General features: G+C 60.7%; 77 protein-coding genes and 6 pseudogenes. 42 read left to right on the top strand and 41 right to left on the bottom strand.

The genetic code is table 11. From position 1 onward, the window contains the following. Positions 1–269, top strand: a 269-nt coding sequence (locus FJV80_RS25335; RefSeq protein WP_142877765.1) for an SUMF1/EgtB/PvdO family nonheme iron enzyme, incomplete at its 5' end; no start/stop codon positions are given. 806 nt (positions 270–1075) lie between these two features. Here the strand turns inward: FJV80_RS25335 and FJV80_RS25340 are convergent. Then, a complete protein-coding gene (locus FJV80_RS25340; protein WP_095793751.1) occupies positions 1076–1324 on the bottom strand; it encodes a conjugal transfer protein TraD in 249 nt (82 codons plus the stop codon). 1 nt (position 1325) lies between these two features. Further along, the gene (locus tag FJV80_RS25345; protein WP_095793782.1) at positions 1326–1652 is read right to left on the bottom strand and encodes a conjugal transfer protein TraD; all 327 of its coding nucleotides are present in this window, start codon (positions 1650–1652) and stop codon (positions 1326–1328) included. 172 nt (positions 1653–1824) lie between these two features. On the opposite strand from FJV80_RS25345, the gene traA reads away from it, so the two are divergent. The 3 genes from traA (at position 1825) to FJV80_RS25360 (ending at position 6089) form a co-directional block, all read left to right on the top strand. Continuing rightward, positions 1825–4872, top strand: coding sequence for a Ti-type conjugative transfer relaxase TraA (gene traA, locus FJV80_RS25350; protein ID WP_095793753.1), 3048 nt, complete (start codon positions 1825–1827; stop codon positions 4870–4872). Between the two features lie 131 nt (positions 4873–5003). After that, complete coding sequence (locus tag FJV80_RS25355) at positions 5004–5237, top strand: AlpA family phage regulatory protein (protein ID WP_142877766.1); 234 nt, start codon at positions 5004–5006, stop codon at positions 5235–5237. A 180-nt stretch (positions 5238–5417) separates the two neighbouring features. Further along, complete coding sequence (locus FJV80_RS25360; protein ID WP_142877767.1) at positions 5418–6089, top strand: hypothetical protein; 672 nt, start codon at positions 5418–5420, stop codon at positions 6087–6089. Between the two features lie 52 nt (positions 6090–6141). Here FJV80_RS25360 and FJV80_RS25365 read toward each other — a convergent pair whose 3' ends face one another. After that, positions 6142–7221, bottom strand: a complete 1080-nt coding sequence (locus tag FJV80_RS25365; protein WP_095793756.1) for an ATP-binding protein — start codon at positions 7219–7221, stop codon at positions 6142–6144. A 137-nt stretch (positions 7222–7358) separates the two neighbouring features. On the opposite strand from FJV80_RS25365, the gene FJV80_RS25370 reads away from it, so the two are divergent. After that, positions 7359–8165 carry a UPF0489 family protein gene (locus FJV80_RS25370; protein WP_095793757.1) on the top strand — a complete coding sequence of 269 codons (807 nt, stop codon included), beginning with the start codon at positions 7359–7361 and terminating at the stop codon, positions 8163–8165. Then, positions 8162–9826 carry a hypothetical protein gene (locus FJV80_RS25375; RefSeq protein WP_095793758.1) on the top strand — a complete coding sequence of 555 codons (1665 nt, stop codon included), beginning with the start codon at positions 8162–8164 and terminating at the stop codon, positions 9824–9826. Before FJV80_RS25370 ends, FJV80_RS25375 begins: the two co-directional genes overlap by 4 nt. 31 nt (positions 9827–9857) lie before the next feature. Here the strand turns inward: FJV80_RS25375 and FJV80_RS25380 are convergent, their stop codons facing one another. The 4 genes from FJV80_RS25380 to FJV80_RS25395 all read right to left on the bottom strand — a co-directional run bounded on the left by FJV80_RS25380 (position 9858) and on the right by FJV80_RS25395 (position 14476). Next, positions 9858–11309, bottom strand: coding sequence for a hypothetical protein (locus tag FJV80_RS25380; RefSeq protein WP_142877768.1), 1452 nt, complete (start codon positions 11307–11309; stop codon positions 9858–9860). Positions 11310–11332: 23 nt separating this feature from the next. After that, complete coding sequence (locus FJV80_RS25385) at positions 11333–12406, bottom strand: reverse transcriptase family protein (protein ID WP_210202265.1); 1074 nt, start codon at positions 12404–12406, stop codon at positions 11333–11335. A 282-nt stretch (positions 12407–12688) separates the two neighbouring features. Beyond that, positions 12689–13849, bottom strand: coding sequence for a hypothetical protein (locus FJV80_RS25390; protein WP_095793761.1), 1161 nt, complete (start codon positions 13847–13849; stop codon positions 12689–12691). A 399-nt stretch (positions 13850–14248) separates the two neighbouring features. After that, a complete protein-coding gene (locus FJV80_RS25395) occupies positions 14249–14476 on the bottom strand; it encodes a helix-turn-helix transcriptional regulator (protein ID WP_095793762.1) in 228 nt (75 codons plus the stop codon). 246 nt (positions 14477–14722) lie between these two features. Here FJV80_RS25395 and FJV80_RS25400 point away from each other — a divergent pair, with 246 nt between their 5' ends. The 4 genes from FJV80_RS25400 to FJV80_RS25415 all read left to right on the top strand — a co-directional run bounded on the left by FJV80_RS25400 (position 14723) and on the right by FJV80_RS25415 (position 17937). Further along, the gene (locus FJV80_RS25400; RefSeq protein ID WP_095793783.1) at positions 14723–15151 is read left to right on the top strand and encodes a hypothetical protein; all 429 of its coding nucleotides are present in this window, start codon (positions 14723–14725) and stop codon (positions 15149–15151) included. A gap of 245 nt (positions 15152–15396) precedes the next feature. Next, a complete protein-coding gene (locus FJV80_RS25405; protein ID WP_142877769.1) occupies positions 15397–15621 on the top strand; it encodes a hypothetical protein in 225 nt (74 codons plus the stop codon). After that, positions 15618–17399 carry a recombinase family protein gene (locus FJV80_RS25410; RefSeq protein ID WP_095793763.1) on the top strand — a complete coding sequence of 594 codons (1782 nt, stop codon included), beginning with the start codon at positions 15618–15620 and terminating at the stop codon, positions 17397–17399. The genes FJV80_RS25405 and FJV80_RS25410 overlap by 4 nt, the downstream gene beginning before the upstream one ends. A gap of 40 nt (positions 17400–17439) precedes the next feature. Further along, on the top strand, positions 17440–17937 hold the full coding sequence (locus FJV80_RS25415) for a sulfotransferase family protein (protein WP_210248210.1): 498 nt from the start codon (positions 17440–17442) through the stop codon (positions 17935–17937). A gap of 336 nt (positions 17938–18273) precedes the next feature. Here FJV80_RS25415 and FJV80_RS25420 read toward each other — a convergent pair whose 3' ends face one another. Then, a complete protein-coding gene (locus FJV80_RS25420) occupies positions 18274–18885 on the bottom strand; it encodes a hypothetical protein (protein ID WP_142877770.1) in 612 nt (203 codons plus the stop codon). 408 nt (positions 18886–19293) lie between these two features. On the opposite strand from FJV80_RS25420, the gene FJV80_RS25425 reads away from it, so the two are divergent. The 3 genes and pseudogenes from FJV80_RS25425 to FJV80_RS25435 all read left to right on the top strand — a co-directional run bounded on the left by FJV80_RS25425 (position 19294) and on the right by FJV80_RS25435 (position 21609). Further along, positions 19294–19845, top strand: a complete 552-nt coding sequence (locus tag FJV80_RS25425; RefSeq protein WP_246689054.1) for a site-specific integrase — start codon at positions 19294–19296, stop codon at positions 19843–19845. Between the two features lie 82 nt (positions 19846–19927). Beyond that, a pseudogene (locus FJV80_RS25430) lies at positions 19928–21241 on the top strand (TRAP transporter fused permease subunit); the annotation flags it as partial. Beyond that, on the top strand, positions 21238–21609 hold the full coding sequence (locus FJV80_RS25435; RefSeq protein ID WP_095793764.1) for a DUF1850 domain-containing protein: 372 nt from the start codon (positions 21238–21240) through the stop codon (positions 21607–21609). The pseudogene FJV80_RS25430 and the gene FJV80_RS25435, both read left to right, overlap by 4 nt. Before the next feature lie 80 nt (positions 21610–21689). Here FJV80_RS25435 and FJV80_RS25440 read toward each other — a convergent pair whose 3' ends face one another. Together FJV80_RS25440 and FJV80_RS25445 are read right to left on the bottom strand one after the other, a co-directional pair. Continuing rightward, positions 21690–22028 (bottom strand): cupin domain-containing protein, encoded by a 339-nt coding sequence (locus tag FJV80_RS25440; protein WP_142877771.1) that lies wholly within the window; start codon positions 22026–22028, stop codon positions 21690–21692. Between the two features lie 9 nt (positions 22029–22037). Next, positions 22038–22211: pseudogene (locus FJV80_RS25445) on the bottom strand (SDR family oxidoreductase); the annotation flags it as partial. A 144-nt stretch (positions 22212–22355) separates the two neighbouring features. Here FJV80_RS25445 and FJV80_RS25450 point away from each other — a divergent pair. Continuing rightward, positions 22356–24140 (top strand): thiamine pyrophosphate-requiring protein, encoded by a 1785-nt coding sequence (locus FJV80_RS25450; RefSeq protein ID WP_095789632.1) that lies wholly within the window; start codon positions 22356–22358, stop codon positions 24138–24140. A gap of 37 nt (positions 24141–24177) precedes the next feature. After that, positions 24178–24539, top strand: a pseudogene (locus FJV80_RS35275) (formate dehydrogenase); the annotation flags it as partial. A 286-nt stretch (positions 24540–24825) separates the two neighbouring features. On the opposite strand, the gene FJV80_RS25465 reads toward FJV80_RS35275, so the two are convergent. Both FJV80_RS25465 and FJV80_RS25470 read right to left on the bottom strand, forming a co-directional pair. Further along, on the bottom strand, positions 24826–26415 hold the full coding sequence (locus tag FJV80_RS25465) for a GMC family oxidoreductase N-terminal domain-containing protein (RefSeq protein ID WP_095789630.1): 1590 nt from the start codon (positions 26413–26415) through the stop codon (positions 24826–24828). A 4-nt stretch (positions 26416–26419) separates the two neighbouring features. Beyond that, complete coding sequence (locus tag FJV80_RS25470) at positions 26420–27922, bottom strand: aldehyde dehydrogenase family protein (RefSeq protein ID WP_095793765.1); 1503 nt, start codon at positions 27920–27922, stop codon at positions 26420–26422. Between the two features lie 206 nt (positions 27923–28128). On the opposite strand from FJV80_RS25470, the gene FJV80_RS25475 reads away from it, so the two are divergent. From FJV80_RS25475 to FJV80_RS25520, 10 genes are all read left to right on the top strand, one after another. Continuing rightward, complete coding sequence (locus FJV80_RS25475) at positions 28129–29028, top strand: hypothetical protein (protein WP_095789628.1); 900 nt, start codon at positions 28129–28131, stop codon at positions 29026–29028. Positions 29029–29061: 33 nt separating this feature from the next. Further along, a complete protein-coding gene (locus tag FJV80_RS25480; RefSeq protein WP_095789627.1) occupies positions 29062–29649 on the top strand; it encodes a YceI family protein in 588 nt (195 codons plus the stop codon). Between the two features lie 213 nt (positions 29650–29862). After that, on the top strand, positions 29863–30651 hold the full coding sequence (locus FJV80_RS25485; protein WP_095789626.1) for an SDR family oxidoreductase: 789 nt from the start codon (positions 29863–29865) through the stop codon (positions 30649–30651). 13 nt (positions 30652–30664) lie between these two features. Next, positions 30665–31459 carry a MoaF C-terminal domain-containing protein gene (locus FJV80_RS25490; protein ID WP_095789667.1) on the top strand — a complete coding sequence of 265 codons (795 nt, stop codon included), beginning with the start codon at positions 30665–30667 and terminating at the stop codon, positions 31457–31459. Between the two features lie 17 nt (positions 31460–31476). Then, complete coding sequence (locus FJV80_RS25495) at positions 31477–31866, top strand: nuclear transport factor 2 family protein (protein ID WP_095789625.1); 390 nt, start codon at positions 31477–31479, stop codon at positions 31864–31866. Between the two features lie 65 nt (positions 31867–31931). Then, the gene (locus FJV80_RS25500; protein ID WP_095789624.1) at positions 31932–33140 is read left to right on the top strand and encodes an amino acid ABC transporter substrate-binding protein; all 1209 of its coding nucleotides are present in this window, start codon (positions 31932–31934) and stop codon (positions 33138–33140) included. Between the two features lie 179 nt (positions 33141–33319). Then, a complete protein-coding gene (locus tag FJV80_RS25505; protein WP_095789623.1) occupies positions 33320–34057 on the top strand; it encodes an ABC transporter ATP-binding protein in 738 nt (245 codons plus the stop codon). Continuing rightward, positions 34050–34760, top strand: a complete 711-nt coding sequence (locus tag FJV80_RS25510) for an ABC transporter ATP-binding protein (RefSeq protein ID WP_095789666.1) — start codon at positions 34050–34052, stop codon at positions 34758–34760. The genes FJV80_RS25505 and FJV80_RS25510 overlap by 8 nt, the downstream gene beginning before the upstream one ends. 5 nt (positions 34761–34765) lie before the next feature. After that, positions 34766–35659: a branched-chain amino acid ABC transporter permease gene (locus FJV80_RS25515; RefSeq protein WP_095789622.1), complete on the top strand. Its 894-nt coding sequence runs from the start codon at positions 34766–34768 to the stop codon at positions 35657–35659. 3 nt (positions 35660–35662) lie between these two features. Continuing rightward, positions 35663–36631: a branched-chain amino acid ABC transporter permease gene (locus tag FJV80_RS25520; protein ID WP_095789621.1), complete on the top strand. Its 969-nt coding sequence runs from the start codon at positions 35663–35665 to the stop codon at positions 36629–36631. 56 nt (positions 36632–36687) lie between these two features. Here the strand turns inward: FJV80_RS25520 and FJV80_RS25525 are convergent, their stop codons facing one another. The 3 genes and pseudogenes from FJV80_RS25525 to FJV80_RS25535 form a co-directional block, all read right to left on the bottom strand. Then, positions 36688–37635 (bottom strand): helix-turn-helix domain-containing protein, encoded by a 948-nt coding sequence (locus FJV80_RS25525; protein WP_179301155.1) that lies wholly within the window; start codon positions 37633–37635, stop codon positions 36688–36690. Positions 37636–37858: 223 nt separating this feature from the next. Further along, positions 37859–38723: pseudogene (locus FJV80_RS25530) on the bottom strand (MBL fold metallo-hydrolase). Positions 38724–38779: 56 nt separating this feature from the next. Continuing rightward, positions 38780–39103: a hypothetical protein gene (locus tag FJV80_RS25535; RefSeq protein WP_095789619.1), complete on the bottom strand. Its 324-nt coding sequence runs from the start codon at positions 39101–39103 to the stop codon at positions 38780–38782. Positions 39104–39245: 142 nt separating this feature from the next. Between FJV80_RS25535 and FJV80_RS25540 the strand changes: the two genes are divergently transcribed. Both FJV80_RS25540 and FJV80_RS25545 read left to right on the top strand, forming a co-directional pair. Then, a complete protein-coding gene (locus FJV80_RS25540) occupies positions 39246–40148 on the top strand; it encodes a LysR family transcriptional regulator (protein WP_095789618.1) in 903 nt (300 codons plus the stop codon). A gap of 716 nt (positions 40149–40864) precedes the next feature. After that, on the top strand, positions 40865–41371 hold the full coding sequence (locus FJV80_RS25545) for a sigma-70 family RNA polymerase sigma factor (protein WP_095789664.1): 507 nt from the start codon (positions 40865–40867) through the stop codon (positions 41369–41371). Here FJV80_RS25545 and FJV80_RS34680 read toward each other — a convergent pair whose 3' ends face one another. The 10 genes from FJV80_RS34680 to FJV80_RS25590 all read right to left on the bottom strand — a co-directional run bounded on the left by FJV80_RS34680 (position 41372) and on the right by FJV80_RS25590 (position 50349). Continuing rightward, positions 41372–41527 (bottom strand): hypothetical protein, encoded by a 156-nt coding sequence (locus FJV80_RS34680; RefSeq protein WP_179296030.1) that lies wholly within the window; start codon positions 41525–41527, stop codon positions 41372–41374. Between the two features lie 396 nt (positions 41528–41923). Further along, positions 41924–42823 (bottom strand): class I SAM-dependent methyltransferase, encoded by a 900-nt coding sequence (locus tag FJV80_RS25550; RefSeq protein WP_245437886.1) that lies wholly within the window; start codon positions 42821–42823, stop codon positions 41924–41926. 70 nt (positions 42824–42893) lie between these two features. Continuing rightward, positions 42894–43871, bottom strand: coding sequence for a GNAT family N-acetyltransferase (locus FJV80_RS25555; protein WP_245437887.1), 978 nt, complete (start codon positions 43869–43871; stop codon positions 42894–42896). Between the two features lie 11 nt (positions 43872–43882). Continuing rightward, positions 43883–44947 carry a glycosyltransferase family 4 protein gene (locus FJV80_RS25560; RefSeq protein WP_095793769.1) on the bottom strand — a complete coding sequence of 355 codons (1065 nt, stop codon included), beginning with the start codon at positions 44945–44947 and terminating at the stop codon, positions 43883–43885. After that, positions 44944–45978, bottom strand: coding sequence for a beta-xylosidase (locus FJV80_RS25565; protein WP_245437888.1), 1035 nt, complete (start codon positions 45976–45978; stop codon positions 44944–44946). Before FJV80_RS25565 ends, FJV80_RS25560 begins: the two co-directional genes overlap by 4 nt. Next, positions 45971–46732: a TIGR04290 family methyltransferase gene (locus FJV80_RS25570; protein WP_095789663.1), complete on the bottom strand. Its 762-nt coding sequence runs from the start codon at positions 46730–46732 to the stop codon at positions 45971–45973. Before FJV80_RS25570 ends, FJV80_RS25565 begins: the two co-directional genes overlap by 8 nt. Positions 46733–46734: 2 nt before the next feature. Continuing rightward, the gene (locus FJV80_RS25575; protein ID WP_095789613.1) at positions 46735–47538 is read right to left on the bottom strand and encodes a sugar phosphate nucleotidyltransferase; all 804 of its coding nucleotides are present in this window, start codon (positions 47536–47538) and stop codon (positions 46735–46737) included. Next, positions 47538–48638, bottom strand: coding sequence for a glycosyltransferase (locus FJV80_RS25580; protein ID WP_095789612.1), 1101 nt, complete (start codon positions 48636–48638; stop codon positions 47538–47540). Before FJV80_RS25580 ends, FJV80_RS25575 begins: the two co-directional genes overlap by 1 nt. A 14-nt stretch (positions 48639–48652) precedes the next feature. Further along, entirely contained in the window at positions 48653–49249 is a 597-nt protein-coding gene (locus tag FJV80_RS25585) for a histidine phosphatase family protein (RefSeq protein WP_095789611.1), read from the bottom strand. Continuing rightward, the gene (locus FJV80_RS25590) at positions 49246–50349 is read right to left on the bottom strand and encodes an inositol-3-phosphate synthase (protein WP_095789610.1); all 1104 of its coding nucleotides are present in this window, start codon (positions 50347–50349) and stop codon (positions 49246–49248) included. The genes FJV80_RS25585 and FJV80_RS25590 overlap by 4 nt, the downstream gene beginning before the upstream one ends. A 69-nt stretch (positions 50350–50418) precedes the next feature. Between FJV80_RS25590 and FJV80_RS25595 the strand changes: the two genes are divergently transcribed. Next, positions 50419–52245, top strand: a complete 1827-nt coding sequence (locus FJV80_RS25595; RefSeq protein WP_246689055.1) for a hypothetical protein — start codon at positions 50419–50421, stop codon at positions 52243–52245. 6 nt (positions 52246–52251) lie between these two features. On the opposite strand, the gene FJV80_RS25600 is transcribed toward FJV80_RS25595, so the two are convergent. From FJV80_RS25600 to FJV80_RS25640, 9 genes are all read right to left on the bottom strand, one after another. Continuing rightward, positions 52252–52452 (bottom strand): hypothetical protein, encoded by a 201-nt coding sequence (locus FJV80_RS25600; protein ID WP_246689056.1) that lies wholly within the window; start codon positions 52450–52452, stop codon positions 52252–52254. Positions 52453–52533: 81 nt separating this feature from the next. Next, positions 52534–53580 (bottom strand): UDP-glucuronic acid decarboxylase family protein, encoded by a 1047-nt coding sequence (locus FJV80_RS25605; RefSeq protein ID WP_142877772.1) that lies wholly within the window; start codon positions 53578–53580, stop codon positions 52534–52536. Positions 53581–53603: 23 nt separating this feature from the next. Beyond that, positions 53604–54707 carry a glycosyltransferase gene (locus FJV80_RS25610; protein WP_095793770.1) on the bottom strand — a complete coding sequence of 368 codons (1104 nt, stop codon included), beginning with the start codon at positions 54705–54707 and terminating at the stop codon, positions 53604–53606. After that, on the bottom strand, positions 54704–55798 hold the full coding sequence (locus FJV80_RS25615; RefSeq protein WP_095789607.1) for a glycosyltransferase: 1095 nt from the start codon (positions 55796–55798) through the stop codon (positions 54704–54706). The genes FJV80_RS25610 and FJV80_RS25615 overlap by 4 nt, the downstream gene beginning before the upstream one ends. Then, positions 55795–56925: a glycosyltransferase gene (locus FJV80_RS25620; protein WP_095793771.1), complete on the bottom strand. Its 1131-nt coding sequence runs from the start codon at positions 56923–56925 to the stop codon at positions 55795–55797. Before FJV80_RS25620 ends, FJV80_RS25615 begins: the two co-directional genes overlap by 4 nt. Before the next feature lie 2 nt (positions 56926–56927). Continuing rightward, complete coding sequence (locus FJV80_RS25625; protein ID WP_095793772.1) at positions 56928–58028, bottom strand: glycosyltransferase family 4 protein; 1101 nt, start codon at positions 58026–58028, stop codon at positions 56928–56930. After that, positions 58013–59305 (bottom strand): TIGR04295 family B12-binding domain-containing radical SAM protein, encoded by a 1293-nt coding sequence (locus FJV80_RS25630; RefSeq protein WP_095789604.1) that lies wholly within the window; start codon positions 59303–59305, stop codon positions 58013–58015. Before FJV80_RS25630 ends, FJV80_RS25625 begins: the two co-directional genes overlap by 16 nt. Continuing rightward, entirely contained in the window at positions 59302–60381 is a 1080-nt protein-coding gene (locus FJV80_RS25635) for an NAD-dependent epimerase/dehydratase family protein (protein ID WP_095789603.1), read from the bottom strand. The genes FJV80_RS25630 and FJV80_RS25635 overlap by 4 nt, the downstream gene beginning before the upstream one ends. Next, entirely contained in the window at positions 60378–61484 is a 1107-nt protein-coding gene (locus FJV80_RS25640) for an NAD-dependent epimerase/dehydratase family protein (RefSeq protein ID WP_095793773.1), read from the bottom strand. The genes FJV80_RS25635 and FJV80_RS25640 overlap by 4 nt, the downstream gene beginning before the upstream one ends. Positions 61485–61704: 220 nt before the next feature. Here FJV80_RS25640 and FJV80_RS25645 point away from each other — a divergent pair, with 220 nt between their 5' ends. Then, positions 61705–61977 carry a hypothetical protein gene (locus tag FJV80_RS25645; protein ID WP_095793774.1) on the top strand — a complete coding sequence of 91 codons (273 nt, stop codon included), beginning with the start codon at positions 61705–61707 and terminating at the stop codon, positions 61975–61977. A gap of 42 nt (positions 61978–62019) precedes the next feature. Here the strand turns inward: FJV80_RS25645 and FJV80_RS25650 are convergent, their stop codons facing one another. Beyond that, a complete protein-coding gene (locus tag FJV80_RS25650) occupies positions 62020–62679 on the bottom strand; it encodes a response regulator (protein ID WP_095793775.1) in 660 nt (219 codons plus the stop codon). Positions 62680–62945: 266 nt separating this feature from the next. On the opposite strand from FJV80_RS25650, the gene FJV80_RS25655 reads away from it, so the two are divergent. The 9 genes from FJV80_RS25655 to FJV80_RS25705 all read left to right on the top strand — a co-directional run bounded on the left by FJV80_RS25655 (position 62946) and on the right by FJV80_RS25705 (position 76591). Further along, positions 62946–66056 carry a CheR family methyltransferase gene (locus FJV80_RS25655; RefSeq protein WP_095793776.1) on the top strand — a complete coding sequence of 1037 codons (3111 nt, stop codon included), beginning with the start codon at positions 62946–62948 and terminating at the stop codon, positions 66054–66056. Further along, positions 66053–66430 (top strand): response regulator, encoded by a 378-nt coding sequence (locus FJV80_RS25660; RefSeq protein ID WP_095789599.1) that lies wholly within the window; start codon positions 66053–66055, stop codon positions 66428–66430. Before FJV80_RS25655 ends, FJV80_RS25660 begins: the two co-directional genes overlap by 4 nt. A gap of 2072 nt (positions 66431–68502) precedes the next feature. After that, complete coding sequence (locus tag FJV80_RS25675; protein WP_142877779.1) at positions 68503–70896, top strand: FdhF/YdeP family oxidoreductase; 2394 nt, start codon at positions 68503–68505, stop codon at positions 70894–70896. 56 nt (positions 70897–70952) lie between these two features. After that, positions 70953–71513 (top strand): cytochrome c, encoded by a 561-nt coding sequence (locus FJV80_RS25680; RefSeq protein WP_095774659.1) that lies wholly within the window; start codon positions 70953–70955, stop codon positions 71511–71513. 11 nt (positions 71514–71524) lie between these two features. Beyond that, positions 71525–72502 (top strand): cytochrome c oxidase subunit II, encoded by a 978-nt coding sequence (coxB, locus tag FJV80_RS25685; protein WP_095774660.1) that lies wholly within the window; start codon positions 71525–71527, stop codon positions 72500–72502. Between the two features lie 38 nt (positions 72503–72540). Beyond that, positions 72541–74412 carry a cytochrome c oxidase subunit I gene (gene ctaD / locus FJV80_RS25690; protein ID WP_246689057.1) on the top strand — a complete coding sequence of 624 codons (1872 nt, stop codon included), beginning with the start codon at positions 72541–72543 and terminating at the stop codon, positions 74410–74412. Further along, entirely contained in the window at positions 74409–75011 is a 603-nt protein-coding gene (locus FJV80_RS25695; protein WP_095774662.1) for a cytochrome c oxidase subunit 3, read from the top strand. Before ctaD ends, FJV80_RS25695 begins: the two co-directional genes overlap by 4 nt. Positions 75012–75354: 343 nt before the next feature. Next, positions 75355–76182, top strand: a complete 828-nt coding sequence (locus FJV80_RS25700) for a cytochrome c oxidase assembly protein (protein WP_348643994.1) — start codon at positions 75355–75357, stop codon at positions 76180–76182. A 34-nt stretch (positions 76183–76216) separates the two neighbouring features. Continuing rightward, complete coding sequence (locus FJV80_RS25705) at positions 76217–76591, top strand: c-type cytochrome (protein ID WP_095774665.1); 375 nt, start codon at positions 76217–76219, stop codon at positions 76589–76591. A 2-nt stretch (positions 76592–76593) separates the two neighbouring features. Here FJV80_RS25705 and FJV80_RS25710 read toward each other — a convergent pair whose 3' ends face one another. After that, on the bottom strand, positions 76594–77544 hold the full coding sequence (locus tag FJV80_RS25710; protein WP_095774666.1) for a cytochrome c: 951 nt from the start codon (positions 77542–77544) through the stop codon (positions 76594–76596). Then, a pseudogene (locus tag FJV80_RS25715) lies at positions 77544–77851 on the bottom strand (hypothetical protein). Before FJV80_RS25715 ends, FJV80_RS25710 begins: the two are co-directional and overlap by 1 nt. Before the next feature lie 580 nt (positions 77852–78431). Here FJV80_RS25715 and FJV80_RS25720 point away from each other — a divergent pair. From FJV80_RS25720 to ligD, 3 genes are all read left to right on the top strand, one after another. After that, on the top strand, positions 78432–78920 hold the full coding sequence (locus FJV80_RS25720) for an Hsp20 family protein (protein ID WP_095774667.1): 489 nt from the start codon (positions 78432–78434) through the stop codon (positions 78918–78920). 75 nt (positions 78921–78995) lie between these two features. Then, positions 78996–79448, top strand: coding sequence for a hypothetical protein (locus FJV80_RS25725; RefSeq protein ID WP_142877774.1), 453 nt, complete (start codon positions 78996–78998; stop codon positions 79446–79448). A 94-nt stretch (positions 79449–79542) separates the two neighbouring features. Beyond that, entirely contained in the window at positions 79543–82191 is a 2649-nt protein-coding gene (gene ligD, locus FJV80_RS25730; protein ID WP_142877775.1) for a DNA ligase D, read from the top strand. Positions 82192–82332: 141 nt separating this feature from the next. Here ligD and FJV80_RS25735 read toward each other — a convergent pair whose 3' ends face one another. From FJV80_RS25735 to FJV80_RS35740, 4 genes are all read right to left on the bottom strand, one after another. Next, positions 82333–83142: a Ku protein gene (locus tag FJV80_RS25735; protein WP_142877776.1), complete on the bottom strand. Its 810-nt coding sequence runs from the start codon at positions 83140–83142 to the stop codon at positions 82333–82335. Positions 83143–83154: 12 nt separating this feature from the next. Then, on the bottom strand, positions 83155–84021 hold the full coding sequence (locus FJV80_RS25740; RefSeq protein ID WP_095774670.1) for a Ku protein: 867 nt from the start codon (positions 84019–84021) through the stop codon (positions 83155–83157). Positions 84022–84401: 380 nt separating this feature from the next. After that, positions 84402–84647: a WGR domain-containing protein gene (locus FJV80_RS25750; protein WP_095774671.1), complete on the bottom strand. Its 246-nt coding sequence runs from the start codon at positions 84645–84647 to the stop codon at positions 84402–84404. Then, a complete protein-coding gene (locus tag FJV80_RS35740) occupies positions 84604–85005 on the bottom strand; it encodes a hypothetical protein (RefSeq protein WP_348628975.1) in 402 nt (133 codons plus the stop codon). Before FJV80_RS35740 ends, FJV80_RS25750 begins: the two co-directional genes overlap by 44 nt. Before the next feature lie 487 nt (positions 85006–85492). On the opposite strand from FJV80_RS35740, the pseudogene FJV80_RS25765 reads away from it, so the two are divergent. Further along, positions 85493–86404: pseudogene (locus tag FJV80_RS25765) on the top strand (hypothetical protein). Positions 86405–86674: the final 270 nt, after the last annotated feature.

Below are 86674 nucleotides of genomic sequence, written 5' to 3' on the forward strand. Positions count from 1 at the left end.
TCTGGCAGTGGACCACGGACTGGTACCAGGAGCATCGCCGCATCGAAAGCCCTTGTTGCACGATGACAGATCCGCGCGGCGGCGAGCGCGACGCGAGCTACGATCCGCTGACGCCTGACATCAGGATTCCGCGCAAGGTCACCAAGGGCGGGTCCTTCCTCTGCGCGCCCAACTACTGCCGGCGTTATCGTCCCGCCGCGCGCATGGCGCAGGCGATAGACACGTCCACTTGCCACCTCGGCTTCCGCTGCATCGTGCGTCCGGTGTGAGGGAAGAGTGCGGAAGCTTGACCAGTCCGACGCGGCGCACAAAGCTATCGTCACCAAAAAGGGTTAGGCCGCGACCGCCAATGTGTGAGAGTCCGCTGGTGCCTCTGTACGGTTTCCCAAGCTAAATCCCAAAGGACGCTGGCGGCCTTGATGCGATAGTCGCGAGCATGCCGGCACGACCCTTAGGGCTTCGACGGATAGCTAGAGAGAGGGGCACAGTCCGACATTGGCTAAACCACGCTTCGGCGGACTTTTTCGTGCGCGCACAATTTTTTCGACGCCCGCGTCGTATGGTGTTGCTGCTGCGGCGGCTCGTGATGCCGCCAGAAACAGGAGGCCCGAGATGTACTCTTCAATGTTACCGACCCATGGCGCGTTGGTTGAAATCGCGATGCGACTCGCGACGACGACAGATCGGCAGCGGCGATCGGCTACATACGATCCGGTGAAGTGCGGAGATGCCTGGTGTCCGTGGTGCCACATGACAGGCGCCACAAAGCCATCGGAACTGGAAGCTGTTGCAAATGATGACCCAGCCGAAACACGCAGGTACGATTGCACGGTCTGCCGAGAAAAGTTTCGAGTCGGCACGTAATTATCGGCCGAGCGCTGGGTCTGCGAAGGTTATGCCAAACCGAATATTCGGCAAAAAAATAACGAAAACAATGGAGATGGCGGAGAGAGTGAATTCCAAGCGCGGCCTAGTGTTCTCTGCGTGTAAAATACCCTTTTCACACTGACTCGGTTTTTGGTCAGGCGTGATCGAATGGGCTGCTTCGCATCGCCCGCCGCCCGTCGACCACCTTTCATCTTGTCTGGCTCATTTGGTCTTCATGCCGGTCCGCGTTGAATGCCTGCTTTCCCTTCGCGATCCATAGGTCCCGCGCCTGCTCGCCTTCGTGGCCCTGCAGCTCGGCAGCGATCCAGAGCAGCGCGCCGTAGATGATAGCGCGATCGTCATTGGCGAGCTCGACAATGCCTGCCTTGACGACGAGACCGCCGAGTTCGATCAGATGCCGTGTGCGCTTGCGGCGCTCGACCTGCCAGGTGCGCATGTCATTGCGAGCCTGTGCCGCCTGCCGGCGATTGCGGGCTGCCCGATTGCGCCGGAGCGCGTCGCAGGTTGCCTTCAGATGCCGGAGCAGTTCGCCGGGACCCGCTCTCGAAAAACATCACCCCACGCTTGGCCCATGCCTCACGCTTTGCGGCTTCTTTTGTTTCAGCGATTGCGACCAGCGCGCCGGCCAATTCGTCGGTGCTGAGTTGATCGGCGCCGGTGGCGATCACCAGCTCGCCAAGCTGCTGGACCTTTCGCGTTTTGAGTTCTCGTGCCTTTTCTTCCAGCGCCCTCAGTTCCGCGTCGAAGTCTCTTGGTTTACGCATGGCGGTCTCCATAGATTGTCGATGCAGGTATGACAGGCGAGCGCCTGCCGGAAGGCTTCAGGGTTGCCGAGACAGGCGGGGACGGGCTGGTCCATCCCGAGAATTTTTCGAGGGAGGGCGCGCTTATACGTCGTGCCGACGTGCGCTTTGACGTGCAAATGATCTGGTCGCGATGGCGATCTATCATCTTCACGTCAAGGTCATTGGCCGCAAGGCCGGCTCGAGTGCTGTTGCCTCGGCCGCCTACCGGTCGGCCTCGCGGTTGCGCGACGAGCGGATCGAACGCACGCATGATTTCTCGGCCAAGCGCGGTGTCGTCCATTCCGAGGTGATGATGCCGGAGAATGCACCAGAAGCCTGGAGCGACCGCGAACGGCTGTGGAACGATGTCGAGGCCTTCGAGGTCAGGAAGGATGCGCAGCTTGCCCGCGAGGTGGAGTTTGCCCTGCCGCGTGAACTCAGCCAGGCGCAAGGCATCGAGTTGGCGCGCGACTTCGTTCAGACCGAGTTCGTCAGCCGGGGCATGGTCGCCGATCTCAACGTGCATTGGGACAGGGCAGAGGACGGCAGCCCCAAACCGCATGCCCATGTCATGCTCGCCATGCGATCCGTGGATGAGAACGGTTTTGGTCCAAAGGTCCGTGACTGGAATCAGACCGAGCTGGTCGAGCGCTGGCGTGAACGATGGGCCGAGCTTGCCAATGAGCGCCTTGCCGAACTCGACATCGACGCCTGCATTGATCATCGCAGTCTGGAAGCGCAGGGCATTGCCTTGGAGCCGCAGACTCAGATTGGTGCACCGGCCCAACGCATTGAAGGCGACGGCCTTGACGCTGCCGGCATTGAAGCAGATCGCGCCGAACTGCACCGCGACATCGCGCGCAACAATGGCGCGCGCATCATCGGGGATCCATCGGTGGCGCTGGACGCCATCACGCATCAGCAATCGACCTTTACGCGAAGGGACATTGCGAAGTTCGCGCATCGACACAGCGATGGAATCGAGCAGTTCAACCACGTGATGGCAGCCGTCAGCAACGCGCCCGATCTGGTCGAACTCGGCAAGGACGGACGCGGCGAAGATCGGTTCACGACCCGGCAGATGATCGAGACCGAACAGCGCCTGCATCGCGCGGCAGAACGCATGGCCGGACAGGAGCACTATGCGGTGAGTAACGCACATCGCGAGGCTGCTCTCGCGAATGCCAAGCAGCTCGGTCTTGTCCTTTCTGGCGAGCAGGCCGATGCATTGACTCACATCACCGATGGCCGCGGTCTTGGTGTTGTTGTCGGCTTTGCCGGAACGGGCAAGAGCGCGATGCTGGGTGTTGCACGCCAGGCATGGGCGGCAGCGGGCTTTGAGGTCCGAGGCGCGGCACTCTCCGGCATTGCGGCCGAGAATCTCGAAAGCGGCTCAGGCATCTCGTCACGCACCATCGCCAGCATGGAACACAGTTGGGAACAGGGCCGTGACCAGCTCACCGCACGTGATGTCCTGGTGATCGACGAGGCTGGCATGGTCGGCACGCGCCAGTTGGAGCGCGTGCTCTCCCATGCGGCGGACGTTGGTGCAAAAGTAGTGCTGGTTGGTGATCCGCAGCAGCTGCAGGCCATCGAAGCGGGTGCTGCATTCCGTTCGATCCATGAGCGCCACGGCGGCGTCAAGATCGGCCAGGTGCGCCGGCAGCGCGAGGACTGGCAGCGTCACGCCACGCGCGATCTGGCAACCGGCAGGATCGGTGCTGCGATCGGCGCCTATGACGCGAAAGGCATGGTGCACCAGGCTGCGACGCGCGATGAGGCGCGCAGCAATCTGGTCGAGCGCTGGGATCGCGACAGGCAGGCGCAGCCACAGGCAAGCCGGATCATCCTCACCCACACAAACGACGAGGTGCGCGCGCTCAACCACGCAGCGCGAGAGCGCATGCGCGCCGCCGGCGATCTCGGCGAAGAAGTGCAGGTGGATATCGAACGCGGGGTGAGAAGTTTCGCCAGCGGCGACCGCATCATGTTCTTGCGCAACGAGCGCGGGCTCGGCGTCAAGAACGGCACGCTTGGTGTGATCGAAGAGGTCAGCACACACAACATGGCCGTGCGCACCGATGACGGCAGGTCCGTACGGTTCGATCTGAAAGACTATGCCCACATTGACCACGGCTATGCAGCGACCATTCACAAGGCTCAGGGCATGACCGTTGACCGCACCCATGTCTTGGCAACACCGGGTATGGATGCGCACGGCAGCTACGTTTCGATGTCGCGGCATCGAGATGAGCTGAACCTACACTACGGCAGCGATGACTTTGCAACACAAGACCGGCTCGTCCGCACGCTGTCACGCGACCGCGCCAAGGACATGGCGTCGGATTATGAGCAAGCCGACCCAGCTCAGATCTATGCCGAGCGGCGGGGGATCACTTTCCGCGAGCGTGTGGTCGAGATCGTGCGCCGGATCGTTCCGGAGAAACTGCGCGATAGGATCGGCGGGCTGCTGGACGGGCTGCGCTCGCCCGGAGACGGCGAACCCGGCCAGAACCGTGGGCAAAGGCCGGGAAGGGAGAATGTCGGGGCCCAGATCGGAGATCGTGGCCCCACGCCTGGAAGAGAAGCTCTTGCTGAGGGAGCGCAGCGCGACACGACTGTGCCGGGGAACCGAGAGGCAGAAATGCGTCGAGCCCGCACCCAGGCGCTTGTGGGTCACGCGCGCGTCATCGATGCGATCCTCAGCACCGGAAGTGAGGACGGGCAGGGCAGTCCCGAGCAGATGCGCGAATTGAAGGATGCCCGTGGCGCGTTCGAGAAGGTTCGGCGGCATGGCTGGCGTGACGCCGAAGCGGCCTACGTCAAGAACCCTGAGCTAGTTCGTGAAGCGGCGGCCGGCCGGGTCAACCGCGTCGTGCAGGCGCTCCAGCTAGAAACCGAAATCCGCACCGGACTGGACATCGATCCGGGCCGCCGCGCAGACCGTTTCGTGGAACGCTGGCAAAAGCTTGATCGCACGGGCCAGCGCCAATACCAGGCCGGCGACATGTCCGGCTACAAGTCAACGCTCTCGGCTATGTCCGACATGGCAAAAAGCCTCGAACGCGATCCACAGCTGGAATCCCTGCTTGCCAACCGCAAGCGCGATCTTGGCATCAACATCGATTCCGGCCGGCGCCTTGGTGCGGAACTCGCATTCAGCCATGGCATCGGTAGGGGGCGGGGCCTTGGGCTTTGAGATCCCTCCGATTTGCCGCCGTTTTCACGCCGCAGGCGGCTGAAGCCACAAACCTGATTGCGTCCAGCGTTCGGTCTGTCCTGTCTGTCCCAATAGATACCAGCAACAACCACTGAGAAGCAGCGCGAGCTATGTCCGAGCCGGATCGCATCATACGCCTCAGAACCGTCAGGACCGGTCTGTCCCGCTCGACCATCTATCGCAAAATCGCCGAAGGCACGTTCCCCGCGCAGATCAAGATCAGCATCAACGGGGCGGGCTGGCGGGAATCCGACGTCAATCGATGGATCGCCGATCCTGTTTCGTGGTGTGCCAGAACGGGGCGGAACATAGCTACTAGCGGCAAACGGTCTGAGGGCACATAAGTTCACCTCTTGTCGAATCCGATGAACGATTAGGGCCGTCTCCTGGCAGCCCCCATCGGACGCCTTTTTTGCCGAAGTTGACATCAGACCCGTCGTGAATCGGGTGACCAACTAAGTAGACAACCCGGACCGTCGTGCACACTAGGGTTTAGTTCGGCATTTTCCAGCGGGAGGACGCCAATGCAGAGTTCCGAGGTACTTATACGGCGCGCCGAGGTTGTCTGCGTCCACCTCAATACACTTGAGGAACTCCTAAATGTATCGAAGCCGGGGGTCGCAGAGGCGCTCCGCGCCAGCCTCTCTCTACGATTTCTATTCGACGGTGCGCTCATTCAAACCGCTCATCTGCTCGGGCACGCCATCGAGATACCCGCACCGGTCTTAGAGAGAATTCCAATTGAGGAGGCGGTGCTCTTTGCGTGTGGCGGCTATCATCTGGGAGCTGCAACTGTTAGCCCGCACTACACCTACCGGGAGCCAGGACCCAACAGTGGGCACCGTCCGCAATTTGAAAGTCAGGTTGCCAGTTCCCCTAGCACGCACGTGTTCGCCGACATCAAACTGTCGAAGTTCCTGCTACAGCCTTGCTTGGGCCTTGTTGGCCTCACCATCTCGCGCAACGCCACGATCCGGTATGTGGCCAACAAGTGTGGCGGCGCACACCACCACGACGACCTCGCCGGGTTCAGCGAGTTGGATATGCGGCTGACACTTGTCGGGCATGCATTGCGCGTGAATGGTGACAGTATATCAGCGGTGTTTCTTGAAACACTTGGAACGGCGTCGCTGCTGCTCGCTTCGAACAGCATCATCACCCTACGTGCAGCTTTGGCCGCAGCCAGAACCCACTAAAGCCGCACCTGTCGATTGTCGCGCGGATGCCCGAAACTTCAGGATTCGACCATCAGCGACCATAAACCGAAACGCCTCTGACCTTGTCATAAAAGCGATCGATGAGCCTTTGCTCGTCTACGCGCTCCACGCGCATCGGCCGTCCGAGGCTCGCAAACCTGGCGTTGGGAAAAGCCCATTCAAGCTTTGAGTTACGCCGCAGATTTTTCACGGCAAACAAAACTCCGAACGGCCCTCGAATGCCCGAGTCATCTAGGATGAGTTGAATGTCTCGCAAATGCCGGGCGAACTCCGCGTGAAACTCGTTAATGGTCAGCCGTCCCTCCCCGTCCCGAACAGAAAATGGATGGGCAACATAGGAATGGACGAGCCAATCATCGTCGATAAAGAAGCGCGATATCGAACGGCCCTCCTGAAAGGTTGCGTCCCGAACCTCAACGCCATTATCGCAGCCTTTGAAAACGCCACGGCTTTCGCCATGATAGTGACGCATCACTTTCAGAACAGTTCGGCCGGGATCAAAAGACGTCCGCCCTCGTTCGTAGTGCTCCTGCGGCACGATCGCTATATGCAGGGTCGCGCCATTGTTCTGCATGATGTCGCGCGCTTCGACAGCTGCATTCTCACGTTCCATCAATTGCACCGTGTCGGCCTCTAGCTTCTCTAGTGGCGTAAACAGGGCGTGGAGTTGGTCGCGCGGGATTGGCGTATTTTGGGCGCCGGTGCGCAGGTAAAAGCCGCCTGTGATTTTGTTCTGATAGGGTCGTAACCGGTGGTCGGGCAGATCAAGACAAAGAATGAAACCTCCCGTGTCCAAATCGAGGAACTCTGCACGAACGCCCAACGGCTTGGGATCGATGTTGTCCTGAAGGATCGAGATGATGCGGCGTTGCAAAGCATCCCGATCGCCATCCATCGCTTCGAAGCGTTCGAAGGCGCCCTTCTTTTCATGTACCCCAACGATAAGATATCCAGGCCCTGCATTTAGAAACGCGACCACGTCATCGATGAAGTTTGACTTTCCACGTTGCTCGTCGAGGTTCAGGCGTGCCTTGAATTCATGGTGTTGCCCCTCGATGACAAGGCCAGATCGGATGCTGTCGCGTGTCGGCGCGGCTGGTTGTTTATTCATTCTGTAGCCCTCTCAAATTTTTCCGATCAAATGCTGTGGGCAACATTTCATCGCCGGGTATTTAGATCAACGCACGCTTGAGAAATATGCCTTTAGATAACAGTGTTCCCAACACCGCCCGACAGACGGAATAATTCTTGAACATCGCCGATATCGACCTCGACATATTCCTTGACGACGTCTGTTCACTCGACAGACGCCCCCGGGCACCGTCAACGACGCGCCCTTGGACCGGAGAGCAACTTCGGCGCTTTCTCGAAGACCAGTGCGGACTGAAGCGTGCCCTGTCGTCTAGCCGGCCCAAGGGGCGGTTTGTCGTCCATCATGACGAAGCATTCCCCATTCTAAACGTGCTCTCTCAAAACGGTGCTGTGCCGCTAACCCTCACCCATATCGACGCTCATTCTGATCTGGGAACCGGGGTCGGGGACCTTTCGTGGAAAGACATTGGCGGGAGGCTGCTTGCCCTGACTCCGAAAGAACGCGCCGCAGCTATCCCGCATCATGGCATGGAGCGCATTTCGGCCGCGAACTATCTCTCATACGCATTGGCCTGCAGGTGGCTTCGGATGCTGACATATGTGCATCACGCGCATAGCGGTGACGACCTGATGCCCTTCTTTTTCCGAGACTTCGATCCGGCATGCGGCATTATGGAGTTGCGGTATGTGCCGCGCGTCCATGACGTCCGCTCAAGGGAAGAACTGCTTGCCCTGCCACACATCCTTGAGCCACCTATCCCGTTTCAAAAAGTTCCGGTTGAAGCTTATCGAGCCGCGGAACTGTTCGAGTATGTGATCCTTTGTCAATCGCCCGGGTACACCCCAGCTGAGGCCGACACCTTGATCCCGATCTTTCAGGATTACGTCGACTTCGGCGACGTTCGTGCCCAAGGTTTCCCAGGCTCGGGCTCCCTCCCGAGCGGCAAAGGAGAGGCTCAGTGACACTGGACGGCTTCCTGAGTTTCCTCGCGCTTTTCATTGCATTCTACACGATCGTATCGCCAGTAACGCGACTACGCGCGCAGTTGCATCTGGCGGTGCAAATTCCGTTGGCGCTTCTGGCAGTCTCGCTTGTCTTCTACTTCGAGTTTTTCTCCTTGGTGAGTCAGCCTTGCCTGTTAGCAAGCACTGAAGCCTGTACCTGGCTGACTTTCCCCAAGGATGGCAGCTTTACGCCACCCCAAGCCGCTTTCCTGGTCGTATTCGTGTGGATGATTCTTGCTTGGCGTCTCAACGTCCTGCTGAAGCCGGGGCCGCGCTCCATGGTGGCCGTCGGCAAGATCATGCAGACCCTGCTCTATGAACGTCGCTTCGCGGAACTGCTGGATTTCATACGACCGCATCTCGGTCTGATACAGGCCGTGGCCGAGCGGCAGCTACTACGACAGAGAGCACACGACTGGTTGGCCGATACGAACTGGCTGCGCCGTCAGCAAATCCGAACGTTCAAGCCGGCTGAGTGTGACGGGGACGAGCCGAAGCAGCCAAGGGCGGGCTATGGCAAACGGATATCTGAGGCTTTCCGGCGGCGAATTCGTTGGGCGAGGCACTTTGTCCCGGCCAGTAGTAGAGCTCAAGCCAGCGCCGAGACCCTTGTGCGCATGCTTTTGCGTTCTGAGGAGTTTAGGAAGTTCCTCGTCACGATGCGGCCGGACGCACTCCCGGACTTCATGGCAATTAAGCTGCAACCGCGTTTCGATTTCTCGGACAAGGCGCTGCGCGATTTGATCACCGACAGTGGCAGCAGGCTCTACCAGGAAATTGAGCAGAACCAGAATCTCGCGGACAAAGGTGGCTATGCAATCCCCGGGGAGAATGTCCTGCTCCGGTTTCTGTTCGGCGATGCCCAGGTGGCTCACAACTTGGGAGCCTGGAAGCCCATAGGCGATGCCGTCATCGACACCATCCGTGCGGGAGCACCCAGTGGCTATGTCGCCCATCTCAATGGGCGTGCCAATGATTTCGACGATGAACAATGGCACGATATCACTTTTGTCGGAATTCGGTATTTCGATATCATGGTCAATGAGGCTATGCGTCAGGGTGTTCCCTATCATATGTGGCTATTTTACCTGCCACTCTTCGTTACCGAACTGGAAGGAATCTACGATACGACCGGCCACAACATCGACACGATGGCTGAATTTCCAACCCGCAATGCCCGCCTGCTGTACGAAGCGTTTGACGTCATGGGCAATTGGGTGCGCAATATCCGGCATCTCGATAGCACATCGCGGCATGCTGTGATTCCGGCGATGAATGAGTTCTCGACAGGCGCCATCCCGGTCGATGCTGCCGTCGCTCTCGGCAATGCCATGGCGGTTGTCGCGCTTTCCGACCGCATCGGCGACACCTTTGCAGGCTATCTCCATGACGGAATCCTCCACGACATTGCGTCCCTCTCACATGAGGGGCTTGAAGGACGCATGCGAGCTCTTTTGATCCGGATGATCGTCGCAGGAGGTAATCGGCATCCGGCGGCTCGATATGGGCAGCGCCTCAAGACCTTCCTGGTAATGGCTGACCATGTTTTGCGCGGATCGGTCAAAGACTATGTCGCCGCGGTTGAGGCTGCTTTCCCGGAATCGCGGAGAGGCGGATGATAGACTTGGCCCGCGCCAAAGCCGCGCATCATTAGTCGTTGTCCTCCTCGATAAGCTGACCGACCATTTTCTCGGCATAGTCGAATGCGCTTGGCGTGAGGGAACGGATTTCGATCGGAATCTTCAGCGAGACAGCGTCTGTTAAGTTGCTCGCATGGATGCGAAACTCGATTGCTCCCAAAGCCTCTCTAGGGCCGTGCGGCTCGATAGAGACGTCGAAGTCCTCGTTCCCTTGGCCATGTCTCCACAAATCGCATGACAGACTCAGATCTGAGCCGGAAGAGCCTGCCCTGTAGTAGAAGCCTTCCGCATCATGCTGCTTGGGTATGAAGGGCAGCGCAGAAGGGATAGCTGAGTCAAGATTGTCCCACAGCCCAAAGCTGCGCATGTGCCTTCCCAGCATGTGGACATAGTTAGGGCGAGTTGGTGCCGCCGGAGGCGACGGAAGTCCTTTTCGTTCGGCGGTATCATCGTCAACATCGCGCTTAGGTCGCCAGATGTAAAAGCTTCCATGGGCTTTCATTTCAACAAGCGCGTTTTCAGCAGGCCGCGTACCGACATTCCGTGCACGAAAACTGGCCACCAGCTTCGATGTCTCAGCAACCAGCCGTTTATGAATGCGCCCTAACGCTTCCTCCAATGCTACTTCCCACTTCTTGTAGGCGTCGTGGTAGGCCTCGATCTGTTGATCGGTCGGAGGCATATGCAAGCCTTTTAGGGACTCTAACGAAATCCCCTTACTCGATGACACGGGCGGCACCGCCTTCGGGGGAATGAAATTCTTCCGCTCGGGAAATTTTTCTCGCGCTTGCCGCATCAGCGCTTCAATTTCGCTCGGGACCAATGCCTCAACATGCGGGTTGTCGAAGACAATCCTGTCAATAGGTTGACCACTTCCGTCAACGCAAGCCACCTCGAATTTCGGCTCGGCGGTGCGCAGGCGGACAATTTCAGCCTGCGCCGCTCTAAGTTCCTTATCGGCCTTTGTTTCTTCAGGAGGCGCTAGCCATGTCTCGGGAATAGCATAGTGTGCCACACCCGCCGTGACTGCAGACGCCATCACCCCTCCGTCGTGTGTGAGGACACCCACATCCAATTCTAAATTGTTTGTGGCAAAGCCGCTTGTGATCCCAACCAGCGTGTCATCAGCCTCATCGTAGTCGAGCGTAGTTGCCAGCGCCGCATTTGGTTTCAGACCGACCTGCAATGACAGCAAGATTTTAGGGTTCCTTTCGCGCAACACAATGGGATTGAGTTGGTTTGAGATTACATCACGTAGAAGCCCGTGTGCCTTTCGGGCACGTTTTCCTAGCCGTGTAGTCATCTCGCCTTTGCTCTTATCAATCTCCTTTTGAATTGGGCGGGTGACAATCAACTCGACTTGATCGAAGTCCCCTAGCTCCGACCACGGAAGCTCTCCAATATCTTTGCACTGAAAGAAAAGGTTGGTGTCGGGGAATAGGTGGATTCGAGTCTTGTTCATGAAGAAACCAACCGCCGGCGCAGCTAACGATTCCAGTTCACCGTATTGAATAGCGTATACAACTTGGCGGCGTACGTTTCGTCGACCTGATGGGCGAATGCGATCAATCCCAAGATATGACGCCGCATGCCGATAAGTGAGACGAAATTCCTTTTCAGCCTATGTTGTTCGGGGCCGATCTTTTGGCTTGTTAACGCGTATAGATGAGTTTCGATGTTGTTTCTGAAATTTTTGGTTAGTCTAGGCTTATCCGTGTCGATCAGCACGCCTAGGAGAACCTTCCGCCCGCCAGGAGACACGATCGTCGTCTTTTGGCGATGTGTTTCGAGCCCGAACTTCGCGAGTTCAGCCTCTACCTTTTTGACGAGACTCATCGCCTGTCGCCGGGTGGTTGTGGTGATCCGGGAGAAAGCCAAGTCGTCTGCGTACCGCGAATAAGCCCAATCCGCGGTGATCGCGATAAGGTCGAGTTTCTGGTCAAGGGTTTCCACCACCCGGTTCGCAAGCATAGGGCTCGTAGGGGCACCCTGAGGTAGGTGGCCTTTGGAGTGTTGGCGGTATGGGCGCCGGCCTCCACGTCCAAGAAGTGCACGCGCATCATTGCGATTGTGGTCCGCTAGCCTGGTACATATCCTGGCCATTTGAAATGATATCAATGCCCCGTAACCAAATGACCTAAAAACCTGATAGACAGAGTCCTCAAAAATAGACTCGAAGAAATGCCGGACGTCCATTTTGACGACCCACTTCGCACCCGCGTGCTTCTTAGCGGCATCAACGAGGTCTCGATCTCTTGTGAAAGCAAAACTGGCATGATGGGAGGGCGTGGCCTGCAAGATGTTCTGGGCAATCCAGCGCTGCACCCTCATCAATTTTGGATCTGGGACGCATATCGTACGATAACGGCGCGGCGGCGCCGGCACTGCGTTCGCCACCCCGCGCTTCTTCACTCGAAAAACCCGGTACGGGTCGATCTTTCGATGCGCAACCTCTTGAAGGAAGTCCGCGTTGACATCGGCAAGATGTGCAAGATGATTCAGTGTGAAGATGATCGGCAGGTCCGGGTGCTTCCGCTTGACCGCCGTTGCCGCCGCCAAGCAAGCCTGGATTGTGCTTTCGGACCTACCCTCCGACCGTGCGCCAACTATGAAGGCCTGAGAGTCCCAACGATACGGCATCTACTTTAGCGCGGCCCTGGCGGCGTCGCGTCGTCCGTCGAAATGAGCCTCCGAGGAGGTTGCCTGAAAGGCAACGATGGATGACGCGACGTGGACTTGCATTCACGAGCTCTTTCAGCGGCAATGGAAAACTCCATTCCCCAAGACAATGGATTCGTATCCATCATCACGGCCATCCCGAAGGATGACAATAGCTAGACGCTAGCGTGGGACTCTCAGAGTCTCTGGATAATATGCTTCCTGGTTGGTGGCAATGATCGGCTTAGATCCTTGAAGAGCTTTTCCCGACGCCAGAAAAGCGTACCCTTTATCCGTTAACCTACCGCTGCCCACTATTAACCCGTTTTGGAGAGCCTGGCGCAGAATGTCCATTAAGGTGGGCACAGGAAGCCCTGTTCTCGAAGACAAAGCGGTTTCCGATCCTTTGTGCCACCGTCCGCGTAGCAACGTCAGTACGAGTATTGTTAGGCGGTCCTCTTCCGTAAGTTCTCGTCCCATATGAATGCCGTTGTCGGCCGCCGCGTTTTCAACGACCTCAGCCACCGGCCTCACACCGAATAATCCATGAAGTTCAGGCGGCGCAGGTCCGTCGAAAAGCGCGCGCCAGCCATCGCGACTGCAGTGAACCATTGCCGGAGTGTTGTTCGGAATGCGGTAGCTGAAGGCTATCAGCGCGGCAACATTTTCGAATCCGTAGCGCCCACAACCTCGTCCCTCTGCGGGTCCATTGTTATCGATCAACTTCGTCCAAGCGAAGTACAAGCGTGGCGACGTGTTCCAACTCACAGTAGGGGCTATCCACTCAGCAGTGGTTTCCGGGCGCATCCGGTGTTTCCGAACGCTTGCAAGCCCAGATTCGGTTGCTGCTGCTGCGATCACCCGGAACTTGATGAGCTTCCTAGACATCCAAGAGCGAATTGTGGGCACCGCCCAAAACTTGTCCAGCATGGATCTAACGCGACTTCCGGAGCCAATGAAATCAGTGATAATCACAATCTCGCCGGCTGGGGCAGACTTGGCGCGGAGACTATCGGGGCCGGGATGATTCATGAAAATTTTGGGCCATGCATCCTTCTGTTGGGAGGCGACGAACGCGAGCAGGCCTTCGCTGCCTACCCTGGCCCGACCTCGAACGGGTTTCACAGCCGGAGGCCCGGATCTGCCGATTGCACGCCGGCGCACTCTGCCGTCTTTGTCGGGCAGGTCTTGTGATGTAAAAATAGCCGCTTCCTGGAACTCCCGCTCCGCGTAAAGTGCAACTCTCCTGTTTCGATGGCGAGTCCCTTTGGCGATGCGGTCCAGGGCAGTCCTAATTGATGTGACGACCTGCTCTTCGTTTAAGAGCAGCATGGCATCCAGCATCGCGGCGGCTTGAACGCGATCGCCCTCGGAAAACTGAGCCAGCCAAGATCTGCCTGTACTCGTTTGGCTTGATGTCAGAGGGGCTGCCATTGTTCCTGATCAACCGTTTCCGCGTTAGGCCACCCGCTTGGCTGACAGGCTCGGCGCGACAATCCCGCCCCTTGCAGTTCGCGATGCGAAGTCTGGTCTCCAAGGGCCGAAGCAACTCCGCCGACTTGGTATCCTAGCGATCATCAATGGCCGTAGCTAGCGTTGCCAGGTTCCCAAGAGAATAAGGCTCGGGCCTTGGCATTCTGGTGTACTGCCGAGCGTCATCTAGTACGAGGGAGTGTCCGCTTTCAGTAGATGTTAAATCCGGCTGGTATGATCGGGACAAGGCGCAAAGCCGCCGCTCGTCCCCTAATCTAATTGACCGCCCTTCGACTTACGAATGAGTCCTTCCGGCTCCATTCCGAGCGCGTCGGCGATGCGTCCGAGAACCGTGACACTAGCCGAAACATCAGCGCGTTCAATCGCTCCTATGTAGCGAGAGCTCAGCCCCGACCGCTCTGCTAATTCCTCTTGGGTCAGATGCCGCCTGTTTCGGGCATGCCGCAAATTGATAGCTAAGATTTCCTTTAGATCCATCCCGAGAGATAACTCGCGAATGGAATGATCATTCCAGGAACGATAGTTCCTATTCGCAGTTTTATATGCTATGAAGTGAACCCCCTTCGTCAGCAATGATGGTCACCTGAAATGAATGATGCCTCTGAGGTTCCAGTCGATAGCGACCGCTCTCTCGATCTCGTTCTTGCCCTCTGGGCCGAGTGGAAACAGGCTCGATATGTTTCGCTGATGCTATGTCGAGTGCAGCAGCGGTTGGAGGCACGAATGATGGTCGATACCGGAATTCAGGTATTGACTGCAGGCGCGTCCGCGCCGCGTCGAAGATCAGCAGCGACGTCCGACGCAGCCTCTCGATACGCCATAGCTTGCGAAGCCGAAGCTCTTGCCATGACCGAGGCGCTCAAACTTCAGGACGAAATGCCCGACCTCCGGTCCTCATCGCTCCTCGGCATTGTTGCTAAGTTGGAAATGATTGCCGGCGCCGACAGGGATATCGGTGATCCCACCGATTTCCCGTGGCCGCATATCGCTTCCGTCCTAAAAGACTTGAAGGCAATCACAGGGGATCTACATCGCAGTCGACCGGACCGCACCATTGTCCGTGCTGACGTGGCGAGATATTGGAACGAAGCCACCAAGTTTGTGATGGCGCTTTCGGACGAGGGTCCGCAGCGGAATGCGCCTGTCGCGTAAACTTTGCGTCGCCGTCGTAGGCGCAGGCCCCCAGCCCAGGTGCACCTCTCCCTTGGAGAATGGTGCCGATAAGAGCAGGTTAGAAAGCTTGGCGACGCCCCTCAACGAACTTCATGATATACGCGGTGGCGAAAACACATCGCCGTCGAACCTCGTTCGGTTGATCCCTGTCCGATTTATACGCTGCGGCGTGCCAATTGCACGATTGATGGTACGCGTCTCTTTGCTCGTCGCTGGTCATCGCGATGCTAGCTCTCGTGAAGCCGGCACCAGACACAGGCAATGGTTCTTCCCTCATCGAAACCGCCGCTGCGGTAGCGCCGGAAGAGCTTCGCAAAGCCATGCTTGAGTTCGTCGAAGCGCTTGCCATCGCTGATGCTAGGCGCGATCATCTCGTCGCTATCGGCTCATCGATTGACCGAAGTTCTGCAATTGATTCGGATCACGCCCAGAAGGCTCCCAAGATATGACGCGAGCCGCTATCTACGCTCGTTTTTCGACCGAGCTTCAAAACGAAAAGTCCACCGAAGACCAAATCGCCCTTTGCCGCGCTTATGCAGCTCGCAACGGTTTAGATGTCGTTGCCGTCTATGAGGATAAGGCGCGCTCCGGAGCGTCGTTGTTCGGTCGCGACGGGCTCCTGGCTATGCTGGAGGCGGCCGGCCAAAAAACGTTTGATGCGGTAGTCGTCGAAGCGCTTGACCGCCTTTCACGCGACATGGCGGATCTCGCGGGTCTTCATAAGCGGCTCTCTTTTCTCGGTATCGAAATCCAGGCAGTTCATGATGGTATCGCCGATGCGGTCCTCATCGGTATTCGTGGGCTGGTCGGTCAAATGCAGAGGGAGGATGGCGCCAAGAAGGTGCGGAGGGGCATGGCTGGCGTTGTCCGTGATGGACGTCACGCCGGAGGCCGGGCCTATGGCTATCGACCTATCTTAGGTCGCCCTGGCGAACTTGAAGTCGTCGAACGGGAGGCAGAAGTTGTCAGGCGCATTTTTGACGCCTACTCTGCTGGTCGAACCCCACGAGACCTAGCTGGTGATCTCAACCGCGATGGGATAGCGCCGCCGCGAGGAACACGCTGGAACGGCTCCACCATCAACGGAAATGCCCAACGCGGGGTGGGTCTGCTCTTTAACGAACTCTACGTTGGTCGGATCATTTGGAACAAGGTCCGAATGGTAAAGAACCCCGATACTGGCAAGCGCGTCTCTAGGCCAAATCCGAAGGACCAGTGGCAGACGAAAGAGGTTCCGCATCTTCGCATTGTCGACGACGACGTTTGGCAAAAGGCACAGGCACTCAAAGTCGCGAGGGTGAACGCATCCTCTCGTTTCAAGCGCCGCCCGGCGCACTTGTTATCCGGCCTACTTCGCTGCGGCATCTGCGGATCGGGCATGTCGGTTCACGATCGTGACAAGACCGGCAAAACGCGTGTCAGGTGCTCCGCCGTTCGTGAAAGCGGGAGCTGCTCCAACCGGCGCATTATTTACTTGCCCGAGATCGAGAGGGCAGTCCTCGATGGCATGCGCGAGCAGTTGAAAGCGCCGGACCTGATCGAGGCATACATCCGCAAATATAACCAGGAGCGCCGAGAATTGGCGGCACGGTCGAACTCGATGCGCTCAGCGCTAGAAGCCAAGCGCGATCGGGCAAAAGGCGAACTTCAGCGGGCGATCGACCTTGTGATCAGGGGCGTGATTGCTGAAGAGGATGCCAAGCAGCGGATCGCAGAACTCAAGTCACAGCTTTCTCTGATCGAGGCGGAACTCTTTAGTCTCGATGAGCCACCATCAGCCGTGGCTCTCCATCCAGCCACCTTGCAGCGGTATACCAAAACCGTCGATGGCCTTTCAAAGGCGTTGGCCGACCACGCGACTGCTGCAGATGATCGTGGCCCACTTATCCAAAACTTCCGAGAGCTTGTTCATAGCGTTACGGTGTACCCAAAACCTGCACGGAAAGGCTTCGAAATCGAGGTCAAGGGCAAGCTCGCCGCCCTTATTGGCGGAGCAGCGTTCCCTACCGCGCGGTACACCGGAAAGCCCACCCCATTAGGCGGCCGCTACGGTGCGGCCGTCAGAGACGATAGTGGGTATGAAGTGGTAGCGGGAGGCCGTTTTGTCCCGACCCCCGGTTCAAACGTCGACACTCTACGCGAGAAACTCGCGCGTCCTCCGGAATGTCAGATTCAGCGCGTTATCGTATCGGGGCTGGGTTCGGCCGCACCGGCACGCACACTCTGAACTTGGCGCTTGAAATGCTCGGGTTCGGATCGTGCCATACATGGAGGACGTCAACTCTAACCCAGAGCAGCTGATCCGCGCCGCCGGGCGTGGCGAGCCGGTGGATTGGGACGTCGTCTATGTCGGTTACAAGTCGGCAGTCGACTGGCCGACGGCCTATTTCTGGCGCGAACTCGCTGAAAATTTCCCCGACGCCAAGCTCATCCTCACCGTTCGCAACCCCGAGGACTGGTACAGGAGCGCACGCGCCACGATCTTCAACACCATGGGCGAGACCTCCGACCCGCAAAGTTTTGGCAGGGCCGTCATAGAGACGAAAATTTTCGGCGGTCGTCTCTACGACGAAACCCATGCTATCGAAGTGCTCGAAGCCCACAACGCCGAAGTGATCTCGGCTTTCCCGCCGTCGCGCCTGCTGGTCTATCAGGTGGCCGAAGGCTGGCCGAACCTTTGCGCCTTTCTCGGCGTCCCGATCCCGGCCGAAACCTTCCCACACAGCAACACCACTACCGAATTCCGAAGCCGCTTCGCCAAATAAGCCCCGCACCGAGTTCGAGGCCGCGGCCCGGGTAACGCGCGTAGCAGCCTGTCTACGCCCGCTCCGATGCTTGAAACCAATAGAAGCGGGTGCATCATCAGGGGGAGGATGACCGCTGTTGGGCGCGAAGGTGCCATTGCGGCTAGCGGCTCGGATGTCCGCTTCTGGACGGCGGTCATGATAAGTTCAATGGCCAACTTGGCGGCCCAATGCTGACTGGCAGATTGGGCGCCGTATCCAGCCCGTCCGGTTTTGGACAAGCTTGGCCACACTCTCCAACGGATCTTGGAACAGCTGCGGTTGGCTTTGCCGGCCGGGCGAGTGCATTGTTGCCCACTAACGCTTGCGCAAGAAAACCGGTACGACGTGGTGAAAAGCGATTCCCTCATCGCGGTGTTCACCCCCGGTAATCGCTGCAAACCATGCTGCCGCAGCGCCAAGCGCTGAGCCTGCAGCAGTCGCGAAGCTAAAAATGGCAGTTATGTGGGCTGAAAGGCGCACCGTACTTTCGTTGAGTGGCGCGTCAGGGCGATTGACCACGGCGGCCGCGCCGTGTCCACCAATCATCGCCAAGAAAAACGCGGCTCCAAGTGTCGCTAGGGCCCAGACTTCGATGCCGTGTATGCCATCGCGGAATTCGCTTTCACTTTCGTTGCTATCTTCCCAGCGCGTGCGCATTCGTCCAGCTACATAACCGCCGGCTGCGGAACTTGCTATAGCAATGATAACTACCCACAGCCCGGCCACCAGCACATTCCAGGAGGCGCCACCGTTGGGAAGAGTCGGAGAACCCAGCGCCAAACCAACGCTCGACCCGAATTGCAGAAGAACCACCGAAACGGCGCAAGCGATTACACCCCCGCCAAATATGCCTCCCCACTCAAGATAGGACGATGTAGCCACTTTTGGGGGCACTGCGGCGCTTTCCGTTGGGGCTATTTTGGCCATGATCTTACCGAAGTCCAAGAAATGACAGAATGAACAAAACGATCACGACGAGGCCAACAAGATAGATTATTCCGTTCACGGCATCCTCCTCCTGATTGCTGACCGAAACACAACGTCTCCGGGATGTTTTGGTTGCAAAAGAGCCTGGCCCGGAAATCTGGACATTGACGATAGGTGGAAATTCCGCCTGAGCTCGGCATTCCCAATGATGTACGCATTTAAGCAGCGGCGAAGCTGATTCAATGCATCCGTTGCCCTGCTGGACCGGAATGGAGCCGCAGAACGAACCCGCTACGCGGGAGGGCGCGAGCGGTTGAGGTAAAGATCAAGAACCGGTCGTTGCGCTCGCGTTGAGCGTGGTCCGGCGGGGGCAGAGCATGACGGGCTTCTTCAACAAGGAGCCTGACCATGCCCCATTCAGTTCTCGAAGCTCCGATCAGCCCGTTGCGCCAACGGCTGATCGACGACATGAACATGCGGCGTTTCTCACGCGAGACGCAGCGCAACTACCTTCGCGACATCGGACGCCTGGCGACATTCCTCGGGCGTTCACCAGACGCTGCTACCGCCGACGACCTGCGCCGGTTCCAGATCGAGCAGCACGACGACGGCGTTCCGGTGCCGACCATGAACGGCATCGTGTCGGCACTGCGCTTCTTCTTCACCCACACGCTCGACCCCCCGGACCTGGCGCGAAGGCTTGTCCTGGCTGGCGCATCCGCGCAACCTGCCCGTGGTGCTCAGCCGCGACGAGGTGGCCCGGCTGCTCAACGCCACCACGTGTCTCAAGCACCAGCCGCATTATCAGTCGCCTATGGCGCGGGCCTGCGTGTGGCGGAGGTGTCGACGCTGAAGGTCGCCGACGTCGATAGCGAGCGCATGCTGCTACGGGTCGAGCGCGGCAAGGGCGGGCGCTACCGCAACGCCATCCTCGGAGGACCTGCTCACGCTTCTGCGTGAGTGGTGAAAGGTCGGACCATGGAGCAACCCAGCATACCGCGCGCGCTGGCAATCTGCCGCAAGCAAGGCTGGAAGTTCGACATTGATGAAACGGTTCGGCTATCGTGCCGCCTTCGCCGGCGGCGTCGAGGCGACCGCTTCGATGGGTGGCCAGATCATGCCGCCGGTGATGGGCGCCGTCGCCTTCATAATGGCCGAGACCCTCGGTATCGAGTATCGTGAGGTGGTGCAGGCGGCGATCATTCCAGCCGTACTCTATTTCGCGTCGGCCTTCTGGATGGTTCATCTCGAAGCGGGTCGCGCCGGCCTGATGGGGCTGCCGCGTTCGCAACTGCCGTCACCACTTGCCGCGCTTAGAGAACGCTGGTTCCTGATCCTGCCGCTGGCAGCGCTCGTCTATCTGTTGTTTTCCGGCTACACGCCGCTTTATGCGGGCACCATTGGCTTCGCGATGACTGCGCTGCTGATCCTCGGCGGTTCAGTTGCACTTGGCCTGCCTTCACAGGCGTTTGGTGTCATATTCTGGATCCTGCTCGGCGTCGCGGCTGCCAGTTTCTTCAAGTTCGGCATCGGCATCGTGCTGGTGACGGCCGGAGCGCTCATCTTCGTCAACTTGTTTGTCAAGGGCGGCATGGACACGCTTAATGCCTGTCGCGATGCACTTGCTCAGGGCGCTAAGTCTGCGCTTCCGGTTGGTATCGCCTGTGCCATTGTCGGCATAATCGTGGGCACTATGACATTGACCGGTATCGCTAACACATTCGGCGACTACATCGTCTCGGTCGGCCGCGATAGCTTGATCCTATCGTTGATATTGACGATGATCACCTGCCTCGTTCTTGGCATGGGCATTCCGACGATCCCCAACTATATCATCACGTCGACGATCGCCGGACCGGCATTGCTGGCGCTGGGTATTCCGCTACTCGTCAGTCACATGTTCGTTTTCTATTTCGGAATTATGGCCGACCTTACACCGCCAGTGGCACTTGCCTGTTTTGCTGCGGCACCCATCGCGAAGGAAAGCGGGCTAAAGATTTCGATTGAGGCTATCAAGGTCGCTGCCGCCGGTTTCGTGATTCCCTTTATGGCGGTCTACACGCCGGCCCTGATGCTGCAGCCCGGCGGAGCTTTGGCCAACGAAATCGGCTTCTATCCCGCCGTTGTCTATATCGTGTTCAAGACAGCTCTTGCCATCTCGCTTTGGGGCGCTGCGGTCGTGGGCTTCCTCAAAACTCACATCGCTTGGTGGGAAAGACTGCTCGCAACGGCTGCGGCGTTTGCGCTGGTTGCGGCGGTCCCGATATCGGATCAGCTAGGGTTTGCGCTCGCCGTGACCTTCTTCGGCCAACATTGGTATCGCACCCGGATAGCCGTCGGAACCGTGGACCGATGAGCCTTTGCATCCTTGCTGCCGGCAAAATCACGGTGCTCGTCGGTGCCACCTTCACGTTGTCATGGACGCATTCGGTGGAAAAGACCCGCTGGGAAGAAAAGTGGCGGGCGACATCTGCTGGATTGCAAATCGTCGAGGCGCGCATCCAAGGCTCTGGCGCCGGGATGGACCCGCCAGAAGGGTCGCGGTTTGAGAAGGGTTGGTGGGTCTATGCGCCCGACAGGAAAGCACTTCCCCGGCTCGTGCTTGCTGCATCGGGAGCGACAGGCGAGGGCTGGACCATCTGCGACAACGGTACGTGCATGGTTTTTGGGAACGCAGCCGATGACCCTGTGGCTTTGCGAGCATTCAATAACTCGATCCGGTAGGAACACCGCCGACCTATGCCGCTGCGCTATTACAGCTGTTGGTGACGCCTGAAATCCGCCAGGCGCGCCATTGTTTTCGATCAGTTGAGAAAATCGGCACGGTGCGGCGTAAAGCTGTCGACCAGCCGTCCCGCTTCCAGCGCCTTGACGCCATGCACCAGACCGGACGGCACGATGAAGCTGCCGCCGGCCTCGAGAATTTCCGTCCGCCCGTCGATGGTCACCTCGAAACGGCCCTCGGCGACATAGCTTGACTGGACATGCGGGTGCGAATGCAAGGCGCCGACGCCACCCTTGTCGAAGCCGAATTCAACCAGCATCAGCTCATCGGTGGAGAGGAGAACGCGCCGCCTGTTGCCGTCTGCCGTCGGCGTCCAGGCGCCCTCGCAGGCATGCGCGAAGATCTTGGTCTTGGTCATGTCCTCTCCTCAGCGCGCCAGCCAGCCGCCATCCACCGGAACTGCGGCGCCATGCATATAGTCGGAAGCCCGTGCCAGCAGGAAGACGGCGGCATCGCCAATGTCCGACGGCTCGCCCCACCGCCCCGCTGGAATGCGCCCGAGAATGGCGGCACTTCGCTCGGGGTCGGCCCGCAGCGCCTGCGGCGGCGTAGGACAGCGGGCAGAGGGAAACGCGCGCTGGCGGCGCCTTCTACCGGTTTTGCTGGCGGCACCGCCGAACGAACGGAACATGAGCGGACATCGTCAGTTTATTGTTGTTCGCATTCGTCAAAAAAGGCCGCTGCCATGTCCCGTACCGTTGGTGATTTCGTCGTTTCGCGACTCCATGAATGGGGCGTGCGCCGGATGTTCGGATATCCAGGAGACGGGATCAACGGAGTTTTCGGTGCCCTCAACCGTGCGAGGGGCAAGATCGAATTTATCCAAGCTCGGCATGAGGAAATGGCAGCCTTTATGGCCTGCGCCTATGCAAAATTCTCCGGCGAACTGGGCGTATGCATAGCGACGGCCGGCCCCGGTGCGACGCATCTGCTTACGGGTCTCTATGATGCCCGTATGGACCACCAGCCGGTTCTGGCCATCGTCGGACAGCAGGCACGCAGCGCCATCGGCGGTCACTATCAGCAGGAGGTCGATCTTGCGGCGCTTTTCAAGGACGTGGCGGGAGCGTTCGTGCACCAGGCCTCGGCCCCCGCGCAACTGCGCCACCTTGTCGACCGCGCCATTCGCATTGCGCTGGCGCACCGGACGGTCACGGCGCTTATCTTGCCGAATGATCTCCAGGAGATGGGCTATGAAGAGCCACCGCGGGCCCACGGCACCCTACATTCCGGAGTAGGCTATCGACCCCCAACGGTAGCACCGCACGCCGATGACCTGAAGAAAGCAGCGGATGTTCTCAACGCCGGGAAGCGGATAGCCATGTTGGTTGGCGCTGGCGCTCTCGGCGCGACGCAGCAGGTGATCGAGGTTGCAGACCGGCTGGGCGCCGGTGCCGCCAAGGCATTGCTGGGCAAGGCGGTCTTGCCAGATTCCCTTCCATGGGTAACCGGATCGATTGGACTGCTGGGCACCGAGCCGTCCTGGAACCTCATGCGCGACTGCGACACGTTGCTGATGATCGGCTCGGGCTTTCCCTACGCCGAGTTTCTGCCAAAGGAAGGCCAAGCCAAAGGCGTCCAGATCGACCTCGAACCAGGCATGATGTCGCTGCGCTATCCGATGGACGTCAATCTCGTCGGCGAAGCTGCCGAAACACTCGAGGCCTTGCTGCCGCTGCTGAAGCAGAAGAAGGACACATGGCGCAAGCAGATCGCAAAGGACACGGTCTCTTGGTGGAAGCTCCTCGAGAGCCGGGCGCATGTCAAGGCCGACCCAGTCAACCCGCAGTTGGTCGCATGGGAACTGTCGTCGCGATTGCCCGACAATGTCATCCTGACCAGCGACTCCGGATCCTGCGCCAACTGGTATGCACGCGACATCAAGATCAGACACGGCATGAGCGCCTCGCTGTCAGGCGGTCTGGCGTCCATGGGCGCGGCGGTTCCCTATGCGATTGCCGCGAAATTCGCCTATTCGCACCGAGCGGTCGTCGGCCTTGTCGGCGACGGCGCCATGCAGATGAACAACATGGCGGAGCTGATCACCGTCGCGAAATACTGGAAGAACTGGGCGGACAGCCGCCTTGTCATCTGCGTTTTCAACAATCAGGATCTCAACCAGGTGACGTGGGAACAGCGTGTCATGGAAGGCGACCCGAAATTCGAGGCCTCGCAGCAAATTCCCGACGTGCCCTATCATCGCTTTGCGGACCTGATCGGGCTGAAGGGGCTGTTCGTCGATCGCCCCGAAGAACTTGGCGGAGCCTGGGACGAAGCCCTCGCATCCGATCGCCCGGTCGTCCTCGAGGTCAAAACCGATCCAGAAGTGCCGCCACTCCCCCCGCACTTCACTTTTGACCAGATCAGGAACCTGACCTCGTCCCTCGCCAAGGGCGACCCCGAAGAGATGGGCGTCATCGGGGGAACTGTCCGACAGGTGCTAAGTTCTATATTGCCGGGGCAAGACTGAATGGTCGGCGATTGGATGTTCGGCACGTCAAAGAATGATGCGAGACCGAGCGTCGTCTACGCGAGCGAGGCGGAAATGCCGACCATATGAGGGACCCGCTGGCGGCTGGAGGTCGGCGAAATCAGTCGCAGCGATTAACGCGAGAGAACATGTCGTCTTGCGGACCCAAAGCTCCTTTCGAGCCAGAACAAGCCTGAAGGATAGATGTGCGTCAGCTGCGCCTGGGCAAAGTCTTCTCAACCACATCCGCTTGAGTTCTGTGAAAATGGCGCCAAGGCTACTGCGCGGGAGTCGACATCGCGTCGAGCCGGTTGGCCATTTTTTGCCAACCACACGCTGGGCGAGTTGAAGACCTGGTCGGATCGCAACCTGGAAGAACGAGCTCGCTTGACGCATCCCACTCCTCTTCGTCCATCATCGTTCGTCCACTGCTAAGGACGATCTGCTTGATGAAGGCGAAATTTGTGCGCAAGTTCGGGAGCAGGCAGATCGAAATCGGTCAAACCGATCATGTCACTGGTCTTGTCCCGCCACACTTCGGGCGCGCGCGAGCCGCGCCTCACCTGCCAAAGCCGCCCAGCGCGGTCGACTGATTGGAGCTGCCATCGATAGCCGCTCGCCGCGGCAATGACCGACACGGATCATTCGCGTACAGCGGCTAACAATTCTTAAGAGGGAGGGCGCACTAGTTCTCGCCCAGTATGAAATCGGCGCAGCGGTCGCCGATCATGATTGCTGGCGCGTTGGTGTTGCCGCTGGTCAGCCTGGGCATGATCGATGCATCCGCGACGCGCAGGCGCGGCACACCGCGCACGCGAAGCTGCGGATCGACCACAGCCTGATCGTCCGTTCCCATCCGACAGGTGCCGCAGGGGTGATAGACCGTCTTGGCGTGGCGGATGATGTGGTCGACTATTGCCGCGTCGCCGAGATCGTCGGCATGGCCGGGCGCGAGCTCCTCGGCAACGACCTCGCGCAGCGCCGGCTGGCGCACGATGGCGCGCGCGACCTTCATGCCGGCGAGCAGCAAAGCTAGATCGTCGGTGTGCGAAAGGAAGCCGGTGGTGAAGCGGATCGGATCGCTTGAATCGCGCGAGCGCAGCAGCACCGAGCCGCGCGATTTCGGCCTCAGCACGCATGGGTTTAGCTCCATGCCGTGGCGTTCGATTGAGCCGTGCTCGGCGCTTTCGATCATCACCGGCAGTACATGGAACTGCACATCGGGCCGGCCGTCGCCGTCGGTGTCGAAGAAGCCGCCGCTTTCGACCACGTTGGAGGTGAGCAGACCTCGCCGGAACATGAGATATTCGATGCCGTGCCGAAGCGCTTTGAAGCCGCGATCCTCGCCGAGCAGCGAGACAGGCTTGCGGGTCAGCGCGTAGAGCGGGGCCGCGACATGATCCTGCAGATCCTGGCCGATCGCCGGCATATCACGGATGACTGGTATGCCCATTTCCGCGAGATGCGCCGCCGGCCCGAGGCCGGACAGCATCATCAGCTTCGGCGTGGCAAGCGCACCGGCGGCCAGGATGACTTCGGCCTTCGCGGAAGCTGTATGGCTCTGCCCGTCCGGCGTTGTGTAGGTCAGGCCGGTCGCCGCGCCATTCTCCAGCGTCAGCCCGGTCACCAGCGCATCTGTGACTATTTTGAGATTGGCATTGCCGGCAAGTGGCCGCAAAAACACTTTCGCTGCCGACTGCCTTTCACCGTTTGCGGTCGTCGTCTGGTAAAACCCGACGCCCTCCTGCCGCTCGCCGTTGAAGTCGTCATTGAAGCGATAGCCGGCCTGCTGCGCGGCTCGCACATAGGCGAGCGACAGCGGATGCCGGTAGCGCGCATCCGAAACCGGCAGCGGACCGTCTATGCCATGCCGTTCGCCGGCCAGCCTTTCGTTGCGCTCCAGCCGCTTGTAGACCGGCAGCACGTCGTCCCAGCCCCAGCCCGGGCAGCCGAGATCGCGCCAGCCGTCATAGTCCTCCGGCTGACCCCTTATGTAGAGCATGGCGTTGATCGACGAGCCGCCGCCGAGCGTGCGTCCTTGTGGGATCGGCAGCGAGCGGCCGCCGACGCTCGGCTCCGGCTCCGACTGGTAGATCCAACTTCGCGCCGTGCCGATCACCTTGGCGAAGGTGGCGGGCATGTCGATGAAGCGCGTGTTGTCGGCCGGACCCGCCTCGACGATGAGTACGCGCTTGCCCGCCGCGACCAGCCGGTTCGCCACGGTGCAGCCGGCGGATCCGGCGCCGGCAACGATGTAGTCATAAACCTCGGCCATCTGGTCAGGCGTAGCGCATGATGGCGGTTTTGGCCTCGAGGTAGCCCTCGATCGCCGCACGGCCATGCTCGCGGCCGATGCCGGACTGTTTGAAGCCGCCGAAGGGGGCCGCGGGGTCGAGCGTGTTGTGCGAGTTGACCCATACCGTGCCGGCCTTGAGGCCGTGGATGGCGGTCATCGCTTTGCCCATGTCGCGGGTCCAGATCGAGGCCGACAGGCCATAGCGCGTGTCGTTGGCAATGCGGATAGCCTCATCGAGATCGGCGACCGGCATTGCCACCACCACCGGTCCGAACACCTCTTCGCGCACGATCTCCATGTCGGGCCGGACGTGATGCAGGATAGTCGGCGCCACATAGTGTCCCTTGGCCGGAACCGCCCGCGCGCCACTCACGCGTTCGACGCCTGCCGCAAGGCTGCGCTCGACAAAGCCCTGGACGCTGTTGCGATGCTTGGCCGAGACCAGCGGGTTGATCTGTGCCTCTGCGTCGCGGCCGGCGCCCATCGTCATGCCGTCGGCGATCTCGGCCAACCGCGCCAGCGTGCGATCATAGATCGACTTCTCGATCAACAATCTCGCCGCCGAGGTGCAGACCTGGCCCTGGTTGAAGAACATGCCGAGCCCGGCCAGCAGCAGCTCGATGCCGTCTTCCATGTCGGACAACAGGATCATCGGCGACTTCGAGCCGAGCTCTAGCGTGAACCGCGCGACACGGTCGACCGCGGCGTGGCCGACGCGTTTTCCCACTTCCGTCGAGCCGGTGAAGGTGAGCTTGTCGATGCCGGGATGGCGGATCAGCGCTTCGCCGGTGACGGAGCCGCTGCCGGTGACGATGTTGACGACGCCGGGCGGGAAGCCGACCGCCTCGATCAGCTCAGCGAGCCTGAGCAGGCCAAGCGGCGTTTCCTGCGGCGGCTTCAAGACGACCGTGCAGCCGCAGGCGAGCGCCGGGGCGATCTTCCACATGCCGATCAGCAGCGGAAAATTCCACGGCACGATGGCACCGACGACGCCGACCGGCTCCATGACGGTCATCGCATGGTGCTTGGCGCCGGGGGGCACCGGAATCGAGACCTGGAAGGTCGAGCCCTCGATCTTGGTCGCCCAGCCGGCATAGTAGCGCAGCCAGTCGACCGTGCCGCCGGCGCTGAGCATGCGGGCGACGCCGAGCGACTTGCCGTTCTCGATACTCTCGATCTCGGCGAGAAGATCGGCGTCGGCCTCGACCGCGTCGGCAAGCCTCAGCATCAGGTTCTGGCGGTCGACCGGCCGCATCGAGGCCCATGGGCCTTCGAGCGCTGCCCGGGCAGCGCGCACCGCCTGGTCGACGAGTTCGGGGCCACTTTCGGGCACATGCGCGACGATCTCGCCCGAGGCGGAATCGTCAACAGCGAGACCGTCGCCGGCGAGGCCGTCGACGAAATGGCCATTGATGAAGGGCCGGTGCGAGCGCGACAGGAATGCGGCGGCGGCGGTGCTGATCGGCGGCACGGTTCTCTCGTTCACGCCATTCCTCCTCGAAAATCCGATGAACAGTCTTGAGAGGGTTATGGAGCGTGCCGACGCGCTTCAAGCCGCTGTGGGCGTGAGTGCGCTTTCAGTCAAAACAAAGTTCCCGCTCGGACAAGACGGCTCGCCTTTGACCAATCAAGATTGGACAACGAGATCGGCCACGCTGGTACGTTCTTGATCGGTCTTGGAGGCGGCGGCGGTTGAGCGCGATTCTCGGCAATGCGATGGTCATTACTGCGGCACTGCCGCTATTGTTCGGCATCGTCCTGGCCCTGCTTTCACGGTTTGCCGTGCCGGCGTCATCGCCGGTGCTCACGCTGCTCTGGGCCGCACTGCTCCTGTTCTTCTATTGGGACACGCTCGGCCCGCCCGTCATGCCGCCGGTTGCCGCCAGCCAGAAGCTGGTCTATCTCGCCTTTGCCGGCACCGTCATCTGTATCCTGCCTGAGCGGATCCTGGCAGGCCGGACGGCAAGCGTTCTCGCCGTTGTTGCCCTGGCGGCAGCATTCCTCTGGCTCGGCTGGCGTCGCATTGCCGCCGGCTCGCTCGACCTGCAGATGATCGCAGCACTCGCCGTTGCCCTGCTGGCGCTCATCGGTGCGGCGATGCTCATGGCGCGGCCATCCTCGCCATCGCCTTCGGCCGAGGAGCCGTTCCTGGCGCCGGCTGCCGCCCTATCCATGTCGCTCTCCGGCGCCATCGTCTCGGTGCTTGGCGCATCGATCGTCACCGGGCAATTGCTCGGCTCGCTCGCCGCGCTGACCGGCGGCTGGTGCCTTGTCAAGTATCTCGCGACTTTGCGCGGTGGCGCAGCCTCCGCTTGGAGCAAAGGCGTGGAATTCCTGCTGCTCTACGCTGCCGTCACGGTGCTGATCCAGGTGGCACTGCTCGCCCCCAAGGCTAATCCCTTGGCCCTCATCCTATCATCCTTGCCGCTGCTCGCCGCCGTGCTCGTGGGCGACCGGCTGCAAGGCCTCCTTCCCGGCGCACGGCCCTTGCGGCCGCTGATTGCCGGTCTCGTGATCGCCCTTCCGGCGATGCTGGCCATCGTGACGGCGATCGTCTGGGCGCCGCACGGGGCCGCTCTTGGCTTTTCCTGAGCCGCTTCAACAACCACAAATAGGGAGAGATATATGAGTACGAAGAGATTGATTGCCGCGCTCGCTTTTGCTGGCGCCTCCATGCTGGCATCGGCCGCCTATGCCGACAATTACGAGATCGACGGCCAGCACGCCTGGGTCTCCTTCACCATCAAGCACGGCATTTACAGCGTCGCGCACGGCCAGTTCGACGCGGTCAAGGGCGCGATCGTAATGGACAAGGCTGACGTCACCAAGAGCAGCGTCAAGGCAGAGCTCGACGTCGGCGCCATCCACACCGCTTTCGATCAGCGCGACAGCGACCTGAAGGGGCCCGATTTCTTCAACGCAGCCGAATTCCCGACGATCTCCTTCGAAAGCACCAAGGTCGAGAAGATCGACGATAAGACCGGCAAGGTCACCGGCAACCTCACCATCAGCGGCGTCAGCAAGGAAGTCACGCTCGACGTCAAGCTGCTCAACGAGGCCCCGGCGCCGTGGGATGCGACACTGACCAAGGCGGCCTTCAGCGCCACCGGCAAACTGAGCACCGCGGACTTCCCGATGGCCAAGGCCGCCGACGGGTTCGGCCTTGGGCCTGAAGTAGACATTGCCATCGATCTGGAAGCGATCAAGAAGTAGATCACTGCAGTCGGCGGACCTGTGGTGGCCGCCGCGCGGCTCAGATGTCGCGCGGCGCTTCGCCAGGTGGTTCTGAAGTGCGCGTTCAGTCAAAACAAAGTTCCCGCTCGGACAAGACTGCGGAACGGCTTCGGCGCAATATCCTCAGAGAAGATCGGCACATGGCCAACACCGGCCTTTAGCCGGCGCGACAGCACCACTCGGGATGGACCAATGAGATTTTCCGGCAAGACGGCACTCATCACCGGCGGCGGCACCGGCATCGGCGCGGCCGTCGCCCGGCGCATGGCAGCCGACGGCGCCAGGGTGGTGCTGATGGGCCGGCGGCGCGAACCGCTCGAAGCCGTTGTCAGGGATATTGGCGGGCTGGTTGTGCAGGGCGATGCCGCCGACGCCAAATCCGTGCGCGCGGCCCTTGCGCAAGTGCATGACAAATTCGGTCCGGTCGACATTCTCGTCGCCAATGCCGGCGGCCACGGCGTCGGCCCGACTGTATCGATGAGCGACGAGACCTGGGCGCTGGCGACGCGTCTCAACCTCGACACCACTTTCGTCTGTGCCCGCGAGTGCCTGCCGGACCTGATCGCGCAGAAGGGAAACATCGTCGTCGTCGCCTCGATCGCCGGCCTGTTCGCCGGCCCGGCGGCGGCCGGCTACGTCACCATGAAGCACGCCTGCGTCGGCCTCGGCAAATCGCTGGCGCGCGACTATGGCCGCCAGGGCGTGCGCACCAACATCATCTGCCCCGGCTGGGTGGCGACCGACATGGCCGACGAGCAGATGCAGGTCGTCGTCGAAAAACACGGCCTCGACTCTATCGAGGAAGCCTATCGCATGGTCACCAGGGATGTGCCGCTCGGCCGCCCGGCGACGCCAGAAGAAGTGTCCAACGTCATCTGCTTCGTTGCTTCAGGCGAGGCGGCGATGATGAACGGTTCGATCCTGACCATCGACGGCGGCGCCACCGTCGTTGACCTGCCAACGCTTGCTTTTGTCGATTGATTTGGAGATGGCGATGAACGACCAGAACAGACCTGCCGACTGGAAGCACTTCGACGATTTCGCCGCCGGCATCGCCACCAACCGTCTGCCGACGACGGACGCGTTGCGCGGCCAGACCTTCAAGATCACGCTGAACACCGGCCGCGTCATCGACCTCGCCTTCACATCGGCCGATACCGTGGCCTGGAGCGAAGGCAGCGATGCCGGTGCCGACTGGTACGAGGCGCTGGAAGTGGCGCCACAGGTCTTCTTCATCAACATGGTTTTCGCCACGCGGCTGACGGAAGATGAGGCCTTCATCATCGACATCGGAACGCGGCGTGTGCTTTCGGTGCGCGAGCGGGTGCGTGAGCCTGGCGAGGCGCCCGGCGAGCCGCGCGTCGCGCAGGTCTATTCTGCAGGTGTGCTTGGCGATCCCTCGGTTCCGCCTGCCGGTACCGAACCCGCGCCGACCCGCGATCTGATCGGTCTGACCGCGCACTACACATACAGCCCCAACCACGTCTACGAGCACATCTATCTGAGCTCTGAACGCTATGCCTGGCAGAACCTCGTCGGCGTCCAGCGCGGCCATGGCGATGTCGATCTCGCCACCACCTGGAAGTTCGCCGAAGGTCTCTACGTCTTCGGCTTCCGCGAGTTCATCATCCCGGTCGCCTCGCTGTTCTTCTACAATTGGGAGACGATGCGCTCGACCGGCAAATTCCTTGGCGTCACCAGCCAGGGCAAGATCGAGAACAAGCCGGCCGGCGCCTTCATCGAGAAGAAATCCACAACCGTCTACGGCCCGGGCAAGGCGCCCGTCTAAGCAAACAGGTGAGTAGTATGAGCAGGAATTACGAGGTCATCAAGGCGCACTATGCCGGCTCCGACGCCAAAGATCTGGCGGCGATGATGGCGCCAGTCACCGACAAGACGGCTTGGACCGAAATGGCGGGCTTCCCTTATGCCGGAACTTATGTCGGTGGCGACGCCATCATATCAGGCGTCTTCAAGCGTATCGGAGAGGAGTGGGAGGGCTATGCCCTGAAGGTCGACAAACTGGTCGACGGCGGCAGCACCATCGTCGGCATCGGCACCTATTCGGGCATCTACAAAAAGACAGGCAAAGCGATGTCGGCGCGCGTCGTTCATGTCTGGGAAATGCAGGACGGCAAGGCCGTCAGCTTCGAGCAGTTCACCGACACCAAGCTGGTGGCAGCCGCGATGGGCTGAAGCATTGGCGCTGTGAATGCGGGCCTCGCCCTGATGCGTTGGCCCGATGAACCTGGGAGGATGGAATGGAAATCACTTTGAAGGGAATGCTGGCCGGCCTGTTGCTGTCCACCGCGCTCAGTGCCGCCGGCACGGTCGCCGCCAATGCCGGCGACACCGAAATCGTCATCGGCGCGCCGATCTCGCTGACCGGGCCGCTGGCCGGCGACGGCAAGGAACAGAAATGGGCCTATGAGCAGGCGGTCGCCGACATCAACAAGGCCGGCGGCATCATGGTCAAGTCCGCCGGCAAGAAGCTGCCGGTGCGCCTCGTCGTCGCCGACGACGAAAGCTCTGAAGGCAAGGTGGCGTCAGCCCTGGAGAACCTGATCAAGGTGCAGAAGGTCGATGCGCTGCTGTCGACCCATTCCGGGCCGATGAACATCGCCGGCGCCATCGTCGCCGAGAAGTACAAGAAGTTCTACATGATCACGACGGCCTTCCCGTTCGAATGGCAGCCGTTGAAGCTCAAATACTCGGCGCTTTTCTTTTTCCATCCTGGTCCCGGCGCCGAGGTGCCGTTCGAGGTATGGGACAAACTGCCAGCCGGCGAGAAGCCGAAGCACCCGGCCCTGGTCACCGAAGATTCGCCTGACGGCAAGGGCTTTGGCGGCGCCTTCCAGGCGGCGGCGAAGAAATACGGCTACAGCTTTGCCGTCGACGATCCCTGGGCGATCGGCGCCACCGACTATTCGGCGCTGATCACCAAGCTCAAGGCCGCCGATGTCGACGCCATGCTGGTCTTCGGCTCGCCCGCCGACACCATCACGCTGCTCAGGCAAATGAAGGAACTCGGCTTCTCCGTGCCATATTTCCACGGCTGGAAAGGCACCTGGACCGGCGAATTCCATGAAGCGCTGGGACCGGACTCCGACTACATCATGACCGACGGCTTCTGGTCGGCGAGCTACCCCTACAAGGGCGCCAAGGAACTCGGCGAACGCTACGAGGCCGAGTACAAGAAGGACTCCGTCACCGTCGGCGCCTTCTATGCCAATGCGCAAGTGTTGGCGCAGTCGATCGAGAAGGCCGGCAGCACCGATGCCGCGGCGATCCACGACGCGATCTTCGGCCAGGAGTTCAAGGACACCGTGGTCGGCGACCTGAAGTTCGACGAGACCGGCTTCGCGCTGATCCCGAGCGTCGCCACGCAATGGTGGCAGGGCAAGCACCAGCTCATCTATCCGGACGGCACCTGGACCTACAAGCCGGCCCCGGCCTGGGACAAGCGCTGACAGGCGGGGGCAGGGCGTTCGCAAGGGGAGGCACCCCTACGAACGTTGGCGCTGCCCCTCATTGCCCCGCTGGGCTTTTCTCCCCGCATAGTGACGGAGAGACAGGGCTGGCCACAGGGCCTCGCGTATCCTGGCAGCTTCCCACACCCAATTGCGCTCACCGGAGAAACGGAAACACGATGCAGCCTAACGAAACCCTGCTTCGCCTCGAGGCGGTCCAGAAGCGGTTCGGCGGGCTCGTCGTGCTCAACAATGTCGACATCGCCGTCGGCCGCAACGAACTGATCGGGCTGATCGGCCCCAACGGCGCTGGCAAATCGACGCTGTTCAACGTCATCACCGCCATCTATGCGCCGACGCAAGGGCGGGTGCTGTTTCGCGGCAACGACATCACCGGTATCGCACCGCACCGCATCTCCAGGCTTGGCATCGCCCGCACCTTCCAGCTGGTGCGCACCTTCCTGACCATGACCGCCTTCGAGAACGTCATGGTCGGCGCCGTCTACGGGGCAGGGGGCCGCGTCAAGCATGCGACCGAGGCGGCGAATGCCGCGCTCGAACTGGTCGGCCTCACCGCCCGGCGCGACATGCGCACTGCGCATATGACACTTTCCGACCGCCGCATGCTGGAGATCGCGCGCGCGGTTGCCTCAGACCCAGCGCTGCTGCTCCTCGACGAGCCGATGGCGGGCCTCAACCCGACCGAGATCAAGCGCATGGTCGACGTCATTCGCCGCGTGCGCGCCGAGCTTGGTCTTTCGATGCTCTGGGTCGAGCACAAGGTCGACGCCATCATGAAAGTATGCAGCCGCGTTATCGTCCTCGACCATGGCGAAAAGATCGCCGACGGCACGCCGCGCGAAGTCACCCAGAACCGCAAAGTCATAGAGGCCTATCTTGGCGAACCGGCTGCTTGAAGTAAGCGATCTCCAGGTCGCCTATGGCGACGTCGGCGCGCTGTGGGGCGTCTCGCTCCATGTCGACCCCGGCACCATTGTCGCCATCGTCGGCGCCAATGGCGCCGGCAAGACGACGCTGCTCAGGACCGTCTCCGGCCTGCTCAAGCCGAAAAGCGGCGATATCAGGCTGGCCGGCCAATCGCTGGTCGGCAAGGCGCCGCAGGAGATTGCCTCCATGGGCATCGCGCATGTGCCGGAAGGCCGCGGCCTGTTCCGCCAGATGACTGTGCTAGAAAATCTTGAACTCGGCGCCTTCCAGCCCAAGGCGCGGCCGCGCACCAAGGTATTGCTCGACAAGGCCTATGCGCTGTTTCCGCGCCTCAAGGAGCGCGTCCATCAGAAGGCCGGTTCGCTCTCCGGCGGCGAGCAGCAGATGCTGGCGATCGCGCGGGCCACGATGTCGGAGCCGTCGCTGCTCATCCTTGACGAACCGTCGCTGGGTCTCAGCCCGCTGGTCGTGCAGCAGATGTTTTCGCTCATCCAGACCTTACACGCTCAGGGCGTCACCATCCTGCTCGTCGAGCAGAACATCCACCAGGCCCTGAAGGTCGCCGACTATGCCTTCGTGCTCCAGACCGGCTCGCTCGCCATGCAAGGCACCGGCGCCGAGCTGATCGCCGATCCCGAAATCCAGAAAGCCTATATGGGCGTGTTGGAGTAGATCAGATGTTCAAATTGCCCCCTCCCGACATCCTGCTCCAGCTCTCGCTCAACGGCGCGCTCGGCGGCGCCATGTACGGTGTCGCCGCCGTGGGCCTCAGCCTCATCTTCGGCACCATGCGGCTGATTTTCCTCGCCCAGGGCGCGATGATCATTCTGGCCGCCTATTTCGTGCGGGCGCTGTTCTACGGTCTCGGCATCGACCCGTTCCTGTCGCTGCTCATTGTCGTGCCGGTCGGGCTCGGTGTCGGCTGGCTGATGTATCAGGGCCTGTTCCGCAAGGCGGCTGCCGAGGAAGACCGCAACGTTTCGCTGCTGATCGCCGTCGGCCTGATGTTCCTGGTGCAGAACCTGATGACCGTGGTCTGGGGCGGCAACACCGCCGGCGTGGTGACGAGCTATACGGCGACCGGCATCGAGCTGCTGGGCGTCCGCACCTCGTTCACCCGCACGATGGGTTTCCTGATCGCGCTTGCCGGCACCGGGCTGGTGATGCTCTTCCTGCGCAAGACCATTGTCGGCAAGGCGGTGCGCGCCGCTTCGGAAGACATGGACGCGGCGACGCTGATGGGCATCAGCCCGCACCGCGTCAACGCCATTGCCTTCGCCATCGGCATTTCGCTGGCGGGCGCAGCCGGTGTGGCCGTCGCCACCACCTTCCCGTTCAACCCCTTCGCCGGTTTCATCTTCAGCCTGAAGGCGCTGGTGGCGCTGGCACTGGGCGGCATCGGCAACGTCACCGGTGCGCTCGCCGGCGGCATCCTGCTCGGCCTGATCGAAGCCTACGTCCAGTTCTTCATTTCCGGGGGCTGGACCAACGCCATCGCCTACGGCGTGTTCCTGGCCGTGCTGATGTTCAAGCCGGAAGGCCTGTTCAGCCGGCCCTACAAGAAGGCTTGAGAGATGATCAAAGCCTTCAAATGGATCGCTATTGTGGTCGTCGCGGCGCTCGCGCTGCTGCCGCTCCTGCCAGGTGCTGTCGACGCCTATTATTTCTCGTTCCTGTTCTTCGTCTTCCTCTACGCCATCATGGCGCAGAGCTGGAACCTTGTTGCCGGTTACGGCGGCCAGATCAGCCTCGGTAGCCACGCCTTCTTCGGGCTGGGCGCCTACACCACCGCCATCCTGTGGACCGGCAACTATATCTGGGGCTCGCTCTATGACACGCACCCCGGCATCTATTATTTCGATCCGGTGACGATGGCGCTGGGCGGCGTGGTGGCGGCCCTTGCAGCGGCCATCATCGGCGTGCCGCTGCTGTCCAAGCTGCGCGGCGACTATTTCGCACTGGGCACGCTCGGCTTCGGTGAGATCGTCAAGGTGCTGTTCGTCAATGGCGGCGACTTCACCGGCAGCGCCTTCGGCATCGTCGCGCCCGCCGGCCTGTTCGACACGCTGCGTCCGCATTACTGGGTCGCGCTCGGGCTGATGGTCGGCACCGCGCTCGCCATCCGCGCTCTGATGCGCTCACGTTATGGGCTGGCGCTGATCGCGGTGCGCGACGACGAGATGGCGGCGTCGGCCAACGGCATCGATGTGCTGAAGGTCAAGGTGGCGGCCTTCGCCGGCAGCGCCTTCATCGCCGGCGTCGCCGGCAGCCTCTACACCTTTTACATTTTCCATGTCGGCCCGGACTCGGTCTTCGATCTCGACTGGATGCTGCTGCCGCTGATGATGACGGTGGTCGGCGGCACCGGCACGCTGCTCGGCCCCATCCTCGGCGCGCTGGTCATGTACGCCGTCTTCGACCTCGCGCGCATTGTGGTGCCGGACTATCACCCGGTGGTCTCGGGGCTGACCATCATCCTGGCGATGCTGTTTTTACCGAAGGGGCTGATGCGCAGCTTTGCGGGCAAGGCAAAGCTGGCGTAGGCGATAAGCTTCCCGATGAATGCAGCGCCCGAACTCCGCCGTTCAGACCCACGCGCCTAATGCACCGCCGTCCTTAACCTCTCCCTCAGTTCCCTCGGCGCGACATCATACTTGCTCTTGAACGCCCTTGAAAAATGCGCGCTGGAATTGAACCCACAGGCGAAGGCGATTTCCGAAATCGAGGCCGAGGCGCGGGCAGGGGACAAAAGCTCCTCCTTGCTGCGCTCCAGCCGCCTGTCCCAGACGAAACGTTCCAGTGTCATGCCTTCGCCTTCGAAGGCGCGGTGCAGGTAGCGGCGGGAGCAGCCCATGTGGCGGGCTATGTCCTCGGCCGAGAGATTGCTGCGCGCCAGGTTGGCGTCAATATAGGCGACGATGCGCTCGCGCAGCGCTTCCAGCGGCGAGCGGCGGAACGCCGGCGCCATGGGCTTCGCCTGTATCAGCCCGTTGACGAGCTGAATCAGGCTTTCGCCGACGCGGCGGCAGCCGGCTTCGTCGAGCTTGTGTGCCTCGCCAATCGCCATCTGCATCAGACCGGACACGATATGAGTCAGGCTGTCGCCCTCGCCAGGCAGCGGCACCGGCACCGAAAGGCGCGCCAGCGTCTCGTCGCCAAAGGTCGAGCGCGGTACCTGCAGGATGAGCTGATCGACATCGGAGAGGTTCTGCAACGAATAGGCTCGCACCGGATCGTAGATGACCGCCGCGCGCGGCCCGAGATCTATCGCCGTCTGCTGCTGCTCAAAGCGGCTGCGGCCCTTGAGCTGCATCAGGATCTTGATCGCGTCCGGATCGAAGCTGCGCCAAAAAGCGCGGTCGTTGACGACTAGGTGGGACTTCGCCCTGATTTCCGAGAGCCGGCAGGAGCCCAGATCGACCGAGATCAGCTTCGGCAGGGAGGGCGCCTCGCCGCGCGAGAAGCGCTGCGTGATAGGGCCGAACAGCATCCGCGAAGCGGACAGGAAAGCCTCGCCGTCGGCGATGCTCACGTGGTGGTCGAGCATAGTCTCCTCCATCTTCATTTCGTCTCCCGTCTTGATGCGGGATTTGCGATGCAACGGCAGCGCCGATGCAACGGCCAGGAACTTAACATGCTAACTATATTCGCCGCAACGGCGAGAACGCATCAATCAGCCGCTTTAGAAGCGGCGCCTTCCGGGCGGGCGAGGGTCAAAGCAAGCGGCCGGAATTCCCACATTCTCCGGCCGCTCGAGATTGCATCTCACCTCAGCCCCACTTCATCTCGCCTTTGGCAACCTTCGAGCCGATGTCGAGAGCGACGCCCATGCCGAGGTTCGGAAAGCGGGCCTCCATGGCGGCCTTCAGCGCGGCGGCGTCGGCAGCCTTGGCCAACTCTTCCTCGAAGGCCTGCAGGTAGGTCTTTGTGTGCTCTATGGCCGAGATATCGGTAGCAGACTCCGGCATCAGGTGCCCTGGCACGACGACAGCGGGCTTCCTGGCGGCGATCTTGTCGAGATTGTCGATCCAGGCTGCACGCAATTCCCTGGTCGGGGTGTCCGCCGTCCACACATGCACGCCGGCAAAGATCAGTACGCCGCCGAAAACCGCGTTGATCGAAGGCGCCCACAGATATCGACGGTTGGCAAGACCTGCAGCCGCAACGATCTCAACCGTTTCGCCGTCGACTGTCAGCGATGGACCATCAAAAGCTTCAGGCATGACGATATCGGCCAGTACCTGCGGCGAGCTTCTTGTCGACCGAGCCTTTAATTGCCGCCACCGTTTCCGAGGCCGCAATGACCTTCGCATCTGGAAAAGCCTCACGGATCGGCTTCAGGCTGAAGTAATAGTCAGGGTCCGATTGGCTGACATAAATTGCCGTCAGCTTCTTGCCGTTGGCCTTTATTGCGTCTGCCAGGAAACGCCCGTCCGGATAGCTGAAGCCGCCGTCGATCAGCAACGCTTCGGATGATCCCGACAGCAGGACTGGAGCGCGGAAGAAGCCGTTCGAGCCGGCGGGAAAGTGCTTCCAGACGAGTCCGGTCCCGCTTGCGCGGCCTAGATCGGCGGGAGCAAAAGCGGCCGCGGCGATGGCAGCGGAAGTTTTCATGATCTGTCTCCTGGTGAGCATTTTGAAACTCCTTTTGTGATGGGCAAAGAAATCGGTCTGCGCGCTCGAGGCCAGGACTACGTCAACCGGGCCCAAGTGCCGGACAAATTGAGGAAGCTGCGATCGGGCTTGGTGATGTTGGTATGGATGACCCCATTCTCGAAATCCTCGACGTGGGTCACGGTCGTCCCGTCAGCCTCAATCCAGGTCACCATGAACACGCCCTGCCGAATGGGGATTGCCCGATAGGTCACTGCCTCCGCCTTGGCGAAGTTGTCCATTTGCTCAGGGGCAAACCGCATGGTTTCCCCGTCGCTATCGAACTTTAAATGAAACGCGAGTTCGCCAAAGCGGGCCTCATAGAGGTGGCCGATAGCCGGAAACATTTTCGCCGTCGTCATGCGGGGACCCTTCGAATGCTGGGCAGATCAGCCGGCGGCTGAACTCAATGCGCAAAAGATGCATTGTCTTGATTGGTCGATAAATCCCGACGAGTTGGATTCAATGTAAGCTATAGACACACAATCCTGCGGAGCGACGACCATGGAAACGATCAATCTCAATAGGCTGGCCTACTTCGCCGCGGTGGTGGAGGCAGCTTCCTTCACCCGAGCGGCGGAGCGTCTCGGCATTACCAAGACTGTCGTGAGCCAGCAGGTGGCGCGACTTGAACAGGAACTCAAGACAAGCCTTCTGCTTCGCACGACGCGGCGGGTTGAGCCGACCGAGGCAGGCCGGCAGCTTCACGCGCGATGCGCCATGATTCTGCGGGAGGCCGAGGCGGCCTTCAACGAGCTAGCCCAAACAAACGCTCAGCCAATGGGAGTTCTGCGGGTCACTGCGCCGAACGATTATGGCACAACCACCATCGCGCCGCTTGCAGCCCGGTTTTGTCGCACCTATCCGGCATGTCGTGTCGAACTGATGCTTTCGGACATCAGGATCGATCTGATTGCGAACCAGATCGATCTGTCGATCCGCGCGGGCTGGCTGGTGGATTCGAGTCTTCAGGCACGCAGGATCGGTTCCTTTCAGCAGATTCTCGTGGCGGTGCCTGATCTGGCGAGGAGCCTATCGCCCGCCGAACCCGAGGATCTATCCGAGTTGCCCTTCATCGCGAATGTCGCGCTGAAAGAGCCGCTCGTATGGCGTTTCACGCGAGGTGAACACGATCGGCGCACAGTGCGGATGAAGCTTGGGCTGACAATCAACGCCACCCCGGCCGTGCTGGAGGCGACCCTGGCCGGCGGCGGAATGTCCATCCTTCCAGACTTTGCCCTTGGCGACCACCTCGCGGCCGGCCGGCTGGTGCCCGTTTTACCCGCGTGGAACCTACCCTCCGGCGGCATCCATGCTGTGTATCCGGCCGCCCGCTTCCGGCCGCCCAAGGTGACGCGATTTGTGGAGATGCTCGCCCAAGCCGAGAGGGTCAGTGTCGGCACCTGATCGCGCTAAAGGCAGTCCATGTGACCGCCCGCGTGGCCGCTAGCTGCGACGTCTACGCAACGTAAATTTGATGCTCGTGGTCCCCATCAAATCCGCCTTTTGTGGTTGAGATCGGCAAGGGCGACAGAATCGGTCAGGAAGCCTCCCACCCCGGCGAATGCGAGCGGGGAGTCCCAATTGTCGATCTGTCGACCGCGCCCACGAGGGTCGTCGTTGATGGTCATTTCACCTGACATAACTCGCCTCAACTTGGATGCGAGCGGTAGGAGAGGTTTCTCATCGGAACCTCCACCGCCAACCGGGCAGCCACATGACCCGAGGGCCGGCGGAGGAGCTTCAGCGTCACCGCTAAGGTGGCGGCGTGGGGCTTCAGCCTATGCGCCGCCGAGGAAAAATTGGTGGTCGCATACAGGCTCGGCCGTTATCGTCCAGTCGACATCGACGCCAGGGAGGCGGCTTTGTGCGCAGCGCACCCATATTCGAGGAGACCTCGCCTCTTAGGTAGGCGTCCTCCCGACAGGATGATAGCTGTTTCGATCCACGCCGAATTTCTGCAGAGTTGTCTCGCATGCGAGGAACGAACCAAACTTCCATGCATTTAGCAGGGGCTGCATTCGTACACTCTTCTTCGGGGAGCTGGACCCTTGTCATCCGAAGGCTACATTTCGGCCGATCAGGAAACCAATGAAGTTTCCATAGTTGGGCTCATACCGGCCATGCGGGCTTTCGCACGTACCTTCTGTCGCGTGCCCGACGATGCCGACGATCTGGTACAGGAGACGCTGACCAAGGGTCTCGCCAATATCGACAAGTTCGAACCTGGCACACGCATGAAGTCGTGGCTCTTCACCATCATGCGCAATACGTATTATACGCGGATCAAGATTGCCGCCCGGGAAGCGCCAGGCCTGCTCGACTGCGCGTCATCCAGGCCGTTTTTGGAAGCCACCCAGGAATGGAGCGTTCAGAGCAGGGAAGTGCATTGCGCCATCCAAAAGCTACCGGAGCACCAACGCGAGGTTCTGATGCTGATTGGCGTTCTGGGAGTAAGCTATGAGGAAGCGGCCGAGATATGCGGCTGCGCGGTAGGGACGGTCAAAAGTCGGCTGAACCGCGCGCGCGCCAATATTCTCGAGTTGCTTGGGGAGAGTTCGCTGCAGACATTGATGGAAAGACGAAATCATCTATCCGATGGGCAACTCGGTATGGACAGCCGCAGATAGTCAGTTCTTCAGGTCACGTCGACGCTTCTCGATCAGCGCGTTTTGCAGCTCCATTGCCAGCCTGGTCAGCCGGTCTGGAATGCTTTCCCGCTCTATGGCATCGAGGAGAGAAGCGATCTCTCGATCCATGGCCAGACCAAACTGGGAGTCGATCATATCATCCCTCGAACGAGACATCCGAATTCTCTTGATAAGAGCGGTTCCTTGAAGTCAGTGTGGCGACAAATGCCCGAGATTACAAGGGGATGTCTGCCGCCGGCATGATTGCCAGTGGCCCTTGCACAGGTTTATTCCCTTGGCCTGATATCGCTGGGGGCCAAAAATGCGATGTGACAGCGTTCAATCCTCAGGCAATTAGTTCGCGGCATGGTCCTCATATTGGTCGGACTTGAGGCGATTGCCATCAGGTCCGCGCACTTTGCTTTGCTGTTTTTTGTCGCGATTGGCGAATCACGTTTTCTCCGACCTTGTCTTTGGTACGGTCATCGCGTCAGCCCGGTTCCCTTGCGCTTGCCGGATGCCATAGTTTCCTCTTCGGGTCGGTGACGGTCTTCAGCCTCTTGGTTCGACGTCGGAACTGGCGGCGCGCGGTAATGTTCCACCGCGGCGAGCGAGCAGGAATGCGTCTCCATCCCATGACCGGAATGGCTTCTCGCCGTTGATGACAACCCGCAATTGGTGAGTTTCCGCCAGACGGCCGATGTCGGCGCGGTCCAAAAAAAGAGATCCGCGATAGGAATAGTTCAGAAGGGCCAGCCAGCCCGACCGTTTCAGGACGCGTGCGATCTCATCGAAGTGCCGCTCGGCCATGCCGGCCAGAACCAGATAGGGAAAGCTGTCGACCGCCAGCACGCAATCGAAACTACCATCGTCGAATTCGGTCAGATCGAGACCGGAGGTTTGCCGCAACTCGACATTGCCCAGCGCGGCGCATCGTTCGGAGGCGATGGAAATCATCCGTGAGGATATATCGATGCCGACTATCCGATTGAATGATTTGGAAAGCGCGCGCTCGAAACGGCCGATGCCGCAACCAATGTCCAGAATATCCCGGTCGGTTCCAGTGAAGTCCTGCTCCTTGAGCCATGCAGCGACGTCCTCGGTCATGGCCAACAGCCTTCCGTCATCGCCGAGCGATGCGAGCTGGACACTCGCTGCTTCCGAAATAGCCGCGGCCGCATCGAAGCTCGTGGCCAGCCGCGTGACGACAGCGGCACCGGTCTCATGGTGATCGCGTACGTGCCGAACGGCCTCGCCCGTCGCCCGCAACTTGGCAAACGCGCCGGGTTCGCGGCGAAGCAGCCCGGCCACGTCCTGCAGCCTTTCCGCGTCTCGCGAATCGGAGGGAACGACCTCCCGCACGATCTCCGCCAATTCCGCCACCGCGACGTCCACCTGCAGATGAAGCGCCAGCCTGGCTACGACGGCTTCGGCGCAAACAGCGTCCGCCATGCAGTCTTCTACGACCGCTTTAATCGATCTGCGGCGGTGGGCGGATTTTGACCCGGTTGCCCTCACCCTATCAACTCCGCGTCCAGATCCTGCGCATGGTCCACCTGTCGACGGCGCCCCAGCCATATTTGTAGGCCTCCTGACCACGCAGGAAATCGAACTCGCGGGCACCTTCGCGGATCGATTCCGCGATCGCGTGGCCGATTAAAATCGCGCCTGGACTCTCCTCGGAATAGGCAGGGTCGAAGCCCCCGAGATAGGCATAGGCACGACCGCGATCATGGAAGCCGTAATAGGCGCCGACGGTCCTGCCGTCGATCGCGAACAGCCAGCATCGGACCAAGCCGCGAGCGTCGAGCAAGGGAAGCGAGCGCCTGTGGAATTCTTCTACGGCGACTTTGGCCAACACGCCACCTCCGCGCCCGGTCCAGCGCGCGTCGTGCAGGCGTATTAGATGATCGAGGCAAGCCTGGGGATCGCCGCGTGCGGAGGACAACGCGGTCCGGCCGCGTCTGGACGCGGCCCGGCGCGCCCGCCGCAACTGGCGCCTGCGTCGGTAGGGCACAGAGCCCGTAAGAGTTTCGTCGCCGGCAAGGGCGAGCACGGGGCAAGCGCTATGAGCGACTGGCCGTCCGGCTTTCAGGTCAGGATGCGTGATCGCAAAACCGACACCCCCCTCCGGCAAATCTGACAAGATCCATTGAGACCATTCAACCGAGAGGATCTTGTCGACAACAGCAGCGAGGACCGGAGCCTCGGTGCCGGGAACACAAAGGATATCCAGGTAGTCGCTGAGCGAAATGCCGACCGGAAGCAATTTCGAGCCGTCGATCCCGTGCTCGAGATAGAGCGGCGCCAGCGCCATCAGATCGCCTCCGCGCCAAACCGCGACCATCGCTAGACCTCCGGGCGCGAATGTGCGCCACCATGGCACCAGCCAGGCGGGAGACTGAAACGGGGTCGCCGAAGAACTCTGCTCCCACAGTTTCCACCAGTGTGGCGCAAGCGTTTCGAATTGCGCCGGGTCATCGATGATCTCGCTGCGCAACAAAGCTTCGCTCACGGTGCGATGGCGAGGCGCCTGGCATCTGTGCCAAGTCGCGCCAGCGCATGATAGGCGTCCATGTAAGACGAGATCATTCGCTCCAGCGAAAACCGCCGCCGTGCCTCGGCCCGGCATGCCTCGGCGTCCAGGCTGGACGCCGCAATGATGGCTTGCGCCATCTCCTCGATCGTGTTGACGAGAAAGCCAGTCTTGCCATGCTCGATGACATCGGGCAGCGCACCATTCGGAAAGGCGACCACCGGTGTGCCGCAGGCCAGCGCCTCCATGGCGACAAGCGAACTGGTCTCGGCGGCAAGGCTCGGGATGACCAGACAGCGCGCCGCGTTGAGAAAGCGCCGCTTGGCGGTGAAACCGAGCGGACCAAGGAAGCGTCGGCGGCCGTCGAGGCGGGGTTGGACCTCATCGCGAAAGTAGCGCGTGTGCAGTTCATAGGAATAAACCTTACCGCCGACAACCAGCGGCACACCTGCTTGCTTGGCGGCATCCAGCGCTAGGTGGATGCCCTTTTCCGGACAGATACGGCTGAGAACCAGGGCGAAGTCGCGTTTCGCTTGCGGCAGGCCGAGCGCCTCGATGTCGACGCCGTTCGGAATTGGCGCCGCTAGCCTGGCGCCAGGTGGCGCGGTTTTCTGCTGGGCGGTCGAGACTGCATGAAGCCACACGTCGTCGCGCTTCGGGCGCAATGCCTCGGCCGGATACCAGTCCAGCGGCAGGTGAAGGGTCACCAAGGTCGGGCCGTCGTCTGGCAGATAAGCGTCGAAGTCGATACCATGCAGATGAACCACATCAATCGGCCAATTGGCGCGGGCGGCGGCGATCGCAGCGCGATGAGCCTGCTGCGCGCGGCTCTTGGCCGTTTCGTCGAGCACGCCGCTTTCAGCCGGTATTTCCACAAGCGTGCCGCTCGCGCTGGAGCCCCGGCAGCCGACGACGATTGATCGATTGCCCGCGCGAACCAGCGCTCGGTCAAGCAGCGACAGGACCTGTTCGGCACCCCCAACCGCATCCGGTCCGACAGGCGCGAGAGGATAGGCGACATTGAGGACGGTGAGCGTCATGGCCGGCTGAGCCACGGTGCCAGAGCCAGTGAATTGGTGGCGGAACCGTGAGCTTCTACTCCGGTCGGTTCATCTAATGACGGACCGGGTCGCATGAGGGCCTCACGCGAGGCCCGCTGCGTCGGGCGCGAGGCGGACGTCAGTCCGGGCGCGTATCGGCGGATCATCGTTGCACAGAACTCGGCGAATTCCTCGGGCACCAGGGGAGGGCTGGTGTGGTGAGGCATCATCCCCCGATGTTCGGGCGTGAAGCAGAAGGTGACCGTTACGTCGAAATCGGCGAGTGCCTCCATCTGTCGATCGAACCAGTCCAACGCATTCGGCCTGAAGCTGTCGGCCCAGGAAAGCCCTGTGCGCATGTTGGTAACGCCGAGCCTCTTCATCCAGGCAATAGAGTTGTCCAGTCGCGGGTCCTCGAAATGAAACCACTGCACCAGTCCCATTTCGGGTGTGTAGCGCGGGAATTCCTCAAGCGCCGGCTTCGGCGTGCCGTCCTGGCGCAGCAGCCCCATGTGGAAGTGACGATAATAGGAGGATCCCTCCGCTTCGCGATGCCGTGTCGTGGCTTCCCATTCACGCGGAAGGTCGTAGAGGCTGTACCACTGGATGCGGGGTGCGTTGCCGAGCAGCAATTCGGCGGTTCGCTTGAGGCCCCAGGCCTGTATTTCCTCGGCCCCGAAGGTCGACACGCCGACCTCGCTGACCCAGATGGGGAGATCGGTGACGGCCGCGATCTCACCGATCTTGTGCGGCCATTCCTGAATTTGCCACAGGTTCCAGTCGAGGGGGAAGCCGTGAACCGCGACGGCGTCGACATGGTCCAACACCCCGAATTCCTTCATGCGCGTGATAAAGCCGGGATCTATCGGCGAGATGCCGCCAAGCACTTTTGTCAGAGCTGGGTTCTCGGACGCGATCGCGTCCGCCGATAGGATTGCCATCCTGGCAAAGCGGCTCCAATCGGGGTCGAGCTCAGGGTCCCAATGCGATTTGTTGTTGGGCTCGTTCCAGATCATCGCGGCTTCAATCATGGAGCTTTCCTTTCGACGGATATATCGCGCCACCGCCGGCCGGATCGCCGGCAGCGCGGCAGAAATAGACCTCCTGCTCGGGATGCAGCACGATCTCGAAACCGGCACTGCGCAGCATCGCCTCGGTACAGGCCCGGTTCGGTATCCACCAATTGGTCGGATCGTCGGCATAGCGGTGTTCGATGAAATGCAGCTTGGGAAATTCCGACCGCTCAAACAAATCATGCGTCCAGAAATGATAGTTCTCTTCCAACTCGGGCAGATCCTTGCTGCCGCGTTGCATGGACTGGAAGATCATCAAGTCACCGGCGACGTGCTCACGGATCAGGTCGAGCGCGAGCAGGGGGTGGCGCAGATGGTAAAGCACCCCCATGAACAGCACGACATCGAATGTCTCGCGCAGGGCGCCGACGTCGTAGACCGAAAGTTTCCGGAATTCGATCTCGCAGTCCGCGATCTCGGCGGCAAAGCGGGCCTGTGCCAGATACGCCTCGTCGAAATCTATGCCGAGGACGCGTGTAGCGCCTCGCCGTTTCATCTCGATCGAATAGAAACCCGCATTGCAGCCAATATCCAGCACAGTTTTGCCGGCCAGATCCGCGGGTATGGCATCGGCGAATTTGCGCCATTTGATCAGCGGGTAGTTGCCGAGAAAGTGGTTAGGCGCGGTTTCGACGCCGGCCAGTTCCATGTTGTGGAACCAAGGGCCGAGCGCGTCGATGCGGCGGCGGATTTCGGCATGGGAATGCAACATGGTCACGCTCCTTCCCCCGGAACGACAGGTACATGCGAATGCGCCCCGGACATGATCGTAGTGGGCTGGTGACGAGCGGACGGAACGCCGTCTTCAAGCAACCGCAGGGCTGTGCGATAGCCGTTGAAAGTGCCGACATCGACATAAGCGGACCCTGCCTTGATCCCGTAGGCCACCCCCCCGGTCGCGAGATAGGCGTTGATCAACGTGCCAATATATTCGTCACGACCGTCGCGCTCGCGCCAGAGTGTGGCAAGCCGATGCAGGATCTGGCCAGGCATTTTGAACGCCCCCCAAACCCAATTCGTGGACGCGTCCTGTCGCTTGACCTGGATTTCGATAACGCGCTCGTCATCTTCGGTGACGACGGCGTCGAAGAACTCCGGGCGACCCACCGGGAATAGCAAAAATGAAAGCTGATCGTCAGGCAAATGACAGAACCCGTCCTCGGGAAACCAGATCGTATCCGGAAGGCCGACGAGGACGACCTCGTCGGCCGCGACGAGGGGCGCTGCTCGGAAAATCGCATCGCAGAGACCGACGGGGTTGGGCTGCACCACAAAGAGAGCCGCTGCCTCGCCATAACCGGCGGCGTAGTATTCGAGAATGTCGGATTTGCCCGATCCGATGATGAAGCAAATCTTGTCGACGCCGGCCTGGACCATGCGCCTCACCAGATACTCGCTTACGGCGCAAGGACGTTCGGTCTGACCGTCGATCCGGCTGCCAACCGGCAGCAGCTCCTTCGAGAAGCCGAGCGGTTGGATGCGGCTACCGCGCCCGGCGGCGGGCACAATGCCCAACATCAGACTGCTTCCTCCATCGGTTTGCTGACGGGATTTTGCAAGGCGTCGGCCAGGATTTTGTCCAGTTCCGCTGCACGCTTAGCGGAAGTGTGCTCGCTCAAGACCCGCTCGCGGGCGCGTCTTCGGATGCCGTCAAGTTCGTGCTCCGGCAATTCCAGCGCGGCGACTACGTCATCCGTCTCATGGGCTAGCAGGACTTCGCGGCCGGGTTCGAAGAAGTCCGAAAGGCCTGGCCATACGTCGGTGACGATGGCAGCCCCACACGCGGCCGCTTCGAAGAGGCGCCCCGACGGGCACCAGCCCTTTTGCGCCATAGCTTCCCGGGTGACGTTCAGCGTCAGCCGCGACGACGAGAAGAAGGCCGGATGATCGGCTGGCGGCAAATGCCTGACAAAGAAGATGTTGTCGCTCCACGGGAATTCCTGCGGATATTGCGCGCCGGCAATGATGAAGCGTTGATCAGGCAGGCGCATGGCCGGGCGGACCAGCAGCTTATCGACGCCGGCCTGGCGATCCGTCGCGTAGGTCCCGAGATAGGACAGACCACCGACGAATTCCGCCCGCTTCTCTGCCGGCCGGTGCCGGTCCGGATCAACATGGCCGTAGAGCGGCATCACGCGGCGCGCGCCGAGCACAGTCTTCAGCGCCTCGGTCGCCGGGCCGCCGGTGTAGCTCAGTACAAGGTCATAGTCAGCAAGTCCCTCTGGTCCGAAATAGGGCGGACGCTCGCCGTGCTCGAGGCGGGCAAGCGTCACCGGAGTATCGAGATCGTAAAAGACACGCAGTCCACGACTTGTATGCTGGGCCAGGCGCGAAGCCTCAACGGCGTCGGGACAGTAGGACGTGACGACGACGACGTCCGCTTGCTTCATCGCACGCTCCGCGACGCGGCGGATATCCTCCCAGTCCGGATAGATAACGACGTTGCCTCCATCGAGCTGATCCAGATCGCGGGTCCCGGCATAATAGGGAGTGTCGCATTCGAAAAAGGTGATAGACCAGCCCAGACGGGCGAGCGCGCGGATCAGTCCGCGCCAGAGCGTCGCATGGCCGTTCCCCCATGAAGATGTAACGGTGAGACCGAAAATGACCATCCGCATCGGGAACTTCCTCGTCAGGCAGCTTCATTTAATCGCACGAGCTTTGAGCCCCAGTCGCCCGACACAATCGTCGTGATCGAGGCGGGATCGATGTCGAAGCGAAAGCAGTCGCCGACCGGCAAGTTAAGCACCTTGCAAACGGCCGCCTTGATCACGTCGGCGTGGCTAACCAGGGCGACGCATTCGTTCTGATGCAGCTGGCGGACGCCGTTCATTAGAGAGACGATGCGGTGCTGGACATCCAGCATGGTCTCGCCGCTGGGCGTCCTGGCCTCCTGCCGCTGGTCGTTCCACGCGCGCCAACCGGCGTCGCTGCTCAATTGATCGAAGGTCTTGCCCGACCAGTCGCCGAAATCGATCTCGTCGAGTTCGGCGCAGATCGCGATTTCGCCGACACCGCAAGCGAGTGCGATTGGCAGCGCCGTCTCCTGGGTGCGTTCGCGCGGGCTGCATAGGATGGCCGCGATCGTCTCTCGGGCCATGCGCCCGCCAAGGTGCTCTGCTTGAGCCTTGCCGGACTCGCCGAGGTATACACCGGCCATGCGCCCGGCAAGATATGAGCCGACATTGTCGTGCGCCGCATGGCGGATTAAAAAGAACGTCGTCGTCATTCCGCGGCATCCAGCAGAGGATCGTCCTTGCCGGCGATGAAAGCGAGCGTGCGCTGGCGTGCTTCGGCGTCGGTGAACTGTTCGGGAGGCGACTTCATGAAATAGCTACAAGGGCCTGTCAGCGCGCCGGCGATGCCGCGGTCGAGGGCCAGCTTGGCGCAGCGCACTGCGTCGATCACCACGCCGGCGGAATTGGGCGAATCCCACACCTCCAGCTTCAGCTCGGCATTCAGCGGCACGCCGCCGAAGGTCGTGCCTTCAACGCGGATGTAGGCCCATTTTCGGTCAGTAAGCCAAGGCACATGATCGCTTGGTCCGACGTGAATGTTGCCCGGCTCCAGGGCAACATCGAGCTGGCTGGTTACCGATTGCGTCTTAGAGATCTTCTTCGATTCCAGCCGCTCGCGTTCCAGCATGTTGAGAAAATCGGTGTTGCCGCCGAAATTCAGCTGATAGGTTCGATCGACGCGCACGCCGCGCTCGCGAAAGAGATTGGCCAGCAGCCGGTGCACAATGGTCGCGCCGACCTGGCTCTTGATGTCGTCGCCGACCAGCGGCAGCCCGCGTTGTTCGAAACGCCGGCGCCATTCCGGACGTGAGGCGATGAAAACCGGTATGCAATTGACAAGGGCGCAGCCGGCCTCCAGAGCACATTCAGCATAGAAGCGCGTCGCCTCCTCCGAACCCACCGGAAGGTAGGAGACCACTACGTCGGCTCCGCTGTCGCGCAGGATATCGCTGACATTGGCAACCGGTTCAGGCGCTTCCTCGATTGCGTCGCGCAGGTATTTGCCGATCCCGTCAAGCGTCGGTCCGCGTTCGACGCGAACACCGGTAGTCGGCGCGTCGGCAAAGCGGAACGTGTTGTTCGGGGTGGCGTAGATCGCATCGGCGACGTCGCGGCCAACCTTGTTTTTGGCGACATCGAACGCGCAGACAATCTCGATGTCGTCGACGTGATAGCCACCGAGATCGGCATGCATCAGCCCCGGGATCGGTTCGTTGCTTTTTGCATCACGATAGTAGGAGAGTCCCTGCACCAGGGAGGATGCGCAATTGCCAAGCCCGACGATACCAACACGAACCTTTTTCGATCCCACGAAACTGCCGCCTTATGCTGTTCAAAGGTAAGTTCCTTGCGCCGAACCGCCACCGCGCCAGAATGTTCCTTGGTCTATCGAAAAATTGCGCGAGGCGGCATGGATCGAAGCTGCACCCGCCGCGTTGCCCGCACGACAAAAATCGGAAATCGGTCGATGATCGTCTACGGCGACAACAAGCGGACCCAGAACGCAGCACAACTTCAAGAGACAGCGATCGAACTGGCCCAAAGCCTCGATCGGATCCCTTGCGGCATCCGGCGCCATGCTGCATTGGTCGGGTTATTCATCAGTGCGTCGGAGCTGGTACAGGGGCTCGCCGATGCCGATTTCAAGGTCCTGGGCGTCGACACCAATTCGCCTTCACAACGGCTAGGCGCCGAGTTGCTGGTCGGACTTGCGGCAGAGGTGGCGAGATCGTGGCGAAGTGGGTTCGTCGTGGGCGCCGGCATCGATTCGCGACTTCTCCAATTGCTGGCCGGGCTCGATTGCAAGGCAGAAATTTTGACCGGCTCGGCCGAAGGCTACGCACATTATGCGCTTTATCCAGAGAGTTATCTCGGCGCGGGGCGGGAGTCGGGTCTCGATGCGAACACATGCGTGATCGGCATCCGCAGCATCGGCCTGGGGCTGGCGGCCATGGTGGCGGCCGCGATCGGTGCGCCGGCGCCCATTAGCGTGCGCCCGATCGGCCATCCTTTCGATCGGCGGGTCAATGCCGATCCGCGGCTGGTTGCTGCCTGGAGGAGTGAGCCCAGGGCTCGCTTCGCTGTCGTCGATGAAGGTCCCGGCCTGTCGGGAAGTTCGATCCACGCTGTCGTCGCGTGGCTGAGAAAACAGGGCATAGATACGGAGCGCATTCACCTGTTCCCCAGCCATTCGGGCGATCCGGGGGCCGAAGCGTCGCCGGATGTTCGGGAGACATGGGGACGCTGCCGCAAGCAAGTGGCGATGACGTTCGAACGCACCTTTCCCGAAAGCTCGCAAACGCTGCGCGATTGGGTAGCCGAGGTGGTTGGCAGTCCGAAATTGCGCTTGACCGAAATATCCGGCGGAGCGTGGCGCCCCCTTCACTACGCCGACGAAAGGCGCTGGCCACCGAGCGCACGCGGCACTGAACGGCGAAAGTTCCTGGCCTCCGCAGATCAAGATCGCTGGCTCGTCAAATTTGTCGGCCTCGGCAAAACTGGGCTGCGCAAGATGGAAGCCGCCAAGATGTTGCATCACGCCGGATTCGGATCGCAAGTCATGGGGTTCTGCCACGGTTTTCTGGTCGAACGGTGGACCGATGGCACCACGATGGATCAGCTACCGCTGTCCAGGCAGAGACTTGTCGCGGCGGTCACACGCTATCTGGCCTGGCGCGCGACCAGTCTGCGAACCAGCGAACCCGGTGCATCATTGCTCGCGCTGGCGGAGATGGCCGTTCACAATGCTTCCGAAGCCTTGGGCGAAAGCCAGGCGGCGAGACTGCGAACCTGGTTCTCGAAGCAGACGCCCACACAGGTATCGGAACGGGTCGAGATCGACGGCAGGCTGCATCCCTGGGAGTTTCTGGTCGGTTCCGATGGCACGCTGATCAAGACGGATGCTGTCGACCATTGCCGAGGACACGATCTGATCGGCTGCCAGCCGATAGAATGGGACCTTGCCGGCGCCTGCGTAGAATATGGGCTGTCCAAAGCCGAGGCGGCGACGTTGATCGGCGGCATGGGTAGCAGCGTTGACGCCGGACTCATCGATTATTTCAAACCTTGCTATTTGGCGTTTCAGCTCGGGTTGTGGAGCATGGCCGCTCAATCCGAAAATGGCCGGGAAAGAGCAAGGCTGGAAGAGACGGCAAACCGATATGAGGCAGGACTGACACAGTTCCTGGGCCAGGCCATGAAGGTATAGTCGCCGTCAATCCAGGCTTCGCAGCATGTCTGCTTCCTGCTCAAGAATACTGGCCACCTCCTCCCGCTGCAGATGCGTCATCATCAGGCTGACACAGCACTCCAGATAGGTTATCGAGGCTCGCCGCAGATACGCAGCCGTCTCTCGTTCCGCCATCTTGTCGATATCGGTCCGAGATTGCTTGGGGTGCATGAGGAGGTCCTCCATTATGTGGTCCTCTCGTCAAACCAAAAGATTGCGCGGATGTTCCACGCGAATCGATGCGAAGATGTGACTGGGGTCCCGGCATCAGGCAGGGAGGTTCTGCAGCCCGCCTGACGTGGGTCTCGTCCTTGCCGAACGTCCTGCCATTTGATCGCCGATCGAGCGGCCTTCAAGCATGGCGAAATAGCTGATCGTCCGCGCGAGCCCCTCGTTGAGCGACACTCTTGGCGTCCAGCCGAGCAGCGCTTTTGCGCGCGAGATATCGGGCTGCCGGCGTCGAGGATCATCCTGCGGCAGCGGCAGGAACGTCATATCCGATTTGGTGCCGGTCATAGCCTTCACCAATGCCGCCAGCCGCACAATGGTGAATTCGCCGGGGTTGCCCAAATTGACCGGCTTGCCCGGATTGGGGTTGATATCCATGAGACTCATCAACCCGTCGATTAGATCGGAGACGTAGCAGAAAGATCGCGTCTGCATGCCGTCGCCGAAAATCGTCAGCGGGCGCTTCTCGAGCGCCTGCATGATCAGGTTCGAAACGATGCGGCCGTCCGCCGGATCCATCCTCGGCCCGTAGGTGTTGAAGATACGCGCGACACGAACGTCGGCCTTCCCGGCTCGCAGATAATCGAAGCAGAGTGTCTCGGCCGTGCGCTTGCCCTCGTCGTAGCAGGCGCGTGGGCCGGTGCAGTTCACATGGCCGACATAGTCTTCCCTCTGCGGATGTTGCTCCGGATCGCCATACACTTCACTCGTAGAGGCCTGCAGCAATCCCGCGTCGTTGCGCGCGGCGAGTTCGAGCAGGTTCAACGTTCCGATGACGCAGGTTCGCGTGGTGTGGATCGGATCGGCCTGGTAACGCGGCGGCGAGGCGGCGCATGCCAGGTTGAAGATGCGATCCACCGGCTCGCCAAGGTCCAGTGGACGGCAGATATCCTGCTCGATCAACCGGAAACTCGGCTGGTCCATGATCGCGTTGATGTTCTCCATGCGACCGGTAAGAAAATTGTCGGCGCAGATCACACGCCAGCCATCGCGTAACAATGCTTCGCAAAGATGCGAACCGAGGAAGCCCGCGCCACCGGCGACGAGCACCGTCTTTGCCCTTTGCGCCTTTTTTGATTGTCGCATCGCGATTTTCTCCTGTCTGCCAGTCATGCTGCACTTCCGATATCGAGATCGAGGACCACCGCCCCCTTTTGCGTAAGCGCCGTGATAAATTCGCAAGCCCGGGCCACACCGGTATGGGAAGCAAGGACGAGTTCGCGTGCCCGTTCGGCCATGGCCAGACGTGTCCGAGCCGATTCCCGCGATAGGATCGCGACGACCTTGTCCGCCTTCTTGGCCGTGTGGATCGTCGATGAGGGAAAGAAGCTGTCGAGGCCTGGCCAGCGGTCGCTGATGATCGGCGTGCCGCAAGCAGCGGCTTCGAAAAGGCGCACGCTGGGCGACCATCCCGCCGCAATCATGGAACTGCGTGTGACGTTCAGCGTGTAGCGCTGACGGCTGTAGAATGCGGCATGATCGGCCGGCGGCAAGTGTTCAATGCGCTCGACATTGTCGGGCCAGTCGATGTCGGACGGATATTGCGAGCCAGCCACGACAAAACGCCGATCCGGCATGCGCCGTGCCGGCTCGAGCAGAAGTGCATTGAGCGTGGCTTGCCGGTCGGCGCTGTAGGTGCCGAGATAGCCGAGGTCCCAGCCGATTGGATCGGCGGTGTGGTGATGTCGTTCCGGATCGACCGAACAGTAGAGCGGCTCGGCTCGGCGTGCGCCGAAGGTCTGTGTCAGATCGGTCAGCATCGGGCCACCGGCAAAAGAGAAATAGATGTCGAAGTAGGGGATCTGGCGCCAGCTCAGATAGTCGCAATCGTCCGCCGACAGCTTCGCCAGGGTCACCGGTGTGTCGATGTCGTAAAAGCAGAGTTGTCCTTTGCAAAGTGAAGCGACGGTGTCGATCACCGCGCGGCCTTCCGGCACGAAAGAGCCGATCACCACGACATCGGCCTGTTGCAGACACCGGCCGTAGTCGCGTTGCAGTGCCTGCACAGTTTCATAGTAGCGCAAGGCGCAGAAATCCGGATCGCGCAAATCGCGGTGATTGGCGTACCACGGCACATCGCGCTCCAGAAAAGTCACGCGATGGCCGAGTTGGTGGAGGCCTTTCAGCAGACCTCGAAAGGTGGTGGCATGACCGTTTCCCCAAGACGAGGAAAGCGACAGGCCGAGAAAGAGAATGTCCAGCTGCTTGGTCATTCGGCCGCCTCCACGGTCCCGTGCGTCAAATGCCGTTTGAAGACCGCATCAGCCACGGCCGCCCGCAACGCGTAGGTATGATCGGCGAGAACGCGTCGAAGTGCGGCCTGGCCGATCGCCTTTGCCCGGACAGGCGTCAGCGCCTGCATGATTTCGGCGACATCGCCGCCGTCGCGCGCCACAAGGATCTCCTCGTCGGGTTTCAGGAACAGCTCGACGCCGAGCCAGGCATCGGTGATCAGGCAGGCGCCGGCGCCGGCCGCCTCGAAGACACGCGTGGCGGGTGAAAAACCGTTCGCGGCCATGCTGTCGCGGCTGATGTTCAGCACCGCCTTTGGCGTGACATTGAAGGCGTTGTGATCACAGGTGCCGACATGGCCGAGCCAGTCGACATTGGCGGGGAGCGGCTTGTCCCCCCACCCAGATCCGCCGAGCAGAAAACGTTGTTCCGGCAGCCGGCTCGCAGGATCGAGGAAGAACGATCCCACACGCGCTTCACGATCCGGCAGCCTGTTTCCGAGGAACGCCAGGTCGCAGGCAAAACGCGCATTGCTGGCGACCGGGTGGTGCGTTTCGGGATCGAGTGCATTGTAGATTGGCACGCACTCGTTCGCGCCCAGGGCGCGATAGGCCCAGACCACGGGATCGCCGCCGCCATAGGTCAGCACAAGATCGATTTCTTGCAGCGCACGATGCAGCGGATGGTCCGGCTCGTCGCGCAGCTGGGCGAGCGTCGCCGGCGCGTCGACGTCCCAGAACACGATGAGCGCATCGCTGCGGGCGTAGCCGAGCACGGCGCGCAGCAGCGCCTCATCCTCGAAGCCGACGCCACTCGCCTTGACAACGATATCGGCCTCGGCGGCACGCGCCGCAACCTGCATCAGGGCTTGATGGGTTGCCTCGTAGACGACGACAGAGCACCAGTTCGGCGCCTCGATGTCGCGGTTCTTCTGCCGGTCATAGACGTCAGGCTCGTAGAAAGTGATTTCGTAGCCCAGTTGCGAAAGCGCCTTCAGCAATCCTCGGTAATAGGTTGCGGCGCCGTTCCAATAGGAGGACAAAAGGCTCGATCCATAGAATGCGATCTTCATGCAACGGCTTCCTTTGCGGCGGTCAGCTCGGCGGTGTGCAGGGTCGTGCATTGCCAAAGCACGTCGAACAACTCGTCGACGCGGTGATGGCAGGTATGCCGCGAGCGGATGGTCTCAAGGCCCGAGGTCATTAGGGAAGCCGCAAAATCGGGATCGGCCAACACCGCCTGGAGGTGTTGCCGCATTTGCGATCCATCCTCGGCAAACAGGAAGTCGACGCCGGGTCTGAAAAGCTGCTCGACATCGGACCATGGCGCTGAAATCAGCGGGATGCCGCAGGCAAGTGCCTCGAACATGCGGATTGTCGGAATTCCGGGCAAGCCTTCACGATAAGGACGCCGCGGGACGTGCACCGTCACACGATGCGCGGCGAACGCCTTCGGCACGTCGGCATTGGCGATCCACCCTTCGTAGCGCAGACCGGCGGCAGCCAGATCGGCAAGTGCCCGTTCGGGATAGCGGACACCGTGAACAGTGGCCTGAAGACCCAGATCGCGGACCGGTCCGATCAGGAACTCCTTGAGTTCGGCCGTCCGCTCGTCGTCGCCCCAGTTTCCGATCCAGACCAGGTCGGACGTCGCGTGCATTTCCGGGTGCGGTTTGAACAGCCGATCGTCCGCCGCTTCATGCCAGGTGAAGACACGCTTGCCCCAGCCGGCGCGCAGATAGCTCTCGCGCAGCGCTTCGCCAAACGCGAGAACGCCATCATAATGTTCCAGGCGCAGCGCCGACATGGCCTCGGTGGCGGACACGGCGCGGTGATGTGTGTCGTGAAACAGCAAGGTGAATTTGCCGCCATCGGCCCGGGCACGGCCGATGCGAGCGACAAGCTCCGGGTCGGTCCATTCGTGGACGATCACCACGTCGGCCTCGGCGATCCATGCTTCATGGTCGAACCCGGCATCATAGGTCACCGGCATCAGTTCGGGGAAATCCTTGCGAAAACGTTCGATCGCGAAGGATCCCTTCTCGGCCAGCAAGTTCGATCGGCTCCAGCCGTCAGCCGGCTCCAGAGCGATGGCCTGATGCCGGCGCGCCACCAGTTCGCGCATGACGCCTCGAAGGAAATGGGCGTTGCCATGGTTCCAGTCGGAGACGAGCGAGTGGGCGTAGAATAAAAAGCGCATGATCAGCGCTCCGCAACGGCCAGCGCCGCCTTTTCGTAGACGTCACGCATGGCCGCTGCCTGTCTCGCCAGAGTGAACCCGCGGCTTCGGCGGAAGGCGGCGTGGCCGAGCTCTAACCTGTGCCCGGCATCGCTGGAAAGGCGATTGATGCAGGCAGCGAGATCATGCGGGTCACGCGCGTCGAAGAACATCGCGGCACCGTCCCATAGTTCGCGATAGGTCGGGATGTCTGAGAGCACCAGGGGGGTTGCCGACATAGCCGCCTCCAGCGCCGCCAGACCGAACGGTTCGTACAGCGATGGCGATACAAAAATGCCGGCCCGGGCCATCAAGGAGCGCACCTCGTCATAGGGCAGCGCCCCGAGAGGAACGGCGTGGTCGACGGTGGCGCGCTCGCCGTTCGGGCCGTGAAGCGAACCGGCTGTAAAGAGAGGCCATTGCGTCAACGAGGCGGCCTGGTCGACCACCGCCACATTCTTTCCCTCGTCCCACCAGCGGGCGGCGGCGAAAACGAGCGGCTGGCGGGTTTCCGCTGGCGGGACTGGGCGTGCGGCATTTCCCACGACGTGAAGGCGTGCGATCGGGCCATAGCAGGTCTCGAGCATCTCGGCATGGCTGCGGCTCGGGGCGATGACTGCGTCGGCCCTGTCGAAGCCACGCCTGTTGCGCTCCTTCTGCCAGCTCCATGCGTTATCCAATGCCTGTCCCTTGACGCAATGGAACCAAGTCGTCACGCATGAATGCGAGACCGCTATGACTGGGCAAGGCGCATCCAACCCCACGGCCTGCGTCGGTCCGTTGAGATGGACAAGGTCGATCGCGTAGTCGCGTATCGGCGCACGCAATTCCAGCGGCAGACCGTCGAGGTCGCCGGCGCTTCGGGTCATCCAATCCAGAGGCGTATTCAGCCAGATGAGCGTCGCGAAAGTCCTTGCCTCATTGGCCTGTTGCCCAGATGGTTGCGGCCCCAGACCGGCGAACACAACGCTGTCGCCGCCATTGACCAATTCCCGGCCGAGATCAAGCGCATAGCGCCATACTCCGCCCATGGCATCGACGGTCATCAGGACGCGGCGTTTGCGTGGCGTCAGTGTCCGCAACATGCCGCCTCCAGTTCCGCCAGCGGGCGCGGGCGCTTTTCCTGGATGTCGCTGAACTTCTGGAACGATGCGAGGTAATGATCATGGGCGCGCTCCCAGGCAAGGTCGTCGGGTTCGCCCCAAAGCTCGCGATAGCTGGGCGAACTCGGATATGGATAAAGCGGTACCGGTTCATTGGCCCACACGCCATTGTCGATCAGGTGGGCTCGCCAGTGATCGACAAGGGCAGGATCGTCCTCGACGACGCCGATCAGATTGGCCTGAACGAAAGGAACGTGGCGTCTGGCCTTAACCAGCAGCGCGGCGAGTTCCTCGGTGTCCAGCCTACAGCGCTTCGCGAGCATGGCCCGCCCTTCCACCGTCAAGCTTTCGAGGCCGGCTTCGATGGAGACGCAGCCTGCCGCGCCGAGCAATTCCAGCATCTCAGGTTTCCACAGATCGATGCGGGTCTGGACGCCGAATTTCACATCGCGGCTTACCAACGCCTCCAGCAACGCCTTTTGCGGCAAAAAGATTTCGTCGATGAAGTAGATGTAGCCGGCACCTTGGGCGATCAGCCGATCGATTTCAGTCACCACCGCTTTGTGGTTGCGGCGGCGATAGGCATCGCGGAAATCGATCTTGGCGCAGAAGCTGCAATTGTAGGGGCAGCCGCGCGACGCTTCGACCTCGGCGCCGAATCCAAACTGTTGGTCATCGAACCGGTGATGATGATGCGAATGGGCGGCGATCCAGTCGGATGGCCATTCCAGCGGCGGGTGATCGACAAACGAACTGGAATGGACCCCGCCGTTCGAAACCAGCTTGGCGTCCAGCAGATAGGCGGTCGAGGGCACCGCGCTCCAATCGTCGCGTCGTGCAAGTTCGGCGACAATTTCCTCGCATTCGCCGCGCACGACGATGTCGGCGCCCAGCTTGCGCAAGGTCGGCGCCGGCGTCGCCGAGCCATGTGGGCCGACCGCGACCGTGCGGCCGCCACGCCCGGCCAGACGATTGAGGAAATCGGCCGGCACGCGCAACTCCGGCGGTGCGCAGCGCCAGAACAGATAGGTCGGGGCGGTGCTGACAACCGTCATTGCCGGCGCGAAATCAGCCACGCGTCCGCACAGCCCTGAGTTGTCGAGTTTCTGCAATTGCCCGTCCAGCAGCAGCACCTCATGGCCGGCCGCTTCGAGCAGGGCTTTCGAATAGCCGAGTTCCAGCGGCAGATGCGGTTGGCGGCAGCCGAAATAGATGCTGTCGTCATATGTCCAGGACGGGTTGACCAGGGCTATTCTCATGCCACGTACCTCACGGCTTCGGGGCGGGGCTCAAGCCGGTGGCGCTGCAGCCAGTCGGCGAGATCGCGAATGCCCTCGCGCCACGCAACCTGCGCCTTCCAGCCAAGCGCGGTCTGGATCTTGCGGGTATCGGCGACGAAGAAGGGCTGGTCGCCGGTCCGTTCCCCATCATGGCGGACCGAGAGTTCGCGGCCGGTCAGGCTGCCGATCTCGCTCAACAGCATACGCAGGCTGAGCGCATTTTCTGGTCCGCCGCCAAGGTTGAATGCCTGGCCCTCGGTAATGTCGATATGGTCCAGCACAGCCCTGTAGGCGGCGACCGCATCGGAAACGTGCAGGATGTCACGCACCTGCCTGCCGTCGCCGTAGACGGTGATGTCCCGTCCTGTCAGGGCGCTGAGCAGGAAGTGCGCTACCCAACCCTGGTCCTCCGTTCCAAACTGGCGCGGTCCGTAGATGCAGCTCATCCGCAGTACCGCCGTGGGCATGCCATAGGATTTGGCGTAGTCGAGCACATATTGGTCCGCCGCGCCCTTGGAGCAGCCATAGGGCGTGCAGAAATTCAGGCTGTGGGCTTCATCGATGCCGCTGGCCTGGATCGCGCTATCGCAAGGTATGTAGCAGTCGTCGTGCGGTTGAACCGCGACGTCGGGGAGGCTGCCGTAAACCTTGTTGGTGCTGGCGAAAATCACCGGAATGCCCTCGCCGCTCAGCCGCGCCGCTTCCAGCACGTTGAACGTTCCGCGAAGGTTGATGTCGAAATCCTCGTCCGGCCGGACCAGGCTCGTGGTGACTGCCGTCTGTGCGGCCAGATGGAAAATCGCCTTGGATCTCATCAGAACCGGGGCCAGGGCATTGGCGTCCCGCACATCAATGGTCTCGACGGTAAGGCGGCTACCATGTTTCTGGACAAGCCATTCCAGGTTCTGTTCGACGCCGGGACGGCTGAGATTGTCGACCACCAGCACCGGCTCGCCATCCGACAACAGGCTATCGGCTAGATTTGATCCTATGAAGCCGCTGCCGCCGAGGATGGCGACCGGCGCTTCGCGTCGGTTGCGTGCGCCCGGGCTCATGACACCAACCCGCGCTCTTCGAGTTCGCGCTTCATTTCGGTGCCGCGGTCGACGGCGGCCGTATTGCGCACCCAGGAAACGAAATCCACGAGAGAATTCTCCAATTGCAGGCCGGGTTCGAAACCGAGCAGTTCACGCGCCTTGGAGATATCGGCGAAGCAGTTGCGAATGTCCCCGGAGCGCGCCTTGCCGAGCAGTTCTGGCGAACGGTTCGGTATTCCCATGGCTTCCGCCAGCAATCGCGCGACTTCGCTGATCGCATAGGCGCGGCCGCTGCCGATGTTGATGACGTGGCCCTTTGCCTGACGTTGCTGCAGCGCAAGACGAAAGGCACGTGCGACGTCATGCACATGAACGAAGTCGCGCTTCTGCTCCCCATCCTCGAAGATCATCGGCCGTTGGCCATTGGCGAGACGTGAAGCGAAATTGGCCAGCACGCCGGTATAGGGATTTGATAGTGCCTGGCCGGCACCGAAGACATTGAACAGGCGCAATGCGACCGCATCGATGCCGTAGGCTTCGCCGAAGATCAGCACGGCGCGTTCCTGGGCGTATTTTGTCAGCGCGTAAATCGAGGCGAGGTCGACCGGCTTTTCTTCATCCGTCGGCAGCGGCGAAAGGGGTTCGCCTTCCGGCGACAGCGGATTCCACTGTCCGCTTTTGATGTCGCTTAATTTGCGCCTTGCATTGTCGATGCGCCGGCCCTCGGGCGTGGCATAGAGGCCCTCGCCATAGACGCTCATCGAGGAGGCGACGACGATCCGTTCGACCGGATGCTTGATCAGCGCTTCAAGCAGTGTCGCCGTGCCCAGATCGTTGGTGCCGACGTAGCGCGCGATCTCGTACATTGATTGTCCGACACCGACTTCCGACGCCAGATGAATGACAGCGTCGACTCCTTCCAGCGCCTCGGCAACGGCCTCGCGATCGCGAATATCGCCCTTGATCAGTGCGGCACCGGTGGGAAGCGTGACCGCTTCGCCCGCATGCACCTGCTCCAGCAGGACGTCGAGAATGCGAACTGAATAATTCTGAGCGATGAGTTCTTGTGTGACGTGGCGGCCGATGAAGCCGCAGCCTCCTGTAACCAATATGCGTTTCACGACGACTCCTCTCCCCGGACAAGTGACTTCGGCGCCCCGAACTTTTCGGCAAAAGGTTTGTTCCCTGTGCTTCAACAAAGTTCCCTTCGCGGGCTTCGTCTGAAAGCAAGCGCAACGCCATCGGCCCACGATGCGGGAACATTCCCGCCGGTATGCTGTTAGGGCGCTCGACAGCCGCCGTGAGACCGTAAGGCGAAGCCTATGATCAAGGGAGATTTCAATGTCGCAGTCCCACACGACCACCAATCACGACGAAATTCGCAAATGGGCCGAGGAGCGGCAGGGCCGGCCGGCAGTGGTCCGCACCAAGGGCGAGGGCGGCATCTTGCGGATCGACTTTGGCGAACCCGAGGAAGGATTCGACTCCATTGATTGGGACGAGTTCTTCCGCATATTCGACGAGAACGATTTGGCCTTCCTCTATCAGGCCAAGACCAGCGACGGAAAGTCCAGCCGTTTCAACAAATTCGTCGAGCGCGATCGCAAGAGTTGAGAAGTCCTGGCGGGAGGCGACTTGGCCTCGGCCCAGGAGAATTCAATGCATCAGCTTTGCGCCGCGGGCTTTGGCCACCTCTCGCATGACATCGTTGAGCCAGTTTTCGGTGGACTGGCCAAGCTGCCGGTGGTCGACGTCCCGGATCGCTTGCTCGAGTGTCCTCTCGACCAGCCGGTCCGATGCGTGGACGTCCCCCAGCAGAAGACGCGCCGCGAGGCGCAGTTTGGGCAAGAGGGTGAAAACGTCGTCTGGCGGGGAGGGCACGGAGATCTCCGCTTGTTCGGATGCCTGCCGCGGAAAAAGCGCATTGAACACAGCCTTGCTGCCCGAGGACTTCCGCAAATTGCTGGCGTAGCGGAGATGCTCGGGAATCGCGATCTCGTTGTCACCGCTGAAGAATACGAAGGGGATACCGCGGCGCATCAACTTGTCGGCGATCGGAAACACGCGTCGGCCATTAAGATTGACGTCCAGGATTGCAGCTTCGGCTTGATCGGTATGTTCAGACGCCTGCTCGACTGTAGCCGCGGGCCCGAGGATGATAGCACCCATGTTGCCGAAAAACCTCGCAAGATCCCCCGCCAGCGTCCATTCGTCTTCGACAATCAGAATATGCACCCCCCGCAGATCGCGCACGTCGTTATCCTTTATTCGAACGGTGTTGAGGATGCAAAGAAGGCACTCCCATTTTCCTGTCATCCAGTGCCGCCTGCAATCGTTTCGCCAGCACGAGCATGCGATCCGGTACGGGCCCACCGAGACGTTCCACTCACTCAGGCGCCCCCCACACCATGAGCGCCAGGAGTTTCAAGCCAGCAAAGCGTTTTGTCATTGAACCATCATGGACATCGGGCCAACGTCGTCCATGCTGACTTGTTCCATCCTCCAAGCGCGCTATATGGTCATATCCTGTCCGATCCGACCTTGAGAGACTTCATGTCGGTCGGGCGAAAGGTGGACATGCCGTGACAGCCCGATCAATCAAGTTCCCCATCGTCGGCATCGGTGCGTCCGCGGGGGGCATCCCCGCAATGGAAGGGTTTTTCAAGGGCATCACCGGTAGGCCGGGCATGGCGTTCGTGATCATCACGCACCTTAGTCCCAAGCGCAACAGCCTGCTGCATGAGGTTATCGACCGCTACACCGAGATGCCTGTCGTGGTGGTCGAGGACGGCGTGGCCGTTGAACCCGACCACGTCTATGTGATGCCGGAAAACGTCACTCTGGTCATTGAGAACGGCGTGCTGCACCTGCGGCGGCCCAATGGGCTTACCCAGGAGCGCAAACCCATCGACATCTTCTTCAGCGCACTCGCCGAAGACCAGGGTGAATACGCGGTCGGTGTGGTACTGTCGGGAGGTGATTCCGATGGGACCTTGGGTGCCAAGGCCATCAAGGAGCGGGGCGGGCTTACCGTGGCGCAAGCACCGGACGGCTACGGCCCGCGCAACCCCGACATGCCGCAGAGCGCTATTGCCAGCGGTCTCATCGATGTTGCCGTGCCCGCCGAGGAGATTGGGGCGAAGCTCCAGGCTTACGCCCGCGGCTTCGACACGCTGGATGGGCTGCCGAACGAAGAGGACATCCCTACGGCCGACATAGATAAGGTCCGCGAACAGATATACGGCATTTTGCGCAGCCACTCCGGCCACGACTTTTCAGGCTACAAAACCAAGACATTCCTACGCCGGATCAAGCGGCGCATGCAGATCGCTCAGATTCAGTCCATCAGCGCCTATATCGATTGGCTGAAGAAGGACCCTCGCGAGGTGATGAATCTGTTTCGCGATCTGCTGATCAACGTCACCAACTTCTTTCGCGATCCCGATGCCTTCGAATTGCTAGAACAAAAGATCATCCCGCGGCTGTTCGAGGGCAAGACGGCGAGCGATACGGTTAGGGTCTGGATTCCCGGCTGCGCCACCGGCGAGGAGGTGTTCTCCATCGCCATCCTGCTGCGTGAACACATGGAAATGCTGTCAGCCATTCCGCGCGTCCAGATATTCGCCACCGACATAGACGAGCCTGCCCTGGCGGTGGCTCGCGCCGCACGCTATCCCGAGGCCTTGATGCAGGGTCTTTCCCCGGAGCGCAAACACCGGTTTTTCAACGGCGATGGCGAAAGCTACGTCATCAGCAACGAGATCCGCGAACTGTGCATCTTCTCGCCGCATAGCATCATTCGCGATCCGCCCTTCTCGCGCATGGATCTGGTTTCCTGCCGCAACCTGCTGATCTATTTCGGCCCAGCCGTTCAAAGCCGCGTTCTTCCTGTCTTCCACTATTCGCTGAAGCCGGGTGGCTATCTTTTCCTCGGCACGTCCGAAAGCATCGGGCAGCACGAAAATCTGTTCGCCACCATCGACAAGAAACATCGCCTCTTCCAGGCACGGGAGCATGCCTCGCCACATATCAGGCTGCCGGCCCTGTTCGGGGATTCCACTTCCGGCGTCTTTCCCGCCGAAACAGCTGGCTTGAAGAAGGGCACGGTCGGCTACCCGCTGCGGCAGGCTGTCGAAGCGCAGGTGCTTGAGCGGTTCGCGCCGCCGCATGTCCTCGTCAACGCCGAAGGCGACGTCGTCTACTATTCGGCGAGGACCGGCAGATACCTCGAAGCGCCGCAAGGTATCCCCAGCCGGCAGGTGCTGACGATGGCCCGCCGCGGACTTCGGCTGGACCTACGCGCCGCATTAAGGGAGGCGACGACAACACGCCGCACGGTTGTGCGGGACAACCTCAGCGTCGAGGAAGATGACGAACGCGTGCAACCGATCAAGCTGACGATCGAACCGCTTGCCGAGAGAGGCAATGGTGAGCCGCTTTACCTTGTCCTCTTCGAGCCGTCGGGACCGAGGCAAGCTCGGTCCAATGAGGACGGTGGCAGCCATAACAGCGACAGCACGGCCGATCTCGAGCGGGAACTGCGCGACACAAGAGAGCGTCTTCAATCCACCATAGAAGAATACGAGACGGCCCTCGAAGAGGTGAAATCCTCGAATGAGGAACTCGTCTCCGTCAATGAAGAGGCGCAATCGACCAATGAGGAACTTGAAGCGTCCAAGGAAGAGATGCAGTCGCTCAACGAAGAGCTCAACACGATCAACGCGGAGTTAGCCAGCAAGATAGATGAGCTAGATCACGCAAACAGCGATCTGCGGAACCTGTTCGAAAGCACCGATATCGCGACCATCTTTCTCGACCGCAGTCTTGTGGTGCGGACCTTCACGCCGGCGGCCTCCTCCTTCTTCAACCTGCGCCCCTCCGACGTCGGCCGGCCCTTGACGGATCTGTCGAGCCAACTCGATTATCCAGAGTTGAAGCAGCACATCGACAAGGTGTTCGAGACAGGCGAGACCCTGAACCACCATCTTGCGCGCGATTCCAGGGGCCTGTTTCACATGGTACGCATCAATCCCTATCGGGACAAGGGTAATAGGATACAGGGCGTCGTGGTGACATTGGTCGACGTGACCACGCTGGCGCGGGCGGAAGAGCATCAGCAGGTACTCATCTCGGAGCTCAACCATCGCGTCAAGAATATGCTGGCGGTGGTCGCCAGCATCGCCAACCGCACGCGGGACAGTTCGGATACGAAAGAAGCATTCGCGGATGCGTTGATAGGCCGGTTGCACTCCATGTCCAGAGCCTACGGACTGCTGACCCGCGAGAGGTGGAAGGAGGCTTCGGTCAAGGAATTGCTGCATCAGGAACTGGAACCCTTCGGCATCGAACGGATCGAACTCGATGGCGACGACGTAAAACTCGGCCCGCAACAGGGCCTTTCGCTTAGCATGGCCATCCATGAGCTGGCTACCAATGCGGCCAAATATGGCGCCTTGTCCAAGCCCCGAGGCAGGATCAGCGTCAAATGGGCCATGGATGGCGACAGTTTCACGCTTCGCTGGCGCGAAAAGTACGGGCCTGCCGTCAAGAAGCCGTTGAATGATGGCTTTGGCCTGAACCTGTTGAAGGGGGAAATCGCCTACAGGCTCGGCGGTCATGTCGAGACGTTTTTTGGCAAGGAAGGTCTCGATGTCCATATCGCCTTTTCGGCAAACCATGAGGATACGCCGTGAGCGATACACCCCGCGTTCTGGTGGTCGAGGATGAGTGGCTGATCGCGCAGGACATAGCGTCCGAGTTGCGTGCAGCGGGCTATCCGGTGGTCGGCCCTGTTTCGTCCGTGGCCGCCGCGCTTCAACTTGTGGAGGCGGACAAGATTGACGTCGCGTTGCTGGATATTCAACTCAACGGTGAAACAAGCTTACCGATCGCGGAAGTCTTGTTGGCTCGCGGCACCCCGTTCGCGTTCGTAACGGGATTTGGGGAGCGCGATGTTCCAGCCCCGTTTCGAAACTGCAAATTCGTGGCAAAACCCGCAACCGAGGCGACCATCCTCACCGCCGTGGCCGACCTAGCGTCGCTTCGCGCCGCCAAGACGCGGTCGTGATTTCAAGCCAGCCAGTCGCGATCAATCCAGCGGCTTGTCGGTAGGCCGGGGCGTGGTGCTCGGTTGACGTGGCCACCCGGCATTTCGATTGGCGACTAGATTATCCAGCGCCATGCTCAATGGCCGGGATGCGCCGGCGGCCGTTGGCGTCACCGGCTTTGCGCCGGCGTCCGTTGTTTGGCATCTCGCTTTGGGTGCGGCAGACCACCGCGTTCGGCGATCGGACGGCGGGTTTCGAGTTTGAACCTTCCTTTGGCATGGTGGCTTCTTTCCTTGCAAAGCAGGAAAAACGTTCATGCAGGCAGGTCAAACTTCGACGCGGTTGAAAGTTCCGGGACCGGGACGATACCAGGCTGGCGGCTGCAACCGCCTCGAAGAGATTTATTCCGGCTCGGAGGGTCGGCCGCAGATCATGAAGGACGGTCGATCTCGCCGTTCTGGAACCTTTGGCCTGAAGCGTGTCTTCCGCTCAGACGCGAGCGACTCGAATAAGGCGAAGTGGAACAACTTACGTCGATGCAGGTTGCGTGTCGCACGGCGTCGTCGCCCCCCTTCGTTGACGCTGCACGATCGGGATCCCTCAACCTGATCAGCCCGCGCGCTCTCCTTTGCCGGGAGGCGCGGGCTTTTACGTTGGCCGAACGATCGTGTTTTGACTACAGGCGGGAACAACCCACCGGTTCGACGGTTCGGCGTTCAGGAGAATCGGAATCCACTATGCCGATGAAATTGCATTCAGGCGCGTGAAGATGCTGGTCGAACATACGTTCTCGCCAGAAGCAGGAGGCATGATTTTGTCTCGACCGAGTTGGCGTGCAAGGCCACCCGCCAAGTGGTTCGCAGCCCGATCCAACCGAACTCGACCAATTGCTGGCCCGAAGTGCGGTAAAACAAGGACTTTCCGTGCGCTTCGACCGAATAGGTCCCTTGTCGACTGCTTTGCCCGAACTCACAGGGGAAAAGCCAGCATGAAAGCCTTGTGGTCGCTGTGCGGCATCGGCGTTGCTGGCGTTGGCGCAACAACAATGTCGTTCTCGTCAAATCCAAGACGAATACGACGCAAAGCCAGCCAGTCGGCAAGAATTCGAAGATGGATACTAGTGCTGGCAGGGAACCCAAGGCACGTGTCGCCCAAACCCTCTAGCGGTTAGCGGCCATCCGGCGGTTCAGGTGGCCGCCGCTGGTTATAGGGGTTTGGGACGTCGCCGGGAAAATGCGAAGCGACATCCTGCCAATAATTCTTACTAGAACCGATTTCGCGGCGGGCATGGGCTTTCTTGGCGCGGTGCACCAGGAGTTTGAGCTCTGATATTAGCTGGCGCAGTTTCCTTTGGGCAAGCAATAGAGTTTCGCGCGCAAGCCCCGCACGCGCCACTCGACGAAGGCGGACGACATCGTATTGACGTGCTCATCGGAAACGATGCCTCCAGCCGTCTGGGGGCGTCCAGGTGCGGAACATCTCTGCTGGGCTGATCATAACACACGGTGAGAATACGGGCATGGAGCGTGGTGATGGGCATCCTTGCCGATCTGGACAAGAAGCTGACGGACAATCTGTATGAACATGGCAGCGAGCTTACCGAACCCGCTGCCGACCTGCCGAGGGCGGTCGTCGGAACGTCGACCGGCTGATGCCTTTCATTCAGCCCGAAGCGCGCGAGGTAGTGAGAAGACAGGTCCTCGGGCTTGTCCACGAATACAGGATCGAGAACCCTGCCGGCGCGGCCGAGCAGGATTAGCAGATCTGGTAGAGGCAATTTCCCTACCCTGTCGTCGCTTCGCGGACCTGATCGGGCTGAAGGGGCTGTTCGCCGATCACCCCGAAGAACTTGGCGGAGCCTGGGACCAAGCCCTGGCATCCGATCGCATGGTCGATCCTCAAGGTCAAAACCCATCGCGAAGTGTCGCCACCGCAGTTCACATATGACCAGATCAGGAAGCTGACCTCGTCGCTCGCCCAGGGCGACACCGACGAGATGGGCGTCATCCGTGGAACCGTCCGACAACTGCTAAGTTCTATATTGCCGGCGCAAGACTCGTGCCACGCCGGCGAAGTGAGCGGCGAGGCGGAAATGACATCAAAGACACGGTCCCCAACCATCCGACCATATAAGGGACCCGCTGGCGGCTGGGGGTCGGCGAAATCCGTCGCAGCGATTAACTCGAGAGAACGTGTCCTCTTGCGGGACCCAAAGCTCCTTTCGAGCCAGAACAAGCCTGAAGGATATATGTGCGTCAGCTGCGCCTGGGCAAAGCCTGCTCAGCCACATCCGCTTGAGTTCTGTGAAAATGGCGCCAAGGCTACTGCGTGGGAGACGACGTCGCGTCGAGCCGGTCCGGCATTTTTTGCCAACCACACGCTGGGCGAGCTGGAGACCTGGTCGGATCACGACCTGGAAGAACAAGGTCGCTTGACGCATCCCATGCGTTGGGATGCAGCCAGCGACAAATACATTCCGGTCGCCTGGTCCGATGCCTTTGATGAGATTGGGAGAGAGTTGCGTTCTCTCGATCCTCATCAGGTTGATCTCTACACGTCCGGGCGTGCCTCGCTTGAGACCAGTTACATGTACCAGCTGTTCGCACGTATGTATGGCAGCAACAATTTGCCTGACAGCTCCAACATGTGTCACGAGAGCTCCTCCGTGGCGCTCCCGGAAAGCATCGGCTCATCCGTCGGGACGGCGATCCTGTCCGATTTCGAGAACACCGACTGCATTTTCTACATCGCGCAGAACGTTGGAACATCGTCGCCTCGGATGCTTCATGATCTCCAGGACGCCGTCAACCGGGGCGTCAAGATCGTCACCTTCAACCTGCTGCGCGAACGGGGGCTGGAGCGCTTTGTCAATCCGCAGTCGGCACAGATGCTGACCGGGAAAGAGACAAAGATCTCGTCGGAATATTATCAGGTCAGGAATGGCGGCGATATCGCAGCACTGTTCGGGGTATGCAAGGCGCTGATTGAAGCTGACGACGCCCTCAAGGCATCAGGCGCGAGCCGCGTGGCGGGGCAGGACGGGAAGCCGAAGGACCAGGACAATGCCGCGATGGTCGCCTTTGCGGCCTCGATGGCCTCGGCAGACAAGAAGCACGTGCTCGATCACGATTTTATCCAGGAACACACCACCGGTTTTGAGGAATTTGCTCAGGCCGCGCGAGCCCATCAGTGGGAGGAACTCGAACGCGTGTCGGGGCTCAGCCGCTCAGAGATGATGCAGGCTGCTAAAACTTACGCGAACGCCAGCGCCGTCATGATGATTTACGGCATGGGCCTGACGCAGCACCTCCTGGGTGTCGAGAACGTTCACATGGTCTGCAACCTGGCACTGCTGCGCGGCAATATCGGCAAGCCCGGAGCAAATATCTGCGCCGTGCGCGGCCATTCCAACGTGCAGGGCCAGCGGACCGTCGGGATCACCGAGAAACCCGGGCTGGCGCCTTTGGACAAGCTTTCCCAGCTCTACGGCTTTGAGCCGCCGACATGGACGGGCCGCTCGACGGTCGAGACCTGCGAAGCGATCATCAACGGCCAGTGCCGCGCGTTCATCAGCCTGGGCGGAAACTTCCTGAAAGCGATACCCGACACGGCCGCCATGGAAGAGGGATGGCGCAAGCTGCATTTGAGTGTGCAGATCGCGACAAAGCTCAACCGCAGCCATGTGCTGCATGGAGAGGTCGCTTATCTGCTGCCGTGCCTGGGGCGCATTGAAGTCGACCAGCAGGCAAGCGGTCCGCAGGCGGTGTCAATTGAAAGTTCCATAGCTCATTTCCATGGCTCTCGCGGCAAGGCGAAACCGGCCAGCTCCGAGCTTCTCTCCGAACCTGCCATCGTTGCCGGCATCGCCAAGGCTACACTCGGACAAACGAAGGTTCCGTGGGACGGCTGGGTCGGGAACTATGCGCAGATACGAGACGCTATCGAGCGCACTTACCCGGAGACGTTCAAGGATTTCAACAAGCGGCTTTTTCAACCTGGCGGATTTGCCAGGCCGTTGCCCGCGCGAGAACGCAAGTGGGTGACGAAAACGGGAAAGGCCAACTTCATCACGCCGCACAGATTGTTTCCGGAGTTCTCCACATCGGGGAGGGCCGACGTCCTGCATCTTTCGACACTGCGATCCAACGACCAATTCAACACCACGATCTACGGCTACAGCGATCGATTCCGTGGCGTTGAAGGCACTCGCCGGGTCGTGTTCATGAACGGCGAGGATATTAGCCGGCTGGGCTTCGTCGATGGCGAGCACATCGATGTGACGACGGCGATCGACGATAATAACATTCGTAAGATCACTGGCCTGAGGATCGTTCAGTACAACATTCCGAAGGGATGCTGTGCGGCGTATTACCCCGAGGCAAACCCGCTTTTCCCTTTGGCTCATCATGATCCGAAGGCAAAAACACCTTCCTATAAACTTCTACCTGTGCGCCTTACCAGATCGAGCCTTAATCCGGACGGCTAATTCTTTTATGGGCTGAGGGCCCCTTGATAGACACAAGAAACCCAAACTGGGCATTCATGGCGGCAGCGTTTCTGCTGATCGGTGTCGGTGCCTGGTTGGGCTGGTTTCGCCAGGCCAGGGAGCTTCGTGTGGATCCCCCCGTTGCGGCCGATCTCGATCAATTCCGGCTCATGCCCAATGCGATCAGCGGAACACCGCCAGAGAGTTATTTTGCGCAGGGCAAGCTTTATGAAACGGATGCCTACAATCTGAGCCAAGGCAAGCGCCTTTACGCCTGGTTCGGGTGCTCGACATGCCATGGAGACGGACGCGGCGGTGTCGGCCCGTCCTTCCTTGACGGCTGGTGGCTGTATGGTCCTGAAGTGGTCTCCATCGTCGCCTCGATCCGTGATGGCCGCCCGCACGGCATGCCCGCCTTTCACGACCGCATGACTATCGAGCAGATCTGGCAGCTCGCGGGTTATGTCCAGACGATCGGCTCGTATACGCCGAAGACAGCGGCGCCTAGCCGCAACGATGACAAGCAGACCCGCCCGGCCGAGAACCGAGGCCCCGCGAAAATTCTCTTCGATGAGGGCCCGGTGGGTGTCCATCCAGATCAGGGACCTTCGCCGTGAGAGCCCCTTGCATGGGCCTGTTGTCGACGGGTGCTCTGGTGTCAGGCTGCAATGGCAGCCAGTCTGCGCTTAACCCCTACGGGGCTCCCGCCATTCATCTCGAGTATCTGATCATCGGGATAGTTGCCCTGTCCGCGATGATCTGGTTGCTGGTGATGGTCATGCTCGTCCTGGCGCTCAGGCGGGGGCGTCGGGCCGAGACGGAAGGCCGGACATCGGAAGGTCGGCTCACAATGACGGTCTCGGCCGCGGTCGCGGTGACGGTGGCCATTATCGCCGGCATGACAATCGCCAGCTTCTTCACCACCCGCAGCATCGGGGTCCCGCAAAGTGCTGCCGTGACCATCACCGTGAGAGCACAGCAATGGTGGTGGCAGGTCATCTACGCCGGGTCCGATGGCACGCCCACCTTCCAGACCGCCAACGAAATCCATATCCCTGTCGGTCAAGATGTCCGGCTTCAGCTTGAAAGCGCCGACGTCGTCCATTCGTTCTGGGTTCCCAGCCTGGCCGGGAAGCAGGATCTCGTTCCGGGTCGCTCAAACGATTTGCTGCTTCGGGCGGAAAAGCCTGGCATCTATCGCGGGCAATGCGCCGAATTCTGCGGCCTGCAGCATAGCCATATGGCGGTTATCGTCGTCGCAGAGGCTCCGTCCGATTATGCGCGCTGGATCACAGCACAGCACGCCGATGCGATGATGCCGGCCGATCCCGATGCCGCCTCGGGGCAGGTGGCCTTTCTGGCAAAGCCCTGTGCGGCCTGCCATACCATCCGCGGAACGCATGCTACCGGTACGACAGGACCCGACCTGACGCACATCGGCAGTCGCCAGACAATCGCCGCCGGATTGCTGGAGACCACGCGCGGTTCGCTGGCGGCCTGGATTGCCGATCCGCAGACGCTGAAGCCGGGGAACAATATGCCGATGGTTCCGCTGACCAGCATCGAGCTCCAGAATATCTCCGCCTATATGGAAAGTCTCAAATGAGCGCAGCAGCGGATCGCGAAGGCGTTCGGGACACCGGGATGGAAGCCGGCGAACTCGATCGTCGACTTGCCGCGACCTGGTCAACGCTCCCTGGCCTATGGGGTGCCCTATCGACTGTCGATCATAAGATTATCGGCCGCCGCTATATGGTCACGGCATTTGTCTTTCTGGCACTCGGCGGAGTGCTGGCTTTGCTGATGCGGCTTCAGCTGGCGCAACCCGAAGCCCGGTTCCTCGGGCCCGATCGCTACAACCAGATTTTCACCACGCATGGCTCGAATATGATGTTCCTGTTCGCCGTGCCCGTCATGCAGGCGATGGCCATCTACCTGGTGCCCTTGATGGTGGGAACGCGAAACATCTCATTCCCCCGCCTCAACGCGTTTTCCTACTGGATGTACCTTGCCGGCGGTCTGCTGTTGTGGATTGCGTTCGCCGTCGATACCGGTCCGGACGTTGGATGGTTCGCCTACGTACCGCTGTCGGGGCCTCAATATGCCGCCGGGAAGCGGGCCGACATCTGGGCCCAGATGATCACCTTTACCGAGGTTTCCGCTCTCGCCATCGCCGTCGAAATCGTCGTCACCGTATTCAAGCAACGCGCGCCGGGAATGTCACTGGACAGGATTCCGCTGTTCGTCTGGTCGATGCTGGTCACGTCCTTCCTGGTCATCCTCGCCATGCCGGCGATCATGATCGCCAGCACCAGCCTGATCCTCGATCGGCTCGTCGGGACGCATTTCTTCAACCCGGCCGAAGGCGGTGACGTGCTGCTGTGGCAGCATCTGTTCTGGTTCTTCGGCCACCCTGAGGTCTATATCATCTTCCTGCCCGCGGTGGGCATGGTCTCCAGCATCGTCGCTACATTCACACAGCGGCCGGTGTTTGGATATCTGGCCATGGTGATGGCCTTGATCGCGACGGGCGTTCTGGCCTTCGGGCTGTGGGTGCATCATATGTTCGTGGCCGGCCTTCCGCGGCTGGGCGAAAGTTTCTTCACCGCCTCAAGCATGGCGATCGCCGTTCCGGCAGGCCTGCAGATCTTTTGCTGGCTGGCGACGATTTGGGCGGGACGGCCAATCTTCAAGACGCCGTTTTTGTTCGTCATCGGGTTCATTGTCGTGTTTGTCATTGGTGGGCTGACCGGCGTGATGGTGGCATCGGTTCCGTTCGATACACAGGTTCACGACACCTATTTCGTCGTCGCGCATTTCCATTACGTCTTGGTGGGTGGCGCCGTGTTTCCCTTGCTGGGCGCCGTCTATTACTGGTTTCCGAAACTGACAGGCCGAATGATGAGCGAGACGCTTGGCCGCTGGTCGTTTGGCCTCATCTTCTCGGGTTTCAATCTGACTTTCTTCCCCATGCACATTCTCGGCCTGCAAGGCATGCCCCGGCGCATCTATACCTATCAGCCGGAGATGCCGTGGTCCGGCCTGAACATGTTCATCAGTCTCAGCGGGATCGTGCTGGCCGCCGGTTTCCTGCTGTTCTTCATTGACGCCATACGCAGCGCCAGATCAGGTCCCGTCGCACCAGCCAATCCGTGGGGCGCCTCAACGCTGGAGTGGGCGACGTCTTCGCCACCGCCGTCCTATAATTTCGCGCGGCTGCCTGTCGTCGAAAGCCTAGAGCCCTTGTCGGACAGATCGGACCCACTTGGTATCGTCGAGGGTCTGTACACGGACAGGCGCGAACTGCTTATCACCAGTGTCGTGGAAGCGCGTGCGCAAGCGCGTGAATCTTCGGTCGGGAATTCGATTTGGCCGCTCCTTGCGGCGCTCGCTACGTCAGCAATGCTGATTTGGTCGATCTTTACCCCTTGGGCCGTGGTCTGGGGCTCCATACCGATTGCAATCGCACTCATTGGCTGGTTCTGGCCAAAGGGCGACCCGGAGGACGAGACATGAAGCACGATGTCGTCCTTGACGTGACGGAGCTTCCCGCGCATGGCCTTGGCACTGCCAGCCTGTCCTGGTGGGGAACGCTCGCCTTCATGCTCATCGAAGGCACCGGTTTTGTCCTTTCGATCGTGATTTATCTCTATCTGATGAGCGTGGCACCGCGGTGGCCGCTGGATACCGCGCCGCCTGATCTGCTTGCAGGCACGACCCTGACGGTCGTGCTGCTTGTAAGCCTCATACCCAATGTCTTTGTTACACGCTGGGCGCGTAGCCAAGACCTACGAAAGGTCCGAATTGGCCTCATTGTCATGTCGCTGGTCGGCGTCTTGCCGCTTATCTTGCGTGTTTTCGAGTTTCCCGCCATGCACATCAAGTGGGACCAAAACGCCTATGGATCGATTGTATGGGTGATGCTCGGCCTCCATACGACACACATCTTGACCGATCTGGGTGAGACTGTCGTGCTGACCAGCCTGATGTTCACGCGCCATGGCGACAATGCGCGACGGTTTGGCGATGTGGCCGACAATGCGATGTACTGGAACTTTGTGGTGCTGACGTGGTTGCCGATGTACGTGTGCCTCTATTGGGTTCCACGACTTTGAGCAGACGCTGGTTGCGATACACGGGATTGGTCGTGCCGCCTGCCGCTTGGGCGGTCACCACCCAGCTTGGACAAATCACGCCCTACGTGGATTGCCGACGGAATTTTCCCTGGACGGCCGCCCTTTGTGCCGCGCTCCTAGCGGCGTCGATCGCTGGTGTCGTGGCATCACGTACGGGCTCCGCCGGATTGGCCAGATCCGAGCGATTTATCACCGATGCGGGTTTCCTGATCGCGCTGGCATTTGTGTTGACGCTGTCGTTGCAGGGGGCGGCTACGATGCTGCTGGATCCATGCCAACGCTGATCCGCACACTGGTCGCCTTGATCATCGCCAGCCCGGCTATGGCGCATGGGAACGAGACACACGGTTCGGCATACCCTTGGACGTTTGACCCGTGGATCGTCGTGCCGCTAGCTGTACTTACCATACTGTACGGCGTTGGCGTCATAAGGTTGACTTGGCGGATCAGGAGACCGGGCATCATGTTGATCCGGGTCTTGCCTTACTGCGGCGGCACGCTGGCGTTGGCAGGTGCACTGCTTTCGCCGCTTCATTGGCTTGGCGAACACCTCTTTACCTTCCATATGATCGAGCACGAGATTGTCATGGCCGTATCGGCGCCCTTGATCGTGCTGGCTCGGCCAGTGGGTCTCCTGCTTTGGGGATTGCCCCGAACAACGCGCCACGCCGCTGGCTCGGCGATGCGTATGGCCGTTGTCCGCAGAGCATGGGACTGGTGTATTGGCGCCACCAACGCGACCATCATTCACGGCGTTGCCATCTGGGCCTGGCACGTGCCCGTCCTGTTCGACGCCGCCGTGACCGACACGCTCCTTCACCGCCTCCAGCATCTGAGCTTCTTCGCGACGGCGATACTGTTCTGGTGGGCAATTGTCTGGCGAAGTGATTATGGCGCCTCGGCATGGCATTTGTTCCTGACCATGATCCACACCAGCATCCTGGGCGTCTTGATGGCGCTTGCCCCGCGCGTGCTCTATGTCGCGCAGACCCAAACCGCGATGGACTGGGGACTAACGCCGCTGGAGGACCAGCAATTGGCGGGCATGATCATGTGGGTGCCGGCAGGAACGGTCTATGCGGCCGCGGCAATGACCATGCTGGCGCTCTGGATCCGGCACTCGAGCGGAAGAAAGGCGCAAAATGCCTAGCTTGCTGTTGTCTGTTCCCGGTCGAGCAGCCTTAATGGCCGGCGGCCTTATCGTGGCTTCAGCTGCGTTCGTCACGGCCAACATTGCGCGTGACAATCATACCCGAGCCGCCACCGCGAAAACGATGACCGGTGGCGATCCCGATCGCGCTCCGGCAATCTTTCGGCGGTATGGTTGCTCCGGATGTCACACGATTCGCGGGATCCCGGGGGCGGACGGTCAGACGGCCGCTCCGCTTACGGGACTATCGAGGCGCGTCTACATCGCTGGCGTTCTGGAAAACCGCTCCGACAATCTCGTTGCCTGGATCGTTTCGCCGCGCAGTTTTTCCCCGCGGACGGCGATGCCGATGACGGGTATTTCCGAACAGGAAGCCCAGGATCTCGCCGCCTACCTCTATGCCGAATGAGCCTATGGACCAGGCGTTGCAATCGCAGGAAGCGCCTTGACGTAGCGCGCGATCGCCTGGCGGTCGCTATCAGGCAGCATCGCAGAGTTCGTTACCACATCGGCCATGGATGATCCCACGCGTCCATGATTGGGCGTCTCGCCAGTCTTGAGCATCGTTGCGATATCCGCCTCGCCCCAGCTGCGCAATCTCTGTTGAGTTATGTTGGGCACAAAACCCGTCCCTTGCGGATCGATGCCACCGGCAAAAAGGGTGCCGGACTTGATTGCTCCGAATGCGTTGCGGCTCGAGTGGCACTCCGCGCAGTGCGATACGGTTTCAACGAGATAAGCCCCGCGATCACGTGTCGATATCCCGCTCGTGTCTGCGGCCGATCGACCTTCGCGAAAGAAGAGAAGTTTCCAGAACCCGATTGACCGGCGGACCATAAACAGAATTTTGGGATCGTGGGGCGGCGCACGACCCGAAACCTTCGGAAGCGTCCGCAGGTAAGCATACAAATCCTTGATGTCCGCAACCGTCATTGCCGTAAAGCTCGTGTAGGGAAAGGAGGGATAGTAGTGCTCGCGGCTTGGCGAGACGCCTCCGACAAGGGCATTCGCCAGGTCGGCCGCGGTCCACGTGCCTATACCGTCGACCGGATCGGGAGAAATGTTTGGTGGCCGGAAAGTCCCAAATGGCGAGCCAAGTGCCATCCCGCCGCCGAGCTTAAGCCGGTCCGATTGCCCTGGCGTCGCATGACAGGACGCGCAATCGCCGGCCGCGAAGACGAGTTTGCCTCGCGGAGCATCGCCGCCGTCAAATTGCGCATCGTTTTGAGAGAATGGCGGGCGCGCTGCCGTCACGTACCACGCTATCGCCGCGGCGGCGCATGCAATCAGTAGCGCAACAAGGGCAACACGGACAGCGCGCCGTGTCGCGTTGCCATGCGAAGGATGTGTGCCGCCATGCATCACTGTTGATCGTTATCGGGCTCCTTACTCCGGCCGATCATGCGAGCCAACTCGGAGAAGGAGGGATCTCGGTTTCGCCTTGCGCGTGGTTGGCCATCTGCCGAACCCTGATTGGGAAGCAGGCCACATCACGGTTGGCGCGCGACATGTCTTCGAACAGGCGCTCATCGCCAGCCAAATTAAGCTCGGCAGTTCGCAGCGTCAGATCGATGTCGTCGATGTTGAGAATGCCTTTAGGTGCGACGGCATTGTTAATCGAGGCAACCGCCAGAAGTGGGCCCTGGAGCTGGAGGTTTGCGACGTTCATTGGAAGGTTACGTCCTGGCGTAGGCGGTGACTACGGTCTCACGGTGCTGGTCGATGTGCATGGCATGCTCCTGCGCCCTATCTTTGAGTCAACATCCAAGATGACGTCGAGTTCCACAGTACGGCCCTTTCCTCGCGGCTGGCTCGTTAAGCCGTGCCCTTCACGACTGGAGGCGATCGTCTCGACGGGCTTTCCCCTTTTTCGTTGATCGGGATCAGCCGATAAGCCTGCACCGCATCGACGGGCCCAGGAAGGTCGGCTTAAGTCCAAGGAAAGGGCCAAACAAAGGGAAGAATGTCCTTTGCCGAGAGCTTTGGCTCGGACGAGGCCGGGCTCAAGGGCTTCCGTTGAAATGTGACGCCTCGGGTCCGCCGGCGGCGTTTGGCGATCCGAGCGCGCATGTGACGAGGCCAGGGGAACAGGCAGGGACGTTGATCAAAAAAATAGGATCTGCCCTCTTGAACCGGATTTCGGGTTTTCCCAAATCGTTCTGCGTCGGGGCTTCGGCCCGACGGATTGGGCGTCGCAGAGACGCTGCGGCGCTGCTTGTAACCCATGTTGCTTTACGGAGGATATGGCTATGAGAAGCTTCGATTATACCCCTCTCTACCGCTCGACGGTCGGCTTCGACCGTCTCTTCGACATGCTCGACAATGGCGTGCGTTCGGAGTGGCCGCCCTACAACATCGAAAAGCTCGGCCCGGACGACTACCGCATTACGATGGCGATCGCCGGGTTCAGTGCGGAGGAAGTCGAGCTCACCCAGCACGGCCCCGAGCTGATCGTCACCGGCCAGAAAAAGCCGGAGGAGGCCAACCGACAGATTCTCCACCAGGGATTGGCCATCGGCAATTTCAGGCAGGCTTTTAAGCTGGCCGACCACGTCAAGGTAGCACGTGCGGCGCTCGAAAATGGCCTGCTTTCGGTTGATTTGGTGCGCGAGATTCCTGAGGAGCTGAAGCCTCGCCGCATTGCCATCGGCTCGACCGGCAGCGCCGCGTCAGGGGATGAGACAGCGACTAAGAAGCAGATTAGCCAGGATACGGATCGGCAGCGCGACGCCGCCTGAGTTCCGCGCGAACATCAAATGCTGCGATTTGCCTCGCGGCAGCGTCCGGGAGGCACGAATTGCGGAGAAACGGAGATGACAGGTCTTACTCCAGACACAAACAATCGGGATGCCGATCGACGTCCGATATTCCAGCGTCCCGATGAAATCCTCAACGATCCGGCAATGAGCCGCGAGGAGAAGCGGGCGCTGCTGGCTTCCTGGGCATCCGACGCCCGCGCGGTTCCAGGCCGGCCCTCGATACGTCAGCTGGACGACGGCTCCTGCATCGAAGTGGATGAGATTCTCCAAGCGCTCAAGGCGCTGGATGCAGACATTTGCGCGAGCACCAGCCAGCAAACACCAGGACTGTCGCGAAGACCGGCGCAGCGTCGCGGACGATTGTCCTTCTCACATTGGGCGCGCATTGTGCGCCATCGTCGGCGCGACGACGATGACGACCCACCGCCTTGTCCTGTATTTGCGGCCGTTCCGCCCAGCACTGGCGGTGGCGGTGCCTTTGCTTATCCCGAGCCCGGGCTGGCATAACGCCAGCGCGGGCGCGACGCCCGGGGGGGAACATGTTTGCCACTCTGAACATTCCTGCTTGTAGGCCGATTGGTCCGTGGTCCGAGGGCATCGAATGGCGAGCGACAAGCTAACAACATACAAGGCCAAGCGCGATTTCAAGAAGACGCAGGAGCCGAGCGGTCAAGGGTCGGTCAAGCCTTCGAGCCGCCGCCGTTTCGTCATTCAGAAACATGACGCGACGCGACTGCATTACGATCTGCGACTTGAGCTCGGCGGCGTTTTCAAATCCTGGGCCGTGACGCGCGGTCCCTCCCTCGATCCTCATGACAAGAGGCTCGCCGTCGAGGTGGAAGATCATCCGCTCGACTACGGGGATTTCGAAGGGACGATTCCAAAAGGCCAGTATGGCGGCGGCACGGTCATGCTGTGGGACCGCGGCTATTGGGAGCCCGAGGGAAAGAACAGCCCCGAGCAGGCGCTGGCCAAGGGCGATTTCAAGTTCACGCTCGAAGGGGAGCGGCTGCATGGCAGTTTCGTGCTGGTGCGGATGGCCAACGACCGCGAAGGCGGCAAGCGCACCAACTGGCTGCTGATCAAACATCGCGATGAATATTCCGTAGAGACAAACGGCGCCGCCATCCTCGACAAGAATGACACCTCTGTCGCGTCCGGACGCAAGATGGAGGCAATTGCTGCCGGCAAGGGCCGCAGCCCGAAACCCTTCATGCTGCAAGGCGGCAAGGCCGAGGCCGATGCTGTGTGGGACAGTCGTACAGGCTTGGCGGCGCAGGAACGGAAAACAAACGTTCGCGGAAAAAGGAACAAGCACGGGACAGTCATTCACGCCGATCTTCCCGACTTCATTGCCCCACAGCTCTGCCAGACGCTGGCACGGCCGCCCTCCGAGAGCGGATGGCTGCACGAGATCAAGTTCGACGGCTATCGCATCCAGATGCGCGTTCTGGGCGGCGAAGCGATCTTGAAGACCCGCAAGGGTCTCGACTGGACGGTCAAATATCCCGCCATCGCCCGAGCCGCCGGCAATCTGCCCGATGCGATCATCGATGGCGAGATCTGCGCGCTCGACGAAAACGGCGCCCCGGACTTTGCCGCCCTTCAGGCAGCGCTGGCCGAGGGCAAGACCGATGCGCTTGTCTACTTCGCCTTCGACCTGCTGTTCGAAGGCGCTGAGGATTTGCGTGTCTTGCCGCTGAGTGAGCGCAAGGCGCGATTGCGTCAGTTTCTGACCGACACGGGTGAGGATGATCGAATCCGCTTCGTTGAGCATTTCGAAACTGGCGGCGAGGCAGTGCTTCGCTCGGCCTGCCGGCTGTCCCTGGAAGGCATCGTGTCGAAGCGCGCGGATGCGCCCTACGTTTCCGGCCGCACCGAGACGTGGGCGAAGTCAAAGTGTCGTGCGGGCCATGAGGTCGTCATCGGCGCCTATGCCACAACCAATGGCAAGTTCCGGTCGCTTCTGGTCGGCGTCAACCGCGGCGATCACTTCGTCTATGTCGGCCGCGTGGGCACCGGCTATGGCGCAGCCAAGGTCAGGGACCTGCTGCCGAAGCTGAAAGCTGCCGCGACTGGGAAATCACCCTTCACCGGCATCGGCGCGCCGAAGAACGAACCCGGCGTCGTCTGGCTGAAGCCGGAGCTGGTGGCCGAGATCGAATTCGCCGGCTGGACGTCCGACGGGCTCGTGCGCCAAGCCGCCTTCAAAGGTTTGCGTGAGGACAAACCGGCCGAGGAGATCGAAGCCGATAGACCTGCCTCGCCGGAGAAGACCAAGGTGCCCCAGCCGCGGAAGCCGACCTCAGCGAAGCCTTCCCGCAGTAGCGGCAAGGTCGATGTCATGGGTGTGCTGATCTCGAACCCGGACAAGCCGCTGTGGCCGGATGCCAATGATGGCACCCCGGTAACCAAGGAAGATCTCGCCCGCTATTACGAAGCGGTCGGTCCCTGGCTGATAGAGCACATCCGCGGGCGGCCCTGCTCAATCATCCGCGCGCCGGATGGAATCGGCGGCGAGCAGTTCTTCCAGCGTCATGCGATGCCGGGAACCTCAAATCTTCTTGAACTGGTGAAAGTGTTCGGCGACAAGAAGCCCTACCTGCAGATCGACCGTATGGAGGGCCTCGCCGCCGTCGGCCAGATCGGTGCGCTGGAACTGCATCCCTGGAATTGCGAGCCACAGCAGCCGGAGGTGCCGGGCCGGCTCGTCTTCGATCTTGATCCAGGTCCCGACGTTCCGTTCAAAACGGTTGTCGAAGCGGCCAAGGAAATGCGCGCCCGCCTCGACGATCTTGGGCTCGTCAGCTTCTGCAAGACGACTGGCGGTAAAGGGCTGCACGTCGTCACGCCCTTAGCGGTCACCAAGCGCAGCAAGCTCACCTGGCCGGAGGCCAAAAGTTTTGCTCATGATGTCTGCCTGCAGATGGCGCGGGACAATCCAGCCCTCTACCTGACCAAGATGGCGAAGAACCAGCGCATCGGCCGCATCTTCCTCGACTATCTGCGCAACGATCGCATGGCGACCGCCGTGGCTCCGCTGTCGCCGCGGGCCAGACCCGGCGCGACAGTCTCCATGCCGCTCACCTGGGCACAGGTCAAAATCGATCTCGATCCGAAGCGCTTCACCCTGCGCACGGTGCCCGGGCTCCTGGCAAAGAGCACGGCCTGGAAAGACTATGGCGATGGCCATCGCCCCCTGGAAGCATCCCTCAAGCGACTGGCAAGATCGATGCGGCGGGCGGCCTGACGCGCGACGGGAGTTTCCTACCATACGAAGTCACCGAGAATGTGAGCTTGCAGGGCATGATCGCCTGGCCCCGGACATGGCCCACGAGGTGGCCTGGGAGACCGGGGCAGCCCGACCCTTGAAACGGCTCTATCTCGACGTCTAGCGCTTGCCGGGACGATTCTGAGCTTCGACGGACTTGCGCAGGGCATCCATGATATTGATGACGTTGTTTGGCGTCGCCTTCGGCTCGGAGGCCTTCGCCTTGGCCGGACGCTTTGTCTTCTTGCGCTTAGCCTCGATGATGTCCAGGAGCTTGTCCTGCACGGGATCGGAGACCAGCTTGCTGTCCCAATGGCGGGTCTGCTTCTTGATAAATTGCTGGATGAGGGGCATCATCTCGGGATCGGACTTGTTCGCGTCGATCCCCTCGAAATAGGCGTCCTCGTCCCTGACCTCGTCGCCATAGCGCAGGGTCCACAGTACGATGCCCTTGCCGCGGGGTTCTAGCATCACCGCGCGCTCGCGCCGCGAGATCACCAGCCTGGAGATACCGACCATGTCTTCTGCTGCCATTGCGTCGCGGATGACCGAGAAGGCCTCCTGGCCGACCGGATCGTTTGGCGACAGGTAATAGGGGGTGTCGAGCCAGATCCATTCGATGGAATCGCGCGGCGAGAACACATCGATATCGATAGTCCTGGTGCTGTCCAGGGCGACGTCCTCCAGTTCCTCGTCTTCGAGAATGATGTAATCGTTCTCCCCACGCTGATACCCCTTGACCTCGTCCTCCTCCTTGACTTCCTTGCCCGTGACGGCATCGACGTAGTGGCTGACCACGCGGTTGTTCGTCTCGCGGTTGAGCGTATGGAAACGGACCTTTTCGCTCTCCGACGTTGCCGGCATCATCTGCACCGGGCAAGTGACCAACGAGAGCTTCAGATATCCTTTCCAATAGGGTCGAACGGCCATGATGGTCTCCGATCAGGCCGCGCGTCTGGAGCCGGCGGCCCGCTTGGGCTGCTTTCGGTTGCGGTCGGTCTTGGCGACAGCAGCGCGTTTCGGCTTCTGGGTAGGTACCAGCCCGGCGCTCCGGCGCAAGGTCTCCAGAAGATCGCTAGGCTTCGACGGTGGCGGCGTCTTCTTCTTCGGCAGTGGCTTACCTTCGATCTTTGCCTTGACGAGCTCGGCGACCGCTGCGTCGTAGCGGTCGTTGAAGGTCTTGGCGTCAAACGAGCCTTTCTTCGTATTGATGATGTGTTTGGCGAGATCGAGCATTTCACCCTCGATCTTGATCTCGGGAATATCCGTGAACGCTTCCTTAGCCGAGCGCACCTCATAGTCGAAGTTCAGCGTGGTGCCGATCAGGCCGCTGCCATGCGGGCGGATCAGCACCGTGCGCAGCCGCCGGAATAGGACCGTACGCGCCAGGGCGGCGACTTTCGCCTGTCGCATGCCGTCGCGCAGCAGCTTGAACGCGTCGGCGCCCATCCGGTCCGGTGCGAGATAATACGGCTTGTCGAAATAGACGTCGTCAATCTCGTCGCAGGGCACGAACGCCTCGATCTTAAGCGTCTTGTCGCTCTCCGGGACGGCGGCAGCGACTTCCTCGGGTTCGAGCACGACGTAGTCGCCGTTCTCCATCTCGTACCCCTTTACTTGATCGTCGCGCTCGACCGAATCGCCAGTCTCGCTATCGATAAACTCGCGGCGGACGCGGTTACCAGTGGCGCGGTTGAGCGTGTTGAAGGCGATGCGCTCGGACGACGACGCGGCGCTATAGAGCGCCACCGCGCAGGAAACCTCGCCGAATTTGATGTAACCCTTCCAATTCGCTCGCGCTGCAACCATGACACTCCACTCCGGCACAACCTTTGCGAGTCAATAAGCCGCAGGCCGCCGATATGGTTCCAGAGTCAAAAAGAATCGGAATTCAACGAGTTGGCGGCGTCGGTCGATAGGATCGAGACGCGTCATCCGGCAGGCGATCGACAAGCGCATGTCGACGGCGTCCGCTCGGTCGCGGAGGCGTTTCGGTCCGGCTGATTTGGCGGGAAGCGGAATGAACTAGAGGCGAGGCCGCTGACTTGAGCAATGTCTCGATTGCTTGAGCTGAGACCGGTTTGCTGTAGTGGTAGCCTTGCATTTCATCACAATTGTTTTTGAGCGGAAGGCCACCTGGCCGTCGGTTTCGACGCTCTCGGCGATAACCCTCATATTCAGCTTTTGAGCTAAGGAACAACATAGCCTCGCCGTCGCTTTGCGCGCTCAAGCCGAACCAACGCGCAAGCGACATCTTGTGGCTCATCAAAGGTCTCGATTTTGATACGGCCCTTCGTCCCGATCCGCCCCCAGTTGCGGATGAGTGATGCGCCACCGAACAGGGTCGGCTGAATAGTCAGCGAATAGAACCTGGCCATGTTGCGGGCGTCGTCAATGCGGTGCAGATGAGCTGGTCGTATCTCTGGGGTACACATGCTGCGGAGTCTCGCTCCAGAGCGCCGAAACGTCCAACGAGTTCGATGAATCGATCACACCCAATCGATTCACAATGCTGATGTATTGAACCGGAGCCGCTTCCCAAAGGCCGCCGCCGAGCATGCCGACTGGGAAGCGGAGGGGCTGAGCGCGCAATCCAAACTGCGCCGAAGAGAAGCCCCGGAGCTTCAATTGAAAGAAAAGTCCTGAGCGATGGGCCATGTCATTCTTCTTCTTCGGTTCGAACCTGTTAGCGCCCGCGATTGTGATCATCTCCATGCGCCGGAAATAGATCGCGCACCCACAACGCGGAGGCGGATTGCCAGCGGTGAAGACGATCTGTTCGTCGGGGCGCATTTGCACGCCAAAAGCGCGGCCCGGAAGCTGATAGGCGGCCGGCGACGTTCCTTTTGAGGCCAGTCAGATGCTCAATCCCAGCGCACCATGAGCAACACTTACTTTTCGTCTTTGTAGGACTTGGCGGCTTCTTCTATCCTGCGCCAATCGTCGCCATATCGGCGCAGAAGTTCCCGCGCCTGGTCGGGCGAGACGGTATGGGTCTCCACAATATGCCTCACCTCCGAGTCCTCGCCTTTTAGCGGGCGTGAACGGGGCTTCTTTGGCCGTAGGTCTGCTGTAGCCATTTCCTGTCGTCTCGGCATGGATTCGCCTTTCAGATCAGAGTTAATCACCGGGGGACGAGAAGGTTTCACGGCCACAGGGATGCGTAGATGGGCTTGTCGCGCTCCCTTGCGTCAAGTTGACCTGTGCATTGTGGATCAATGCTCGTGAACCTAAAGGCTGGGGAGGCGTTCATGGCAAGGAAACGCCCACAATCAGCACGATGGAACACTCGGACGCTCATCACGTGCCAGGGAAGGGCAATGCTCCCGGCGCCGAAGCTCGCTTTGCGTTCGATAGAATGGCTGTCGAGCGATTTCGGCGCGCCTTTCCCCGAGCGAGGTGGAATGACGAGTGCAAGAGTTGGTTCGTCCCCCGAAAGACGGCCACGCGCCGGATCGACCGCTGGTTGACACAAGAGGCAGAGATGTTCGCTCTCCACGGCGACAGCAAGGGTCGTGATGCCTTCGTCTTCGATTCGATATCCAGCTCATATCTGGAGGTTTCCGACGACCTACGTGTTCGCACGCCTTATTCGAAGACCGTCCTCGAGGAACTGCGGGCAATTCCGTGGGCAAGTTGGGACGACGAGCTGCGAGCCTGGCGGGTGCCGTTCCGTTCGTTTGAGGAGCTTCGGCGCCGATGGCCGAACATAGAAATGGCTGCCCGACATGCCGAGCCGGCAGAAAGGAGGCGACGACGAGAGGCCGCCAGAGACACTGAAGCTTACAAGGCCTCGAAAATGCGGAATGCCGAACGTCGGCGTCATCGCTATCCACTGCCAGCCGAAGGTTTACCGCCTCTTGGCCGGCCGGTTGCGACAGCGCAATACGGTATCGTCGTTTTCAACTAAGCATCGGGTGAACCTGTTGAGCCGTCGGCCTTGATGGCTTCATATCCAAACGCAACACGTAAAGATGTCGACTGCGTTTGGGGTAGGTGGCGTTCGGCTACGCTCGCCGAGTTGGTCAGGACATGGCCCGCACGCAATCCGCCAGGAGCGGACGAACTTTTGCGCGGCTGGTGGCAACCGACGCTTGCCGAACTGAGAGTCGCCCGTCGAAATGCCCGGAGCCTAGAACGGAAAGAATTAAGTCGTAAGCTAAGACGGCTAGCTGACTTGCAGTCTGAATGAGACGGATCAACATGACAGCAAACATACTGGGCTCTTCGGTAAGCGGCGGGTTACCTGCCGGGGTCACATATGGCGAGGTAGGAACACCAGGTCTTGGAGCCAGAGATTGCGCACAGCGGTGGGCCACACATGAACTTGTTCGCGTGCTTATGAGAGTGCTCGCCGTTCGCCTAGCATGCTTGTGCCACTGAGGCTACCCGCCGCCTGCGTTCGCCATCTCGTCCTTGAAGCTGACTTTCGTGCCTTTTTGCACCATGGAGGCGAGGTCCT

The sequence above is a fragment of the Mesorhizobium sp. WSM4310 genome, assembly GCF_007003935.1.
GTDB lineage: Bacteria > Pseudomonadota > Alphaproteobacteria > Rhizobiales > Rhizobiaceae > Mesorhizobium.

What these genes read in the sequence shown, in the direction of transcription:
- FJV80_RS25340 (WP_095793751.1), bottom strand. Translation starts at nt 1,324, where the DNA reads ATGCGCACCTGGCAGGTCGAGCGCCGCAAGCGCACACGGCATCTGATC.
- FJV80_RS25345 (WP_095793782.1), bottom strand. Translation starts at nt 1,652, where the DNA reads ATGCGTAAACCAAGAGACTTCGACGCGGAACTGAGGGCGCTGGAAGAA.
- traA (WP_095793753.1), top strand. Translation starts at nt 1,825, where the DNA reads ATGGCGATCTATCATCTTCACGTCAAGGTCATTGGCCGCAAGGCCGGC.
- FJV80_RS25355 (WP_142877766.1), top strand. Translation starts at nt 5,004, where the DNA reads ATGTCCGAGCCGGATCGCATCATACGCCTCAGAACCGTCAGGACCGGT.
- FJV80_RS25360 (WP_142877767.1), top strand. Translation starts at nt 5,418, where the DNA reads ATGCAGAGTTCCGAGGTACTTATACGGCGCGCCGAGGTTGTCTGCGTC.
- FJV80_RS25365 (WP_095793756.1), bottom strand. Translation starts at nt 7,221, where the DNA reads ATGAATAAACAACCAGCCGCGCCGACACGCGACAGCATCCGATCTGGC.
- FJV80_RS25380 (WP_142877768.1), bottom strand. Translation starts at nt 11,309, where the DNA reads ATGAACAAGACTCGAATCCACCTATTCCCCGACACCAACCTTTTCTTT.
- FJV80_RS25390 (WP_095793761.1), bottom strand. Translation starts at nt 13,849, where the DNA reads ATGCTGGATGCCATGCTGCTCTTAAACGAAGAGCAGGTCGTCACATCA.
- FJV80_RS25395 (WP_095793762.1), bottom strand. Translation starts at nt 14,476, where the DNA reads ATGGATCTAAAGGAAATCTTAGCTATCAATTTGCGGCATGCCCGAAAC.
- FJV80_RS25400 (WP_095793783.1), top strand. Translation starts at nt 14,723, where the DNA reads ATGATGGTCGATACCGGAATTCAGGTATTGACTGCAGGCGCGTCCGCG.
- FJV80_RS25405 (WP_142877769.1), top strand. Translation starts at nt 15,397, where the DNA reads ATGCTAGCTCTCGTGAAGCCGGCACCAGACACAGGCAATGGTTCTTCC.
- FJV80_RS25410 (WP_095793763.1), top strand. Translation starts at nt 15,618, where the DNA reads ATGACGCGAGCCGCTATCTACGCTCGTTTTTCGACCGAGCTTCAAAAC.
- FJV80_RS25415 (WP_210248210.1), top strand. Translation starts at nt 17,440, where the DNA reads ATGGAGGACGTCAACTCTAACCCAGAGCAGCTGATCCGCGCCGCCGGG.
- FJV80_RS25420 (WP_142877770.1), bottom strand. Translation starts at nt 18,885, where the DNA reads ATGGCCAAAATAGCCCCAACGGAAAGCGCCGCAGTGCCCCCAAAAGTG.
- FJV80_RS25425 (WP_246689054.1), top strand. Translation starts at nt 19,294, where the DNA reads ATGCCCCATTCAGTTCTCGAAGCTCCGATCAGCCCGTTGCGCCAACGG.
- FJV80_RS25435 (WP_095793764.1), top strand. Translation starts at nt 21,238, where the DNA reads ATGAGCCTTTGCATCCTTGCTGCCGGCAAAATCACGGTGCTCGTCGGT.
- FJV80_RS25440 (WP_142877771.1), bottom strand. Translation starts at nt 22,028, where the DNA reads ATGACCAAGACCAAGATCTTCGCGCATGCCTGCGAGGGCGCCTGGACG.
- FJV80_RS25450 (WP_095789632.1), top strand. Translation starts at nt 22,356, where the DNA reads ATGTCCCGTACCGTTGGTGATTTCGTCGTTTCGCGACTCCATGAATGG.
- FJV80_RS25465 (WP_095789630.1), bottom strand. Translation starts at nt 26,415, where the DNA reads ATGGCCGAGGTTTATGACTACATCGTTGCCGGCGCCGGATCCGCCGGC.
- FJV80_RS25480 (WP_095789627.1), top strand. Translation starts at nt 29,062, where the DNA reads ATGAGTACGAAGAGATTGATTGCCGCGCTCGCTTTTGCTGGCGCCTCC.
- FJV80_RS25485 (WP_095789626.1), top strand. Translation starts at nt 29,863, where the DNA reads ATGAGATTTTCCGGCAAGACGGCACTCATCACCGGCGGCGGCACCGGC.
- FJV80_RS25490 (WP_095789667.1), top strand. Translation starts at nt 30,665, where the DNA reads ATGAACGACCAGAACAGACCTGCCGACTGGAAGCACTTCGACGATTTC.
- FJV80_RS25495 (WP_095789625.1), top strand. Translation starts at nt 31,477, where the DNA reads ATGAGCAGGAATTACGAGGTCATCAAGGCGCACTATGCCGGCTCCGAC.
- FJV80_RS25500 (WP_095789624.1), top strand. Translation starts at nt 31,932, where the DNA reads ATGGAAATCACTTTGAAGGGAATGCTGGCCGGCCTGTTGCTGTCCACC.
- FJV80_RS25505 (WP_095789623.1), top strand. Translation starts at nt 33,320, where the DNA reads ATGCAGCCTAACGAAACCCTGCTTCGCCTCGAGGCGGTCCAGAAGCGG.
- FJV80_RS25515 (WP_095789622.1), top strand. Translation starts at nt 34,766, where the DNA reads ATGTTCAAATTGCCCCCTCCCGACATCCTGCTCCAGCTCTCGCTCAAC.
- FJV80_RS25520 (WP_095789621.1), top strand. Translation starts at nt 35,663, where the DNA reads ATGATCAAAGCCTTCAAATGGATCGCTATTGTGGTCGTCGCGGCGCTC.
- FJV80_RS25525 (WP_179301155.1), bottom strand. Translation starts at nt 37,635, where the DNA reads ATGCTCGACCACCACGTGAGCATCGCCGACGGCGAGGCTTTCCTGTCC.
- FJV80_RS25535 (WP_095789619.1), bottom strand. Translation starts at nt 39,103, where the DNA reads ATGACGACGGCGAAAATGTTTCCGGCTATCGGCCACCTCTATGAGGCC.
- FJV80_RS25540 (WP_095789618.1), top strand. Translation starts at nt 39,246, where the DNA reads ATGGAAACGATCAATCTCAATAGGCTGGCCTACTTCGCCGCGGTGGTG.
- FJV80_RS25545 (WP_095789664.1), top strand. Translation starts at nt 40,865, where the DNA reads ATGCGGGCTTTCGCACGTACCTTCTGTCGCGTGCCCGACGATGCCGAC.
- FJV80_RS34680 (WP_179296030.1), bottom strand. Translation starts at nt 41,527, where the DNA reads ATGATCGACTCCCAGTTTGGTCTGGCCATGGATCGAGAGATCGCTTCT.
- FJV80_RS25550 (WP_245437886.1), bottom strand. Translation starts at nt 42,823, where the DNA reads ATGGCGGACGCTGTTTGCGCCGAAGCCGTCGTAGCCAGGCTGGCGCTT.
- FJV80_RS25560 (WP_095793769.1), bottom strand. Translation starts at nt 44,947, where the DNA reads ATGACGCTCACCGTCCTCAATGTCGCCTATCCTCTCGCGCCTGTCGGA.
- FJV80_RS25565 (WP_245437888.1), bottom strand. Translation starts at nt 45,978, where the DNA reads ATGATTGAAGCCGCGATGATCTGGAACGAGCCCAACAACAAATCGCAT.
- FJV80_RS25570 (WP_095789663.1), bottom strand. Translation starts at nt 46,732, where the DNA reads ATGTTGCATTCCCATGCCGAAATCCGCCGCCGCATCGACGCGCTCGGC.
- FJV80_RS25575 (WP_095789613.1), bottom strand. Translation starts at nt 47,538, where the DNA reads ATGTTGGGCATTGTGCCCGCCGCCGGGCGCGGTAGCCGCATCCAACCG.
- FJV80_RS25580 (WP_095789612.1), bottom strand. Translation starts at nt 48,638, where the DNA reads ATGCGGATGGTCATTTTCGGTCTCACCGTTACATCTTCATGGGGGAAC.
- FJV80_RS25585 (WP_095789611.1), bottom strand. Translation starts at nt 49,249, where the DNA reads ATGACGACGACGTTCTTTTTAATCCGCCATGCGGCGCACGACAATGTC.
- FJV80_RS25600 (WP_246689056.1), bottom strand. Translation starts at nt 52,452, where the DNA reads ATGGAGGACCTCCTCATGCACCCCAAGCAATCTCGGACCGATATCGAC.
- FJV80_RS25605 (WP_142877772.1), bottom strand. Translation starts at nt 53,580, where the DNA reads ATGCGACAATCAAAAAAGGCGCAAAGGGCAAAGACGGTGCTCGTCGCC.
- FJV80_RS25610 (WP_095793770.1), bottom strand. Translation starts at nt 54,707, where the DNA reads ATGACCAAGCAGCTGGACATTCTCTTTCTCGGCCTGTCGCTTTCCTCG.
- FJV80_RS25615 (WP_095789607.1), bottom strand. Translation starts at nt 55,798, where the DNA reads ATGAAGATCGCATTCTATGGATCGAGCCTTTTGTCCTCCTATTGGAAC.
- FJV80_RS25620 (WP_095793771.1), bottom strand. Translation starts at nt 56,925, where the DNA reads ATGCGCTTTTTATTCTACGCCCACTCGCTCGTCTCCGACTGGAACCAT.
- FJV80_RS25625 (WP_095793772.1), bottom strand. Translation starts at nt 58,028, where the DNA reads ATGTTGCGGACACTGACGCCACGCAAACGCCGCGTCCTGATGACCGTC.
- FJV80_RS25630 (WP_095789604.1), bottom strand. Translation starts at nt 59,305, where the DNA reads ATGAGAATAGCCCTGGTCAACCCGTCCTGGACATATGACGACAGCATC.
- FJV80_RS25635 (WP_095789603.1), bottom strand. Translation starts at nt 60,381, where the DNA reads ATGAGCCCGGGCGCACGCAACCGACGCGAAGCGCCGGTCGCCATCCTC.
- FJV80_RS25645 (WP_095793774.1), top strand. Translation starts at nt 61,705, where the DNA reads ATGTCGCAGTCCCACACGACCACCAATCACGACGAAATTCGCAAATGG.
- FJV80_RS25650 (WP_095793775.1), bottom strand. Translation starts at nt 62,679, where the DNA reads ATGACAGGAAAATGGGAGTGCCTTCTTTGCATCCTCAACACCGTTCGA.
- FJV80_RS25675 (WP_142877779.1), top strand. Translation starts at nt 68,503, where the DNA reads ATGACATCAAAGACACGGTCCCCAACCATCCGACCATATAAGGGACCC.
- FJV80_RS25680 (WP_095774659.1), top strand. Translation starts at nt 70,953, where the DNA reads ATGGCGGCAGCGTTTCTGCTGATCGGTGTCGGTGCCTGGTTGGGCTGG.
- coxB (WP_095774660.1), top strand. Translation starts at nt 71,525, where the DNA reads ATGGGCCTGTTGTCGACGGGTGCTCTGGTGTCAGGCTGCAATGGCAGC.
- ctaD (WP_246689057.1), top strand. Translation starts at nt 72,541, where the DNA reads ATGGAAGCCGGCGAACTCGATCGTCGACTTGCCGCGACCTGGTCAACG.
- FJV80_RS25695 (WP_095774662.1), top strand. Translation starts at nt 74,409, where the DNA reads ATGAAGCACGATGTCGTCCTTGACGTGACGGAGCTTCCCGCGCATGGC.
- FJV80_RS25700 (WP_348643994.1), top strand. Translation starts at nt 75,355, where the DNA reads ATGGCGCATGGGAACGAGACACACGGTTCGGCATACCCTTGGACGTTT.
- FJV80_RS25705 (WP_095774665.1), top strand. Translation starts at nt 76,217, where the DNA reads ATGGCCGGCGGCCTTATCGTGGCTTCAGCTGCGTTCGTCACGGCCAAC.
- FJV80_RS25710 (WP_095774666.1), bottom strand. Translation starts at nt 77,544, where the DNA reads ATGCATGGCGGCACACATCCTTCGCATGGCAACGCGACACGGCGCGCT.
- FJV80_RS25720 (WP_095774667.1), top strand. Translation starts at nt 78,432, where the DNA reads ATGAGAAGCTTCGATTATACCCCTCTCTACCGCTCGACGGTCGGCTTC.
- FJV80_RS25725 (WP_142877774.1), top strand. Translation starts at nt 78,996, where the DNA reads ATGACAGGTCTTACTCCAGACACAAACAATCGGGATGCCGATCGACGT.
- ligD (WP_142877775.1), top strand. Translation starts at nt 79,543, where the DNA reads ATGGCGAGCGACAAGCTAACAACATACAAGGCCAAGCGCGATTTCAAG.
- FJV80_RS25735 (WP_142877776.1), bottom strand. Translation starts at nt 83,142, where the DNA reads ATGGCCGTTCGACCCTATTGGAAAGGATATCTGAAGCTCTCGTTGGTC.
- FJV80_RS25740 (WP_095774670.1), bottom strand. Translation starts at nt 84,021, where the DNA reads ATGGTTGCAGCGCGAGCGAATTGGAAGGGTTACATCAAATTCGGCGAG.
- FJV80_RS25750 (WP_095774671.1), bottom strand. Translation starts at nt 84,647, where the DNA reads ATGTGTACCCCAGAGATACGACCAGCTCATCTGCACCGCATTGACGAC.
- FJV80_RS35740 (WP_348628975.1), bottom strand. Translation starts at nt 85,005, where the DNA reads ATGCGCCCCGACGAACAGATCGTCTTCACCGCTGGCAATCCGCCTCCG.